General features: G+C 36.8%; 116 protein-coding genes and 1 tRNA gene (2 of these 117 cut by a window edge). 71 read left to right on the plus strand and 46 right to left on the minus strand.

Annotated features, from left to right (window positions below; genetic code table 11):
* The 10 genes from D1Z92_RS05330 to D1Z92_RS05370 form a co-directional block, all read left to right on the plus strand.
* Positions 1–499 carry the 3' end of a hypothetical protein gene (locus D1Z92_RS05330; protein WP_128894626.1) on the plus strand. 1,073 nt of this gene lie to the left of the window's left edge, so the window shows 499 of its 1,572 coding nt (coding positions 1,074–1,572); its start codon lies beyond the left edge, outside the window; the stop codon is at positions 497–499.
* A gap of 459 nt (positions 500–958) precedes the next feature.
* Positions 959–2,404, plus strand: a complete 1,446-nt coding sequence (locus D1Z92_RS05335; RefSeq protein WP_128894627.1) for a pyocin knob domain-containing protein — start codon at positions 959–961, stop codon at positions 2,402–2,404.
* Positions 2,405–2,662: 258 nt separating this feature from the next.
* On the plus strand, positions 2,663–3,706 hold the full coding sequence (locus tag D1Z92_RS05340; protein ID WP_128894628.1) for a baseplate J/gp47 family protein: 1,044 nt from the start codon (positions 2,663–2,665) through the stop codon (positions 3,704–3,706).
* The gene (locus tag D1Z92_RS05345) at positions 3,703–4,311 is read left to right on the plus strand and encodes a putative phage tail protein (protein ID WP_128894629.1); all 609 of its coding nucleotides are present in this window, start codon (positions 3,703–3,705) and stop codon (positions 4,309–4,311) included. Before D1Z92_RS05340 ends, D1Z92_RS05345 begins: the two co-directional genes overlap by 4 nt.
* A 53-nt stretch (positions 4,312–4,364) precedes the next feature.
* Entirely contained in the window at positions 4,365–5,717 is a 1,353-nt protein-coding gene (locus D1Z92_RS05350) for a pyocin knob domain-containing protein (RefSeq protein WP_128894630.1), read from the plus strand.
* Between the two features lie 12 nt (positions 5,718–5,729).
* Positions 5,730–6,041: a hypothetical protein gene (locus D1Z92_RS05355; protein ID WP_128894631.1), complete on the plus strand. Its 312-nt coding sequence runs from the start codon at positions 5,730–5,732 to the stop codon at positions 6,039–6,041.
* 2 nt (positions 6,042–6,043) lie between these two features.
* A complete protein-coding gene (locus D1Z92_RS17235) occupies positions 6,044–6,190 on the plus strand; it encodes a hypothetical protein (protein WP_164931465.1) in 147 nt (48 codons plus the stop codon).
* Positions 6,187–6,369, plus strand: coding sequence for a hypothetical protein (locus D1Z92_RS05360; RefSeq protein ID WP_128894632.1), 183 nt, complete (start codon positions 6,187–6,189; stop codon positions 6,367–6,369). Before D1Z92_RS17235 ends, D1Z92_RS05360 begins: the two co-directional genes overlap by 4 nt.
* Before the next feature lie 415 nt (positions 6,370–6,784).
* Positions 6,785–8,062 carry a helix-turn-helix domain-containing protein gene (locus D1Z92_RS05365; RefSeq protein WP_128894633.1) on the plus strand — a complete coding sequence of 426 codons (1,278 nt, stop codon included), beginning with the start codon at positions 6,785–6,787 and terminating at the stop codon, positions 8,060–8,062.
* A gap of 250 nt (positions 8,063–8,312) precedes the next feature.
* A complete protein-coding gene (locus D1Z92_RS05370; protein WP_240666582.1) occupies positions 8,313–8,810 on the plus strand; it encodes an ArpU family phage packaging/lysis transcriptional regulator in 498 nt (165 codons plus the stop codon).
* Positions 8,811–8,923: 113 nt separating this feature from the next.
* Here D1Z92_RS05370 and yhbH read toward each other — a convergent pair whose 3' ends face one another.
* Positions 8,924–10,078: a sporulation protein YhbH gene (gene yhbH / locus D1Z92_RS05375; RefSeq protein WP_128894634.1), complete on the minus strand. Its 1,155-nt coding sequence runs from the start codon at positions 10,076–10,078 to the stop codon at positions 8,924–8,926.
* 281 nt (positions 10,079–10,359) lie between these two features.
* Between yhbH and D1Z92_RS05380 the strand changes: the two genes are divergently transcribed.
* A complete protein-coding gene (locus tag D1Z92_RS05380) occupies positions 10,360–10,752 on the plus strand; it encodes a DUF423 domain-containing protein (protein ID WP_128894635.1) in 393 nt (130 codons plus the stop codon).
* Between the two features lie 355 nt (positions 10,753–11,107).
* On the opposite strand, the gene D1Z92_RS05385 is transcribed toward D1Z92_RS05380, so the two are convergent.
* Complete coding sequence (locus D1Z92_RS05385) at positions 11,108–11,554, minus strand: hypothetical protein (protein ID WP_128894636.1); 447 nt, start codon at positions 11,552–11,554, stop codon at positions 11,108–11,110.
* Between the two features lie 503 nt (positions 11,555–12,057).
* Positions 12,058–13,335, minus strand: coding sequence for a helix-turn-helix domain-containing protein (locus D1Z92_RS05390; protein ID WP_164931466.1), 1,278 nt, complete (start codon positions 13,333–13,335; stop codon positions 12,058–12,060).
* A gap of 509 nt (positions 13,336–13,844) precedes the next feature.
* Between D1Z92_RS05390 and D1Z92_RS05395 the strand changes: the two genes are divergently transcribed.
* Positions 13,845–14,147: a YunC family protein gene (locus tag D1Z92_RS05395; RefSeq protein WP_128894638.1), complete on the plus strand. Its 303-nt coding sequence runs from the start codon at positions 13,845–13,847 to the stop codon at positions 14,145–14,147.
* Positions 14,148–14,212: 65 nt separating this feature from the next.
* On the opposite strand, the gene D1Z92_RS05400 is transcribed toward D1Z92_RS05395, so the two are convergent.
* Positions 14,213–15,235: a LacI family DNA-binding transcriptional regulator gene (locus tag D1Z92_RS05400; RefSeq protein WP_128894639.1), complete on the minus strand. Its 1,023-nt coding sequence runs from the start codon at positions 15,233–15,235 to the stop codon at positions 14,213–14,215.
* A gap of 539 nt (positions 15,236–15,774) precedes the next feature.
* Here D1Z92_RS05400 and D1Z92_RS05405 point away from each other — a divergent pair.
* The 8 genes from D1Z92_RS05405 to sufB all read left to right on the plus strand — a co-directional run bounded on the left by D1Z92_RS05405 (position 15,775) and on the right by sufB (position 25,093).
* Positions 15,775–17,133, plus strand: coding sequence for a sugar ABC transporter substrate-binding protein (locus D1Z92_RS05405; protein ID WP_128894640.1), 1,359 nt, complete (start codon positions 15,775–15,777; stop codon positions 17,131–17,133).
* Positions 17,134–17,190: 57 nt separating this feature from the next.
* Complete coding sequence (locus D1Z92_RS05410; protein ID WP_306438807.1) at positions 17,191–18,537, plus strand: carbohydrate ABC transporter permease; 1,347 nt, start codon at positions 17,191–17,193, stop codon at positions 18,535–18,537.
* A complete protein-coding gene (locus D1Z92_RS05415) occupies positions 18,534–19,373 on the plus strand; it encodes a sugar ABC transporter permease (protein ID WP_128894641.1) in 840 nt (279 codons plus the stop codon). The genes D1Z92_RS05410 and D1Z92_RS05415 overlap by 4 nt, the downstream gene beginning before the upstream one ends.
* Before the next feature lie 510 nt (positions 19,374–19,883).
* Positions 19,884–20,711, plus strand: coding sequence for a Fe-S cluster assembly ATPase SufC (sufC, locus tag D1Z92_RS05420; protein ID WP_128894642.1), 828 nt, complete (start codon positions 19,884–19,886; stop codon positions 20,709–20,711).
* 15 nt (positions 20,712–20,726) lie between these two features.
* Positions 20,727–22,031: a Fe-S cluster assembly protein SufD gene (gene sufD, locus D1Z92_RS05425; protein ID WP_128894643.1), complete on the plus strand. Its 1,305-nt coding sequence runs from the start codon at positions 20,727–20,729 to the stop codon at positions 22,029–22,031.
* Positions 22,028–23,254 carry a cysteine desulfurase gene (locus D1Z92_RS05430; RefSeq protein ID WP_128894644.1) on the plus strand — a complete coding sequence of 409 codons (1,227 nt, stop codon included), beginning with the start codon at positions 22,028–22,030 and terminating at the stop codon, positions 23,252–23,254. Before sufD ends, D1Z92_RS05430 begins: the two co-directional genes overlap by 4 nt.
* Complete coding sequence (sufU, locus tag D1Z92_RS05435) at positions 23,241–23,666, plus strand: Fe-S cluster assembly sulfur transfer protein SufU (RefSeq protein ID WP_128894645.1); 426 nt, start codon at positions 23,241–23,243, stop codon at positions 23,664–23,666. Before D1Z92_RS05430 ends, sufU begins: the two co-directional genes overlap by 14 nt.
* A 29-nt stretch (positions 23,667–23,695) precedes the next feature.
* Positions 23,696–25,093, plus strand: a complete 1,398-nt coding sequence (gene sufB, locus D1Z92_RS05440; protein ID WP_128894646.1) for a Fe-S cluster assembly protein SufB — start codon at positions 23,696–23,698, stop codon at positions 25,091–25,093.
* Positions 25,094–25,347: 254 nt separating this feature from the next.
* On the opposite strand, the gene D1Z92_RS05445 is transcribed toward sufB, so the two are convergent.
* Entirely contained in the window at positions 25,348–25,842 is a 495-nt protein-coding gene (locus D1Z92_RS05445) for a hypothetical protein (RefSeq protein ID WP_128894647.1), read from the minus strand.
* A 597-nt stretch (positions 25,843–26,439) separates the two neighbouring features.
* On the opposite strand from D1Z92_RS05445, the gene D1Z92_RS05450 reads away from it, so the two are divergent.
* Both D1Z92_RS05450 and D1Z92_RS17800 read left to right on the plus strand, forming a co-directional pair.
* Entirely contained in the window at positions 26,440–27,084 is a 645-nt protein-coding gene (locus D1Z92_RS05450; protein ID WP_128894648.1) for a hypothetical protein, read from the plus strand.
* Positions 27,085–27,517: 433 nt separating this feature from the next.
* On the plus strand, positions 27,518–27,601 hold the full coding sequence (locus tag D1Z92_RS17800) for a putative holin-like toxin (RefSeq protein WP_370741235.1): 84 nt from the start codon (positions 27,518–27,520) through the stop codon (positions 27,599–27,601).
* 196 nt (positions 27,602–27,797) lie between these two features.
* On the opposite strand, the gene D1Z92_RS05455 is transcribed toward D1Z92_RS17800, so the two are convergent.
* On the minus strand, positions 27,798–28,793 hold the full coding sequence (locus tag D1Z92_RS05455) for a patatin-like phospholipase family protein (RefSeq protein ID WP_128894649.1): 996 nt from the start codon (positions 28,791–28,793) through the stop codon (positions 27,798–27,800).
* Between the two features lie 450 nt (positions 28,794–29,243).
* Positions 29,244–30,314 (minus strand): hypothetical protein, encoded by a 1,071-nt coding sequence (locus tag D1Z92_RS05460; protein WP_128894650.1) that lies wholly within the window; start codon positions 30,312–30,314, stop codon positions 29,244–29,246.
* Positions 30,315–30,557: 243 nt separating this feature from the next.
* On the opposite strand from D1Z92_RS05460, the gene D1Z92_RS05465 reads away from it, so the two are divergent.
* Entirely contained in the window at positions 30,558–31,979 is a 1,422-nt protein-coding gene (locus D1Z92_RS05465) for a Kelch repeat-containing protein (RefSeq protein ID WP_128894651.1), read from the plus strand.
* 242 nt (positions 31,980–32,221) lie between these two features.
* On the opposite strand, the gene D1Z92_RS05470 is transcribed toward D1Z92_RS05465, so the two are convergent.
* On the minus strand, positions 32,222–32,869 hold the full coding sequence (locus D1Z92_RS05470) for a hypothetical protein (RefSeq protein ID WP_128894652.1): 648 nt from the start codon (positions 32,867–32,869) through the stop codon (positions 32,222–32,224).
* Between the two features lie 272 nt (positions 32,870–33,141).
* Here D1Z92_RS05470 and D1Z92_RS05475 point away from each other — a divergent pair, with 272 nt between their 5' ends.
* The gene (locus tag D1Z92_RS05475; protein ID WP_128894653.1) at positions 33,142–33,507 is read left to right on the plus strand and encodes a hypothetical protein; all 366 of its coding nucleotides are present in this window, start codon (positions 33,142–33,144) and stop codon (positions 33,505–33,507) included.
* Positions 33,508–33,880: 373 nt separating this feature from the next.
* Here D1Z92_RS05475 and D1Z92_RS05480 read toward each other — a convergent pair whose 3' ends face one another.
* The 3 genes from D1Z92_RS05480 to D1Z92_RS05490 all read right to left on the minus strand — a co-directional run bounded on the left by D1Z92_RS05480 (position 33,881) and on the right by D1Z92_RS05490 (position 35,924).
* Positions 33,881–34,888 (minus strand): ThiF family adenylyltransferase, encoded by a 1,008-nt coding sequence (locus D1Z92_RS05480; RefSeq protein WP_240666586.1) that lies wholly within the window; start codon positions 34,886–34,888, stop codon positions 33,881–33,883.
* 65 nt (positions 34,889–34,953) lie between these two features.
* Positions 34,954–35,679: a molybdenum cofactor biosynthesis protein gene (locus tag D1Z92_RS05485; RefSeq protein ID WP_128894655.1), complete on the minus strand. Its 726-nt coding sequence runs from the start codon at positions 35,677–35,679 to the stop codon at positions 34,954–34,956.
* A 5-nt stretch (positions 35,680–35,684) separates the two neighbouring features.
* Entirely contained in the window at positions 35,685–35,924 is a 240-nt protein-coding gene (locus D1Z92_RS05490; RefSeq protein WP_128894656.1) for a hypothetical protein, read from the minus strand.
* A 143-nt stretch (positions 35,925–36,067) separates the two neighbouring features.
* Here D1Z92_RS05490 and D1Z92_RS05495 point away from each other — a divergent pair, with 143 nt between their 5' ends.
* The 4 genes from D1Z92_RS05495 to ytvI all read left to right on the plus strand — a co-directional run bounded on the left by D1Z92_RS05495 (position 36,068) and on the right by ytvI (position 41,473).
* On the plus strand, positions 36,068–37,492 hold the full coding sequence (locus tag D1Z92_RS05495) for a bifunctional metallophosphatase/5'-nucleotidase (RefSeq protein ID WP_128894657.1): 1,425 nt from the start codon (positions 36,068–36,070) through the stop codon (positions 37,490–37,492).
* A 546-nt stretch (positions 37,493–38,038) separates the two neighbouring features.
* Positions 38,039–39,148 carry an HD-GYP domain-containing protein gene (locus tag D1Z92_RS05500; protein WP_128894658.1) on the plus strand — a complete coding sequence of 370 codons (1,110 nt, stop codon included), beginning with the start codon at positions 38,039–38,041 and terminating at the stop codon, positions 39,146–39,148.
* Between the two features lie 29 nt (positions 39,149–39,177).
* Positions 39,178–40,305 carry a radical SAM/CxCxxxxC motif protein YfkAB gene (yfkAB, locus tag D1Z92_RS05505; protein ID WP_240666583.1) on the plus strand — a complete coding sequence of 376 codons (1,128 nt, stop codon included), beginning with the start codon at positions 39,178–39,180 and terminating at the stop codon, positions 40,303–40,305.
* A gap of 133 nt (positions 40,306–40,438) precedes the next feature.
* Complete coding sequence (gene ytvI, locus D1Z92_RS05510) at positions 40,439–41,473, plus strand: sporulation integral membrane protein YtvI (protein ID WP_128894660.1); 1,035 nt, start codon at positions 40,439–40,441, stop codon at positions 41,471–41,473.
* A gap of 203 nt (positions 41,474–41,676) precedes the next feature.
* On the opposite strand, the gene D1Z92_RS05515 is transcribed toward ytvI, so the two are convergent.
* Positions 41,677–41,889, minus strand: coding sequence for a hypothetical protein (locus tag D1Z92_RS05515; RefSeq protein ID WP_128894661.1), 213 nt, complete (start codon positions 41,887–41,889; stop codon positions 41,677–41,679).
* A 266-nt stretch (positions 41,890–42,155) separates the two neighbouring features.
* Between D1Z92_RS05515 and D1Z92_RS05520 the strand changes: the two genes are divergently transcribed.
* The 7 genes from D1Z92_RS05520 to D1Z92_RS05550 all read left to right on the plus strand — a co-directional run bounded on the left by D1Z92_RS05520 (position 42,156) and on the right by D1Z92_RS05550 (position 45,931).
* Positions 42,156–42,434, plus strand: coding sequence for a spore coat associated protein CotJA (locus tag D1Z92_RS05520; protein WP_128894662.1), 279 nt, complete (start codon positions 42,156–42,158; stop codon positions 42,432–42,434).
* Positions 42,435–42,698, plus strand: a complete 264-nt coding sequence (locus D1Z92_RS05525) for a spore coat protein CotJB (protein ID WP_128894663.1) — start codon at positions 42,435–42,437, stop codon at positions 42,696–42,698. It abuts the gene before it with no gap.
* Positions 42,699–42,775: 77 nt separating this feature from the next.
* A complete protein-coding gene (locus tag D1Z92_RS05530) occupies positions 42,776–43,345 on the plus strand; it encodes a manganese catalase family protein (protein ID WP_128894664.1) in 570 nt (189 codons plus the stop codon).
* Between the two features lie 403 nt (positions 43,346–43,748).
* Entirely contained in the window at positions 43,749–44,324 is a 576-nt protein-coding gene (locus D1Z92_RS05540; RefSeq protein ID WP_128894665.1) for a hypothetical protein, read from the plus strand.
* A 63-nt stretch (positions 44,325–44,387) separates the two neighbouring features.
* Positions 44,388–44,549: a hypothetical protein gene (locus D1Z92_RS17240; RefSeq protein ID WP_164931467.1), complete on the plus strand. Its 162-nt coding sequence runs from the start codon at positions 44,388–44,390 to the stop codon at positions 44,547–44,549.
* 82 nt (positions 44,550–44,631) lie between these two features.
* Complete coding sequence (locus D1Z92_RS05545; protein ID WP_128894666.1) at positions 44,632–45,078, plus strand: hypothetical protein; 447 nt, start codon at positions 44,632–44,634, stop codon at positions 45,076–45,078.
* Positions 45,079–45,688: 610 nt separating this feature from the next.
* Positions 45,689–45,931, plus strand: coding sequence for a hypothetical protein (locus D1Z92_RS05550; RefSeq protein ID WP_128894667.1), 243 nt, complete (start codon positions 45,689–45,691; stop codon positions 45,929–45,931).
* Between the two features lie 30 nt (positions 45,932–45,961).
* Here the strand turns inward: D1Z92_RS05550 and D1Z92_RS05555 are convergent, their stop codons facing one another.
* From D1Z92_RS05555 to D1Z92_RS05565, 3 genes are all read right to left on the minus strand, one after another.
* A complete protein-coding gene (locus D1Z92_RS05555) occupies positions 45,962–46,231 on the minus strand; it encodes a hypothetical protein (protein WP_128894668.1) in 270 nt (89 codons plus the stop codon).
* Positions 46,232–46,391: 160 nt separating this feature from the next.
* A complete protein-coding gene (locus D1Z92_RS05560) occupies positions 46,392–46,835 on the minus strand; it encodes a hypothetical protein (protein ID WP_128894669.1) in 444 nt (147 codons plus the stop codon).
* 465 nt (positions 46,836–47,300) lie between these two features.
* A complete protein-coding gene (locus D1Z92_RS05565; protein ID WP_164931468.1) occupies positions 47,301–49,127 on the minus strand; it encodes an ankyrin repeat domain-containing protein in 1,827 nt (608 codons plus the stop codon).
* 313 nt (positions 49,128–49,440) lie between these two features.
* Between D1Z92_RS05565 and D1Z92_RS05570 the strand changes: the two genes are divergently transcribed.
* A complete protein-coding gene (locus tag D1Z92_RS05570) occupies positions 49,441–49,878 on the plus strand; it encodes a ubiquitin-like protein (protein ID WP_128894671.1) in 438 nt (145 codons plus the stop codon).
* Positions 49,879–50,072: 194 nt separating this feature from the next.
* On the opposite strand, the gene D1Z92_RS05575 is transcribed toward D1Z92_RS05570, so the two are convergent.
* The 3 genes from D1Z92_RS05575 to D1Z92_RS05580 form a co-directional block, all read right to left on the minus strand.
* On the minus strand, positions 50,073–50,393 hold the full coding sequence (locus tag D1Z92_RS05575; RefSeq protein ID WP_164931469.1) for an ankyrin repeat domain-containing protein: 321 nt from the start codon (positions 50,391–50,393) through the stop codon (positions 50,073–50,075).
* Positions 50,394–50,442: 49 nt separating this feature from the next.
* The gene (locus D1Z92_RS17695) at positions 50,443–50,577 is read right to left on the minus strand and encodes a hypothetical protein (RefSeq protein ID WP_276318863.1); all 135 of its coding nucleotides are present in this window, start codon (positions 50,575–50,577) and stop codon (positions 50,443–50,445) included.
* 277 nt (positions 50,578–50,854) lie between these two features.
* Positions 50,855–51,496: an SDR family oxidoreductase gene (locus D1Z92_RS05580; RefSeq protein WP_128894673.1), complete on the minus strand. Its 642-nt coding sequence runs from the start codon at positions 51,494–51,496 to the stop codon at positions 50,855–50,857.
* 557 nt (positions 51,497–52,053) lie between these two features.
* Here D1Z92_RS05580 and D1Z92_RS05585 point away from each other — a divergent pair.
* From D1Z92_RS05585 to D1Z92_RS05595, 3 genes are all read left to right on the plus strand, one after another.
* Positions 52,054–53,163, plus strand: a complete 1,110-nt coding sequence (locus D1Z92_RS05585; RefSeq protein ID WP_128894674.1) for a carbohydrate-binding domain-containing protein — start codon at positions 52,054–52,056, stop codon at positions 53,161–53,163.
* A gap of 158 nt (positions 53,164–53,321) precedes the next feature.
* Positions 53,322–53,894 (plus strand): hypothetical protein, encoded by a 573-nt coding sequence (locus tag D1Z92_RS05590; protein ID WP_128894675.1) that lies wholly within the window; start codon positions 53,322–53,324, stop codon positions 53,892–53,894.
* Between the two features lie 139 nt (positions 53,895–54,033).
* Positions 54,034–54,564, plus strand: coding sequence for a GNAT family N-acetyltransferase (locus D1Z92_RS05595; protein WP_128894676.1), 531 nt, complete (start codon positions 54,034–54,036; stop codon positions 54,562–54,564).
* Positions 54,565–54,720: 156 nt separating this feature from the next.
* Here D1Z92_RS05595 and D1Z92_RS05600 read toward each other — a convergent pair whose 3' ends face one another.
* The gene (locus tag D1Z92_RS05600) at positions 54,721–55,164 is read right to left on the minus strand and encodes a VOC family protein (protein ID WP_128894677.1); all 444 of its coding nucleotides are present in this window, start codon (positions 55,162–55,164) and stop codon (positions 54,721–54,723) included.
* Positions 55,165–55,254: 90 nt separating this feature from the next.
* Between D1Z92_RS05600 and D1Z92_RS05605 the strand changes: the two genes are divergently transcribed.
* Positions 55,255–56,199 (plus strand): helix-turn-helix transcriptional regulator, encoded by a 945-nt coding sequence (locus tag D1Z92_RS05605; protein WP_128894678.1) that lies wholly within the window; start codon positions 55,255–55,257, stop codon positions 56,197–56,199.
* A 36-nt stretch (positions 56,200–56,235) separates the two neighbouring features.
* Here D1Z92_RS05605 and D1Z92_RS05610 read toward each other — a convergent pair whose 3' ends face one another.
* The 5 genes from D1Z92_RS05610 to D1Z92_RS05630 are packed head-to-tail and all read right to left on the minus strand — an operon-like array spanning position 56,236 to position 62,307.
* Positions 56,236–57,330: a YheC/YheD family endospore coat-associated protein gene (locus D1Z92_RS05610; protein WP_128894679.1), complete on the minus strand. Its 1,095-nt coding sequence runs from the start codon at positions 57,328–57,330 to the stop codon at positions 56,236–56,238.
* 21 nt (positions 57,331–57,351) lie between these two features.
* Complete coding sequence (locus tag D1Z92_RS05615; protein WP_128894680.1) at positions 57,352–58,488, minus strand: YheC/YheD family endospore coat-associated protein; 1,137 nt, start codon at positions 58,486–58,488, stop codon at positions 57,352–57,354.
* On the minus strand, positions 58,488–59,846 hold the full coding sequence (locus tag D1Z92_RS05620) for a YheC/YheD family endospore coat-associated protein (RefSeq protein WP_128894681.1): 1,359 nt from the start codon (positions 59,844–59,846) through the stop codon (positions 58,488–58,490). Before D1Z92_RS05620 ends, D1Z92_RS05615 begins: the two co-directional genes overlap by 1 nt.
* 7 nt (positions 59,847–59,853) lie before the next feature.
* Entirely contained in the window at positions 59,854–60,942 is a 1,089-nt protein-coding gene (locus D1Z92_RS05625; protein WP_128894682.1) for a YheC/YheD family endospore coat-associated protein, read from the minus strand.
* 9 nt (positions 60,943–60,951) lie between these two features.
* Positions 60,952–62,307 carry a YheC/YheD family endospore coat-associated protein gene (locus tag D1Z92_RS05630; RefSeq protein ID WP_128894683.1) on the minus strand — a complete coding sequence of 452 codons (1,356 nt, stop codon included), beginning with the start codon at positions 62,305–62,307 and terminating at the stop codon, positions 60,952–60,954.
* A 99-nt stretch (positions 62,308–62,406) separates the two neighbouring features.
* Here D1Z92_RS05630 and D1Z92_RS05635 point away from each other — a divergent pair, with 99 nt between their 5' ends.
* The 3 genes from D1Z92_RS05635 (at position 62,407) to D1Z92_RS05645 (ending at position 65,664) form a co-directional block, all read left to right on the plus strand.
* Positions 62,407–63,561 carry a DUF445 family protein gene (locus D1Z92_RS05635; RefSeq protein ID WP_128894684.1) on the plus strand — a complete coding sequence of 385 codons (1,155 nt, stop codon included), beginning with the start codon at positions 62,407–62,409 and terminating at the stop codon, positions 63,559–63,561.
* A gap of 18 nt (positions 63,562–63,579) precedes the next feature.
* A complete protein-coding gene (locus tag D1Z92_RS05640) occupies positions 63,580–64,041 on the plus strand; it encodes a YlbF/YmcA family competence regulator (RefSeq protein WP_128894685.1) in 462 nt (153 codons plus the stop codon).
* 303 nt (positions 64,042–64,344) lie between these two features.
* Complete coding sequence (locus tag D1Z92_RS05645) at positions 64,345–65,664, plus strand: DRTGG domain-containing protein (RefSeq protein ID WP_240666584.1); 1,320 nt, start codon at positions 64,345–64,347, stop codon at positions 65,662–65,664.
* Between the two features lie 41 nt (positions 65,665–65,705).
* Here D1Z92_RS05645 and D1Z92_RS05650 read toward each other — a convergent pair whose 3' ends face one another.
* The 3 genes from D1Z92_RS05650 to D1Z92_RS05660 form a co-directional block, all read right to left on the minus strand.
* On the minus strand, positions 65,706–65,990 hold the full coding sequence (locus D1Z92_RS05650; protein WP_128894687.1) for a YtpI family protein: 285 nt from the start codon (positions 65,988–65,990) through the stop codon (positions 65,706–65,708).
* Positions 65,991–66,331: 341 nt separating this feature from the next.
* Entirely contained in the window at positions 66,332–66,835 is a 504-nt protein-coding gene (locus tag D1Z92_RS05655) for a sporulation membrane protein YtrI (protein WP_128894688.1), read from the minus strand.
* Positions 66,832–67,158, minus strand: a complete 327-nt coding sequence (locus D1Z92_RS05660) for a YtrH family sporulation protein (protein WP_128894780.1) — start codon at positions 67,156–67,158, stop codon at positions 66,832–66,834. The genes D1Z92_RS05655 and D1Z92_RS05660 overlap by 4 nt, the downstream gene beginning before the upstream one ends.
* Before the next feature lie 290 nt (positions 67,159–67,448).
* Between D1Z92_RS05660 and D1Z92_RS05665 the strand changes: the two genes are divergently transcribed.
* From D1Z92_RS05665 to pyk, 4 genes are all read left to right on the plus strand, one after another.
* Entirely contained in the window at positions 67,449–70,901 is a 3,453-nt protein-coding gene (locus D1Z92_RS05665) for a DNA polymerase III subunit alpha (protein WP_128894689.1), read from the plus strand.
* Between the two features lie 224 nt (positions 70,902–71,125).
* Positions 71,126–71,986, plus strand: a complete 861-nt coding sequence (gene accD / locus D1Z92_RS05670) for an acetyl-CoA carboxylase, carboxyltransferase subunit beta (RefSeq protein WP_128894690.1) — start codon at positions 71,126–71,128, stop codon at positions 71,984–71,986.
* Positions 71,987–72,967, plus strand: coding sequence for an acetyl-CoA carboxylase carboxyl transferase subunit alpha (gene accA / locus D1Z92_RS05675; protein WP_128894691.1), 981 nt, complete (start codon positions 71,987–71,989; stop codon positions 72,965–72,967).
* Between the two features lie 38 nt (positions 72,968–73,005).
* On the plus strand, positions 73,006–74,760 hold the full coding sequence (gene pyk / locus D1Z92_RS05680) for a pyruvate kinase (RefSeq protein ID WP_128894692.1): 1,755 nt from the start codon (positions 73,006–73,008) through the stop codon (positions 74,758–74,760).
* Positions 74,761–74,912: 152 nt separating this feature from the next.
* On the opposite strand, the gene D1Z92_RS05685 is transcribed toward pyk, so the two are convergent.
* The 4 genes from D1Z92_RS05685 to D1Z92_RS05700 form a co-directional block, all read right to left on the minus strand.
* Positions 74,913–75,647 carry an ABC transporter permease gene (locus D1Z92_RS05685; RefSeq protein WP_128894693.1) on the minus strand — a complete coding sequence of 245 codons (735 nt, stop codon included), beginning with the start codon at positions 75,645–75,647 and terminating at the stop codon, positions 74,913–74,915.
* A gap of 4 nt (positions 75,648–75,651) precedes the next feature.
* On the minus strand, positions 75,652–76,350 hold the full coding sequence (locus D1Z92_RS05690) for an ABC transporter ATP-binding protein (RefSeq protein WP_128894694.1): 699 nt from the start codon (positions 76,348–76,350) through the stop codon (positions 75,652–75,654).
* Between the two features lie 120 nt (positions 76,351–76,470).
* Positions 76,471–77,001 (minus strand): PadR family transcriptional regulator, encoded by a 531-nt coding sequence (locus D1Z92_RS05695; RefSeq protein WP_128894695.1) that lies wholly within the window; start codon positions 76,999–77,001, stop codon positions 76,471–76,473.
* A gap of 97 nt (positions 77,002–77,098) precedes the next feature.
* Positions 77,099–79,201: a peptidase G2 autoproteolytic cleavage domain-containing protein gene (locus tag D1Z92_RS05700; protein WP_240666585.1), complete on the minus strand. Its 2,103-nt coding sequence runs from the start codon at positions 79,199–79,201 to the stop codon at positions 77,099–77,101.
* Between the two features lie 344 nt (positions 79,202–79,545).
* Between D1Z92_RS05700 and D1Z92_RS05705 the strand changes: the two genes are divergently transcribed.
* Together D1Z92_RS05705 and ppk1 are read left to right on the plus strand one after the other, a co-directional pair.
* A complete protein-coding gene (locus D1Z92_RS05705) occupies positions 79,546–79,944 on the plus strand; it encodes an FxsA family protein (protein WP_128894697.1) in 399 nt (132 codons plus the stop codon).
* Between the two features lie 180 nt (positions 79,945–80,124).
* On the plus strand, positions 80,125–82,197 hold the full coding sequence (gene ppk1 / locus D1Z92_RS05710; protein ID WP_128894698.1) for a polyphosphate kinase 1: 2,073 nt from the start codon (positions 80,125–80,127) through the stop codon (positions 82,195–82,197).
* 45 nt (positions 82,198–82,242) lie between these two features.
* On the opposite strand, the gene D1Z92_RS05715 is transcribed toward ppk1, so the two are convergent.
* Positions 82,243–83,751, minus strand: coding sequence for a Ppx/GppA phosphatase family protein (locus tag D1Z92_RS05715; protein ID WP_164931470.1), 1,509 nt, complete (start codon positions 83,749–83,751; stop codon positions 82,243–82,245).
* A gap of 554 nt (positions 83,752–84,305) precedes the next feature.
* On the opposite strand from D1Z92_RS05715, the gene citZ reads away from it, so the two are divergent.
* The 5 genes from citZ (at position 84,306) to D1Z92_RS05740 (ending at position 90,008) form a co-directional block, all read left to right on the plus strand.
* Positions 84,306–85,421, plus strand: a complete 1,116-nt coding sequence (gene citZ / locus D1Z92_RS05720; RefSeq protein ID WP_128894700.1) for a citrate synthase — start codon at positions 84,306–84,308, stop codon at positions 85,419–85,421.
* Positions 85,422–85,619: 198 nt separating this feature from the next.
* Positions 85,620–86,918 (plus strand): NADP-dependent isocitrate dehydrogenase, encoded by a 1,299-nt coding sequence (gene icd / locus D1Z92_RS05725; RefSeq protein WP_128894701.1) that lies wholly within the window; start codon positions 85,620–85,622, stop codon positions 86,916–86,918.
* Between the two features lie 13 nt (positions 86,919–86,931).
* The gene (gene mdh / locus D1Z92_RS05730) at positions 86,932–87,876 is read left to right on the plus strand and encodes a malate dehydrogenase (RefSeq protein ID WP_128894702.1); all 945 of its coding nucleotides are present in this window, start codon (positions 86,932–86,934) and stop codon (positions 87,874–87,876) included.
* Between the two features lie 108 nt (positions 87,877–87,984).
* Positions 87,985–88,392 (plus strand): hypothetical protein, encoded by a 408-nt coding sequence (locus tag D1Z92_RS05735; protein ID WP_128894703.1) that lies wholly within the window; start codon positions 87,985–87,987, stop codon positions 88,390–88,392.
* Between the two features lie 95 nt (positions 88,393–88,487).
* Complete coding sequence (locus D1Z92_RS05740) at positions 88,488–90,008, plus strand: fumarate hydratase (protein WP_128894704.1); 1,521 nt, start codon at positions 88,488–88,490, stop codon at positions 90,006–90,008.
* Between the two features lie 253 nt (positions 90,009–90,261).
* Here D1Z92_RS05740 and D1Z92_RS05745 read toward each other — a convergent pair whose 3' ends face one another.
* Positions 90,262–90,876 (minus strand): metal-dependent hydrolase, encoded by a 615-nt coding sequence (locus tag D1Z92_RS05745; protein ID WP_128894705.1) that lies wholly within the window; start codon positions 90,874–90,876, stop codon positions 90,262–90,264.
* Positions 90,877–91,018: 142 nt separating this feature from the next.
* Between D1Z92_RS05745 and pnpS the strand changes: the two genes are divergently transcribed.
* Entirely contained in the window at positions 91,019–92,836 is a 1,818-nt protein-coding gene (gene pnpS / locus D1Z92_RS05750; protein WP_128894706.1) for a two-component system histidine kinase PnpS, read from the plus strand.
* Between the two features lie 96 nt (positions 92,837–92,932).
* On the plus strand, positions 92,933–93,649 hold the full coding sequence (locus D1Z92_RS05755) for a response regulator transcription factor (protein ID WP_128894781.1): 717 nt from the start codon (positions 92,933–92,935) through the stop codon (positions 93,647–93,649).
* Between the two features lie 104 nt (positions 93,650–93,753).
* Here the strand turns inward: D1Z92_RS05755 and cydS are convergent, their stop codons facing one another.
* The 4 genes from cydS to D1Z92_RS05770 all read right to left on the minus strand — a co-directional run bounded on the left by cydS (position 93,754) and on the right by D1Z92_RS05770 (position 98,390).
* Positions 93,754–93,861 carry a cytochrome bd oxidase small subunit CydS family protein gene (gene cydS, locus D1Z92_RS17805; protein ID WP_370741230.1) on the minus strand — a complete coding sequence of 36 codons (108 nt, stop codon included), beginning with the start codon at positions 93,859–93,861 and terminating at the stop codon, positions 93,754–93,756.
* Positions 93,862–93,867: 6 nt separating this feature from the next.
* Complete coding sequence (locus tag D1Z92_RS05760; protein WP_128894707.1) at positions 93,868–94,884, minus strand: cytochrome d ubiquinol oxidase subunit II; 1,017 nt, start codon at positions 94,882–94,884, stop codon at positions 93,868–93,870.
* A 14-nt stretch (positions 94,885–94,898) separates the two neighbouring features.
* Positions 94,899–96,227, minus strand: coding sequence for a cytochrome ubiquinol oxidase subunit I (locus D1Z92_RS05765; protein ID WP_128894708.1), 1,329 nt, complete (start codon positions 96,225–96,227; stop codon positions 94,899–94,901).
* A gap of 378 nt (positions 96,228–96,605) precedes the next feature.
* Positions 96,606–98,390, minus strand: coding sequence for a methyl-accepting chemotaxis protein (locus tag D1Z92_RS05770; protein ID WP_128894709.1), 1,785 nt, complete (start codon positions 98,388–98,390; stop codon positions 96,606–96,608).
* Positions 98,391–98,659: 269 nt separating this feature from the next.
* Between D1Z92_RS05770 and D1Z92_RS05775 the strand changes: the two genes are divergently transcribed.
* From D1Z92_RS05775 to phoU, 5 genes are all read left to right on the plus strand, one after another.
* Positions 98,660–99,682 carry a PstS family phosphate ABC transporter substrate-binding protein gene (locus D1Z92_RS05775; protein WP_128894710.1) on the plus strand — a complete coding sequence of 341 codons (1,023 nt, stop codon included), beginning with the start codon at positions 98,660–98,662 and terminating at the stop codon, positions 99,680–99,682.
* A gap of 117 nt (positions 99,683–99,799) precedes the next feature.
* The gene (pstC, locus tag D1Z92_RS05780) at positions 99,800–100,726 is read left to right on the plus strand and encodes a phosphate ABC transporter permease subunit PstC (RefSeq protein WP_128894711.1); all 927 of its coding nucleotides are present in this window, start codon (positions 99,800–99,802) and stop codon (positions 100,724–100,726) included.
* Entirely contained in the window at positions 100,726–101,640 is a 915-nt protein-coding gene (pstA, locus tag D1Z92_RS05785; RefSeq protein WP_128894712.1) for a phosphate ABC transporter permease PstA, read from the plus strand. The genes pstC and pstA overlap by 1 nt, the downstream gene beginning before the upstream one ends.
* A gap of 29 nt (positions 101,641–101,669) precedes the next feature.
* Positions 101,670–102,422 (plus strand): phosphate ABC transporter ATP-binding protein PstB, encoded by a 753-nt coding sequence (pstB, locus tag D1Z92_RS05790; RefSeq protein ID WP_128894713.1) that lies wholly within the window; start codon positions 101,670–101,672, stop codon positions 102,420–102,422.
* Between the two features lie 37 nt (positions 102,423–102,459).
* Positions 102,460–103,122: a phosphate signaling complex protein PhoU gene (phoU, locus tag D1Z92_RS05795; protein ID WP_128894714.1), complete on the plus strand. Its 663-nt coding sequence runs from the start codon at positions 102,460–102,462 to the stop codon at positions 103,120–103,122.
* Between the two features lie 152 nt (positions 103,123–103,274).
* On the opposite strand, the gene D1Z92_RS05800 is transcribed toward phoU, so the two are convergent.
* A complete protein-coding gene (locus D1Z92_RS05800) occupies positions 103,275–103,985 on the minus strand; it encodes an HAD family hydrolase (protein ID WP_164931471.1) in 711 nt (236 codons plus the stop codon).
* A 176-nt stretch (positions 103,986–104,161) separates the two neighbouring features.
* On the opposite strand from D1Z92_RS05800, the gene polA reads away from it, so the two are divergent.
* The 4 genes from polA to coaE all read left to right on the plus strand — a co-directional run bounded on the left by polA (position 104,162) and on the right by coaE (position 109,147).
* Entirely contained in the window at positions 104,162–106,810 is a 2,649-nt protein-coding gene (gene polA / locus D1Z92_RS05805; RefSeq protein ID WP_128894716.1) for a DNA polymerase I, read from the plus strand.
* A gap of 93 nt (positions 106,811–106,903) precedes the next feature.
* A complete protein-coding gene (gene mutM / locus D1Z92_RS05810; protein ID WP_128894717.1) occupies positions 106,904–107,728 on the plus strand; it encodes a DNA-formamidopyrimidine glycosylase in 825 nt (274 codons plus the stop codon).
* A gap of 65 nt (positions 107,729–107,793) precedes the next feature.
* Positions 107,794–108,474, plus strand: coding sequence for a sporulation membrane protein YtaF (ytaF, locus tag D1Z92_RS05815; protein WP_128894718.1), 681 nt, complete (start codon positions 107,794–107,796; stop codon positions 108,472–108,474).
* Positions 108,475–108,511: 37 nt separating this feature from the next.
* Complete coding sequence (coaE, locus tag D1Z92_RS05820) at positions 108,512–109,147, plus strand: dephospho-CoA kinase (RefSeq protein ID WP_128894719.1); 636 nt, start codon at positions 108,512–108,514, stop codon at positions 109,145–109,147.
* A 176-nt stretch (positions 109,148–109,323) separates the two neighbouring features.
* On the opposite strand, the gene D1Z92_RS05825 is transcribed toward coaE, so the two are convergent.
* The gene (locus tag D1Z92_RS05825; RefSeq protein WP_128894720.1) at positions 109,324–109,533 is read right to left on the minus strand and encodes an alpha/beta-type small acid-soluble spore protein; all 210 of its coding nucleotides are present in this window, start codon (positions 109,531–109,533) and stop codon (positions 109,324–109,326) included.
* A gap of 102 nt (positions 109,534–109,635) precedes the next feature.
* Between D1Z92_RS05825 and nrdR the strand changes: the two genes are divergently transcribed.
* Both nrdR and D1Z92_RS05835 read left to right on the plus strand, forming a co-directional pair.
* Entirely contained in the window at positions 109,636–110,094 is a 459-nt protein-coding gene (gene nrdR / locus D1Z92_RS05830; protein WP_128894721.1) for a transcriptional regulator NrdR, read from the plus strand.
* Between the two features lie 122 nt (positions 110,095–110,216).
* Positions 110,217–110,972, plus strand: a complete 756-nt coding sequence (locus tag D1Z92_RS05835) for a potassium channel family protein (protein ID WP_128894722.1) — start codon at positions 110,217–110,219, stop codon at positions 110,970–110,972.
* Positions 110,973–110,974: 2 nt separating this feature from the next.
* Here the strand turns inward: D1Z92_RS05835 and D1Z92_RS05840 are convergent, their stop codons facing one another.
* From D1Z92_RS05840 to D1Z92_RS05860, 5 genes are all read right to left on the minus strand, one after another.
* Positions 110,975–111,385: a spore germination protein GerPE gene (locus D1Z92_RS05840; protein WP_128894723.1), complete on the minus strand. Its 411-nt coding sequence runs from the start codon at positions 111,383–111,385 to the stop codon at positions 110,975–110,977.
* A gap of 4 nt (positions 111,386–111,389) precedes the next feature.
* Positions 111,390–111,569 (minus strand): spore germination protein GerPD, encoded by a 180-nt coding sequence (locus D1Z92_RS05845; protein ID WP_128894782.1) that lies wholly within the window; start codon positions 111,567–111,569, stop codon positions 111,390–111,392.
* Between the two features lie 99 nt (positions 111,570–111,668).
* Positions 111,669–111,893 carry a spore germination protein gene (locus tag D1Z92_RS05850; protein ID WP_128894724.1) on the minus strand — a complete coding sequence of 75 codons (225 nt, stop codon included), beginning with the start codon at positions 111,891–111,893 and terminating at the stop codon, positions 111,669–111,671.
* A gap of 134 nt (positions 111,894–112,027) precedes the next feature.
* Entirely contained in the window at positions 112,028–112,231 is a 204-nt protein-coding gene (locus D1Z92_RS05855; protein WP_128894725.1) for a spore germination protein GerPB, read from the minus strand.
* Positions 112,228–112,455 carry a spore germination protein gene (locus D1Z92_RS05860; protein ID WP_128894726.1) on the minus strand — a complete coding sequence of 76 codons (228 nt, stop codon included), beginning with the start codon at positions 112,453–112,455 and terminating at the stop codon, positions 112,228–112,230. Before D1Z92_RS05860 ends, D1Z92_RS05855 begins: the two co-directional genes overlap by 4 nt.
* Before the next feature lie 212 nt (positions 112,456–112,667).
* Between D1Z92_RS05860 and D1Z92_RS05865 the strand changes: the two genes are divergently transcribed.
* On the plus strand, positions 112,668–113,156 hold the full coding sequence (locus tag D1Z92_RS05865) for a CS domain-containing protein (RefSeq protein ID WP_164931472.1): 489 nt from the start codon (positions 112,668–112,670) through the stop codon (positions 113,154–113,156).
* 11 nt (positions 113,157–113,167) lie between these two features.
* On the opposite strand, the gene D1Z92_RS05870 is transcribed toward D1Z92_RS05865, so the two are convergent.
* Positions 113,168–113,611, minus strand: a complete 444-nt coding sequence (locus D1Z92_RS05870) for a hypothetical protein (protein ID WP_128894728.1) — start codon at positions 113,609–113,611, stop codon at positions 113,168–113,170.
* A gap of 18 nt (positions 113,612–113,629) precedes the next feature.
* A complete protein-coding gene (locus D1Z92_RS05875; protein ID WP_128894729.1) occupies positions 113,630–114,355 on the minus strand; it encodes a class I SAM-dependent methyltransferase in 726 nt (241 codons plus the stop codon).
* A 159-nt stretch (positions 114,356–114,514) separates the two neighbouring features.
* Between D1Z92_RS05875 and D1Z92_RS05880 the strand changes: the two genes are divergently transcribed.
* The 3 genes from D1Z92_RS05880 to D1Z92_RS05890 all read left to right on the plus strand — a co-directional run.
* Positions 114,515–114,590, plus strand: a tRNA-Ala gene (locus tag D1Z92_RS05880).
* A 260-nt stretch (positions 114,591–114,850) separates the two neighbouring features.
* Entirely contained in the window at positions 114,851–115,216 is a 366-nt protein-coding gene (locus D1Z92_RS05885; RefSeq protein WP_128894730.1) for a LytTR family transcriptional regulator DNA-binding domain-containing protein, read from the plus strand.
* An 88-nt stretch (positions 115,217–115,304) separates the two neighbouring features.
* Positions 115,305–115,343: the beginning of a peptidylprolyl isomerase gene (locus tag D1Z92_RS05890; protein WP_128894731.1), read on the plus strand. Its footprint extends 936 nt past the window's final position; only the first 39 of its 975 coding nucleotides appear in the window; the start codon lies at positions 115,305–115,307; its stop codon lies beyond the right edge, outside the window.

Consider the following 115,343-nt stretch of genomic DNA (forward strand, 5'->3'; position numbering starts at 1 on the left):
ATTGAATCAACTTCAAAGCACGCCAACAACACAAGGTATTTACGTCAACCAAACCACTATAACTGATGATGATTTTCATGAAATTTTTACAATCACAGGAGGGTATACGATCTATAATTTTGTGTTGTCTTCGGCAAAGGAGTCGGGTACTTTAAGCGGAAACATGTACCGTATTTCAAAAAGGCGAGGATATGTAAATCATGAATCAAACAATACTTCACGGATAAAAATAAAAGTCGGAGACGAAAAATACACACTATGCCGCTTTGAAGATGACTTCATTTTCCAAAGTTTTACAATATTTATTATTGAAAATAAAATGATATTAATAGGTAATTTCTACTATGAAGATGATGAAAATGATTCTGATTTGATCGGATACTACGACACTATATTTACGCAAGAGGGGATTAAAGATAAAGATATAACTTTTGGCATCGATTCATATTTACCAATTAGTTTCAAAGCGGATATAGATGCGTTAGTGTTCAAATTTTAGCAAAAAAAAGAGGGTAAGGAGGAAAGAGTTGACAGCCGATTAAACCAATACGTATACTAACACCGCAACTTGAAATACTTGCGGAAATAGACGATTACGAGAGTCTTATATTTACTCGCCGTTGGCACGATGTCGGGGATTTCTATGTAAACAAGGGCGAGATTGGAAAAACAAACGCAAATGCTAAAAAGGTTGGCAAGGCTAGAAACAAGCCTACAAGGGCTAACTGATAGCACAGGTTTTGTGATAAAGCTGAAGGAGTTAGGTGAAACAACAAAAAAAGCCGTTTAGTTTATCAAGTAAGCATGTAAACCAACATAACAGAAGTTCACTCAATCTCATAATCATACCTCTACTCAAAATCACCTCAAAAAAATTTTAAAAACAGGGGTATAATTTTTGCCGTTCGTTACCTTCGTATGTAACAAAATAAAATCTATTAAACGGAGGTAACGAACAATGCCAGATGTAACACCGAAACTAGGAATAAAAAAGCCACTCAGCAATGAATATGTAAAAAGAGAAGCATTTAACGAAAATTGGGATATTGTTGATCAAAATGCAGCCTCACAAACGGAATTGGACACACACAAAGCAGATCAGAGCCTGCATCTTACAGAAGAAGAACGTACAACGTGGAATGCCAAAGAAACCCCATCAGAAGCACAAGCAAAAACAGATCAAGCATTACTAGATGCCAAAAACTATGCAGATGCAGCAGCGAGTAATGCGGAAGACAATGCAAAGCTGGATAGTGTCAGCAAGGAAGCAGCATACGATCAAAATAATCAAATTGACCCCAATACCACCACATGTCCGTATATATTAACCAATCACAACAACGCTCCTAAACCAAGTATATACTGGTACATCCGAACATATTTCAACAGTGATTCTAATAATAACAAAGCACAAATAGCGATAAGGTATCACGGAAGCAGTAATGAAATGCATATGAGGCACTACTATAACAACTGGACAAGTTGGACGAAATTCATTACCGAACAAGACACAGCTGAGAATATAAATATAGTAGATGGGGAGAACAACCTTCAAGCTAGTAACGTTGAAGATGCATTGAAAGAGCTACATGATACAAAAGAAACTCCAGCAGGGGCACAAGCGAAAGCAAATGCGGCAGAAACAAATGCAAAAAATGCAAGTGTAAGTAAGTCAGGGGATACAATGACAGGTGCTTTGAAAATTCATAACGCCTATAAGATACGTGACCTTGCACAAGAATTTGACAGAACTTCAGGTACTCCTAGGTGGATTAAAATTGGAAGAATTCAAAATAAGAATCCTATAGATTCATCAGAAATAACAAACTTTTCAGGGATGGCAAATATTCAATGCGATTTTGGAGCTGCCGGAACAGATCAGGCTATTGTTCATTTTTCATTTGGAGTAAGGCATGCAATAATTCCTTTATTCTTTGTCATGGGAGACGGAAGAGGCTTTGAGTTTCAAATTTATAAAGATGAAAGTGATTGGCACTGGCTTTATTTTAAAACGCCTCCATATAGTGCGTTTTGCACCTTTACATACAACTGGGTAGGTGGAATAGAGCAATGGATAGAAGAAGATCCTACATCTGTTACAGGGTTAACAAAAGTTTGGGACAGCACTAAGGATTCAGTACAAAACGCATACGTTGGGGAAAATAAAGTGTTAACTGAAGCTGGTGGATTAATCGATGGTGCAATAACTTTGCAAAAGGGAGATGGAACCGATGTGAATATCGGAAGAATTTATGGTGGCAACGATGATAATGACTACATCGAAATAAATGGGACAGGACCGGGAGCAGAAGATTACGTTAAAGTTGTGGTTAATGATACTGAAACTTTAAAAATTACAGAAGACTCAATTACATTTAAAGGTAAAAAAATATTAACGGAGTAGTAAACCAATACGTAAAAGTTGATTATGATAGATTCATTTGCAAGTGAATTTTGCTTGATATCATCTATAAATTAAAATCACCTCTAAAAAAAATTAGTTGAATTTGGAACTTTACATGTCATACGCTATGCAACATAGTCGTAGCTATCCGTCAAGATTGTTACCTGTACAGTAATTAAATCATTCTACAACATATCTAGAAAATGCAGATTGAAACGATAAACAAACCCAAAACAGCAAAAGGTGGTGAAGTAACCGATGCAACAACCAATCACATACGAAGCATTACTTACCCGCATGCTGCAAAGCGTGCCTAATGACGTGGACAAAAGAGAAGGATCTATCATCTACGATGCTCTAGCGCCTGTAGCGGTGGAACTTGTAGAAATGTACAACCAACTGGACATATGGAAAGATAACGTTGCCTTAGACACCGCAACAGGGGACATGCTAACAGAACTATGCTACCAAAATGGCACATTTCGAAAACCAGCAACGAAAGCGATCGTAAAAGGCGTGTTCAACATGGATGTGCCGCTACAATCTCGTTTTAGCGGGGAAAACAATACGTACATCGTGCTAGAGAAACTAGCAGATTTTGAATATACATTACAGTGCGAGCAAGAAGGAGAAAGAGGGAATACGTATCTCGGTTCCATCCTGCCACTCCAGTACATCGAAGGATTACAAACCGCAACCATAACAGCTATTATCACAAACGGAGTGGAAGAAGAATCCGATGATGCATTACGAGAGAGAAACAGAGAAAAAATCATCCAGCATCCACAAGACGGTAATATCGCTCAATATGAACAATGGACGAAGCGCTTTGATGATGTCGGTGCAGCCAAAGTATTTCCGCTTTGGAGCGGAGGTAACACGGTGAAAGTCGTCATCACAGATCGAGACTATAAACCAGCGAGCAGCACGTTAATTAACGAAGTGCAGCAATACTTAGACCCGAACGCAGAAGGATTAGGAAATGGTGTTGCACCCATAGGAGCGAAAGTAACCGTCGCAACAGGAATAGAAAAACCAATCGACATTACAGGAACGATTACACTGGAAGCGGGGTACAGTGAGGCAGAAGGAGTAGAGGAAATGATCTCCGATTACTTAGCCAGCATCACTTTCGTTAAACATAGTGTCAGCTACATGCGCACCGCTGTAGCCATATTAGACAGCCCAAACATCGCAGATATGCAGGATTTAAAAATAAACGGAACTGCCACTGATGTTGCCTTACATGATGAAGAAATTCCGATACTAAACAGTGTTAATCTAACGGTGGTGAATACATGAGTGAGTATATAAAAGGAAGCAACAAACAGCAAAAGGACCTCATTACCTACTTACCACCCTACTTGCACGATGTTATCGAATTTAACGTGCTATTTGATACAGAAGGGCTGGAAATAGACCAGCTACAGCAGCACCAAGAACAAGCCCTGCAAGATATATTCATAGTAACAGCAAGCGAAGGGAAAATTACACGCCTCGAAAACTTTTTAAAGTTTAAAGGTGAAGGTACGCTAGAGCAAAGAAAAACATATTTGCTTTCTTTATTGCGTAAAGGGCAAAAATTAAATGGGGAAGCGATAAAAAATGTCGTCCACACGGTTACAGGCAGTAAATGCGTTGTAACCTTTTTTAGTGCAGACGAATTAAATCATCCTCATGCCAATGAGGCATTATTGCAGGTTCAAGTATTAAGTCCAGATAATAACGTGGACTATAAATATGACGATATCCAAAGAGCATTACAACCGCTCGTCCCAGCGCATATCAAATTATTGGTCATTAAATATTTTTCAACGTGGGAAGATATTTATGATAGTTTTACAGACTGGGAGACCGTGAAATCGATAACCTCATGGGATGCATTGAAAAATATTATCACCATATAACTTCTTCAACAGTTTGAAATAGACGAAAAGCAAGAAAGGAGTGCAAGCAACAAATGAAACAAACCACACATTACAACTTGAATAAAATACAATTAACAGATAGCCCACCAGATATTACAGCGATCAATCCAAATTGGGATACGATAGATGACAAATTAAAAGAGCAAGCAGATAGCATAGAACAAAAAATAGAGGAAAGAGCAGTAGAGAATGAGCTCAATCCCATTGATCCAAACACGACGGAAGAAGTGTACGTGTTAACGAATCATCAACATAGTCCAAGCACTGCAAAATGGTACATTAGAACGTACAGATCACAGCAAGAAGGGGAAGAACGTACACAAGTAGCGATATCCCATCAAGATAGTAGTCAATTGTACATGAGATATTACCATCAAGGTGCATGGTCTGCATGGGTGAAAACCCTCACCGAAGATGACGTGCTAAAACCAAGCGCAGCCAACACTTCCATAGCCGATACAAGTAATAACTTCAGCGCTAACGAAGTAGAGGGGGCATTGAAGGAGTTGCACGATGGGAAGTTGTTTAGGAAAAAGTTAGAGCCACCTTCTGGATGGACTTCATATCAAAAAGCTGTGATTATCCTTCAACCTATAGGAATATCAGATGAATCAAATTCAGCACCAATCGCTACAGTGTTTGGTACTTTTTATTTTTCCAGAAAATCATATCCTTACTCTGTAAGCGCACAAGTCATTACACAATCTGGATATACAAAATCATATAACCAAGGTTCAATCATTACACATGCCTCTACCTCATTTTCTGTTGATGGAAAGGCGAAATTAGTTGAATTCGATTACGAAGGAATAAGATACTTAGGCATAGATACTTTTTGGAGTGATGCGGAATTTCAAGAAGTTTATTTTCATGGAGAAAGTATTTACGGAGTAAATAGTAACTTTCTAAAATGGATCAAATATTCTAATACCAAAACAGAAGAAGTATATAACACTGAAATTAATGATAGTATTGTAGAGTTTACGCCTCCTAAGTACAGGCATAATTTAAGAGTAGATAATCAGTTAGTGTATCACGAAGGAAACAGTTACCCTATCGTAGAATCCGATAGCAATTCGAATGGAGAATATGTTCGCTTTGCAGATGGTACGCAAATATGCAGCAGAAGAGTGAAACATGATTTTAATAGTTATTATACTCAAAGGTGGTTGTTTCCAGCAAGTTTCACTTCTATCTCTGGTTTAGGATGGGGTTTATTAGGAAATAAAGTTGAAGGTCAAGTACTAGATACAACATATTGGGATAATGCTCATAAAACGTTTGCAGGAATATATAAGTTGACTCACTGGATAACCCTCTCCAGAGAAACACTATTTGACGCCAAAGGATACATCTACTTAACTGCAATCGGAAAATGGAAATAAGGAGGCTCACCAATGAACATATTATACAGCCCACAGCGGCATGATCATATACTGTCTTACACGTTTGACGGCGAAAAAGTAATCGTTACACATAAAGTACCGCTTGAACAAACACCAGAGGAGATCACTTACCAAGAGCAAAGCGATGTTTTTGACTTCACGGGCATAGAAGACGGCGTATTGGAAGAGGTAGAAACGAGCTTACCTGTCAATCCGATACGACACGCAGAGCGAAAAGACGGCACATTATCCCTCACCTTACTTCACTATATTGGTGCAAACGCAACCGAAGAGGAAAAATTTCCGCAGTGGATGGAGGTATAATCATGGGGAAAATAAATTGGAAATCACAAACTGCAATTGAACAAGAACAATTAGACAAGCACTTACAACCTGCTCAGGAAGAGATAGATCAAGCGCAGAGAGAATTAGAAACGATACATTTATTAATGGAAATGGGGGTTATACAATGACCGTCGTAGAGCAAAGGTTAGTGAAAAACTACGCTATTCTAGTGATGGGAAACGTCATGCAATTAGCAGAAGTGAGCGATCAAGCCGTAACACTAGCAGACAACAGTGCAAGTACATTGAGAAAGCAAGTAGAAATCGAAGTAGCAAAACGAGAAATTGAAATCTTACAGCAGTTATAGATTTGTATATAAGTTTGTATGCACAAGTTCATACAATACATTACCATCAGCCTTCAAACATCTCCCAGCACACCATCACAAAGAAACTTAAAAATACTATACATTCCCCCCATACTTCTCAACCCCTCTTTTTTCTGAAATAGGAGGGGTTTTCCTTTCTTGTATTTCAAAGAAACTCAAAAAATTGGTGAAAGATGAAACGCCTTATACAATGAAATATCATAGAAAAAAATAGTACAAGATTAACTTGTAGTTTAAACTTAGCCTTTTATAGTTATTATATGAATATATTTACACTTGCATCCCATTTCCATTATAATATAGAGGTACATTTGTTTATTCAACCGACCTTATTTGTATGGTAATAATTTGAAAGTGTAACGGTTTATTCGGTAGTCAAGGGGGAATGAAATAAATGACATCATTTACTTATACTACGATAGGAGAAGTGATTAGAAGAGAAAGACATGCTGCTGGTCTTACGTTAGATCAACTAGGGGATATAGTTGGAACGAGAAAAGGAGTAATAGGGAAAATAGAAACAGGTGATACGAAGAAACCAGAGTTTAAAACGTTATTACCCATTGCTAAAGTACTAAACATTCCTCTTGAGCAAATTATTGATCATTATTTGGACTTAGAGTTACGGCCAGAAGTTTTAGAAGGACTGTTGCAGGAAAGTATTAAAAGTCATCCAATTCTCATACATAAAGCAGCAGAAAAAATATTGGAAAATCCGAGACTCGATACGTATTCCGCATTAGAGCAGTTGTACAACATCACCATTAAAGTGGAAGATAAATCGATTCAATTAAAGCTGTTTGAATACATTGTAGAATACGCACGTACGAGAGGTGTACCAGAGTACACGGCCAAAAGTTTATTGCAAATTTATTTGATTAAGCGTCAAGATTTTAAACAGATGGAAGCATCTTATCAAGAAGGAAAAGAGATCATGCACTATATCAACTTTCTTTCTGATACCAATAAAGTAACGTTTTATTTTAAAATGGCATTGCAATCGTTTACAATAAAAAAATATAAAGAATGTATTCATTTTTGTGAAAAAGGGCTGAATATCGCGTCCAAAGATACCGAACTAAAAGCCAACGTTCACCTCGCTCTTGTGAATTGCTATTACTACTTAGAAGATTTTAAAGAAGCAGAACGAGAAATGAAAAACATAAAATACCCATATACCTTTTTAGATGAAGCGTTGAAGTTAACGCAAGCGCTGATAGAGAAAAAGAAAGGTAATTTTTCTGCTGCCCTGCCAATGCTGCAGCAGTGTTTAGAACAATTATCTGCTAAACAAAAAATTACGGCTGTGAATGCACTTCTCGATATGTATAAAAAAAGTGACGACTTGGAAGCGATGGAGCCTTTGTTTAAGAAAGGAAAACAATTTTTATCCCCCCTCTCAAATCACAATACCCCGTATAAATATATTAGTGTTGGAAAGTACTATCAGCATCGAGGTTACTATTACTTACAACAAGGTCAGCACGATAAAGGAATAAAAGATTATACTGAAAGCATGCAATGGTATAATGCTGTTAGTGCCTTTGAAGAGATTATATCGGCATACAATGAAATATTTACATCTTTTGTAAATCAATCAAAAGGATTAGATTTTCATCATATTCTCCAATTAACTGAAGTATATAATAATATGCTACTAGACAAGGAATAGAGTTAAAGGGGGAATGGGATGAAAAAGTACACTGCGTTTCTTTTACCCGCAGTTGTAATAATCTATCTTTACTCTTATTGGTTTGCAAAGCTAGGAGATACGTTGAGTGGAATGCTTTCAATTGTACCCTTTCACTATGATGTAGGATATTTATTTTATTTTTTTAAGTTTTAAAAGCCGTCATTTTATCTTTTCGTTACCTTCTTAAATAGAGAACGTATGTTTACCACCTTGGATATAAGGTGGTATTTTGAATGAAAATAATCATGATACAACCCCTTTAGGAAGGATGAATGAAATGAATATGATAGAGTTGCCTCAGTTAGATAAACGTAAAACGCAAAGAGCCATTGAGTCTATTTTCGAAAAATATACGATTTTTCATACGGTCATGTTAATGGAACGTGTCCCTCAACTATCTTTAACTACGAATTACGAAGCGAGAATGCACGGGTCAACGAATAAAGTAGTAGATCAAACGGCCGATGCAGCCATTCAATTTGCCGATGCAAAGATGTATTGTGATGTCATCGAACAAGTTGTAGATACATTACCAAGTCAAGAACAAACGCTAATTAAAGAAAGATATATATCGCAAGATCATAAATTCGATTATCAAATTTATCACTTTGTGTTAGAGATGAGTGAGGCCACCTATTACAAGTTGCGTTGGAATGCTTTTTATAAATTAGCACTTAGTTTTTGCTCCCTTGGTTTATTGCAAATGAACGAACTGGTTATCCCATAGGTTAAACATTGTAAAACATAAAAAAATCAGATGGAGCAAGCACTCCGCCTGATTTCTGATTCCATTTTAAGATGATTCAGATTCATTGCATATGGAAAGTACCTTGAAAATGTTTATGCCTGCACAGACTCTTTTTCGGTGAAAAAAGATTTTAAAGCGGTCAATACACCGCGTTTTTCTCTAATGACATGATATTGAAACATCGGATGTTTAATGTTGCGATAAGCAGACATGAGCGTACTGTTACGATTGTATTGATTCACTTCACCGTAGCCAAACATATTGCACATTTCTAACAGCTTGTGAATGTACTCCACACATCGTTTATTATCTGATGTTAAGTTATCCCCATCGGAGAAATGGAATGGATAAATGTTATAGAGGCGAGGCGGAAATTTGTCATCTATGACTTCTAGTGCTCGTTTATACGCACTGGAGCATATCGTACCTCCGCTTTCCCCTTTGGTGAAAAATTGTTCTTCCGTTACGACTTTAGCTTCTGTATGATGGGCAATGTATACAATTTCTACCTCGTTATATTTTTTGCGAAGAAAGCGAGTCATCCAGAAGAAAAAGCTTCTCGCAACGTATTTTTCAAACTGACCCATACTACCTGAAGTATCCATCATGGCGATGATACAGGCATTGGAATGTGGTTTTTGAATTTCATTCCACGATTTATAACGGAGATCTTCTGGGGAGATCCCTTTAATTTTCCCATCTCCTTTGCGGGAATTACGCAATAAATTTTCTAAGATCGTTCTTTTTTTATCGATGTTAGACATCATGCCTTTTTTTCGTACGTCGTTGAATTGAATATCTGTCGTTGTTAATTTTGTTTCTTGTTTTTGTTTTAAATTTGGCAATTGTAATTCGTCTAGCAGCATTTTTTCTATCGTTTCAAAATCGATCTCCGCTTCATAGTAATCTTCCCCAGGGCCATCCCCTGCACCATTGCCCTTCCCTTGACCAGGCTTCGGAGGTGGATCTTTGGCGATAACATCCCCAACTTGACTGTCACCTTCTCCTTGCCCGACATGCTTTTTCTTATGAAAGTTATATTGGAAGTGATATTCATCGAGACTGCGGATGGGAACTTTCACAATATCTTTTCCATTGGATAAGATAATACTTTCATCCGTAATTAAATCAGATAAATTTTTCTTGATGGCTTCTTTTACTTTTTCCTGATGTCTAGATTGGTCCTGATACCCTTTGCGGTGCAATGACCAGTCTTCTTTAGATATGATGAATGAATTACTGTCCAATTTGCACACTCCCTTTTATTTTCCTTGTAACAATATATTCATATAGCATGCTGTTATGTGAGAAAAACCTTGTTCAGCCCATGATTATTTTACAGATAGAAAAGAAGAAGAGCAGTGAGAGGGTTAGGTACGTCATAAAGCTTGTGCTATACTTACATTGTAATTGTAATTGTACCTGTGATCATTATTTACTGTGGTCAAGAGGTAAGGATGAAAGCAACGGGGTTTGCAAAAGTAAGAATTGCAAGTTGAAATAGGGAAAGTAATAGGAGGAAGAGCAAATGAATAAGGACTGGTCAAAACGTTTTATTTTATTAGGAGCTATTTTTGCCATGCTTTCTGTGGCTTTTGGTGCTTTTGGCTCTCATATATTAGAAGAAAGACTAAGCGCGGATCGATTGGATACGTTTCAAACCGCAGTGACATATCAATTTATGCATGCTTTTGCGTTAATGATTGTTGGTATTTTACTGCAAGTTTGGCAAGACAATACGTCAATGTTGCGTTGGGCAGGCATATTGTTTGTGAGTGGAATTCTCATTTTTTCAGGTAGTTTGTATATCCTTACTTTAAGTGGTATCACGGTTTTAGGTGCGGTGACTCCGCTTGGTGGCGTTGCGTTTATAACAGGCTGGGTATTGCTGTGTATACGCACAGTAAAGCAAGGTAAATGACGAAGAAAAGATTTTTGAAGACTAAAAAGTTTTGTCAATGTGACAGTAATGCAGCTAACCATCTAGCACGTATGATGCATTCATACATATCATGGTAAGCTACATCAGTGAGATGTGGCTTTTTTAGTATGATATTTTTCAACGGTGCAGGAGATGTATGAAAAAAAAGGTTGCTTTTAAAGAAGGATGAAAGTCGTTTAGGGCATAGAGAAATCGCGCTTGAAAAAGGAAAGCGCGGAACGGTATCCAGACATATGCTTTAAATATTTTGTGATTTTGTTTCATGTTATGAATCAAGTAAATAGCATGTCATTACAAAAAAGATTGAAATTTATCCTGAACTTATCCTGTGCACTCAAGCACAAATTTCTTTTATTTCAGAGATATGAAAAATATATGGTCTTTTTTCATCCACATGATATGCAGTAACTTGATGTGATTGATCATCATAATGTAGTATTTGACAAGGTATGCCTAGTGTTTGTTGTAATATGTCCCCGTCTTTAATAAACAAACGAACCATCTTTCCTCCGTTAATGGTGCTTTGAATGGTAGATATCTTTTCTTCATGATGTGATAGATTGGTAGTTGAAGGAATGGAAGTGTTGGTTTTGATGATACTTTCTGCAGAAACATGGCAATGAGCAGCATCTTTAGTTGAAATATTTTTAACTTCATGATTAATATTGTCTTTTTTCAAGCAATCTGCTATTAATGTTGTTGCTTCATCTTCATTGCTACATTGGATCTCAACGTCAATGGAAAGCTTGAAAATGGTGTCTTTTGTTATCGGCTCGGCCATATAAATCCTCCAATTTGCCCACATATCAGTCTAATTTACTATACAGTGACTATGAATAAGTATAAATATACCACGTTTTTCCTAGAAGTAAAAGAGGACGAAGGACTCTATTTTGTCTATTTTTTGTACAGGCTGTCATTTGAATTTTGTAACTGTTATAAAAAGGAAGTGAGGGTGATTAGGGAATAAGTTGCAATTGTGAGTAGATTGATATATAAGTGATTGTATTACTATGAAAAAATATATAGAGGGTATTTAAATATTAAATGTTGTTTAGCAAAACAAAAATCGTTATGTAATGAACACATAACGATTAAAATGAACGATCCATTAGAATTATAAAATATATACTAAGTGTTATGATGTTTCTATCTATCTCCGTAATCGTAGAAATAGAGTGAGATTTGCTTGTTTGATATGTCTGGAGTGGTTGATATGCTAAATATCAAAGCTATTGATAGGATACAAGCTGCAATCATTTTTTTCATTTTAAAAGTTCCTCCTTATTGTTCTTCTTTCATACCTGGGGTATAATTTATTAACTTTAACTGTGCTAGATTAGGTTCTACTTTATTCTTGATGCAAGAAGAAATAATATGACGATAAAAAGATGTAATGTCTTCATATGAATTAATATAGTTATATGCTCCTAAGCCTATTTCAAAACTATTCATCGCTTCATCAATATTGCCTTGATTCATACTGAATGTGCCTTTGTATAAATAGTATTTACCAATTGATTTATATTGATGTGGTGCATGTGGGTTTATAGGTAAAAACTTTTCTTCTTCACTTATTAAATATATTATTTCGCTTACTTTATTTAATTTAATGTAAATATTTAAAAGTTCAACAATGACATGAATTTTTTGGTCATATCTAATTTCCTTATAACACTTTTCTAACATAGGAATAGCTACTTTAAAATCATTTTGTTTTGCTTTTATGTGTGCATAGGTAAATTGTATCCCTTCTTTAACAAAATCATATTTATATTTTTTGAAAATAAGCAAGTGTTTTTCTGCTTCATAATATTCTTCAAGAGTATAAAAACAATTAATCATTGTACCATATGCTCTTGCTTCTAATTCAGTAGATTTTGAAGAAATATTAAATCCATTCTGGGCTAACTGAATGCTATCATGATATTGTTTAATATCATATGCTTGAATCGACATTTTAAAATAGAATTCTCGTTTTTCTTCATTAGAAAGAAAGTCTACATAATGTAATATTTCTTTTCCTTCCTCATAAGTTTGAGTATCTCGTTGAATGTTTAAACGATTAATGAAATACGCCTGCAACAAACCTTTTGCAATAAAAGGCGGGACCCCTCTTTGACGAGCATATTCGGCGATCGCCATATATAGTATTAGTTTTATCTCTTTGTTTTCGACAGTTTTTGCGCGTTGATACAGTGCAGATAGTGCATCTTCTGTTTCGTGTTTAGGTGACTCTAAATAAGCGATTGCAATTTTTTTGATAAGAGCAGCGTTAAAATCAATTTGTGTACTTTTATCTAGTAATTCTTCTAAAACAATGGGACGATCTTCTACTTGAACATAACGATCAATGATATCACCTTCGGGAATATGGAGTGCTTCAGAGATGGTGAATATCGTTTTAAATTCTGGTCGCTTCGTATCGCCATTTTCTATTTTGCTAATGACACCTTTGTTAATTCCTAGACTTTGCTGAAGCTGACCCATGGTAAAGCTCTGGTGTTCTCTGTGTTTTTTAACTAATTCCCCCAATGTTTGTTTTGTTTTCGTTTCTATCATTTCACACCTCTCCAAATTTTTGATATTTACCATAATATATCACTTTTTATGTGTCGAAGTAACGTTATTTTTGTCGAAAATATAATAGAGTTAAGTTTCTTTTCTAATTTTTCTTTTTTTTATAATTCTTTTATTACAAAACATAAGGAGTCTATTCTATCATCTTTATAGCAGCACTAATGTTGAAATGTTATTGTTGATACTTATACATTTGTTTAAATTTAACTTTATTTTAAACGATGTAGTTGATAAATTCAACTAAAGTTACCAAACATCTCATAAAATATTCTATATACGATGATAAATCTTGCCGGTTGTGTTGGATGTTGTCTTGCTGACTCTCTTCATATAATGGTCGTTATCGGTGTTACGATTATTATCGGCATTATGCTCATAAATGAAAAGTGTAAAGTAGGGTGCATACCTATGTTCTGGTCAAATTGTTTATTGATATACTTATGAACGAGTGATGTTGGAACTAATACATTAAGAAAAAAGGGAGCGAGCATATGATTCGTTTAGAACCGATAGAGATTGATGGGAAAACAGTACTTGGGGTAGAGGTTTTGCTACCTAAAACAACGTTGCTTTCCATTTCTACTGACAAAGGGTACATTATGTGTGGAGCGTTGGATGTAGGACTGTTAAATGACAAGCTAGCAGATAGAGGAATTATTGCTGGTAGAGCTGTAGGTGTGAGGACGCTGGAGCAATTGCTCGAGGCCCCACTAGAGTCTGTAACATTAGAGGCTGAAAAACATGGGATAACTTCCAATATGAAAGGCAGAGACGCTTTATTAAAAATGATGTAGCGTCATTTGTTTTCATTGTCTTCAATTATTAAACGATCATAATAACGTATAGATGCTATGTGTCATTATTTCTCAAGCAGAGGTGCACAAGATTGTCTTGTAATAATCCGGTGAGGAATAAGTTCTCGTTTGCTGTCCACACCATCTTCAATGGATCGAATTAACAATTGTGATGCCGTATAACCCATTTGGTAAATCCCTATTTCTACACTATTTAAAGGTGGGTTTGTTAACTCAGAGATGGTAATGTTATTAAAACTAATAATGCTGATATCTTCTGGTACTTTATATCCAAGCTCTGTTAAACCACGAAGTACTCCATAAGCAACAAGATCATCCGTAACAATTAATGCAGATGGACGATTTTCCAAACTCATAATAGAAGACATCGCTAAATAGCCGCTCTCTTGTAAAAACTCACCTTCTACAATCCACTCTGGCTTTGTTTCCAATTGTGCAGCTTTTAACGCTTCTGTATAGCCTGTAAGGCGGTCTTGAGAAACGATTAAGTGTGCAGGCCCACTCACAAAACCAATGCGCTTATGACCGATAGAAATAAGGTAGTTTGTCACGTCAGTAGCTGCTTTTATATTATCGTTATCTACAGATAGTATATTTTCAAATTCATCACTTCGCCCAATCACGACAAAAGGAAATTTCATCTCTTGCAATAGTTTAATGACGGGATCTTTTTTACGAGAAGTTAAAATGATAATACCATCGACTTTTTTTCCTTTTACAAGCTTTGTTATAGCATCTGCTTCATCCATTTGTGTTACGCCGGATGTCATGAGCAAATCATAGCCGATCCTAGAAGCTTGTGCCACAATACCACGAATAAATTCAGAGAAAAATAAGTTGACGAATAATTCTTCGGCTGGACGTGGCAAAATAATGCCTAACGTTTTAGACTTTTGCATGACTAAGCTTTTCGCAAGCATATTTGGATGATAACCGAGTTCATCCATAATCTTTTTGACTTTAGCTGTTGTTTGCGGACTAATCCGCGGATGATTGGAGATGACTCTGGAAACGGTGGATGGAGAAACACCTGCTTCTTTTGCAACATCTTTAATGGTAACTGGCATAATATCCTCCCTATGAAACGGCTTTCATTTTTTTGTATTACAGATGTGAGCTAGGTAATGAGTGTTCGCTATGATAAACCGACATAGGGCTTTTTTTCATTAGTAGCTTTTCAACATGATTTTAACACCGTTTCTGCTTAAATTCTACTATAGTACAAATAAATGAAATTGAAAATAAGTAAAAAGGTGAGAAAAAGAGACTATTTTAGAGAAAAGGTAGTATAATCTAGTGTAGATGCCCACATAAAATCTGTGCAAACGTTTTATCGATTGCGAATAATTAGTTACAATATAGATGAGCGTAAAGCGCTTTCAATTATGTTTTAAGTAGCTGACTATAAGTTTTCTACCATAGCAATATTTTTTTTATTTTTTTGTTCAAACGTTTGCACTCCTTATTCTATGCTATTTTATTCATTTTAACCGTACAATTACATATGATGTTGTATGGTTACATAAGGGGACAAACGTATATAGCTAGAAGTAGGATAGCGCTTGTACGAAGAAGTATCATACATTAAAAAAAGGTGGGTTCTAAGATGAAGTTAAAAAGCATGTTAATTTTATTGTTAGCAATGACGATGGTATTTACGATTGCGGCATGTGGAGACAGTGAAGAAACTGAGGAAGCAGGTTCCAATAACACACAGGAAGAAACTGTAGATACTACGGATAATAATGAAGAAGATAGTAACACAGAAGAAGAACCAATGGAAGAATCAATGGATGAAGAAATCGTTCCTGAAGAAGGAGCAGAAATCATAGTTTGGGATAGTGCTAACCAGAAAGAATTTATTGAAGAACGAATTGATGCATTTGAAACGATGTACGCAGATTACAATGTAGACGTAACGTATGAAACAGTAGAAGCAGATACAAGTGCAGCACAAGTTATCCAAGATGCGGAAGCTGGATTGGCAGGAGATGTATTTATTGCTGCACACGATAATGTTGGTAAATTAGTTAACTCTGGTGTTATTGCACCGATTTATTTCGATGAGGAAACAAAAGCTGTAGCCTATGAAACAGCTATCAATGCAGTGAGTTATAAGTATGAGGATTTAAATTTGGTATGGGGTTATCCAAGTTCAGTAGAAACGATCGGTATGTTCTATAATAAAGATCTTATTGCTGAAGCACCAGAAACGTGGGAAGAAGTCGTTGCTTTTGCAAACGAATTCAATGATGATAATAATAACTATGGCATCATGTGGGAAGCTGGAAATGCATACTATAGTTACGGTTTCTTTGCTGGATATGGAGCTTATGTATTTGGAGACAACGGTACCAATGCGGATGACATCGGTATGAATAGCGAAGGAGCGCTAGAAGCAGCTACATTCGTCAAATCATTAAAATCCATATTACCAATTGATTCTCAAGACATTCAAGGGAACATTAAAGATGGATTGTTTGAAGAAGGTAAACTTGCGATGAACATTACAGGACCATGGATGTCCGGAGCGTTTAAAGAAAAAGTTCCTAATTTAGCTGTTGCACCTTTACCAAAATTACCAAATGGAGAAATGATGAAGCCATTCTCTGGTACGAAAGCTTACTTTGTCAATGCGTTCTCTGAGTATCCTGATACTGCACAATTGTTAGCACAGTTTTTAACAAGTGAAGAGTCTCAATTAGCACGTTTTGAAAATAGTGGAGATATGCCTGCAAATGAAATGTTAGGTGGTAATGATATGATCAAGAATGATCCACTCGTATCTGGATTTTTACAGCAATATGCAAATTCAGAGCCAATGCCATCTATTGCAGAAATGGGCAACTACTGGTCTGTTATGGAAAGTGCACTAGCAGAACTCTGGAATAACGCTGCAGATGAAAAAGAGACGATGGACAACATGGTACAGCAATTGAAAGATGCTAACGCTACAATGAACTAATCGCTATATTCGCAAAATATACACCGAATGACGCTCACCTTGTTCTAAAAGAGCGAGGTGAGTGATTTTGAAGAGAAAGGACTGGCTAAAGTGGCGAACTTTGCGAAAAAAGCGGCCGTGCTTTCCACACTATGCATGGGTTTAGGACAATGGTACAACAGACAATTTGTTAAAGGTGCTCTCTTTCTTACTGCGGAGATCGTTTTCGTCTATTTGCTCATTACCTCTTTTATAGACAACTTAATTGGATTAATTACGCTAGGGGATAAAGGGGCTACACTAGAAAAAGTAGGTCGGAAATTCGTCAATGTACCTGGAGATAACTCCATCGATATGCTTCTGGATGGACTAGCATCTGTCCTAGTTATTCTGGTTATTATTTTTATTTATGTGATGAATGTTAGAGATGCTTATCGGACAGGTAAAGCAAGAGAAGCAGGGGAGAAACCTCTTTCGTTTACTCAATCATGGAAGAAAATGAATACGTATAGTTTCCCTTACATGATGTTGACTATTCCTTTTATCGGAGTACTCATATTCACCATCTTTCCGATATTGTTTACGGTATTGATTGCATTTACAAACTATTCTGCTCCAAACTATATTCCACCTAAGGGACTGGTGGATTGGGTTGGATTTGAAACATTTATCGATTTGTTTGCTTTAAAACAGTGGAGTTATACGTTTTTCACCTTGTTAACGTGGACGGCTATCTGGGCTGTTTCGGCGACGGTGACAACGTATTTCGGAGGTATCTTAGTTGCCTTATTAATTCAGCAAAAAGGGATTAAACTTAAGCGCTTTTGGCGTACATTGTTTATTTTACCTTACGCTATTCCACAGTTTATTTCATTACTTATTTTTAGAAACTTATTGAATGATGAGTTTGGTGCTATTAATGGAATGTTGAGGCAAATAGGGTTAGAAGGTGTAAAGTGGCTTAATGATCCTATCATGGCTAAGTTTTCTATCATTTTTGTAAATATGTGGGTAGGTATTCCTGTTTCCATGTTGCTTGTTATCGGTTTGTTAGGTAATATTCCTAAAGACTTATATGAAGCAGCAGATGTGGATGGAGCAACTAATGGACAGAAATTCAGATCCATTACAATGCCATATATTTTGTTTGCTACTGCCCCTGTACTTATTATAAATTTTGTTGGAAATATTAATAACTTCAATGTCATTTATTTATTAACAAATGGAGATCCAAAATCAGGTGACTTGCAATATGCCGGAACGACGGATTTGCTGGTGACATGGTTATACAAATTGACGTTAGACAACCAACAGTATAGTTTTGCCTCTGCCATCGCTGTATTGATGTTTATATTCATCGCGATAATGGCAATCATTATGTTTCGTAATACACCTTCTTTTAAAGAGGAGGACATGGTGCAATGAAGAAAAACATAAGTTTAAGAATTATTTTAAGTTACTTGCTGCTCGTATTAATAGCCATTGCTGTCATTTACCCATCGTTTTGGGTAATAATGACCTCATTTAGAGAAGGTACATCACTATACAGTGAATCCATTATACCAAAAAATATGACACTCGATCACTATAGAGAAATATTTGCAAACGACGATGTTAGTCCGGTTTTAACTTGGTATGGTAATACGTTAAAAGTAGCGACGTTAAGTATGCTTTTCGGAACGATCATACAGTTGTTTACAGCGTACACGATTTCTCGCTTCCGCTTTAAAGGACGAAGAGTCGTCATGTCCAGTATACTATTATTAAGTATGTTCCCGGGATTTTTAAGTTTAGTTGCTATTTATGCTATGTTCCAAAGATTTGATTTACTTGGTACTCACGCAGCACTTATTATTGTGTATTCTGCTGGTGCCGCTTTGGGAATGTTTGTAGCGAAAGGCTACTTTGATACGATGCCACGCGGATTAGAGGAAGCGGCTAGAATAGATGGAGCCAGTCACATGACGGTCTTCTTGAAAATTTTCCTTCCATTATCTAAGCCAATGCTAATCTATATTGCGTTAACGACGTTTACTGGAGCTTTTGTTGATTTTGTATTAGCTAAAGCAATTTTAAGAAATGATCGAGAAGTATGGACGCTAGCAGTCGGATTGTATGACATGGTGTTTAGTAGTAAAGACGCCAAGTATACTTTATTTGCTGCAGGTGCGGTGTTAGCTGCAATTCCGGTTACGCTTCTATTCTTAGCATTACAACGATTCTTAGTAGAAGGTATTACCGCTGGTTCTTCAAAAGGATAAAGTAAAGATAGTTAATAAGTAAGATGGGGCACATAGAACGAAGCTGCTTATGATCTACGTAAGAGCTTGGTTGTATGTTGCTTCATCTTTTTTTCTTTGTATTTTTGTTTTGTTTTGTGACTAAAATTTTTAAAATTTCGAAGTAATCTGGCTTAGATAAGCTGTGGTTTTTTTGCTAGTGAATAGCTTATACATGTCATGGTAATGCATGTTGTTTTATTTTACTGCATTTGCCGGTAGATTTGCATATGCATCGCAGGCATTCTATAATGAAAACAGTGTTAAATACCGTCTTCAATACCTAAAAAATAAATAGGCGATGGTATAATTATAAACTTATGAAACAAAAATGTATAAAAAATTGATAAAAGGCTTTATTGCTGGATTAGAATAGTTTATAATAATTATAAAGTAATGATAATCATTGAGAATCAAATAAGAATGATTCTTGTTAACACATGGTTAAATCATCAACATAGCCAATGTATATAGCGGAAGGAGACTATATTAATGAGTAAAGATCTACAGTTTAAAATAGACGGGTTAAAAGCGTCTGTAGATGGTAAGGAAATTTTGAAAGGTATCCAATTAGAAATGAAGGGTGGCGAAATTCATGCCATCATGGGACCGAATGGAACGGGTAAAAGTACGTTAGCATCTGCAATCATGGGACACCCAAAGTATGAAGTGACAGAAGGTAAAGTACTTTTAAATGAAGAAGACGTACTAGAAATGGAAGTCGACGAAAGAGCACTTGCAGGTTTATTCCTTGCGATGCAATACCCAAGTGAAATTACAGGTGTAACAAACTCTGATTTCATGCGTAGTGCACTCAATGCTCGCAGAGAAGAAGGCGACGAAATTTCTTTAATTAAATTTATTCGTCAAATGGAAGCAAAAATGAAAGAACTAGAAATCGATCCACAATTTATGCATCGCTATTTGAACGAAGGATTCTCTGGTGGAGAGAAGAAACGTAATGAAATCTTACAAATGGCAATGATTGATCCGAAAGTCGGTATTTTGGATGAGATCGATTCTGGATTAGATATCGATGCATTGAAAATCGTAGCAGCTGGCGTAAATGCAATGCGTAGTGAAGAAAATGCTTTCCTTATTATTACGCACTATCAGCGTTTGCTTAACTACATCAAGCCAGATTATGTACACGTGATGATGCAAGGACGCATTGTTAAATCTGGTGGTGCTGAGTTAGCAGAAAGACTAGAAGCAGAAGGTTACGACTGGATCAAAGAAGAATTAGGTATTGAAGATGAAACGGTGGGTCAAGAAGAGGAATTTCAAGTTCCTATGAATACGACTGGGCCTAAGCTTTAGTGAGGAGGAATAGAGATGACAGTTGAAATGATACTCCCAATTGACCGAGCGCTCGTGGAATCGTTAGCAAAACATAATGACGAACCACAGTGGTTAACACAGTTTCGTTTGCAAGCATTGGAAAAAGCATCATCCCTTCCGCTTCCATACTTAGAAAAAACGAAAATTGAAAAGTGGAACTTAAATGAATACGGTCAATTTAAAAGTAGTTCAAAGGTAGAGAAGATTGAAGATCTTCCTTCACATATAAAAGATTTGTTAGAGACAAGCGGAGAAGACAGTGGTCAATTGGTAATGCACAATTCATCCACTTCATTTCATCAACTTTCTGCTTCCTTAGCTGAGCAAGGCGTTATTTTTACCGATCTCGTTACTGCAGCAAGAGAACATGAAGATTTGGTGAAAAAACATCTGATGACAGCAGTAAAAGTAGAAGAGAACCGTCTTACAGCGCTACATGCAGCATTGTTCAACAACGGTATTTTCTTGTACATACCAAGAAATGTACAGGTTGAGATTCCATTACAAGCATTGCTTGTTGCAGATGATGGAGAAGCGTTGGTTTCCCCTCATATTCTCATCGTTGCTGATGAAAACAGTGCTGTGAAATATGTGGATCATGTTGCGACGATGCACGAACATGAAACGGTACACAATGGCATTATTGAAGTCATTGCGAAAAACGGAGCACATGTAGCATTTTCTTCTGTACGTAATTTAGGTGCACAAGTTACCGATGTGACGTATCGCCGTGCTATCGTGGAAAAAGATGCGAAAATAGAATGGGTACTTGGAGAAATGAGCTACGGTAACATTATGTCCGATACGACATCCATCTTGAAAGGCAATGGTTCCTTCTCTGATGCTAAAGTCGTATGTGTAGGTACCAATAGTCAGAAATTAAATGTAACGACGAGAGCTGTACATTTTGGAAGAAGCTCTGACAGTGACATGGTGACAAGAGCGGTAATGCGTGATGAAGCAACAGCTATTTTCAACGGCATTACGAAGATTGAAAAAGGTGCGACACACGCAAACGGAGAACAAACAGAAAGAGTACTTATGCTTTCCCCAAAAGCACGTGGAGATGCAAACCCAATGCTCTTAATTGATGAAGATGAAGTAACGGCAGGTCACGCGGCAAGTGCTGGGCAAGTCAATAAAGAACAAGTATACTATTTGATGTCTCGCGGAATTTCCCGTGAAGAGGCAACAAAATTGATCATATATGGATTTTTAGAGCCTGTAGTATCTGAGATTCCAATCAAGCAAGTAGAGGAGCAACTTTCAAGCTTAGTTGAAAGGAAATTAGGACAATGAATGCTCACCAAATAAGAGAGCAATTTCCTATTTTAAAACAGCATGTGAATGGACACCCACTGGTGTATTTAGACAGTGCGGCTACGTCGCAAAAGCCATCTTCTGTTATTCAAGCCGTAACAGATTATTACGAAGGCTACAATGCGAATGTACATCGTGGGGTACACACGCTAGGATCGAAAGCAACCGATGCCTATGAAGGTGCTCGCGATAAAGTAGCACAGTTCATTAACGCTGAATTCTCTTCACAAATTATTTTTACTAGAGGCGCAACAAGTGCTATTAATCTCGTTGCATCCAGTTACGGAGTAAGTGTATGTGGTCCTGGTGATGAAATTGTCCTCACACCTATGGAACATCACAGTAACTTAATCCCTTGGCAGCAATTAGCTAAGAAAACTGGTGCGACGTTAAAATATATTCCATTACAAGACGATGGAACCATTGATTTGAAAGACGTAGAAGCAACCATTACGGATCAAACTAAAATTGTAGCGATGGTATATGTATCCAACGTGCTTGGCACCATTAATCCGATGGAACAAGTCGCGGAGATTGCTCATCGACACGGTGCAAAGTTGGTTGTGGATGGTTCGCAAAGTACCCCACATATTGCAGTGGATGTACAACAGCTTGACTGTGATTTTTACGCCTTGTCTGGACATAAAATGTGTGGTCCGACAGGAATTGGGGTACTCTATGGTAAAAAAGATTTATTGGAGCAGATGGAACCGATTGAGTTTGGTGGGGAAATGATTGACCATGTGGATTTGTTTGACTCCACATGGAAGGAGCTGCCTTGGAAATTCGAAGGCGGCACGCCACTCATCGCCGAAGCAGTAGGTTTATCTGCTGCCATTGATTTTCTAAATGATATTGGCATGGATGCTATTCATCAACATGAAATGCAACTAGCTCATTATGCGATGGAAAAAATGACGAAGATGGATGGTATTGAAATATACGGTCCAAAAACAGAGCGTTCCGGATTAATTACGTTTAATTTAGCAGACGTTCATCCCCATGATCTTGCTACGGTGGTGGATGCTTATGGCATAGCGATTCGTGCAGGTCATCATTGCTGTCAACCGCTTATGCGATGGCTCAATGTTTCCTCCACGGCAAGAGCAAGCTTTTACATGTACAATACCGAAGACGATGTGGATCGCTTGATAGAAGGGCTAGTAAAAGCAAAGGAGTATTTTAGCGATGCTATTGGATGATTTATATAGAAGAGTCATTATGGATCATTATAAGAATCCTCGCAACCGCGGTACATTAGACCATGATGTCATTACGATTAATTTGAACAATCCAACTTGCGGTGACCGCATAACGTTGCAAATGCAAATTGAAGACGGTGTGATTCAATCTGCTAAATTTGATGGTGAAGGTTGTTCCATCAGCATCTCATCCGCTTCCATGATGACGGATGCGGTGAAAGGAAAGACAGTTAAAGAGGCACTTGAAATTGCGGATCGTTTTTCAAAAATGATGCAGGGAGAACTGCAAGAATTTGAATACGAAGATATTGAAGCTCTTTCTGGTGTGAACAAATTTCCTGCACGTATTAAATGTGCGACATTAGCATGGAATGCAATGAAAAAAGGTACGACAAACAGTACATCATCATAAATACTCATTTTTAAGGAGGTAATAACAAAATGGCTAAAAAAATGCCTGAGATAGGTGAATATAAATATGGCTTTCGTGACGAACACAAAGCCGTCTTTCAAACAGGTAAAGGATTAACGAAAGATGTCGTTATTTCTATTTCCAAACAAAAAAATGAACCAGAGTGGATGCTTGAGTTCCGCTTGAAAGCATTGGAACAATTTAATAAATTACCAATGCCTCGCTGGGGTGGAAATTTAGATGATCTAGATTTCAACGACATTCAATACTATGTAAAACCGTCTGAAACACAAGGAAAGACGTGGGAAGAAGTTCCGACGGAAATCAAAGAAACTTTCGACAAGCTAGGTATTCCAGAAGCGGAACAGAAGTTTTTAGCTGGTGTATCTGCACAGTATGAATCTGAAGTTGTATACCACAGTATGCAAGAAGATTTGGAAAAACAAGGCGTTATCTTCATGGATACAGATACAGCATTGAAGGAGTACCCTGAATTATTTAAAGAATATTTTGGTACGGTTGTTCCGCCAAGTGATAATAAATTCGCAGCGTTGAACTCTGCGGTATGGTCAGGTGGAAGTTTCATTTACGTTCCAAAGGGCGTAAAATGTGAAGTTCCTTTGCAGGCATATTTCCGTATTAACTCTGAGAATATGGGTCAGTTCGAAAGAACGTTAATTATTACGGACGAAGATAGTTTCGTGCATTACGTTGAGGGATGTACGGCTCCTATTTATAGTACGAACTCCTTGCACAGTGCGGTTGTTGAAATTGTGTGTCGCAAAAATTCACGTGCACGCTATACAACGATTCAAAACTGGGCTCCTAACATTTATAACTTAGTTACAAAACGTGCTGTTGCAGAAGAAGGAGCAAACATGGAGTGGGTAGACGGAAACATCGGATCTAAATTAACGATGAAATACCCAGCTGTGCTATTGAAAGGTAGAGGGGCGAAAGGTTCCGTATTATCTATCGCTGTGGCCGGAAAAGGGCAGCATCAAGATGCTGGAGCGAAGATGGTTCACTTAGCACCAGAAACAACTTCGACAATTGTATCGAAGTCCATTAGTAAACACGGTGGAAAAGTAACGTATCGTGGATTAGCATCGTTTAACCGTAAGTCACAAGGGTCAAAAGCAAACATCCAGTGTGATACGTTGATACTAGATAATGAGTCCACTTCAGATACAATTCCATACAACGAAATATTGAACGACGATATTATTCTAGAGCATGAAGCAACGGTATCTAAAGTATCTGAGGAGCAATTGTTCTACTTGATGAGTAGAGGATTGTCTGAATCGGAAGCAACTCAGATGATTATTATGGGCTTCATCGAGCCGTTCACGAAAGAATTGCCAATGGAATATGCAGTAGAGATGAACCGATTGATCAAGTTCGAAATGGAAGGTAGTATTGGTTAGTTCATTGGTATATTGATACAGTAAGTATTAATGCGTGGTTTTTAATTTTGTAGTAACGTGTAAATACGTATCTGCTGTGACTTTGACACTGAAGTGTCAAAGTCACTCGGATACGTATTTTATATTTAATCCTGCTTAATACATTAGAGATATATCCCGACAAAACAATTTAAAACTGAAAAATCTGAAAAATTACTACTGACATTCATCTGTTTGTAGTGTTTATAACGTTATACATTGCTACAAAATTATTGCTACAAAAATTTAGTAAATTCCATTTCAAACTCATACGGTGAACTAATATCACCACCAATATAAGAAACTTTTAAATAATATTCTCGTCCTTCCAAAAATACAAAAGGAAATTGCCAACCGTCGTCACCAGTGAATACACCCCTTGGGTTCATGAATGAATCATACATTTCAACCTTGTAATCAAATGGTTCCCAATGAGCTATTATGGCTCCAATAGCAAGAGATATACCAGTGTTTTCTGAGTCCATATCAAACTTTACCTTATACCAATCTACTTCATCAGATGGTGATAGTGTGCCTATCAAATTAAAATTGTGAAACGTATCTCCATTTTTAATCGTTTTGTCAATAAAAATCGTAGAGGTTTCAGCCGTTGCTTGAGTATCATTAGACCCTTTTTCAATGTGATATTGGTCATAAGCAAACACCGACCCTACTACTAAACTAGATAGCAATAATACCGTCATAAAACTAAAAATAAATTTTTTCTTCATTTAAATACCTCCTAGTTATTTTATTCCCCATAATAATACCACTATGATACAATTAATGAACAGTTTATTTCCGTTTAATTAATAATATATTACAAGATATTACAATTATTTATATAAAGTGTATAATGTACATGTATTCGTCCGTTTCAACACTATTGTTTCATGTAGCGGATTCATCATATCTACATGTTTTATTTTCCAAACCTTTTTGATTATGTTAAATTCTAATTTCGGCGCTACATCTGGCATATGTAGTTACCTCCGTTCACTAGATTTAATATTGTTATATACGAAGGTAACGAACGAGAAAAATTATACCCCCTGTTTCGAAAAAAAGTTAAAAAATAACACTTCAACTAGGAACGACATTATGCACAAATTATATTTTATTGGCAAACGATAAATTTTTTTTGAAGTAAATGTAAGCTTACTTTTACGCTTCCACATGTGCTTTGAAATAAAAAGGAGTCGAGCCTAGTTCTATAGAATATGTAAATAGAAGACATCTAAGAGGATTTAGTTATGTGGTTAATGGATCTATGTTTGTTGTCATTTGTTTAGGTTCATATATCAAAATATATCGTAGGAGTGATTAGGTTGAAAAAAATATTAACGTTAGCTATTACGTTTGTCATCATTTTTACTGTAAGTGCCCCTAACTATAATTCTGTTCAGGCCATAAATAATTTCTCTTATAGCGGACCTTACAAGGCAAATATGTTTCAAAGGGATGTCTTGACAAATCCGCAAACTATCATTGACGGAATAAAAAAGTTCCATAGCGCTGTTGATCCAAACAGTTTAGATTTCAATTTGAGTAAAGCAAAAACAATTATAAACAATGATCCTGATTTACTGAAGCTTGCTGAAGCAAATAATACCGTTTATTCACATTATTGGATCAAACATATTAATAACATTAGTGATACATTGGCTTACGAAGCAATTAAAGAAATTAAAAAGATGAATGCAAACATTTCATCTGCGGAATATCATACATTAAATAGACAAATATACGAATTTGTGAGGATATATGTAGATAATCCATATGACTCAAAGAATGCCTATTTTAATCTCTTTTTCTCTTTTCATAATGGTAGTGCTATTGAATTGGTTCCAATTGGTTTAAAGGTATCTCGTGAAATACATTATGAGTTGCCTGTGTTTGATTGGTTGCCTCCTAAGAAATCATATTATTATAAGGTGAAAGTTAAAGCTGTTAGATCCTTGTACACCCCTTAACTGGAAACAACTCTATAATCTATGTGCGGGTGAGAATCACCTTCCCGTGAACGTCCCGTATGGGGCGTTTTTTAGTTGTGAAAGTTTACAATCAAAAAGAATAAAACACTCACGATCACACCCATAAAGCACCCATCAAAAACTATGATATTTTATAAAAAATAAAAACTCTCTAATATCAAGGGTTTCAGCATTTTATGAGTATGGGTGGAAGGCGAAGGTAGTATTGGTTAATCTGCTCCATAGTGAATAAAATCAAACGTAACAAAAAACCGTATCTAGTATTTGCTTATTTAGCAATGTAGATACGGTTTCTTTGTTGTTCTTAATGATTCATTTATTCCTTTTTAATGCTATACTACAATTAAGTACATAGCTCATGCATAGGGCGGTTGGCTCACCTCTTCATCCTTTATGGAAGGAGGTGATGTCCATGACAGTATATGATGGAAGATCTTTAATGATTTCGTTCGGGTTACTTATAGTAGCTTTGCTGTCCTTTCATAAACGAAAGTAAGCCGTCCTATGCCCACACAGCCTAGACGACTTACTAAGATAACATATGAGCTAATCGCCCTTTGGGCATGTACTCGGACAGGTGTTAGCGCACCTGTCATTTTTATTATACGTACTATTTTAATAAAGTATAACACAAGTAACATAAAAATGATTATTGTCAAAGCAAAAGAGACAATCAAAAAAGATGAACCAACTTAAAGTTTCACCCATCTACTAGCGATGAATTCTTCCACATCTAATAAATCTTGAACCTCAGCTTTTAGTTTGAGTTTTGGAATTGCATTAATATCGTCTGATCTAATTCTTTCTTGATCGAGATTAAGATCTAATCTAAAGTAATTTTTTTCAAGAATGGAGGAGTTATATAAGTCTGTTGCACCAACTGGAGCCTCACTAATGAGTGTAGATAAAGGGAATTCAGGTTCAGCTGCATTGCTGAAGTTATACCCCCATTGAAGAGCGCCCCAATCTTTTTCATTAATGGACCAATTATTAAAACCTGTTCCAATGGACAATACAATAACTTTGCTTATATCTATATTTCCCATACTTTTGTTTAGGGCTAAGGACAGCGCTGCTAGGCTAGGATTATTTGCTACAACGCCTCCATCGACATTTCCTTTGTATGAATTCCATAAGATAGGGAAGCTCATACTGGATATCATCGTATCTAGTACTGTAGCATCTAGTGTTGAAGAATTAGCATAGTTGTTAAAAAATACAGAGGTAAACGAGGCAGGTTCAAATGCGGGAACAACAATTTTTTTAGTAATACTAGAAATACTTTTTTCAACCTCGGGTAAAAATTTTATTATGGTTGGTATTCTGTTTGTATTCGTATACTTAGGTTGTATGATTGCTCTACTAGGATCTTTGAAAAAATTTGTATAATCTGATTCAATAAACTCAGAAATTTCTTTTGGAGTTTTACCTAGGGCAAGGGAGAGGATAATAAGCGAGCCGACAGAGGTGCCTGCAAACATATCTACAGAAGAAATAAGCTTAGGAAATTTATTTTGTAACCTTTCCAAAAACGTAATAGGAATAATTCCACGTACACCGCCACCATCAATACTGAGAATACGAAAGTATTTGTCATCGTTATTGTCCACATTTTGTTCTATATCTTTTTTAACGTCACTATTTTTATTTTTATTTATTTTTTGCTCTTTTTTTTTATAGCCATACATGACTTCTCCGTTTCGTTTATTAGTTTTAAGCACACGTAAATGCTGAAAGTCTCATTTTTTACATAGTATATGTCGCTAAAAATAGACTGTGCACATGAACAGCAAAAAGAACAACCTGTAAAAGTTGTTCATCAGGTAAACCTTTTAACCTTGAAAGTGTAGAACGTTAAAAATTACAAATTAGCCAAGCCTACGGAAGTAAGTGAAGCAATAAAAATAATTTGTAACAATGCCCGAGGAAAGAGGGAGAGGGTATGTTGATTGTTCATTTTCAATCTGTATGTGGTCGGTTTGTAAATAAGGGCATTAAACTTGTAAATGAAAATAATGAAAGCTCAAATGCATCTTATGTTGATGCATTTGAGCTTTATAAAAGATAAATCAAAATATGACATCGAATAGTTGATTCTTTTTTAGACCAAGGTAATAAAAAAGTCTATTTATAAGGATTTAGTACCCACTTATTCTTTTCCATCCTGTACCTGTGTAAAATTTCAGTTCACCATCTTCGATTTTAATTTTTTCTTCGGTAAAAATTTTGCTGCCGTTAAGCAAACCATTTCCGTCTTTATCGATTCGAAAATTATAATAGTCTTCCAAATTTGTACTACTCTCTTTTCCTTCTTTCGGGAATAGTAACCCTTCATCACCAGCGTTTGCAATATCTCTAAAAACAATGCTATTAGCTCCTATAATATCGGAATTGTTTAGTTTAATACCATATTCACCTTTTCCATTATTACCAATAAAAAGTTTTTCACTCATCGTATTTAATCCATGGTTACCTACGTACAACGTATGTGGTACTTTATATACCTCTAGTGATTCAATGAGTGTTTGCCCTTCACCATAATGATTGCATACGATAACCATGTCAAAATATGCTGCATATGGATCAAATTTATGGGGGGAGGCCTCGTCTTCTGCATTGTAACCACTGATTGTCCCCTCAAGAACTCTTGTTTCACCAACTGGTATAGTGGTGACTCCAGATACAAAATAATTATAGGAATGGGCTTCGTCTGTATAAAGATTTTCAAATTTATGATTTAATGAATGAGCACCGCAATAAAAAGTACCATCACCGCTTATTTTTTTTATTTTCACTCTTCCATAGTAAGTGCTCTCTGGGTCAATAGGTATACGCATTTGAATGATACACGCATTATGTCCTGTTACTAAAACGCCTTTTAACTCAGGATCGTATGCAATGTTACTTCTATCTGCATTATACACAAATGGTGTCCAATCGTTATTACCAAGAACCAAACAATCACGTTGAAAATGATTCATATATTGCATTTGATCTACGTATGCTTTTGCATTTACTTCTGCACTGTTCCAGTTCTCTCTCTCTGTTTCTGTGATATGAGAGGTGCTATCTGCTTTATGTTCATTTAATTCCACTTGTGATGCAACACGTTCATCCACCGTATCCCAATTGTCATTAAAAGATTGTCTACTGACATACTCATTCCCTAAAGGCTTCTTTATTCCTAATTTCGGTGTTATATCTGGCATGTTTCGTTACCTCCGTTTTATTTTTATTTTGGTATATACGAAAGTAACGAGCAGGAAAAATTATACCCCTCGTTATTCATTTTTTTTAATGTAAATCATTCTCGGTATAAATTAAGGGAGTATATTAAATATAATACATATTATTAATTAATAACCATATTATGCATAATTATCATGGACACCCCACCTGAACACGTGTAATCTAATTTATGTTACAAAAAATACTAAAAAGGTGGTAATATTATGAATAAGATATTTAGTGTATTTCTAGTTTTTGCAATAATATTTACGATTGTACCAGTGACAGTATTTGCGGCAGATAACGAGAATACGTGGGAGACAGGGACACCCATGCTTACAGCTAGAGAAGGGCATAGTGCGGAAGTAGTAGATGGAAAAATCTATGTCATTGGTGGTAACGAACAACCAACGGTAGAAATGTATGATCCGCTGACAGATACGTGGACAACGAAAGCAAGTATGACTACTGGTAGAAGTTATTTGGCTACAGCAGTTGTGGATGGAAAAATTTATGCTTTTGGTGGAAGGAACCAGAAAGGGAAAAATTTTCTGGATACAGTTGAAATGTATGATCCAGCAACAGATACGTGGACAACCAAATCCAGTATGCTCTCTATAAGAGTTGCCTTCGATGCTGAAGCAGTGAATGGAAAAATCTATGCCGTAGGTGGGTTATCTACAAGTGGGACGCTAGCATCAGTAGAAATGTATGATCCAGCAACAGATACGTGGACAATGAAAGCCAACATGATAACAGGACGAAATCGTTTAAGTACCGCTGTATTGGATGGAAAAATCTATGCTATTGGTGGACAGGCAAGTGGTGTTGTCAATACAGTAGAAATGTACGATCCGACTACAGATACATGGACAACCAAATCGAGTATGTCAGCAAAAAGATATCTTTTATCTGCTGCGACCGTTAACGGCAAAATTTATGCCATTGGAGGACAGACTATCAATTATATAGTAGAAATGTATGATCCTCTGACAGATACATGGACAACAAAAGCTAGGATACCAAATAAAAGACATGCATTTGATACGGTAGTTGTAGGCGGTAAAATTTATGCTATTGGCGGATACTATAAGGGTATATTGAACTCCGTTGAAATCTATACTCCAGAAGGTTATAGCGATGTGCCTCTAGCACCATTGAACCTAGTCGCAACAGGTGGTGATGCAAAAATAACATTGAACTGGAGCAGTGTAGTAGAAGCAGATAATTACAGTGTTTATCGCTCCCTTACATCTGGTGGTTCATACACTTCTGTAGCAACAAGTGTGTATAGTACATCTTATGTAGATAGTCCACTTACGAATGGAACAACATACTATTATGTCGTAACCGCAGTGAACGACAATGGGGAAAGTGCCTATTCAAATGAAGCTAGCGCAACACCACAAGCAGACAATAATATCAATCGTGCTATTTTAACGATCACACTAAATAGTGGTTTAGAGAAGGAATATGATCTAAGCATGAGCCAGGTAAGTCAATTTATGTCATGGTATGAAAGTGAATCTACTTTATTTTACACATTTCAGAAAGATTACAACTTAGGTAGTGATGTCAGTCGTACAGATTATGTGGTGCATGATATGATTGAGTTATTCGAAGTAAGAGAGTATGTTGCTAGATAGAAACTCTATCTCTCATTCTATTTGATTGTATCTAGTGTGATAAGATCATCAAATGCAAAAAATACGGTGTTATATATATGTAAGTTTCCAACATGATACGTTAAAAAAGGGAGTCGGATCTGACCGGCTCCCTGCACATTACTGTGATTGAATTTTCCTCCACAACTAACACGCTCACTATATCAACATAGCATCGTTTATGTAGTTGTTTCTTTGTATCGATGGATAATGAAAACACTATATCACGGAGAGTACACGGCTTTTAAGCCTTGAACGTATAGTAAAAATTGGGGGAAGTTAGTTTCATCAGGACACATACAACGAAGTAAAAACTTTAATGGAATCAGTTCTATATTCCCATTAATATCTATTGCGAATAATAATTTATAATAATAATTGTTAAGCACACCCGATCCTTGAATTTCTTGTTTTAATGTCTGAAATTCTGCATTGGAAAGATTCATCTGTAACTGATCATTTACATACTGAGTTAAAGTATCGAATGGATCTGGAAGTGCCCACGGAGCTCCTATGGGTCTGGCGTTTAGCGTAGTAGTTAATTGTAACTTAGGGTCGTTGTTAACGATGGATATTGCTTTATTGAGGTCAAAATCTAGTGTGTTTTTATCGATGGCACTATGAAATTTATTGATGCCATCTAAAACATCTTGCCAATTTGTTTCTTGATTTGAAGCTACAATAGTTTTGTACGTTTCTTGATTACTTGCAGTAGATGCATCCCCTAAAACGCTTGAGTTTGACAGCACAGTGAATGTCCACGAATCTACTGAATCTTTGTCGTTCATTTCCTGTAAATCGCCTATTGCAATACTTGAATGAAATGAAACAATGAAAATGAGTAGCACAAATAGAGTCATGATTCTCTTCATAAAATAAACCTCCTTATTTTCTAACATCACGTCATAGCCGGTAATGTCTCCATAATGTCAAGTTCAGTTCAATCAAAGATGGTCAAAACTATTTCTGTAACTTGGTATATCTTTTTGCTCTTGTGAAGCACTGTTTCGTTGCACATTTATAATAACATAATATTCACTAAATGGTAGAAAAAACATGTTTCAGAAATGATGAAAATACAGATACAGAATTTTTGCGTTTATTTGCACAAATGATTACTTTTTAAGCAGGAATCTATATTTCAATGATTGTAAAATGTATAAAAGGAGCAACTGCATCCTTTATATGGATGCTTATCGTCATCACTGTATATAACTTTTTAAGTTATGCAGATGTATTTACTGTACTAGAGATAGTAGATAGTACATTATTTGTTGCACCTATCATATTTGTTCTGACTTATGTAGGTTGTTTTTTGGCCGAAGTGATTTGTACCATGATGATGAGGATTTACAGTATCAACAAACTATTCCTTTTTAACTTACTAGGAATAATGTATAGCACCGCACTGTATGTGTACTTTGTTGGTTATCTTGATGTACTTACATTATTGGTATACCTTTTAGCTGGGTTTACAAGTACCACTGTGTATTACTTGAACAGTAATTGAACAGTAATTAAAAAAATTTGGTTTGCAAAATACGGGGGAACCATAAGGATTAAATCAGCACATCTTTTTGTCCTAATAAGTAAATAAAAATACAATGGATAACGTTATCTTCTTGTAGAGAAGGAAATATATCTACCGTAGCAGAGAAGGAGCCTTCAAATTGTTTTTTACCATTAGACTTTTAAATGAAAATAATGAAAGCTCAAATGCATCATCTTATGAAGAAGACATTGAGCTTTAAAAACTAAATGAGAATATGACTGAACTGAGCCCCGAATAGTTGATTCTTTTTCATTTTTATGATACTAAAGATGATGTTGGCAGTCTTTTTTTTGTAGGTGTGATATGGATTAGTATTTATGATTTACAATATTCAAAGTCCTATATATTGACTATACAGCGATTTTGCTTTTGATATATCTTCTGTGCCTTGAATGATGGCACGGCCGTCACGAAATAGTACGATCTTCATTCCATCATGTAAAAGTAATTTTAACAAATACGGATTTTGCTCCACTTTTCCTATTCTTTCCCATTTTTGTTTCCATGCATCTAAATCCATAGAAGGCAAGGATGGATGAGGTGTAATTTGAACAGAGTCCCGACCACACATACTCTGCATCTGTTGTTGTTCCTCCACATCTTCCAAGAAATCAAATTGATCCAAGCCACAAGTAGGACAGCTGTCTTTTTTGGCATGATCCATTTTTATAGCACTGTATTGGTTAGACCATAGGTCTAATTGAATCATTTTCCCGTGTAATTGTTCTTGTTGTCCGAGTAGTATTTTCAATGCTTCTGTCACTTGATAAGAAGCAATCATATCAATGATCGGGGCGATGACACCAATCGTATCACAGGTTTCTCCGCTTCCTTGTGCGGGTATTGTTGGAAAGACGCAACGTAGGCAAGGGGTTTGATTTGGTAAAATGGACATCGTCGTTCCTCTGGCACTAACTGCACCACCATACACCCAAGGAATGTGATGTTTTATTGCAATGTCGTTTACTAAATATCTTACTTTGAAGTTATCTGAACCATCTAGAATGACATCCACATCTGTTAGTAATTGCTCTGCATTCATGGGATTTACATCTGCAATATGTGCTTCTATCTTTACCGTCGAATTCACCAGTTGCAATCTTTCCTTTGCTGCTGTTGCTTTGGGTCGAGATTGCAACGCATCTTGTTCCGTGTAGAGCATTTGTCTTTGCAAGTTGCTCATCTCTACAAAGTCGCGGTCAATGAGTTTAATATGACCGATACCCGCTCGCACTAAATGATTCGCTATGACGGTTCCCAAAGCACCAAGTCCCACAATGGCTGCTTTTTTCTGCATGAGTTGTTGCTGACCTTCTTGTCCGATGTGGGCGAATAACATTTGTCGAGAATATCTGTCTAATGTGCTGGAAGTTGTCTTGTATTCAGCATCGTCTTGATGAGGTACTACGTTTGCTGCATTGGATTCCATGGTCCGCTCTGAGCTCCTTTCCATTCTGATCCGTCTTCCCAGATTTCTTTTTTCCATATGGGTACTTTTAATTTTAATTGTTCAATGGCGAATCGATTTGCCTCGTAAGCATCGTTACGGTGGGGAGCGGAAACAGCAATGACGACACTTGCTTCTCCTATGGCTACTTCCCCTAATCGATGTGTGATGGCTGTTAACGTCCCTGGCCATTTGCTTGCTATATCCAAACCTATTTGCTCTAATTCTCTTAATGCCATGGGCACATACGCTTCGTACTGTAATAGTGTCGTTCTTTTTCCGCTTGTATGTTCTCTCGTTGTCCCAGTGAAACAAAGCTGAGCGCCGTGATCTGGATGATGAACTTTGTTCATGACTTCCTGTATGTCTATATGATCGTGCGTTATTTCATATCGTTGTTCAAGCTCGGTATGCTGTGGATGATCTTCACTGCCACTACCACCAGAAACGGGAGGAATAAGTGCAATTTCATCGGTAGGCTGGAGACGCTCCTCGTCATGGGCATACGCTTGATTTTTTGCAATGTAGGACGACTCAATGACCGCCTTCAAAGCTGGGAACTCTTGTATTAAATGCTGTTTTAGTTCGTGTCCGTTTATCGTATCTTGCTTCCATTCAAGTATGAGTTGATCTTTCTTTATGCTATCTTTCAGTGCTGCAAATAATATAACGGTATAAGACATTGCATTCACCTCGTTATTTTTACCTCGTTATTTAAAATCATCGTTATGCTGCCATTCATTTCATACAACGCAAAAAAAGGGCAATTAATTAATGTAGAAACAAGATGCGTGAAAGGTGCTTCTATCCACATCAAATAGATTGCTATAAACGTAAGCACGACACAGTCACATTCCAAACTTGTTGCCCAAACGATCACATCATGTAAAAAATAAATAGGCAGCATGAGCTGTGACCTACTATACATATATTATAACCTAAACGTACAGTGGACGAAAATAGGATAGGAAGGGAGGGGGAGATGATAACTTTTGTATGAAAATATATCGGAGCAAACTTTTTTTATGATAAAATGAAATGAATACCTTCACTGAGAGGATGGTATAGTAGATGACGGAAACGTTAGTGATATTACATACCAATGACATACATAGTCATTTTGAACATATGCCGAAAATTAGTCAATGCATAGAGGAAAAGCGTAGAGCAAACAAGGATGCTCATATCGTGACATTAGATATTGGTGATCATCTGGACCGAATGGCTCCAGAGACGGAAGGCAGTGAAGGTAAAGCAAATATTGCTGTGATGAATACCGTAGCATACGATGCGGTCGTTATAGGCAACAATGAAGGATTAACTTTTGAACCCTCTCACATCAAAACGCTGTATGCAGAAGCGAACTTTCCGGTTATCGGAAGTAATATACATGAGTTAGACCATCAAGGCATACCAGATTGGATGCATTCGCACGTTGTGCTAGAGCGAGGAAGTATGAAAATTGGATTGATCGGTGTGACCGTCGACTTTAATGATTTTTATCATTTATTAGGTTGGCACATTGCTGACCCATTACAAGTAGTACATACATTGGTGAAACAGCTAAGAGATGAAGTAGATATGATCGTTGTTCTTTCTCATCTTGGATTTACGAAAGATAAAAAAATGGCAGAGACAATCGAAGGCATTGATGTTATTTTGGGAGGCCATACGCATCACTTATTAGAAGAGTGTATGATCATAAATAACACGGTGATTGGGGCAGCGGGAAAGTTCGGAACCCATGTTGGTCAGATGGAATTTACATGGAACAAGCATACGAAAGAGCTTCATTATGTGAATGGAAAGAGTATCGATGTTTCTTCCTTCTCCAATGAGTCATCCACTGTAGATGTCATAGAGCGTTATCGAATGAGCAGCAAAGCGGTGCTGCAAGAGAAGGTGCTGGAATTAAGCACCTCCATGTCGATTGACTATCAGAAAGAATCACCGCTAGGAAATGTACTGGCAGCAGGAATTAGAAAAAAAACAGAGTCGGAACTCAGTATCGTCAATGCTGGACAAATTGTAAAAGCACTTCATGCAGGAGACATTACCCGGGAAATGATTTTGGAAGCATGTCCTTCTCCTATTAACCCTTGCAGCGTATGGATGACAGGTAGACAAATTTGGGAATGTTTAGAGCAGTCGTTGTTGCCTAAATTTTATACGTATGTGTTCAAAGGATTTGGTTTTAGAGGAGATGTACTAGGTGGTTTATGTATCGATGGTATGAGTGTGACCTATGACCCGAGTCATCATCCGATGGAGAAAATAAAACGGGTGACGATAGGGGAAGAACACATTGTGATGGAGAAAAAGTATAAAGTAGGCACGATTGATATGTTTACATTTGGTGTCGGTTACCCAACGTTTCGTGATGCGGAAGTGATTGAATTTTTCTTGCCGGAATTTATTCGGGACATTTTGATCCATCAGCTGAAAGATGAGAATGAAGTTAGGAAGAGTTTTGCTCCAAGATGGTTTTCGATGTAGGTATCATAGTAGGGTGCAATAATGATGGTCACATAACCCGTCATGTATGATAGAAATGTCATGAACTGTCCATAAGTATGAACTATAAAACGTGATAGAATAACACAGGGTGTAGGGTAGGTGGTAGAGGCGTAAAATTTGTATCCCAACATTTCTTCATTTTATATTAAGTTGAATGAACAAGTTCAAGCAACTTATTACCGCTAACCATAAGATGGAGAAAACACAATATAAAAACCTTTACGCCTGGCAACTGAGGCGTAAAACTTGTATCCCAACATTTCTCTATCTTATATTAAGTTGAAGAAACAAGTTGAAGCAACTTATTACCGCTAACCATAAGATGGAGAAATGACAATACGAAAACCTTTACGCCTGGCAACTGAGGCGTAAAATTTGTATCCCAACATTTCTTCATTTTATATAGGAAGAAAGATGTGTTTTTCGCATTTTTCGTCTTAAATTCTTCATAGTCATTGCGTTTTTTTGTAAATCTTTGTACATTTAATGTAGATAAAGTAGACAAAAGTGAAAGTAGTGTGTGCTATGAGACTTATACCTACCCAAATATGTACTTCTGGTATGAAACTAGCTAAAAATATATACAATGATAGCGGGGTTGTCCTATTACGAATGGGCAGTGAGCTTTCCGATGCCATCATTAATAAATTGCAGACGTACGGAATAGAATACATATATATCCAAGATCCATTTACCGATGATATTGTCGTGCCAGAATTAATTAGATCTGAAACGAGAGTACGCGTACTAGGAGAAATGAAAGTTCATTTTCGCAAAATTTCTGATGGGCTGCATCGCAAACGGTACTCGGATGTAAGTATCGAAAAGAATTTAAGAAAAATCATTCATTCGCTGCTGGACGATTTGCGAGATAATGATCAAGCCTTAATTATGATGGATAGTATGAGAGTTTCAGATGAATACTTATATTCTCATTCATTAAATGTAGCAATATATGCGGTATTATTAGGAGTATCTGTTGGGTATACAGAAGATAAGTTAATAGAGTTTGGGATAGGTTCCTTAATGCACGATATTGGCAAAACGCAAATTGATGAGAAACTATTGCAAAAACCAGGCAAATTGACGGAGACTGAATTTGCGGAAGTGAAAAAACACACTACACTCGGTTATGAAGTATTAAAAGAAATGTCATCTATATCACTGCCAGCTGCTCATTGTGCGTACCAGCATCATGAACGAATGAACGGGAGCGGGTACCCTAGAGGATTAACTGGTGATGAAATTCATGAATATGCAAAATGGTTAGGTATTATTGATTCGTTTGATGCGATGGTCTCACATCGTGTATACCGAAAAGCGCTGCTGCCCCATCATGCATTAGAAGTGCTTTATGCAGGTAGTGGAACGTTATATGATGAAAGTAAAATTCAAATTTTTCGCAATAAAGTAGTGGTTTACCCAATCGGTATGTCTGTGATGTTAAGCACAAAAGAAACTGGTGTCGTCGCAGATGTCAATGTAGATTATCCGCATCGTCCTGTCGTGAGAGTCATGACAAAAGAGTCAGGAGAATCATGGAAAGAACCATATGAAATAGATTTATCGAAAAAACTAAATGTCACGATTACAGATATTTTGTTTAGTGAACATTGTAAGCTACATATATTGTAAACTATCGGATCGAAAGGTGCTGGATTCATTTGTATAAAACTAAACTAAAAAGTCAGCCATTACATCCTGCGTATGATCCTTGGGATCCCATTACTTCGTTAGAACGCTATGGAAAGCACAAATTGACTAGTGTGGAATTTACCGTAACCAATTTATGCAACATGCGTTGTGAGCATTGTGCGGTAGGAGATGTACTAAGCTTAAAAGATGGACAACGGCTTCCTTTAGCGTTGATGCTCAAACGATTAGACGAAATAGAAACGTTAGAAACAATTAGTATTACAGGGGGAGAGCCTTCTTTTCATAAGCAGACGGTGGATGAATATATCATTCCGTTATTGAAATATGGTCGGGAACGCGGATTAAAATCACAAATCAACTCCAATCTGACGCTAGATGTGGAACGATATGAAGACATGGCCCCTTGGCTAGATGTGATGCACATCTCCATTAACTACACCAGTGTAAATGATTTTAATGAGATTGCATTTGTGAATGCGACCCATAAGCCTACTGCTAAAACTTCGCAAAAGCTATACGATACGATGTTATCCAATGCAGAGCAGCTTAGTAAAGCTGGTTTGTTTATATCTGCGGAGTCGATGATCAATTACCGTACACATGAAAAAATGCCAGCTATTCATGACCTTATTGTACAAATCGGCTGTCAGCGTCACGAGGTACATCCGATGTATCCAAGTAGTTTTGCCGCTAAGCTTCCTGCGATAACGGTGGAACAAATGGCTACAGCTATACATAGCCTATTAGATCATCGTGATCCACGTATTTGGATGCTGTTTGGCACGTTGCCTTTCTATCATTGCAATCCAAATGAAGAACAGCATCGGCTGCTAGGTAGATTGCTACACGAAAAAAATGTCACCGTAAGAAACGATCCAGACGGAAGAAATCGTTTGAATGTTAATACGTTCACAGGAGATATATACGTGACTGATTTTGCTGATGTACCATCGATGGGAAATATACGCGATGATCAACTAGACCAAGTATTTGAATCATGGTTGCAACATCCTTTAAATCAAGGGATCAACTGTCATTGTGCTCCAGTGCATTGTTGCGGTCCGAACTTATTGGTCAAAAATATGTATTATAAAGACGTCGATTTCACCACTCGCAAAGCGATAGTGAACAATTGAAAACAGTAGGCATGTCTAACTATTGAGAAGTATAAACATAAAAATGAAACGTCGGTTCGTTTGACTTGTATGTGGCTCCTATGTAACAATACAGTCAATACTTCAAAAAGTATGTTGCAAAAGGGGAAATCAAATGTCATATAAAAATGTTTTGTTTGCGCTGTTGGCTGTTTTCCTTCTGTATTTTTTCTTTACAGTAGGCTCTCCTTTTTTATTAGCCCTCGTTATCGTCATATTGCTGGAGCCGCTCAATAACCTTTTCATGAAAATCGGTATGACGCGCTTTGCAGCTGCAATGAGTAGCAGTACTATTTTCACGTTAGGGTCCCTTGGCATTGTTTATTTGCTCGGGGCAAAATTATACGGAGAAGCACGCGATTATTTTGTTACAGCTCCTGAACGAGTGCAAGAACTATATTTTTATTCTTTAAAAAGATTGGATGAGCTTCAGGAATTTCTAGCTAAATATTCGATTACTTTTGAAGATAAAGATATTGAGAATTTGTTGTCTGAAGGACAAGAGTTGTTGAATCAATTTGTAAGCACCGTTTCTGGGAGCTTACTTAATTATGCGAAGGTCGTTCCAGATTTATTTTTGTTTTATATCGTTTTTATCGTAGCAGTATTTTTAATTAGCATCAGTATGCCGTCACTCAAAAGCTCATTGTTGTCCTTCTTTGCATCGGGAACAAAGGAGAAAGTAGAAGACGTTATCATAAGACTACGCAAAACCGTTTTCGGCTTTATACAAGCTCAATTAATATTGAGTACCGCAACGTACATTATTTCTGTACTCGGATTGCTCATTTTACAAGTGGAATATCCTTTCGTTATTTCCTTCTTTATCGTACTGGTAGATATACTTCCTATTTTGGGAACAGGTTCGTTTATTATCCCATGGGCCTTGTACCAAGTCGTACTAGGGGATTTTTTACTTGCATTTGGACTCGTCATTTTATTCCTCGTTATTACGGTGTTCAGGAAAATTATTGAACCGAAAGTGTTGGGGGATTCGATTGGCATTGGCCCACTTTCAACATTGGTGAGTATCTATGTGGGATTCAAATTAATGGGTGTAGTAGGATTATTCTTAGGGCCTATCGTTGTGATTTTAGTCCAGACGTTAAAAGAAGTTGGGTTATTGAATATCAAAATTAAGCTGGATTAGGTTTTATAAAAAAAGTAATGAATAAAAGAAAAGCGCGCAGGAGTCATCATCTGCACGCTTTTTTGTATGTTTTTAAAGTATGATATATCGATTGAATTGTATGTTTTTAAAAAATAAGTTGTATGATTTACTATGGTTTGAGCTTACATTGCATAATCATTTGCCTTACATGAAAATGCCGTAAAGAAATCTGTGACACGTAACTATTCATTGTAACTCGCATTTCGATTAAGATGGTTCACATAATCTGTCGCTTCTTTTTTTGCTGTTTCCACATGTGGCCAAGGATAAGAAGTGAAGATAGGGTTAGCATCGTTTAATTTCTTTACTTTACTAACGTAATTATCTTTGACTTGAAAAATTAGAATTTCGAATTGCTCATGTAAAGTAGATGTTTGTAGTAATTTTTCTTCCATTTATTTATTTAAACCTCAATTCCTTTATCTTTTCTTATAACTATATTTCTATGTTAAGTTGAATGAACTTGTTTAACCAACTTATTACCATTATACAAGCTGTCTAACGGTTGTTCCACCACTTATTTTTGTCATCTTCCATTGTAACCATCTATAGGCGTTTATCATATATTATCGTAAGACATTTTTCAACTCTATGTATGGAGGAAGTCATTGTTTTCTTCATGTATATTTTAACTTTATTAGTACTACAGGAGGGACATCCTATGCATAAATATAGTTCGTACAAAACATACACGCCTTACATTAGCAAGTATGATCCATGTCCACCAATGAAGGTGAAATCATACAGCACACCGATTAACTTATATTTAGGTTTTCAACCAATGAATTTACCGCAGTACCAGGCTAGAGAAGCACTGCAAAAAGGGACACTATGGCCAGCGTTATATAGTCCGTATGAAAAAGTAAAAATGAGAAAGCCTTTGTTCTCAAAACCACAAACACAACCAGAATTACAACCAGAAGAGGAGGAGATGGATTAAATGGCTGGCAAAAAGCAAGAAATGTATGATGAGCAGCTCTTACAATTGCAAGAAATTGATTTTGTGCTGTTAGAGCTAAATTTGTACTTGGATACACACCCAGGAGATATACAAGCGATTCAGCAATATAACCAGTTGGCGATGAAGCGAAAACAAATGCAAATGGAGTTTGAAGCTGCTTACGGCCCGTTGCTTCATTATGGGCAAAGTTATACCAAGTATCCTTTTCAATGGATAGAGAGTCCTTGGCCATGGCAGGTGTAGTGGAAGGAATGTAAGTTTTTTAAAAAGTGAGGGTATGGTTTCATTTATTATCGTTTGATCTGAAAGGGAGGATGAGGATGTGGCTTTATGAAAAGAAATTGCAATATCCAGTAAAAGTAAGTAAGTGTGATCCGATGATGGCTAAATACTTAATGGAGCAATACGGAGGAGCAGATGGTGAATTATCCGCAGCATTAAGATACTTAAATCAGCGTTATTCTATTCCGAATGAAGTGATTGGGTTACTGACGGATATAGGAACGGAGGAATTTTCTCACCTCGAGATGATTGCAACGATGATTTATAAGTTGACGAAAGATGCTACACCAGAACAGTTAAAAGCAGCGGGATTAGGTGAGCATTACGTGATGCACGATCATGCGTTATATTATCAAAATTCCGCAGGTGATGCCTTTACTGCGACGTATTTGCAAGCAAAGGGTGATCCTATCGCCGACCTATATGAGGATATAGCGGCAGAAGAAAAAGCGAGAGCCACGTATCAATGGCTGATTGATATGACGGATGATGTAGATTTGCAAGATGGATTGAAGTTTTTACGTGAAAGAGAAATAGTACATTCTCAGCGCTTCCGTGAAGCAGTAGAGATTTTAAAGGTAGAGAGAGATAAGCAGAAGTTTTTCTGATAGTGTAGTTGGATAGCAGGAAGTAAGAACTGTATGAAGAGGGTTTGAAAGTAAGTTACAGTCAAGTTGCTTCACCGTACCGTGGTAGGTGCGGTTTTTTGTGTTTTTGAAGTAAAAAAGAAGGAGAGCGTTTGAATTAGAGATTTTGTAGCCCCAGGTGTTGATATAATCTCAACCACTAATGATAATGGCTATCAAATAGTTGAGGGTTCCTCAATATCTACAGCCTATGTAACAGGGTTAGTATCTTTAATCATAAAAAATTATGAAGAATTTGGATTATCTCTCGATGATACTAATAGTTATGAAAAGATATATCAAGTTTTAAAAGAATACTCTGTGAGTTTGGGAGAAACATCTTTTTTGGAAACGGATTTATAAAATTTGATACGGATGATTAGACATGATGAAAAATATTAAAAAGTATATATCTATGACACTTGTAATCGCATTACTTATGGTATTTATTCCTGATTTAGCTAATGCAAAAACGGAAGATGGAATAGCACGAATAACCAAGATGAATGATGAAGTTATAGAAGGATTTAAAGAAGTAGAGGTAAATGGACATAAAATAATATCTTACCTTAAACTTGATAAGGTAGACGGTCATCATACAGCTAAAATTGAAAACATAGATGATGCAGGTCGAGTAATTATTACAGACTATAAGGTTAATATCGATTATGCGATGCGAGATTTGTTTATAGAGACTTTTACAAATATTGACACTGGTGAAGTTATTCATTATAATACGAACGAATTCACTCCTTCTTGGGTCTGGGCTATTCCAATAGGAATTGCTGTCACTGCAGAAAAATTAGATGCACTTCTATTGGCCGGAACCGCTTTCGCTTATAAGGACACTATTTTTGTTAAAGGGGTAAGAGTTACACGAACATTAGAACAAAAGTCCAAAGAAAATTCCAAAGAAAAAAAACCAAAATATCATTTTCAGGCGATAATAAAAGAAGGATAATTATAGATTGGAAGTGCTTCAAATGGAAAACAAGCAAATAGCAGATTAAGAAACAATTTTTTAGTGGATTCTATACTGAATACTTCCCCACTGTCTGACGTATGGTCTGTTTCGAAAGATAAAGCAAAATCTCTCGCTTTTACAGCAGGTAACTTGAATACACCAGTAGGTCCAGAAGAGCATTCAGAAGACGAATTTGGAAATAAAAAACCAGGAAAATTTTGATATAATTATCATATTCATAATAGAACTGGAGGACATTCCTTTTTTGGTGATCCAGTATAAAAATGATAAGGCGGTTAGATAGATGAAGCGTTCAATAAGATCAGACTTTAAAAAGTTGATACAAGTATTACAATCTGAATTTAAAGCGGTAGAAATGGATCATACCAAGGATGAGTATATATTACGTCGGTATGTATTACTTGAGGATCATGAGGCAGAAAGACATTCAGTTCATAAAGATTATAAATACATGAAGTGTTTCAAAATAGAAGATCCAGTAGTATTAGATGAACTTTTTACCGCAGAAGAGAAAGAAGAAAACGAAAAAGTTAAACATTCTACAGCAAATTATCCTACTAATAAGTATGATACCACTCCTCCTTATATAAAGAATATGCTAAGTAAGGTATCCTACGGAGAAATGCTCGTTATTTTTTTTGGTAGTGATGATGGAGAGCATGTTGATAATATGACTACTCAAGGTGGTAGTAGAATATTACTTTCAAAATTATCTAAAATGAACTCTTAACTGCTTAACGCCCCCTTATGGGGCGTTTTTAGTTGTGAGAAAAAAAGCCACTCTAATATAGCGATACAATCTGAATTTAAAGCATAGAAATGGATCATACGAAGGATGACTATATATTAGATCGGAATATATTACTTGAGGATGATGAGGCAGAAAGACATTCAGTTCATAAAGATTATAAATACATGAAGTGCTTTAAAATAGAAGATCCAGTTGTATTAAATGAACTTTTTTAGCAAAACAGAAAGCAGAAAAGTAAAAAATCAAAAAATCTTACAAATATGATACCACTCCTCCTTATATAAAGGATATGCTAAGAAAGGTATCTTGCGGAGAGATACTCGTTATTTTTTTGGCAGTGGATAGCAGGAAGTAAGAACTGTATGAAGAGGGTTTGAAAGTAAGTTGCAGTTAAATTGCTTCACCGTACCGTGGTAGGTGCGGTTTTTTGTGTTTTTTAAAATTTGAATAAAGAAGAAAGAGACAGTTTGAATTAGAAATAACAATAAAAATAGGTGACAAAAAGCCGTAAAAAATGTGTCTCGTTACTATCATATATGAGAGAAAAATATGAATAGAAATTAAACAAAATGAAAGGAGAGTAATTCATATGTTAGATTTTCAAGTATATGATATTGCCCTATTGCCCGTAATCATAGGATTAGTGAGTATATTGAAAAGTTTAGGATTGCCTGAAAAATACGCGCCGTTGGTGGCTATAGCGTTAGGTGTACCTATAGGATTGTTCTATGTATCTCCAGCAGATATAGGACAGGGCGTTTTAGTAGGTATCACGTTAGGTCTTGCAGCTAGTGGGTTGTATAGCGGAACTAAACATGTAGCCAGAAAGTAAGGGAGGGGGCGTAATGCCCCTTTTTTGGTTTCATTTTGAGTTTTGTAATTTTACAGTTTTAAGTAAAACAATTAAAGAAGTTAAGATTGTTATAGTGCCTGCAATAAAAAAAATAGTTGCGTATTTAGGAATATCCTTTGTAAGTACAGTGTCGTTTATTTCAAAAAATAAAAAAGTAATACCTATTCCATCTCCGTCAACATTGTCTCCAATTGACCACAGTTGAAGTCCTTTGATTAGCATCAAAACTCCTATAAAAAGAATTGAAATTGGAACAATGAAGCGATTTATTGTTTTCATTTGTAGATCCTCCTGCAGGCTGAAACTCTCATGTAATATTTAAATGTAATTTATTTCTGATATATCTTTTATCTGGAATAACAAAAAAGGGCCCTACATGGACGCTCACAGGAAGGTGCTTTCTCACCCGTACATAAATTCTATCAGATATAACTGCTCCTTATTGAGGGTCACCACTTATAACTTCCATTAGATTATTTATTACTTCTTCATCGATTGGATTCTCAGAGAGCTTTTTTACATACTCAGAAATAATATGATTCTCTTTAATATCCCCTTCATTAAATAGAATCAAACTCCTTGAATACGTTAATAAAGACCAAGCATAATTGGCAACAGGATAGTATTCATCGAAATATGAAGTATGTCCAGAAAGAATTGCAGCTTGACTTGAAAACTCCATGACCAAAGCATATGAATAATCGTCAAATGTGTAGTTCTCTATTGTCTTAGATAAATGCTTTAAGTTTCTTTTGAAACTTGAATCTAAAGTTGCTATACCTTTATCGTAGTGATCTATTTTTTTATCATAAAAATACACTGTGAATGTTAAAGATATTAATAAAATTATTATCCCTGCAATGATAACTTTATTCTTAATCATTTATCTACCCCACCTACCATGAATGTAAGCATGTCCTACAATCGGATTCAGGAATATGTTTTCATGACTATATGAAATTAATACTCCCCAAGGAATACTAACAGATGGAGTAATAATAGTTCTACTGGTTAGATGAACATAATTAGACCATGTATCAGCATAATCACGGTGCTTACGTTATGCAATTAGTAAAAAATTACTATATTTTTTATTATTTTAAAATATGTAATCTTGCAAAATAACTTAATGATTATAGCAATAACAAAAATATATGACAATACATTTTATTATATAAATTTTACCAACTCTTATTCACTCTCTATCATCATCGGGATAATAAATGCGCCTAATGATATAGTGCAAGGTGTTTTAGTAGGAATCACGTTAGGTCTTGCAGGAATTGGACTATACTGTGGAACAAAACATGTAGTGAGGAAGTAGAAGGAAGGGGCGTAATGCCCCTTTTTAGTTGTTGTCTTCTTCGTTTTCTAACAATTTGACAATATCATCATGTCCCCATTTTCTAGCAATGTCTAAAGCTGTTTTACCTTCATTCGTTTTTAACGAAATGTCTGCATCTTCATCTAATAAAATTTCAACAATTTCAGTTTCACCACGGAAAGCTGCTTGCATAAGCGCTGTTTGTCCAAATTCACTTTGTATGTTTATATCTGCTTCAGCTTCGATTAATGCATGTAAAACATCAGGATTTCCTTCCCATGCTGCATCCATAAGCGCCGTGAATCCATAGTTATTTTGTATGTTTACGTTTGCGTGTGTATCTAGTAATAGTTTTACAATATCTATATTGTCTGCTGCATACATAAGTGCAGTGCGTCCATCATTATTTGTTAAGTTGACATCCGTACCTGCATCTAATAAAATTTTCACAATATCGGTGGGTCCATATATGATTGCCCGCATAAGCACTGTGAATCCATCGTTATCTACTAAATTAACATCTGCATTTGCGTCAATTAATGTCTGTACCATATCTGTATACCCATATTCTGCTGCTAGTATAAGCGCTGTTCTTCCATTCATATTTACTAATCTTGAATTTGCTTCTTCATTCAATAAAAGATGTACAATATCTTTGTACCCATACCGTGCTGCTTTTAAGTGAGCTGTTTCTTCACTGTGATATGTTAAGTTTACATTTGCTTTTGCATCTAGTAATTGCTTTACAACAGCAGTATGTTCATAAGCCACGGCTAATATGAGCGCTGTGAATCCATTGTTGTATGCTAAGTTTACATCTGCACCTTTATCTAATAAAATCTTTACAATATCAATGTAACCATACTTTGCTGCAACAATTAAAGGGCTAGCGCCGTATCTACTCACCTGATTTATATCCGCTCCAGACTCTATTAGAAACTGCAACGATTCTTTATTATACATAGCAGCTACTGTTAACAATGTTTCCCCTTCTGTAGCTACGTAATTAAGATTATATCCACTTTCCACCAATATCTTTAGTGCTTGCATATCCTCATTTACTATTGCCTTGACCCCTGCATAAAACATTTCATCAGCAGAATCAATAGTTGGATTCGCTTCAAAAAGTAGATTTGCTATCTCTTTATTTCCAGTATAAATGGCTATATCTAATGCCCTTTGTTCGTATGTTGATCTTACATCTAAATTAGCCTCTGCTTTTAACAACATTTTAACTATTTCCACATTCATATTTAAAATTGCCTCAATCAAAGGAGGATTTTCATATGTTAAATGCTCATCCACATCCACTTCATCTGCTATATAGTGCTTTACTAAGCTAGCCATTTCACTTTGGATCGCTCTTACCATCGAGGTATTAGTTAGGATATTTGCTGTATTGGTTTCCGCATTGTACGTTACCTTAGCTCCGAATGCTTCACTAAAAAAGCGAAGTGGAACGTATACGTGTTCATCTTTTAATTGAGGAGCGGTAGCTAATATTACTTCCATATCATCGACATAGGCTTTAGTTTCGTTAATCTGTAATTTCAACACATTTTCATTTAATATTACCGTTACCATTTGTGTTGCATCATCCCATTGATATAATATAAAATCATTCCATTTTAAATCTAAATAACTCCCCTGTAGAGAATTCTTAAATGCATCCATCATATCAAGCAATGGTATTAAAGCTGCGCCATTTTGCAAAATGGCAGGATTTGATAGCTTGATGTTTTGACCGTTCAACTGTACGTTAATTCCTTCCTCTGCAGAAACAATCTGTAATCCTGTAAAGATCGAAAATAAAATGGTTAGACTTAATGTTAATGATCTTAGTTTATTCATCTCTACACCTCTATTATAGCAATTTAATAATAACATTAAAATTTTAATTAAAAGTTTAACTATAGTATCTCATATTATACCGATCATATACAATAGCTTTAATTTAAATCATATGTACACAGAATCTTTAAGCCAGACCGTAAAGTTGTAGTTTGTAAAATATAAATCTATATTTGACTTTTATTTTACTCTATGTTATATTTTTGTTTAATTTTAATTATTCAATTAATAAATTAAACAAAAATATAAATGAGGAAAGGGGGAATTTACATTAGATTTGATTCAGAATTAAAATAAAAAGGAGAAATATAATATGAAATCAAAATTTTTAAAATTCATTCCGATTTTATTATCAGGTATTTTTTTGTTGTCAAGTAGTGTTGTTTTAGCTGAAAGTACCCATTTAAACACTACTACATCATTTGCTCAGAGCACCAATTTTGCAACTACTACTGCTTTTCCTGAAACCACCAATTTCCCTCATGCCGCTTGGATATCTCCTGTTGAATCTGCATTAGGGGGGTTTCATATTCAGGTATTGGTAAAAACTATTTCCCATAAAACAATTTCACTGGATTGTTACACCAGTGACACTATTTATGCTGTTAAATCCAGAATTGAAGCTAAAGAAGGTCTTCATCCAGAATTTCAAAGGTTAATTTATTTTGGAAAAGAAATGGAGAATGGTAGAACATTAGCAGATTATAATGTTCATAACGAAGCAGTTATATATTTAGTGTTAAAGTTGTGACCTGCATGTAAAAGTTATCCTATATAGGGATATGGACGGGGAGGAAGCGCTTTCCATACTGTATGGGGGCGCTTTTTACTGATTTGTGCTTACAACCAAGTAGTTGCTCTTGTTATATAGCAACTACTTTTGTTGAGTATGTATTTTTTAATCCGTTCCTGGATCAGGAATAGGGTGGAGTAGTTGCCCCTTTTCTAGTCTTTTTCGTCTTCTGACAACATTATGACAATTTCATCATGTCCCATTTCTTTAACAATGTCTAAAGCTGTTTTACCTTCATTCGTTTTTAATGAAATGTCTGCATCTGCATCTAATAAAATTTCAACAATTTCAGTTTCACCACGGAAAACTGCTTGCATAAACGCTGTTTGTCCATAATCATCTTGTATGTTTACATCAGTTTCTACATCTAGTAATAACTTAACAATATCTGTATTGGATCGGCTACACTTGCTAGACCGAAAAATTATAGGCAAGTATACTTTTTCCAATGCACTAGCATTTTCTTTTTCCACTATCCCTTTGGATGCAACCGATAGCACTTAGTTAATGGAACACAAAACATTATTTTTTTGTCTTCATGATGCGAACTATGATGTTGACCATAAATAGTACAAATACAATAATGAAGATAACCATTGTGATAGGAAGAAATGCTGTTAACGTATTATAAGATGTCTGCTCTACAATGTATCCCATTTCTAGCAACCTCCTTATTATTGTAAATAATTAATCATTAATTTCATAGATAAAATATACCATAATTATACTAATAATATACGATCTTTAAATAAGAATTAGGTGATGGTAAAATCCAAAATTTCTTTTCCAAACAACGTATGTATGTTAGGCACGTATAGCGTATTATCTAGATCAGTTTCAAAGCTACATTTACACTTAAAACAACGCTCATCATCACCATGACGAGCGTCGTTGTCTTACCTTGATTAAAATCAAAATGATTACTCATTCATCATTATGTATGTTGCAATGCGGCTTTTATTGCATCTGAGCCTTCAGCAATTTCGATGATCTTATTTTTTACTTCTTCCATATCTAAGGCAGCGACTAATACCGCAGCAACGTCATTGCGGGTGATTTTACTCCTTACATTTTCTAAGTTTCGAGCGGCAGTAATATGTCCTGTAGGAGAGTCATCCGTTAACATGACGGGGCGAATGATCGTATAGGTTAAACCACTATCCAGTAAATGTTGATCTGCTACTTGCTTTGCTTTCAAATAGTGCCGCAATGCTTCAGGCCCTTTTTCAGGATGTTCAGTTCCAACGGAGCTTAGCATGATGAAGTGTTTTACCCCTTGGTTTTTAGCATAATCAATCGACTTCATTGCTCCCAGTTGATCCACCGCAGTGGTTTTTTCTGGTCCGGTGTGGCCACCAGAACCTGCTGCAAATATGACGGTGTCCATCCCTTTTAAGGCAGATTCAAAGTCTTTTTCTAAGTCTCCTAAAACAGGGATCGAACCTAAATCTTTCATTTTATCCATCTGTTCTTCTTTACGGACCATACTATATGTGGTGTGTTTTTTTGATGTTCCTAATAGAGTAACCACTTCCGTTCCTGTCGTTCCATTAGCTCCAATCACTAACACTTTCATAACGTGTTCCTCCTTCATCTTTTTTACATCAATTCATTTCTTCACTTATGTTATCCCTGTAAGAATGAAAGAATACGTGTACAAACGCAACAAAAACAGCAAGCAGCAAAACCAATTCATGATATCACTCACTGACATGACTTGTATGCTTCAAGAATAAAAACAAAAAAATATTGTTCAGATGCAAGGTCTTTAACGTGACTAAAAATGATTCCACGCTTGAATAGGTTGATTTTAGCAAATGAAAAAAGCAATAGCAATAAAGAAAGGTGTCAATTGTAATCAGTAAATTTTTAACATACTTTTGAACATATACCTGACTTATTCTGATGATAGTATACACGTGTATACATCGTTCACATATATATTCGACAAATACTTTTCATGGAGGTGAGAGGTAGAAAGGTAAAAACCATACAGCACAAACAAGCAAGCATGTTTATTTTACAATCAAAATTTATATTCTCCCATAACGCAAATAAATAGAAGGTGTGGGAACTATATATTTCTTTACATTATATTTTCTACTTTGGAGTGGAGAGAAGGAGCAATTACAGATGAAAAAAATATTTTTACTTTTATCGATTTTTTCCTTAACTTTAACACTGTACGCTTGTTCTTCTGAAACGGAACAAGAACTTAGTATCGATACAGGTGGACCATTGGATGAAGAAACCAATGATGACTCAGTGGATAGTATGGAGGATGACGCAGAAGATGCAACGACCATGTTCACTGCTATTACGCTAGGCGATGAAATGATGATCGATGGTGAAGGTGCCACCTCAACAGATAACGTAGTAACGATAGAAGACGGAGGAGTGTACCGAATCAGTGGCACATTAGCGGATGGACAGCTTCTTGTTAACACAAGTGAAGAAGTTACATTAGAGTTGGATGGTGTCTTTATTAGTAATAGTTCCGGACCTGCCGTTATGGTTGAAAATGCTTTAGAAGTTACGGTGACTTTGCTCGAAGGCACAACAAATACGTTGATGGATAATGTGAATAATAGCGAAAATGATGCTGTTTTCTATTCCAATGGTACAGTCGTTTTTGATGGAGAAGGAGCTTTAATTGTTGAAGCAATAAATCATGAAGGAATTGCTAGTGACGCTAATATCATTGTGAATAGCGGTTTATTATATGTCACAGCTCCGGATGATGGTATGAATGTTAGTGAAGATATTACCATAAATGGCGGAGAAATCTACATTAATGCTTATGGTGATGGAATTGACTCCAATGGAACGATCCATGTGAATGGAGGGACGATCATTTCTATAGCTACTACGAATGATGAAAATGGTGGCATAGACAGTAATGGAGATGATTTTATCGTTACAGGTGGAACAATTTTTGCTACTGGGGCTAGGATATCTATTCCAACAGCAGATTCCACCCAAGCTGGTATTTATTATGATTTTGAATCTAACCAGTCTGCTGAAAGCACCATCACGATTACTGCTGATGGAACAGAGTTAGCATCCATTATACCAGAGCAAGAATTTCAAGTCGTGTACTTTACTTCCGAAGATATGACCGTCGATGAGGTATATACTATTTCAATGGATGATACGGTAGTCGGTGAGAGTACTGCAGCACTTACATTTGTTGGTGAATCACAGCCAGGTGAACCCCAGTCAAATACAAATGAGGGACAATAAGATGTAATCAAAACTCGATGAACCATGTTCATCGGGTTTTTTATAATCATTATTTTTGAGCAATAAAAAAATCCATATATTGTTTATTGTAAGTTGGAAATGGTATAGATTATACTACATACAGATTACGAACACGAACACAGAAAGTAGTATACATAATGAGAATAAGAACAATAAAATCAAAAGTTTTGATCATAGTAATAACGCTAAGCTTAGCCAGTAATATATTTTATATCACTAATTATTACAACGAAAAAAAAGAAAGACAGCAATTTATTGATCATCATGTAATGAGTTATATGAATCGATATGTGAATAACGTCGATTTTGTTTCATCTTATATTGACATGCTGCTAAAAGAAAATGAAAAAAAAGATGCTGCGCCCGTTTACCTTAATAACAATTTACGACTTCTTTATAGAGAGGTGAATTCATTATCAGAAATTCATTCTATGCTATATACTTTATTATGGGAAAAGTTTGATAGAGATTTTAATCCGCATCTTTTATATTTCTCAGAGTTGTATTTTGATATGGGAGACCTTTATCAACGAGAAAGATTAACGGAAGAAGACATTAAATTTTTTGAAGATGTAATTCAACATGCAGAAATGATGACAAAGGAAATTAATTTTGAAGTTATTCATCATGATGTAGATCACCTTGATGAAAAGTTAGACATTGTTCTGAAAAAATTTGAAGAGATAGAAAGTGAAGAAAATAATGAATGATATAGTTTCAAGCACCTTCAACGAGGTGTTTTTTTGTATGCAAACATGACTTAAGTAAACAAAAAATGTGTGCCCCTATGAAACACAATAAGTTTCTAGTATTATAGGGATAAAGCAACGAGAGTGAGGAGAACAAATGATGGTGAAACTGGAGTGTTTTGAAAAATCTGATTATAACCAACTCATAGATTGGATAGATTCACCTGCGTTTTTACTTCAGTGGGGTGGAATCCAGTTTACATATCCTTTGACTGAAGAGCAATTAGATCAATACATGGAAAAACTGAAAAATGACAAAATAGAAACATTCGTTTATAAAGTAGTGGATCAGTCATCCGGAGAAGGGATAGGACATATTACTTTAGGAAAGATAGACAGAGAAAACAAAACTGCTAGAGTAGGTAAAGTGTTAGTTGGCAGTAAGGACGTAAGAGGTAAAGGGATAGGAGAACAAATGATGACGGAAGTGTTGAAAGTTGCATTTGATGAGCTTCAACTTTATAAAGTAACCCTTGGCGTGTTTGACTTTAACCATGCTGCCATTGCATGTTACGAAAAGGTAGGGTTTAAAAAAGAGGGGTTGCGTGATCATTCTATAAAGTATGGAGATGAAGATTGGAATATATTAGAAATGTTTATGGTAGAGGACGACTGGCACAACAAAGCGTAGCATAAGTGAAACATGCTACGCTAATCCTAACTAATACTATTGCGTTTGGATATTACGTTACAGCTACTACATTAACAGATGTTGCATGACATACTATATATGTTGAATGAACTTATTCAACAACGTATTACCATTAATCATCAGATGGAGAAATCTCTACTTCAATCTAGGATCATACATGAGCTGAATGTGCACACCAAATGGATCTTGTACGATGCCATAAGCTTTACTAAATGTATTTTCAGCTAGTGGTGTAATGATTGTCGTGTTTTTATCACTGGTTACATTACGATAAAAAGACTCTATTTCCGCTAAGTCTGCACTTTGAATGCAAAGTGACATATGATTACCGATTTGATAATGCTCATTAGGTGTCATCGTTTCTTCTGCTATCATGAGCTTTGTTTTTCCAATTTGAAGCACAGAATGAGAAATGAAATTTTTGTTTTGTTCCGTTAATATAATAGAAGCATCGCGTTTGGCCATATCCTCATAGGTGACAAGAAACAAACATTCCGCATGCAAATGCTGCTTATAAAACTGTATTGCCTCCTGTGCTTTCCCGTTCATCGATAAAAAAATAGCTATTTCTAGTGTCAAAGTAAGCCCTCCCCTTTTATTTTGTACCACTTTACTATATCCTTAAAAGGTAGCAAAACATGACACCATTTCTAGAAGGGGGAATGTAGTATGAAAAAATCAGAAAGATTACATGACATGTTGCAATTTTTGAAAGATAAGCAGGATTTCAATCTGAAAGATCTGATGGAACATTACGATATATCTAAAAGCACGGCCATAAGGGATGTGCAGTCGTTAGAGTTGTTAGGGCTGCCTATTTATACGGAACAGGGGAGAAATGGAAAGTACGTTATTTTACAGCATCGCATTTTAGCTCCTATGATGTTTACGGTAGATGAAATGCACGCACTTTATTTTGCGATGCTCACTCTGGAAGGATATAAATCTAAACCATTTCAATATGAAATACATACGTTGGAGGAGAAATTTAAAGCGGCATTACCGCAACACGTGAATGCCAATATACAAAAAATGAAGCGATTCATTCAGCTTGAAATAACAAATCAGAGTAACTTTAATCCGTATTTAAAAGAAGTGATACAAGGTATCATAGAAGAAAAAATGTACGTGATATTGTATGACAAGCAGAAGAAGAGCATACAAATAAAAGGCCAATTCATTCAAATGAAAGCTAAGTTTGGCCAGTGGTATAGTGATATTTACAATATGGATTCACATCAAATACAGCATTTGCGTTGTGATAAAATTATAGCTTTAGAAGAAGTGAATGATCAGTCTGCAATGGACATGGAGTACTTATTATCATTACTCCCAAATCATCATAAACAACATCATGCCACTTCTTACACTGTCGTGGTGACAGAGAAAGGAAAAGATTTATTTGATAAAGAACACTATCCATCTATGTCGATACAACAAACAGAAGAACTTTATACGATATCTGGCTACTACAATGCAGATGAGCAGAACTTTATCGCTGAATATTTTTTACGCTATGGCAAGTCTATTCAATCTATTTATCCTTCTGCGCTAAAAGATATCATCCTTCATAAGTTGGATGACTTCATCCGTCACTTTCGTGAGAACGTGTAGATTTACAAAAATATAATCCTACCTGATGCGGCAGGATTAAGGATTATGTTGATTATCATATAACCACTGTGCATACTCTAATGGTCTTTTCAGTGCTAACGTGTACGTTGTTTTATCTCCTATTTTAGCAAAGATCTCTCTTCCTGGTTTTGGATTTATTTCTAGCAGCCACACATTTCCGTTTTCATCTACTGCGATATCTATCGCAAGTTCACAATTAGATCCAAATCTTTCTTCTACACTTTCAACACAAGCGTGAGCAATGTCTTCCATCTGTTCTTTAACATCTTTTCGCTTCGTTTCAGAAGTAATCCATTTAGATAGTAAACTTTCGTATGGGGAAGCCGTTCCTCCTCCATGCAGGTTAGAAGTTACACTTCCAACAGGTCCTATTCGACCCGCACATCCCGTTACCTCCCATTTTCCAGCACCATTTTTTTGTATCAGTAATCGATAATCGTGGACTCTTCCGTTGTCTAATTTGGTGTCTATGCTTTGTTGTAAAATGTATTTATTGCGATTGGAATAAATTTCAAGTAGCTCTAATAGTCTTAATGTGGAGAGTCGCTTGGTAGGAATGATTTTTCGTTGATGGTTGCGACCTTCTATGATAAAGGTGTTAGGACTGTCTTTTTTAATGCATAGAATTCCTCTTCCTCCCGTGCCATTAACAGGTTTGAAGAAGAGGATAGGGTGAGCAGCAATCATATTTAAAAAATCTTTTTTTTTCGTATATAGGATGGTGTGGGGGAGATGTTTTTTTAGCTTGTTAGAAGAAGCAAATAGTTCGTGTATTTTCCATTTATGCGCCATTGGCTTGTTTAGAAAGATGACGTTACGGTATTTTTTTCGAAACCAGCTTGTTCTTTTGAATTGTGGTGTAGATTTAAAACGAGAACGATCAAACACAATCGGTGGGATGTTTATTTTTACTCTTCTCCACCGTTCACTTCGTATGTCGTATACATGCCCATTGACTTTATTGTGTGCACCTAAGACATCCAATGGTGAAAAAGCAACCACGTTAATATTCATTCTCTTTCCTACAATACTTAATTTACGCAAATAATTTTTATCGTCGAGTGTTTTTTTATTATAAAGTGTCATCACTCCAAGTGTAAGATTTTTCAATTCTGATTCATCTCCCTTAGGTTATAAAATGTTGTTGTTTTGGGGTGTGGTTTTTTGCGAAAGGTAAACACTATATTGAATAATTCGTTCCAACGATACTTTTCGGATGTGCCGTTCGTCAAATTTCATCGGTTTAGAATTTGCTTCAAAAAACCATACTTTACCGTTTATATCCAATCCTAAATCTAGTGACATCTCGCCAAGGGAATGCTTGCTGCATTTCTCAATTTGCTTTGTAATGACTAAGGCTACTCGCTTTGATCGAGATATAATTTTTTCAGCTCTTTTTTTAGTGTAGAAGGAGGAAATCAGTTTTGAAGGATCACCGATAGATCCCCCTCTTGGTACGTGTGTTGTAATGCTAGAGGAGCCAGCAATACGTGCCCCCATACCTGTAATTTCCCATTCACCTAAAATGTTTTTTTGTGCGAGCAAGCGTAAATCGAAGGGTCTATTATTGTTGGTCAATAGATCGATACCTTGTTGAATAATATATTTTTCATTTTCGCTAATGGACAGTACTTTTTCTTTTAATTTTTTAGATGTGATGTATTGGAAACATTGACTAGAGGCATTGGCTTGCACTGTGAGTTTATATCGTTTAGGGGGCTTTTGTTTGTTTATTTTCATGATTCCAGCCCCCGCTTTGCCACTCGCAGGTTTTAAATAAATAGATTTGTGTCTCGACAACCATCTTCTTAAGTTCGTTTTTTCGGTGAGTCGCTTCGTTTCTGGAATAAACCTTTTTGTAATGTTGGATTTCAACAACCATTTGCGAAGTGTCCATTTATTAAAAAAGTAAGGGTTGAAAAATTGTATGGGAGCATGCTGCATGATTGCTTTTATTTTTGCTTTTACTTTCGGATTCATCTCATCTTCGCGTAAAGGGATACGGTTATATAAAACGAGTGGAAGCGGGATGTTTTTTTCAACCCATTTGTTTGTTTCTCGGTTATACCCATACGCCTGAATGAACTCTTCTTCTAATTTCACATGCTCCAACGGTACAACATACACTTCATAATTTAATTTTTCACCTACTAAGACGATGTCTTTAAAATTATGGTGATTGCCACGAAATTTTCTCTGTTTATCTTCCATCGTTAAAATGCCCAGTAATGGTCTACTTCCAGCGGTTCTAGCAAAGGGATCTGTCATTAGTCTATCCCCCCACTTGACGTAAACCCACTTAGAAAGTGGCAATAGTCAATGAGATTATGAATGACAGTTGAACCTTGTTTTTTTAACTGCGGATGTTTGAAAATGGTTCTCCCAGGTTTTGCATTCGCTTCAAACATCCATACTTTGTGATTTTTATCTATACCAATATCGAATCCAATCTCACCTAAAAAATATGAATAATTTCGATCAATTGCTTCCGCGATTTTAATCGTGGTTTCTTTCGCTTTGTCCATGAAGTTGTTTGTATCTTTAATTGCAGTTGTATTTGCAAGCACATTTTGCGGTGTTAATAGTTCACCGCCTGAGTTCAGATGTGTGGTGACACTGCCTTTCCCTGCTCTCTTGGCCCCTATGCCACCGACAACCCAATCTCCATCTTTATTTTTTGTTAAATGAAAGCGAAAGTCGATAGGCGATTTCTTAATTTCTAGTAGTTCAATCCCTTGCTGGGCTAAATAGTTTTTGTATCCTCCTCTTCTGTTGATTAAGCTAACCATGCGATTAAATTTACTGAAGCGGTATAAGACATTGACATTTTTCTTGCGGAATTGTAAATAGTACATGTTTTTTATTTTACTGATGCGATAAATTCCAATCCCAAAGCAGCCTTTTGTTGGTTTCAAGTATACGGTTTTATGTCTATTTAATAATTCCTTGATTTCGTTCGAAGTGGGCTTGATGATGGTTTCAGGTAGATAGGATTGTACGGTCGATTCTTCTTCTAACATACGATAAACATCCCATTTATCGAGAAAGTCCCAGTTGAAGATAGGAATATTTTTATATAAGAATTTTTTCTTAATTTCTTTAATGGATGCGTGATTTTCTAGCTTCCTGCTCAGTATACGATTATAAATAACATCGGGAAAAGGCATGGATCGTTGATACGCCCTTTTGTTTGAATTGAGGGTATATCCTCTTATCGTGTTATTGTTCCAGTTAATATCTTTTGCATGAAAAAGATAGCATATCCCGTTACTATTCCCTGATGAAAGGATATTGTATAAATATTTCGAAGAGCCACTGGATAGTGGTTTTCTTTCTTTTGTTATAACACCAATGATAGGGCCTACTTTTAATTCTTTTGACGTATTTAATATGGTGATTTTTTTTAAGTTCGGTAAATTGATCGTCTGTCTCATTTTCGAAGGGAAATAAATGTGCTTCCCTGTTTTTTTCACTCTTCTTATTAGCATGGTGACACTTTTTTTTCCGATTTCGATTCTTTTCTTTTTATTGTTTTCTAAGTTGAGTTCTTTCATTAATTTAGGTGTCATATACGTAATAAGACTATCACTCTTTGTGTAGTGTATGATACATGTTGATAAGTTCATAGAAGAATTAACCTCCTAGTTGACTTTCGACTAGATAACGAATATAGCGAACAGGGTTCCCCATTGCATGGTTATAAATGAGAGGAAAGGCTTTGAATGCATTTCTTCCTGGTTTAGAATTGACTTCCAATAACCATAAATTTCCATTTTTATCTAGACCTGTGTCTATTCCAAATTCAATCTGATGACCGAAGTGACGTTCAAGCGGTTTGGGGATTGCCAGAGCGAGCTGGTGAATTTGCTTCAACAAGTGCTGTGCTTCTTTTTTTGAATATAGGGATTGTAAAAAAGGCATAGGTGCAATGGATGCTGCCCCTCCATGAAGGTTGGATGTAATACTCCCTGTGTATCCTCTGCGTACAGTGATACCAGTGACATCCCACTTTCCGTTCTTATTTTTCTGCACTAACGCACGAATATCGTATGCTCTGTTTTGTGCATCTTTCAATGATAGAAACGGCTGAATAATATATTTCTCATTTCCGATCCATGGTGTGAGCCACTCACACAATGAGGCGTTGGTGTGAAAAGTGTGGGATGCAGCACGATTGTCTTCATCCCTACACTGTACATCGTATACTTCCTCGTCACGTTTCGTAATGGCTATCGTTTGTTTCCCATGACTACCCATGTGGGGTTTCATAAATGCATGGTCATGTTGCTCTAACCAATCTAGTATCATGGGGATATTCTCGACATGCTTTGTTTCAGGTAAATAAGGTTGAAAGCACTTGTATTTATTTAGTAATTGATACATGTGCCATTTAGAGCAAACACTTCGATTTAATATCAGTACGGGTTTGATATTGCATAGCTCTGTTATAAAGCGCTGCTGCGCTTCTTTTTTTTTCATGCTATGGGTGAAGCAGCGATCGAATATAAAGTCTGGAGTAGGAAAAGTAGATTTCACCCAATTGTTTTCTTTTTGTGAATACGTATATCCTACAACGGTATGATGTTGAATGCTTTGCACGGAGAATACGTATACAATAAGACGTAATTTCTTGCCTAATAAACAAAGATAACGAAGGAAAACATTGTGTTGAAAACTTTGAGGATCACTGGAACTGATGGTGATTCCTACATGTTTTTCCATAGTCTACACCTATTCTTCGAATAAATAGTGAACATACTCAATCATTTTCTTTACAGACGGTCTAATTTTATTTTTATGAAAAGGGATGTTTCGTTTTTTAGAAGGTTTTGTGTTGACTTCTATTAACCAAACATTTCCTTTTTTATCAATACCTAAATCAATACCGAACTCTGCAAAATGATCTTCTGTCTGATCGTCGATACTCTGCGCAATGAGTATCGCGGCTCTTTTTATTTTAGTCTGGGTAGCTCTAATGTGTGCATTTGGAAGGTTGGATTGCGTTAATGATTTTTTGAATGGGATCATTTGCCCGCCTCTAGCTAAGTTAGAGACAATTTGTCCGCGAGGGGAAATACGCGCTACGATGGAAGCAATACACCATTCTCCCTTGCCGTCTTTTTGTGCTTGCACTCGATAGTCTAGTGCATTATTTTGAATGTGAGTCAATGTGATGCCTTGCTGAATTTGAAAGGAAGTAGATCGGATCTTTTTTGCAATGAAGGCATGTAAGGAGGAGAGTGTTTTATATTTCTTTTTCATGACCTTAGACGGTTGTGTTTCTTCCATGGTGTAAGAACCATTCTGTAGTTTCTGAATTCGAATGATGCCTTTCCCCATACTTCCATAGACAGGTTTTACAAATACAGTGGTATATTTGCCACACATGTACTGTAATGTAGAAAGTTTTTTGTATTGCATTGTTTCCGGGATAAACTTTCTAATTTCTTCATTTTCCAATAACATGGCAGTAGATTTGCTTTTATTCATAAATTTTTCGTTGAATATAAAGCCATCTGGGTAAGATTTTACTTCTTTAAAAAAATGTTGTACGCTTAATCTACTTTCTTGTTTTCGTGATCCAATGCGGTTATATATTAATTTGGGTGTAATAAACTTTTGTTTTTTCCATGTATTTGTATATCTCCATCCAGTCATACAGGTTTCATCACGTTTATAAATATCTGTAGGGGTAATAAAGTATACAATGCCACCTTGCTGCTGCATTTGTGTTGCTATTTCTTTGCAGAAGGAACTTAAGTTGCCTTCATCCCTTACTTCTGGATTGTTTAGGTTGATGGTCAGTGTGACAGCAAGTAACGGTCCAATGTGTAACGATTCGGTGGATGGCTGATAATATATTTTGACATGTGCACCGTCGTATAGACCGATGCTGTTGGCTAGGGTATGGCTGATGCCGACTGTATTTTCATTGGGACTTTTTACGATACTCAATTCCTTATTCCAGGAAGCGATATGCAGTTGAACAAAGGTTGGCACTTGGTCGTTGAATATAGCGGGATGCACCATAATCTCGTTTTCAGATAAATGTTTTTTTGTATGCAATGTATAGATTTTTTTGGACACAAGGATGACTCCTTCCGGCGTTGGTAAGTGGTTATAACATTATATGAGGCAAATACACCTTCGTGATTATTTGATGCAAATTGATGAGGAGGATTACAGATGCTGTGGGTTGGCATATTTATTTTGGTAGGGGCGTTAATCGGTGCTTTCACTAATTTTTTAGCAATAAAAATGTTGTTTCACCCTCGCACAGAAAAAAGAATTTTTAATAAGAAAGTCCCACTGACTCCTGGGCTAATACCTAAAAGACAAGAGGAAATAGCCGTTTCTTTAGGTGATATTGTAGGCGAGTATTTGGTGACTTCCGCAGGGATAAAAAATGTGGTGAATGGCGTTCATTTTAAAGAGCAAGTGCATGATGAAATCATTAAAAAAGTGGAGGATTGGTCAGACAAAGATATGACGATAGAAGATGTGCTGATCGATTTATTTGGTGATGATTCACTTGCTGATGCGTTGCAAAGTATGGAATCGCTGGCACTGGGCATGGTGGAAAATGGCGTGAACACCGTATGGGATCGCTATGAGATGAAGGAGAGAACCGTTGCCTCTATTTTACCTTCTTCCTTCGCAGTGAAAAAAGAAGAGTGGATAGAAAGTGTGGTGGATCATATTACCGACGCACTGCAAGAAGCACTGCAATCCGAACAAGGGACACGTATGCTTTCTCATGTAAGTAATCAATTACTGGATAAGGCTGGTGGGTTTTGGGGATCACTGGCTTCTGTATTCGTCGATGAACAAAAAATGATGTCGAAAATAAAACCAGCATTAATAGAACAGCTTAATTCTAACATAGTAAAGAATTTATTACATACACTTTTAGAAGAACAATGGCATAGGCTGGAAGAGAAAAAAATAACAGATATCATGGAAATGTTGAGTGATCAAGAGAGTAAGCAGTGGTTGCTTTCAACATGCAAACAATTTGTACAACAGCGAGAGTGGAAAGAGAAGGTGCTGCAATACAGATGGAAACATATCATCACATCCCATTATACGGTAATGGAGAACGTAGTGCAGCGTATTGTCGGTATGACGTTTACCTTATTCCAACATAACGTAGATAAAATGTTAAAACTAATTAACCTTCCTCAAATGGTCGCAAATGAAGTGAGATCATTTCCAATTGAGCAACTGGAGTCCATGATTGTTCGTATTGCGCGCAAAGAGCTGCGAGCGATTACTTTTCTTGGTGCAGTTTTAGGAGGCATTATCGGCTTATTCCAGTCTGTTATTTATTTTGTAACATAAGAATGGAGAGGATAGGGTATGAAGGTGATTGACAAAGCCAATGAATTGGCAAAAGCATTGGAAGGCAACGATGCAATACAAAATTTAAAAAGCATATTGACGGAAATCAAAGATAATCCAGATGCTTATCGAATGTATCAAGATATACGAAAGCAACAAGAGGAAATCGGACAAAAGGTGTCGGAAGGAAGCTTGGATCAAGCAGAGATAGAAACGTTGCAAAGAATGGTAGAAGTCATGAAGATGAACCCATTGATGTCAAAGTTATTTGAAGCGGAGAAGCAAGTGCAGGAAATTGCACAAGAAGTACAGGGAATCATAAGCGAACCGATGAATGAAGTGTATCAGGTGATTAATGGGGATGAGCTAGACCAGATGGAACACGAAGTGGTGGAAGTGGACACACCAGTCCTAGAGGAAGTAGAAGAAATAGATGAAGATGATAAAATAGCACAAATTAAAAGAATGCTCGGACAATAAATGTAATGTTTAACAAGCAATATGCGCTATACCAACCATATCATTTGCAATACCATAAACATATAAGAGAAAGAAGTGCACAACGTTGTGTACTTCTTCGTTTTTGAGAAGAGAATAGGAAACCCATTTTACAAAGAAAAGTTGAAGAGAATAGTATTTGCTGGCTTCATTTATATCAGTTATAATAGGACAAATATATCATTGTTTTCCATACATAAGAGAAATGAAACATAGGCGAAGTTTATGCTCTGGAACGACATTATTTCACAAAAATAGTCCATAAAATGTACGAGGTGTAACAGATTGAATCATACGACAAAGCATGAACAAATTATTAAATATATAGAAGACTTAAATGTCGGACAAAAAATATCCGTTCGTCAAATCGCTAAAGAGATGGAAGTGAGCGAAGGTACAGCATATCGTGCGATTAAAGAAGCTGAGAATAAAGGCATTGTAAGTACGAAAGAGCGAATTGGAACCGTTCGTATTGAGAAGTCTATTAAAAGTGTGGATCAATTAACTTTTGAAGAAGTTGTGAAAATTGTAGATGGAAAAATACTCGGCGGTGCAAAAGGGCTAGAAAAAACATTAAATAAGTTTGTCATTGGTGCTATGGAGCTCAATGATATGGTGAAATATATTGACGCTGGTAGTTTGCTCATCGTTGGCAATCGTAATCAGGCACAGTTTTCTGCTTTAAAATTAGGTGCAGGCGTGCTGGTAACAGGAGGATTTCAGACGAGAGCAGATATTAAACAATATGCAGATCAACACAATTTGCCGATCATCTCTTCTAAGCATGATACATATACCGTGGCTTCTATGTTAAATCGAGCCATTTATGATCGCATGATCAAGAAAAAAATTATTTTAGTGTCAGATATCGTGTCTTTAAATGATGCCATTCCTTATTTGAAACCAAGTAGTACGGTGGAAGATTGGCAGTATTTATTAGAAGAGACAGGGCAGGAAAGGTTTGCTGTCGTTGATGATCGACAAAAAGTCATTGGCATTGTCACGACGAAAGATGTCATGTCCATGACAAAAGATCAATCGATTGATCGATGCATGACAAAAAATCCGATTACCGTTACGCCGCATACTTCTATCGCTTCCTGTGCGTATATGATGGTAGGGGAAGGCATAGATGTGCTTCCTGTCGTCGATCATAACAAGAAATTATTGAATGTGATTGGCAGACAAGACGTATTAAAAGCGATGCAATTTATTCAAGAGCAGCCAGAAACGGGGGAAACGTTTGAGGATCAAATATGGTCTTCCTTTTCCGAAAATAAAAATAGTACTGGTAAGCTGCACTTTAAAGGTATCATTACCCCACAAATGGCTAATCAATTAGGTACGGTATCAGAAGGAGTGCTGACCGTTTTAATTACGAAAGCAGCGTATCGTGTCATTAAAGATAGCCGCAGAGGGGATTTGGTGCTGGACAACATTTCATCACATTTCTTACGACCGCTGCAAATTGAAAATGAAATTGAACTTAGGCCAAGTATTGTTCAAATTAGCCGTAAAGCAGCAAAAGTAGAAGTAGAGATTTATGACCAAGATACGTTGGTATGTAAAGCGATGGTCACGACACAAATGATAGAGCAGCCGTAAAGTTAATCATTGTATAGAAAAATCCACCAAGAGGTGGATTTTTAATTTTCTTTAAGTTGTTTAAAGTGACGATGATGTTTGATGCCGCCGTATACGTTAAATAATCCTAATAACATAAATACAGCACACACAATGATAAACACGATCGAACCTGTTCGGAATAAAAAAATGGATGCAGTAATCAACATGATTCCCATCGAAATATTTGTTTTGGATTTCAATAATCCGCGTTCTTTTACTGATTTGGTTTTTAATGATTTAGAACTAAAATAAACAGACATGATAAGGGAAGCGATAATAAGTAAATAAATGATAGCGTAAGGCATCGTTGTTGCTCCTTTAATGAAAGTGTTATGTTAGCGGTAATAAGTTGACTGAACAAATATAAGATGAAGAAATGCTGAAATAAAAGTTTACGCCTCAGTAGCCAGGCGTAAAGATTGTCATGATGTAATTTCTCCATCTTATGTTAGCGGTAATAAGTTGACTGAACAAAGTTCATTCAACTTAATATAAGATGAAGAAATGCTGAAATAAAAGTTTACGCCTCAGTAGCCAGGCGTAAAGATTGTCATGATGTAATTTCTCCATCTTATGTTAGCGGTAATAAGTTGACTGAACAAAGTTCATTCAACTTATCTATCTTAAATCATAAGTGGTAAAAATATCAACCTGTGTATTCTTTCGCTACGATCCATATTCGTAGTTCACCGTGAATGGCAATGATGGTTTCGATTTGAACGACATAATTATTTTCATGAATGTTCGTATGCAGCTTATTATATAGTTTTTTTAACGTTTGTGGTGTATTGTCGGTGGTGGGAATGATTTTGGATATCGATAATCCTTTTAAAAATTGCAAGTCTTTCAGTACTCTTGCTTTCAGTTCATTTTTAATGACTTCTTCTAATGCTTCTTCTTCGTCTTCGTCTTCTACGTTCACAATAATGGAACGAATAATATTTTCTTTCCCTTTATATTTTGTAAGATCATCGTTGAGTGCTTGCAGTTCACCAAGTTCTGATTTCAAGGAATCATTAATGGTGAACATTTCTTCCATGTTATGTTGATAGAGCACCATAAAAACTGCCGCACCTACAATCATGCCGCAAATAAAAATCGAAATAAACTGTAGCCGCCTCATAATAGGGTAAAAGGAGGGAAGCTTCATTTGGCTCCCCCGCATATCCACTCAATAAGCTTGGCTCCAGTATAAGCGCCGATGAAGGAGCTGACTATATATAAAATTTGTTTGATGACAGGCGAGTATTGACTGTCGATCACGTTAGACTCAATTTCGCGTATCGGATCAATCGTCCCCCCTATGGCGGCGACTACGGCCCAAACTTTCACGTTGGTGGCAACATCTCGCATCGTCAGTGTTGGTGGTTGCAGTGTGAATATGGCTGCCATGCCGCTGAGGAGTGCTGCACCAATGACGACACCAAATGCCAGTGCATAGTGTGATATGATTTTAGTTAAAAAGTATCCCATAATTCCCTCCAAGGATGACATAGTCATGTACCGTTGTTATGTATCGAGTTGTATCATCCATTTTTTCTTAGATATTTATAGTGTATGGGACTACCTTTCATAAAATGATGAATACGTTCGTTTCCTTATAGATAAGTTGAATGAATTTACTCATCCCACTTATTACCACTTATATATTTTAAAATTAAAAATGTGTGAACATTTGTTCTGTTGCTTGCTTTGTGAATGCAAACCTATGATAAAATAAAACATACAGTGAAAACCTGAATGAGGTCCATAGGAGACTTGAAATGGAAAAATCATTTGTACATTTACACGTTCATAGTGAATATAGTTTATTAGATGGAGCCGCTCCAATTGATTCTTTAGTCAAGCAAGCAGCTCAGTTAGGGATGAAAGCATTAGCATTGACTGATCATGGTGTCATGTACGGTGCGATTCCCTTTTATAAACAATGTAAAGCACATGGCATCAAGCCGATTATTGGATGCGAAGTGTATTACACCCCGAAGTCCATACAGGAAAAAGGGAACCGAAAAGACAACCCCATCTACCATCTCATATTACTGGCGAAAAACATGCAAGGATACCAAAATTTGATGCGTCTTTGTTCCATCGCCCATTTGGAAGGACATCATTATAAACCGAGAGTGGACGCAGCGCTGTTAACTGAATATGGAGAGGGAATCATTTGCCTTAGCGCTTGCTTAGGAAGTGAAATTTCACAGCATTTACTGCACGGAAGATTGGAAGAAGCGGAACAAGCCGCACTTTCGTATCAAGGCATATTTGGAGAACATTTTTATTTAGAGCTGCAAGATCATCACTTGCCCGGTCAAAAAGAAGTGAATGAGAAGATGATACAGCTAAGTAAAAAGACAGGGATTCCTTTAGTCGCAACAAATGATGTGCATTATATTCATCAGGAAGATGCAGAGGCGCAAGATGTTGTGCTTTGTATCGGTACGGGCAAGACACTCGATGACGAAGAACGGTTGAAAATGGATACCAATGAATTGTATTTGAAAAGTGAGTCGCAAATGAATGCATTATTTGCCCACGTTCCAGAAGCGATTCAAAATACGCAAGTGATTGCAGATCAATGTGAGCTTCACCTGCAATTTGATCAATTTATTTTGCCTGCATTCAAGCCTATTCCACCTGCATTGACTGTAGATCAGTATTTGCATCAATTATGTATAGCAGGGGTGCAGAAAAGGTACGGAGAGCAGAACACAGCAGCAGTTATGGACAGGCTTCACAACGAACTAGATGTGATTGTGAAGATGGGTTTTGCGCATTACTTTTTAATCGTCGCCGACTTTGTACGTTATGCGAGAGAACAAGAGATTGCAGTAGGACCGGGAAGGGGTTCAGCAGCGGGAAGTTTAGTTTCCTATGTGCTGTATATTACAGATGTAGATCCGTTAAAATATGGGCTAATATTTGAACGTTTTCTCAATCCTGAGCGGGTGACGATGCCAGACATTGATATTGACTTCAGTGACGAGAGAAGAGATGAAGTCGTTCGCTACATTGTAGATAAGTATGGATCTGAACATGTAGCACAAATTATAACGTTCGGTACGATGGCGGCAAAAGCAGCGATACGAGATGTTGGAAGGGTGCTGGATTTACCGTATTATTTGGTCGATAAAGTGGCGAAAATGATACCGAATGAATTAGGAATTACGATTGATAAAGCGATGAAAAGTAATCCCGAAATGCAACGATTGGTGGAGAGTAATACAGATGTAAAGCGCTTATTGTACTTATCTAAAAAGATTGAAGGAATGCCTAGACATGCCTCTACCCACGCTGCAGGTACGGTCATTGCTAATGCACCGTTAACAGATTACATTCCACTGCAACAAGGGACGGATCATGCGGTGTTGACACAATATTCAATGGAGCATCTGGAATCATTAGGTTTATTGAAAATTGACCTGCTAGGCTTACGAACATTATCTATCATCGAACGTACACTGGGATGGGTGAACAAGCAATATGGTGTCACTATTGATTTTGATGTAGTAGGCGATAGTGACTCGCTGACGTATGACATGCTGAGCAGCGGGGAGACGAGTGGCGTTTTCCAGCTTGAATCAGCGGGAATGAGAAAAGTGCTAAAAGAACTAAAACCAGATCATTTCGAAGATATTATATCTGTCCTTGCATTGTACCGCCCGGGACCGATGCAGTTTATTTCACAATTTATTCAAGCGAGACATGGCAAAGTAACCGTACACTACCCGCACCCTTCACTAGAACCGATATTAAAAGATACGTTTGGTATTATCGTATACCAAGAGCAAATCATTCAGATTGCTTCTAAAATGGCGGGATTCAAACTAGGTGAAGCGGACCTTTTGCGAAGAGCTGTATCGAAGAAAAAGCGTGAAATCCTAGATCAAGAGAGGGAACATTTCGTTTCAGGCAGTAAAGCACAAGGGTATGATGAACAAGATAGTCATACCGTTTATGATATGATCGTCAGATTCGCAGATTATGGTTTTCCGCGAGCCCATGCTGCTGCGTATGGCTTGTTGGCATATCGTACTGCTTATTTAAAAGCACATTACCCTGCTCCTTTTATGGCTTCGATGTTAACGGCAGTGACGGGCAACCATCATAAAACGGCACAATATGTAGAAGAGTGCAAGCGCATGAACATGAAGGTGCTACCGCCTGATGTGAATGATTCTGATACGTTTTTCACTCCTATTGTGCTAGAGGGGGAAGAAGGACAGGAAGAGACACTAGCGATCAGAGTGGGACTAGCAGCGTTAAAAAATGTAGGAACAACAGCTATCCAAGTGATTTTAAAAGAACGGGCAGAAGGACAATTTACAAGTTTACTGGATTTTTGTATGCGAATAGATTTAAAAAGCTGCAACAAAAGAGTCATTGAATCTCTTATTCTTTGCGGAGCATTTGATGGGTTTGAGGGGCATCGCGCCCAATTTATCGCTGGTTTAGATGAAGTGATGGAGCTAGCAACAAAATGGAAGAAAGAACAACAAGATATGCAGCTACATTTATTTGGTTTTGATGTACAATCGAATATGACATTGGATCTCCCGGAAGTTAAACCTTTTAGCCAAGCAGAGCAAGGAGAAGCGGAATTTGATATCATCGGCTTGTACTTATCTGGACATCCATTAGACCATTACGACAGTTTATTAGCGAAATATACGATTAACCCTTTAGTAGACGTGTTTGAGTTACAAGATCATGTCATGACTACCGTCGCAGGAATGGTATCATCCATCAGACAAATCGTAACCAAAAAAGGAAAGCCGATGGCGTTTGTACAAATAGAAGACAAAACATCTAAAATGGAAGTCGTCGTGTTCCCTAATGTGTGGCAGAATATTTCATCATGGATGAAGCAAGGAGCTATTACGATGATGAAGGCAAGAGTACAGCAAGAGGAAGAGAATACGAAACTTATTGCCGAACAAGTGGCTTCCTTAGAGTCTAAATTAGATGACTTTGATGCAACAAAAAAAGAGAAACAGAGATTGTATGTGAAAATCGACGCTTCACATGAAAAGTATGTGACGTTGAATAAGCTGAAATCTGTTTTGCAATCACATAAAGGACCATATGAGGTTGCCTTGTACTATGAATCTACTGGTAAGAGCGTCATTTTAAATGCCACATACGGTGTTCAACCCAATGCTGTTTTGTTTGCCAAAGTGCAAAACTTATTAGGTGAAAACTCGGTGATATTTAAATAATGAAGGTGATGTGACAACTTTTTTTATAGAAAATAATGAAATGGTGAGGCGTAAACTTGGTTCTCATCATTTCTTGTAGACAAGTACTTTGTTGCTATAAAAAGTATAGGTATGCTATCATAAGTCTATTATGATTATTATACTGCTCTAACTTTCTACATTACTTTTTGAATGATTTTGAATGTCATAGAGCCAAAAAAATATAACGCCTTGAGGGGTGTAAAATGTTAAAAGATTTTTTCCAAAAGAAGAGAAAATATGCGACTATACCTTCTGAACAAGCAAAAAAAGATATACCAGAAGGGATTATGACGAAATGTGTGAAATGCGGTACGATACAGCTAAGTAAGGACTTAGAGAAAAACTTAAAAGTTTGTACATCGTGTGGATATCATTTTAAATTATCAGCAAGAGAGAGAGTAGCGCTGACACTTGATGACGGAAGGCTATTCGAATATGATCATGATATGGTTTCAAAAGATCCGCTCCAATTCCCTTTTTATGAAGAAAAATTAATCAAACAAATGGAGAAGTCTGGTCTGAATGATGCAGTCGTTACCGGAGAGGGTACGATTAATGGATACCCTGTTGTAATTGCTGTCATGAGCTATGATTTTTTTAGTGGTAGTATGGGTTCTGTTGTAGGTGAAAAAATTACAAGAGCGATTGAAAAAGCGACGCAGAAGAAATATCCACTGCTGATTTTTTCTACCTCAGGCGGAGCAAGAATGCAAGAGAGTATTTTAAGTTTGATGCAGATGGCCAAAACAAGTGCTGCATTAAAAAAGTTTCATAATGAAGAAGGGTTATTTATTTCCATGTGCACAGATCCAACGCTGGGTGGGGTTTCTGCTAGTTTTGCTATGCTTGGAGATATTAATCTTGCTGAACCAGGTGCTATTGTAGGTTTCACTGGTCGGATAGTCATCGAACAAACGATACGTCAGAAATTACCTAGCAACTTCCAAACTGCTGAATCTACGATGAAACATGGTCAGCTTGATAAAGTGGTTCAACGTAGTGAATTGAGGGATGTATTGACCCAAATAATAGAGATACATGCGGATAAGAAGGTGAGTAGTTAGATGGCAGGAGAATTATCGTTTGAACAACCGCTCATAGAGTTGCAACAAAAAATTAACGAATTAAAACAATTTAGTCAAGAAAAAGACATTGATTTTTCCGAAGAAATTGTTAGGCTAGAAGAGCGTTATAAAAAGTTAGAAGAAAATTTATACAAAGAATTGTCTGCTTCAGAAGTGATGCAGATGGCTAGGCATGCGATGCGACCTACTTCACTAGCTTACATCCATGAAATATTGGACTCATTCATTGAATTGCATGGTGACCGCTTGTATGGAGATGACTTAGCCATTGTTGGTGGTATAGGGAAGGTGAATGGCATTCCTGTTACCGTAGTTGGTCATCAGAAAGGGAAAGATACAAAGGATAATATCGCGCGTAATTTTGGTATGCCACATCCAGAGGGCTTCCGAAAAGCACTTCGTCTTATGGAACAAGCCAATAAATTTGGCAGACCCATCATCACATTTATAGATACACCCGGTGGATATCCAGGTGGTGCAGCAGAAGAACGTGGACAAGCGGAAGCGATTGCAAAGAACTTAATGGAAATGGCAGGATTCCGAGTTCCCATTATTAGTATTGTAATTGGAGAAGGAGGAAGCGGTGGTGCTTTAGCATTGGGAGTAGCCAATAAAGTATTAATGCTAGAACACTCCATTTATTCCGTAATATCTCCTAACGGTGCAGCTTCTATTTTGTGGAAAGATGCAAATAAAGCAGACGAAGCAGCAGAAGCAATGAAAATTACAGCTCGTGATCTCCATGAGTTAAAGGTCATTGATGGCATCATTCCTGAAGTCTTGGGTGGTGCGCACCGTGATGTGAAAGAGCAAGCATCGTATATGAAAAAAGAAATTCTTCATCATTTAACGGAACTGATGCAGCAAAGTGAAGAAGAAATTATACAGGGCCGTTACATGAAATTCAGAAATATTGGGGAATTTATGTTTATAAGTGATGAAGAAACACAGCAATCTTAAATATAGAGATACATAAAATAGGTTGGAGGAAGAGATCCATGCATAAGACAAAAATTGTTTGTACGATAGGACCAGCAAGTGAATCATTAGAAATGCTTCAAAAACTAATTACAGCAGGTATGAATGTAGCGCGCTTAAACTTTTCACACGGTGACTTTGCTGAACATGGTGCACGAATTGAAAACATTCGTAAAGCAAGTAAGGAATGTGGCAAAACGGTTGCGATTTTGTTAGATACAAAAGGACCTGAAATTCGTACTGGGAAGTTGAAAGAAGAGCCACTTGAACTTGTTCAAGGAGAAGAACTTACACTGACTACAGAAGAAATTTTAGGAGACATTCATAGAATTTCTGTTACTTACGATAAATTACCACAAGATGTGCAAATTGGTTCTACTATCTTGATTGATGATGGTCTCATTGGACTGAGCGTAAAGAAAATAGAAGGAACAGAAATTACATGCCACATCGTCAACGGTGGCACAATTAAAAGCAAAAAAGGTGTGAATGTTCCAGGTGTGAGTATTTCACTACCAGGAATTACTGAAAAAGATGCAAATGATATCGTGTTTGGTATAGAACAAGGAGTAGACTTCATTGCGGCATCTTTCGTTCGAAAAGCTTCTGATGTGCTCGAAATAAGAGAACTATTGGAGAAGCATAATGCTAGTCATATACAAATTATACCTAAAATCGAAAATCGTGAAGGTGTAGACAATTTAGACGAAATCATTGCTGTATCTGACGGATTAATGGTTGCACGTGGTGATTTGGGCGTTGAAATTCCAGCAGAAGAAGTACCACTAGTGCAAAAAGCAGCGATCCAAAAATGTAACGTAGCAGGTAAGCCAGTCATTACGGCAACACAAATGCTTGATTCTATGCAAAGAAACCCACGTCCTACTCGTGCAGAGGCAAGTGATGTGGCGAATGCTATTTTTGATGGTACAGATGCGATCATGCTATCTGGAGAAACAGCAGCAGGATCTTACCCGCTAGAGTCTGTACAAACGATGGCACGTATTGCAACATCAACAGAAAGTAGCTTGCCATACCGTGAAATCTTCATGAAACAAAGTGAAGCGCAGCAAACCAACGTAACGGAAGCGATCAGTCAAGCTGTATCCAACTCAGCATTAGACTTGAATGCGAGTGCGATTATTACTTCTACAGAAAGTGGTTATACGGCTCGTATGATTTCTAAATACCGCCCGAAAGCGCCAATCATTGCTATTACGCCACATGATCATGTGATGAGAAAATTATCCTTAGTATGGGGTGCCATTACGCTAAAGAGTGATAACGCAGATACTACAGATGAAATGTTCCAAATTGCACTAGACCGTTCTACAGAAGAAGGTCATATTAAAGAGGGCGACATCGTTGTCATTACTGCTGGTGTTCCTGTTGGACGCAGTGGAACAACTAACTTGATGAAAGTGCATCATGTAGGGGAATGGTTAGCTAAAGGTCAAGGTATTGGCTCACAAAGTGCAACAGGAAAAGTTGTCGTTGCTTCCTCACCACAAGAAGCAATGGATAAAGTAGTGGAAGGTTGTGTACTAGTCACGGCTTCTACGGATATCGAATACGTACCTGCAATGGAAAAAGCAGGAGCAGTAATCACGGAATCAGGTGGTATCACTTCACATGCTGCAATCGTAGGATTAAACTTGAGCATTCCTGTTGTAGTAGGTGTAGAAGATGCTACGAATATTTTAAAAGATGGCATGGAAGTTTCTGTTTATGGTGAGCTTGGTATTATCCGCGCTGGTAAATCCAACATCTTGTAAGTCATGCTTTAACCTATATAGTACAACCCAAACAAGCTGTCTCCCAAGTAGCTAAACTACGGAGGAGATGGCTTGTTTTTTATTATGTTTTATATAAGATGAAGAAATAATAAGATATAAGTTTGCGCCACAGTATCCTTTTAGGCTGTTGCTCAATTGAGTTTTTGTTGTCCTGGATTCCAATTAAATGTAAGCGAAGCGAACATCATAAAGAGAAGGGAGAATGCAGTGATAATGAGGGCATACACTAGCGATACATCCAAGTTGTTTCCTTGAATGACATGGTGAACGGCATCCACTAGATAGGAAAAGGGCATGCACTTAGCCACATATTGCAGCCAAGATGGAGCAGCATCCATACTGTAAAAAGCCTCACTCGTAAATAACATGGGAAAAGCAATCAGATTCGTGAGCATATTGCCTTGTCCTTCGTGTCTGGCAAAATTAGCTGTCACAATACTTAGCGCAGTAAAGCAAATGTTACCTAAAGTTAAAACGACAATAAGAATAAGGAAATGGAATATCGATATGCTCCATTCAAAAAATAAAATGCTAACTGCTAAAGTAAGTAACGTGAGTACGAAAGTGAAGAAAGAACGGACAAGCGTTAATATCGTAATAAAATAGAGACTCGAAGTAGGAGTTACATGAATTAATTTATATACTCCTTGATTTCGTTGTTGAATCATTTGAATACAAGACGTATTAAAAGCTCCGAACAATACGTTTAGTGTTAGTACACCCGTTAAAAGCTGTGGGAAATAACTTTCGTTTGTATACAGACCAAGTCCAACTAATAACCCAACTGGAAGCAAAGCACTCCAGATAATAGCATATATATCTCTGAAAATACCCTTGTTTAATAATAAAAAAATAGTGACAAACATACGTTTACCCTCCTGTTATAGATAAATATAAAGATTCCAAGTCTTCTTTTTGATGTTCCTCAAGTAATTGTTCAGGTGCTCCATCGAGAACAATACGTCCATTCTTCAACATTAACAATCTTGTAGCTAGTTTGCTCACTTCCTCCATATCATGGGAAGTAAGCATAATGGTTTTCCCTTTCTTTGCAAGGCTTGCGCTGAGTTGTTTGATATGGATACGTGCCTTTGGATCAAGTGATGCTGTAGGTTCATCCAAAAAGATGACAGATGGATCATACACAGTGGCTATAGCGATGGCTAACTTCTTTTTTTGTCCTCCAGAAAGTTTAGATGCTAAGGTGTGAGATACATCTTGTAATTCGAATTCACTCAAACTGACTTCACATTGAATAGGATTTAATTTCATGCGGTAAAAAGCTGCAAAAATTTGTATGTTTTCTTTTGCGGTCAAATCAGGAAAAAAAGGAGTTGTCTGCAATTGAACGCCTACTTGCTTCTGAAGTGACGTTGGAGCATACGTAATGGTTCCACTTTCCTGTTTTTGAATACCTAGGATGATATCCAGTAGTGTTGATTTTCCAGCTCCATTTTCTCCTGTTATAGCGATGACTTCCCCTTGTTTAATTTGTAAGGATATGTTGTTTAACACTGTTTTTGTTCCATAACGCTTTACTATGTTTTTCACATCAATCATAATGGGCATTTCTATTCACCTCATCTATATTTTATTTGTATAAACTTCATTGTATAAACAATGTTGGTTATTAAGCTGTAAAAAAACTCCCACTAAATATACTGGAAGTCATGTATATTGCTCATTGTTTTATTTTGCTTTTTTCTCATAAAGAAGTATAAGTTGTTCTATAAAAGAAATGTTAGTATCTATAATGTGCAATGAAGTTTTGAATGCTAATGCAGCATGTTCATCTAAATACTGTTGCTTTAGCACATATCCTTGTTCCCAATGTATTTTCTTTTGCTGAAGTTGTTCAAGATTTTGTTCTAACACTTCAAGTTGCTTTTCGTCATCCATTTTTTCGATGAGTGATATACCAACCATAAAATTGGACTGAACATCAAATGGGGGTTGTTTTAATGATTGTAATATTAGCTCTTCGTAAGTTTGCTCCCCCATGGTGGTGATCCCATATATTTTGCGTAACCTTGCTCCCGTTCGTTCTTCTGCTACTGTTTCAACAAGACCTTCTTTTTCCATTTTGTTTAATGCATAATATATCGAACCTGATAAGACGTTCGTCCACTGATCCAATCCATTTTCCAGAATCATTTGCTGTATTTCATAACCATGCATAGGCTTTTGTTTTAATAGCGCAAGTAATATTAAATTCGTCACTGTATATCCTTCTCTCTGTTCATTACAATATATTTAAACTCGTATATCCAACGTTGGTTATAATTATATCTATCATTTTTGGTATGTCAAGTTCGATTTAATATTTAGACGCGATTAATTGTTGCATTAGTAATTGCATTTGCTCCATTTGTTCATTGATTTTGTCTACTTGTTGCTGTAATTGTTGATTGTGGTTTTGAAGTTGTTGTAGTTGTTTTTCTTTTTTCTCTTTACATGGTTTGGGTTTGACATTGCCATTGAGAAGGACTAAAACTTGATGTTCTCCGGTTCGTTCCATGACACGGTATCCTTCACTAGCTATCGTAGCGATACCTTCTTTATTCGGTAAACAATACCCATCTACTTTACAAGTGCCATCATCGCGAACACGGAGTTGACCGATTAAACCGATGGTAGTCCATTCGCTTCTTTCACCACGCGGAGAATAGGTTTTGCTTGCATCATAATCATGATTTATTTTTCTTTTCTTTGTTTGTTTCATCGGAGTTATGACATTGCCCAATGCATCCAATTGTTCTGGAATGGTCTCTACTTCATAAATGTAACGTCCCCATTGATCCATTTCATATTGTCCCTGCCAGTGAAATTCAGATGAACCACTAACGATGCCGGGTGTAGCACTAGATATACCGAGGATGTAGTCGTCTTCGTTATTTGCGATGCGTACTTTTTTTCCTTGTAAAGTAACAAAGTAGCCAACATCCATAGCATGACCATCTACCGTTTCAAACATTTCCGCAAAATCACAGTTGTTACAATCTCCAAGTGTGATCCCGCTAAAGCAAGCATGCCCAGGTGCCATATCATCTCCTCGAATGACCGCCACTAGTCCATTACCACCTGTAACTCCGCCATTAGCGAGATGCCATGAGTTTTCAAATTTCGCTGTACCACTACGTCCCATAATATGTGCACTCGTTAGTCCTGCTGTACTTGTCATGATTCCTTCTGCATGAGAAGCTGCTCCTTGGGCTATGGTGCTGATTCCTTCTGTATGCGTAGCAAAACCAAGTGACATCGTTCCCGTACCTCCAGCGTGAGAACAGTTCCCCATGGCACTGGTGTCACACCCTTCGGCGTGAGCATTGTCCCCGAACGCCATCGTCCTAAACCCTTCTACATGTGTATTAATATTGCATGCCATAGTGGAACAACCTTCAGCATGACCGCCTGTAGCGAAAAAATCTGTAAATGTTAATACTCCTTCTGCGTGAGAAAAACAGCCAATGGCAGTAGTAACATTCCCTTCCGCATGAGCACCTGTTGCTCCAGCGAAATTAGTTATGCCTTCCGTATGGGAAGCTAATCCTGATGCTGTTGTTCCCAACCCTTCCGCATGACTAAAGAAATTGTTGCATAGCGTATCTTTTCCTTCCGCATGAGACGCGAAAGAAAGGGCCACGCTATTACATCCTTCTGCATGAGAAGCGTCGTCACCAGCCATAGAAAAAAGCCCTTCGGCATGTGTACCTTCTCCGCACGTAAACGTAAAGACACCTTCTGCATGGGAAGAACTGCCTAACGCAAATGATCCCGTTCCTTCAGCGTGAGAACCAAAGTCTCCACACGCAAACGTTTGGGCACCCTCTGCATGCGCTTGATTTCCAGACGCCATGGAGTTAAACCCTTCCGCATGGGAACCGAAATTGCCCATTGCAACCGTATTCAGCCCCTCGGCATGGGCATAGTCTACACTGGCTTGCGTTCCGCTGCCTTCTGCGTGCGCTTGATTGCCTGAAGCCATCGTTAGACTCCCTTCGCTGTGTGCATTGTCTCCACTTGCTAGAGTGAACAATCCTTCCGCATGCGCTTGATTGCCTGAAGCTACCGTTTGATTTCCTTCACTATGTGCATTGTCTCCACTTGCTAATGTTAGAATGCCTTCCGCATGTGCATTTACGCCAGAAGTCATGGTCGTATTGCCTTCTGCATGTGATGCCACACTATTTGCTTGTGTGCTGCATCCTTCACTGTGACTACAATCGCCATTTGCTACGGATAATAGCCCTTCACTATGGGCATTTGCGCCTTGTGCAATGGTTGTATTGCCTTCTGCATGTGAACATACTCCGTTTGCTACTGTATTACAGCCTTCCGCGAACGAACCATTCCCTTTTGCTGTTGTGTTTACTCCAAACGCATCTGAGCAAACACCGATGCTATTTCTATTACAAATCAATATATTCTACCTCCTCATGTTTTGCAGGTATATAGGTTATTGTATGGGGAAGGTAGTCAAATGGATTGGACAAAAGCCTAATATAAATATGTCAAAGAAATTAATCTGCTGAAAAACATAAGAATACGCCTCAGCTGCCAGGAGTAAAGATTGTGATGTAGAAACTTCTCCATCTTATGTTTAGCGGTAATAAGATGAGATTCACTTTGATTTTACATATGATAATGCAGTAAAATAGAATAAAGGTGTGACATGTACAAAGTGAAACAAGTCATGTGTTTACCTTATGTGTCGTATCAATAAAATAACTGAATTTTTTTGATGATAGAGAAGGAGGAGATCAATTGTTTCGTATTCTCGTTGTTATTATGATTGTTGTACCAGCGATTGAAGTGTTTGGGTTAATTACAGTAGGGAATTGGATTGGAGGATGGCAAACATTTGGTCTGATCATACTAACTGGTTTTGTAGGTGCTTTATTAGCGAAGAAAGAATCACAGAAAGTGTGGAACTATGCCAGAATGGAAATGTCCAGGGGTCGAGTTCCTGGTAATTCTATACTAGATGGCATTTGTATTTTTGCTGGCGGATTGTTGTTGCTTACCCCAGGCTTTTTCACAGATATAATTGGATTTTTATTAGTGCTGCCAGCTTCACGAGTGGTGTTCAGACTGTTTATCCTAAATTTAATCCGTAAAGGGATTCAAAGTGGTAAAATCCAATACATTAATCGTAGATTCTAAACTGAGAGCATACCTTTTAACATACCGATAACACTTGTATGTCATAATGAATTGAACATGCTGACAAAAAGAGACATAAAATGAGTTATGTCTTTTTTCTTTTTTTTCATGGGGAAATTTAGGGGTTTTCAGTATTGAAGTGTTGTAAACGTATAAATAGAAAGGGGAGTGCTCATCACAATGGATAAGCATGTATTTTCAGCATCTTCTCCGTATATTAATCGCGATCTCAGTTGGATTGAATTCAATTATAGGGTGCTGGAAGAAGCAAATGAAGACATGAATCCTTTGCTGGAAAGAGTGAAATTTTTAGCAATTGCTAGTAATAATTTAGATGAATTTATGAGTGTCCGAGTGGCGGAAACGATTGATCGCATGAATGCTGGGATAGACAAAGAAGACTTTTCAGGACTAAACCCTTTTGAATTATATGAGCAACTGATGGTTCGTTCATCACAAATGTTAAGGGAAATGTATGAGACATATCAAGGTTTAATGTCAGAGCTTTCTGATCAAGGTATGACGTTGATTACCGACTATGACCACTTAGATAAAGAGCAACAGCAAGAAGTTGATCATTACTATAGAGAAATTATATTTCCTGTACTTACACCCATGGCAGTAGACCAAAGTAGGCCTTTTCCACTTATTCATTCACTCGAGTTATATATTTCTGTTTTATTGCAGAAAGCAGATGGAGAGGATCAGCATGATCCATATTTCGTTTTAATTCAGATTCCATCGATTCTACCTCGATTCTTTCCATTATCTAAAAGAGATAAGAACGGTAATACCGTCTTTATATTGTTAGAAAAAATTATAGAAAAACATCTAGATTCATTGTTTGGTGGCTATACACCTATGTGCATGCATTGTTTTCGGATTACGCGCAATGCCGACTTGTCTCTAAACGAAGAAGAGGCTGATGATTTGTTGGATGAGATAGAAAAGCAATTGCACAGTCGTAGGAGAGGCGCTCCGATACGTTTAGAGGTTGAGGCAGGTTTTCACCCTTATCCGATGGCCATACTAAAATCGGAGCTCGAGGTAGATGATATTTGTTATGTCAAAGGCGGTCCCCTTCATTTAGGATTTTTGATGTCGTTTGCTAGCAGCATAAAAGATAAACAACACTTGCGTTATCCAGCGATAAAACCAGCGTATCCAAAAGAATTTCTACATGTAGATGACTTATTTTCTGTCATTAGAAAAAGAGACGTGCTTGTGCATCATCCTTACGAATCTTTCGATGCCGTTCACGACTTTATCGAGCAAGCTGTAGCAGACCCAGATGTGCTTGCCATCAAAATGACGATGTACCGAGTAAGTGTACATTCGGCCATCGTGCAAGCGCTGGTGACAGCTGCTCAAGAAGGTAAGCAAGTCACGGTCATCGTGGAATTGAAGGCAAGGTTTGATGAGGCGAAAAACATACAGTGGGCAAAAGTATTAGAGAAGGCAGGATGCCACGTCGTATATGGTCTTATCGGTTTGAAAACGCATGCCAAAATCATGCTCGTTGTTCGTAGAGAAGGAGATAAATTAAAGCGCTACGTTCACGTAGGGACAGGAAATTATAATGATAGTACCGCTGCCCTTTATACTGATATTGGACTCTTTACAAGTAACACGATCGTTGGTGAAGATGCATCCGCGCTTTTTAACGAAGTGACAGGATACTCTTCGCTTTACGATTGGAAGACGTTCTCTGTTGCCCCTAATGATTTGAAACCGAAATTAATACAATTAATAGAACGAGAAATGGAGTTTGCCAAGCAAGGCAAGCAGGCTCGCATTATCGTTAAAATGAATTCTCTATCCCATAAAGATATGATAGATAAACTGTATGAAGCATCTGAAGCGGGAGTGAAGATAGATTTGATCATTAGAGGGGTCTGCTGTCTTCGCCCTGGTTTGGAAAAGTGGAGCGAGAACATTAATGTAATCAGCATTGTTGATCGTTTCTTAGAGCATTCTCGTGTGTTTTATTTTCATAATGACGGTAACTTCGATGTTTACTTATCGAGTGCAGATTGGATGACAAGAAATTTAACGAGAAGAGTAGAATTGATGTGTCCTATATATGATCCTTCCCTTAAAGTTACATTTTTGAATATGCTTGAACTCAATTTACAAGATAACGTCAAGGCTAGAAAGTTGTTGTCTTCAGGAAAGTACGTTCATATAGAAAATGATCTGCCCAAACTTAGAAGTCAGTTCGAACAGATCAATATAAGCACGTGGAAAAAATAGATAAGTTGGAATGAACTTGTTCAACCAACTTATTACCACTATTCATTAAAATTTAAGGTGGAACTCCATGTTCCATATACACTCAAAAATCTTTCTTTTTTGATTTACTTCCCAATGCTCTATATCCCAATTGGATGATGAATGAGGTTGCACGATGAGCTTTTGTTCCTCCAGTTGGGTAGAGAGCGACGTGATGGGTTGCTTTTGGCTTCGATCTAGCGCTGCACTCATCAGTAAAATGGAACCTAGACGAAACACAAGATCTATATCTCCGTCCATTAACATATTTTTATATTTTTGAGCGTACTGCATTGCTTTCTTTTTCGTCTGAAATGAAGCAATGAGGCAGATAATGACCCATTCTCGGTGAGACAGTACCCCAAATGATTGTCCAATTAGTAAATCAAACGTATGCCCTTTTGGAGCATATGGATCGATGATGGCCCCAAATAGAGAAAGCCTAGAGGCGATGTGTACATATGTTTTTTCTTGTTCTCCCCATGCTTGTTCAGCACATAATGCGTTGAAAAGCTGCATTGCAAATTCCTCCACTTGATGCACATGCGGTATAGGGACCATTGGTATTTTGGCGTACAGTCGTTTCACACATCGATCTAAAATGTCGTCTGTATGATAATCTGGGGAAAAATGATGAATAGCTAGTCCATCCCTCAAACTGAACTCGCTGAATAACAGTTGAGATGGCTGCATATATTCGTAAATAACCTGAAATAGCTTCATCCCTGGGATGATAAGATCTCTTCTATCTTTCGCTAATCCTTCTACTTGACTTAATTGTTGTTCTGTTCTAGAAGTAATAAAATTATGGAGCTCATGAATTTGAGTCATGGTCATTTCATATCCGTGTTTTTGTTTTAGTGGGTATTTTCGTTGCTTTTGATGTATTTTACATATCGTACGTGTTGCACCGCCGATACAGACTAAAGGTAAATGGGGATGCTGGTTTAACCATGAAAGTGCAGAAAACTCTTTTTCTAAGTCCTTCTTGAGCATCATTTGTTGTTCAGAAGTCATCAACCCTTGGTGAGTGTACTTTTTAAATACATTTACAGCACCAAAAGGAAGGGACGTGCTGTGTATAATTTTACGATCGCGAAAATAGACCAGCTCACTGCTTCCACCACCAATGTCAATAAAAAAACCTTCTTGAATAGGTAAATAGTATGTGGCACCAATAAATCCATACATGGCTTCTTCTTGACCGTTTAATACATCAATCGTTAGCCCTGTTTTCATTTCCAAGTACTGCTTAACGTGTTGGGTGTTATCAGCATTACGAATAGCTGCGGTAGCCACGGTATGGATTGTAGCAACATGATGAAGGTGACAAAGATTTTTATAATGTAAAAGTGTAGAAACAATATCGTCCAGCTCTTGTATGGGAATGTCATTATTGGATGATAAACGCTGGCTTAATCTTGCTGTATACTTATTTTTATCTAATATGTGCAGCGTATTGATGTTCGTTTTCTCAAAAATAGAGAGTCGAATCGTATTCGAACCAATGTCAATAATTCCTATTCTTTGCAACAATATGATTACTCCTTTAACTCTTTATCTTCATTAATCATAAACATTTTTTTGAAAAAATCAAATCTTTTTATGAAGTCGATAATGAATTTCTATAGGAGAATGGTTCACTTATTGTTCAAAATAAACTATTATTAATAGTACGTCTATAGATAGCGTTTTCACTTTTGAATATTTTGTGAATTCTTGTTCAAATAGGAGGAAAAACAAAGCTTACGCTTAGCTGTGTTTTCCCAACTGTTTGAGCAGCGCTCTATGACTCCAATCAAAATCAGTTAGCTGCATCTGCATGTTCATCATTTTGCCATGATCGTTGCAACTCAGTTTACTAGAAGTCACAAGCAGAAACAGCAGTGAACTTTTTGAGTGATTTAAATAGGATGAAGAAACCGTAGAGCATACTTTTACAAGTTACCAGTCCTGAACAGTATGATGACGATATGTTTTCATCTTATGTATAGTGGTGATAGGTTGTCTGAATATAGGGGAAATTAGAGAAATGCCATTTCGTTCAACCTAGATAGATTTTAAATTACATAGTAAAAGGAGAGAAAAACATGACTGCGACAAAAGGTTTAGAAGGTATTGTAGCAACAACATCTGCTATAAGTTCCATTATAGACGGTGTGCTTACTTATCGAGGTTTTAACATTGATGAGCTTGCAGAGAAGTCTACGTTTGAAGAAACGGTATATTTACTGTGGTATGGTAAGTTGCCATCAGAACAAGAACTGAAAAACTTAAAAAGTCAGTTGGGACAATCCGCTGCAATTTCTACTGAGATTATAGATGCGATAAAGTCCTTTCCAAAAAACATAAATAGCATGTCTGTATTGCGCACGTTAGTCTCCATGCTTGCGATCTTTGATAGTGAAGCAGAAGATATGTCCGAAGAGGCTAACGTTCGTAAAGCGATTAGGCTACAAGCTCAACTTCCAACATTAATAGCAGCATTTGCTCGCATCCGTGAAGGAAAAGAGCCCGTTGCTCCAAAATGTGATGTCTCCATCGCTTATAATTTCCTCTATATGCTAAAAGGGGAAGAGCCAGACACTGTTGAAGTGAAAGCGTTGGACAAAGCATTGATTTTACATGCGGATCATGAATTGAACGCTTCTACATTTGCAGGAAGGGTAACGGTTGCTACACTTTCGGATATGTATTCTGGTGTCACTTCTGCGATCGGTGCGCTCAAAGGCCCACTACACGGTGGTGCAAATGAGCAAGTGATGACGATGTTGGAAGAGATTGATACGCTGGATAACATTGAGCCTTATATTATGGATAAATTGAATAACAAAGTTAAAATCATGGGATTTGGTCATCGTGTATATAAAGATGGAGATCCCCGTGCCAAGCATTTACAACAAATGTCTAAGCAACTAGGGGATATGACGGGTAATCATAAATGGTATGAAATGTCCATAAAAATAGATGATCTTGTGACCAATACGAAAGGGTTAAAACCGAATGTAGATTTTTATTCTGCTTCTGTTTATACCAGTTTAGGTATTGCTAGAGATCTATTCACTCCTATTTTTGCTATCAGTAGAATGTCTGGATGGACAGCACATATTTTAGAACAATACAGCAACAATCGCTTAATTCGCCCTAGAGCAGATTACATTGGAGAAAGCCATCAAGCATACGTACCAATCGAAGCGAGAGGTTAAATACGAAAAAAACATTATAGCAGTTGAACTATTTCATCATTTTCATCATAATAAAAGATGTTGAATATTCTAATTTCATTTTTTATTCAACATCTTCATTTCTATTCTGTACAAATCTTCAGTGAGTAGAAATGGTGGAAACGGGGGCATTACTATGACTCCCGTTGTATTTGTGAGCAGACTAAGGAGGAAATAAACGTGACTCAATTTAAATTTTATGAACAACCTACCGAAGGTGAAAAAATTACGATTCAAAATGGGAAGTTAAATGTTCCTAATCATCCTATTGTGCCATTTATTGAAGGAGATGGAACAGGTCCTGACATATGGAAAGCTGCACAAAGCGTGCTAGATGCTGCTGTCGAGAAGGCATATAACGGAGAAAAGAAAATTGCATGGTATGAAATTTATGCTGGAGAAAAAGCATTTAATCGCTATAACGCTTGGTTGCCAGAAGATACAATTGAAGCTGTAAGAGAGTACTTGGTTGCAATTAAAGGGCCATTAACGACACCAATTGGTGGAGGGATTCGCTCCCTTAACGTTGCTTTGCGACAAGAATTAGATTTATATAGTTGTGTGCGTCCTGTTCGTTATTTTGACGGTGTACCATCGCCAGTTAAACATCCAGAACTTGTGGACATGGTTATTTTCCGTGAAAATACAGAGGATATTTATGCTGGTATTGAATATCAATCTGGTTCGCCAGAAGCGAAAAAGTTAATAGAGTTTTTACAAACAGAATTATCTGTACAAAACATTCGTTTCCCAGATACTTCAGGTATTGGTATTAAGCCCGTTTCTTCCGAAGGTACAGGTCGCTTAGTACGCTCTGCTATTGAGTACGCAATTAAACACAATCGTAAAAGCGTCACACTAGTACATAAAGGTAACATTATGAAATTTACAGAAGGTGCCTTTAAAAACTGGGGTTATGAGTTAGCTGAAAGAGACTACGCTGACCAAACGTTTACATGGGGACAATATGACCGCATTAAAGAAACAGAAGGTGTGGATGCTGCAAATGCTGCGCAAGAACAAGCGATTGCAGAAGGAAAAATTATCATTAAAGATGCGATTGCTGACATCGCATTGCAACAAGTATTGACAAGACCGAAAGATTTTGATGTTATCGCAACGTTGAATTTGAATGGAGATTACTTATCTGATGCATTAGCTGCACAAGTGGGTGGTATTGGTATCGCTCCAGGAGCGAACATCAACTACAGCACAGGTCATGCTATTTTTGAAGCAACTCATGGTACAGCACCAAAATATGCAGGATTGGACGTTGTAAACCCTGGTTCTGTTATTTTATCTGGTGTATTGATGTTAGAACATCTTGGTTGGAACGAAGCAGCAGATTTAATATATAAAGGTATGGGAACTTCCATTTCTCAAAAAAACGTAACATATGACTTTGCACGTTTAATGGAAGGTGCTAATAAAGTGAAGTGTTCAGAGTTTGGGGAACTAATTATAAAAAATATGAAGTAGGGGGAAGAAGATCATGGGGATTCAACGTAAAAAAGTAACGGTTGTTGGTGCAGGATTAACTGGTTCTACTACTGCTTTAATGTTAGCGCAAAAAGAATTAGGGGATGTTGTACTTATTGACATTCCGCAAATGGAAAATCCGACAAAAGGGAAAGCATTAGACATGCTAGAAAGTAGCCCCGTACAAGGCTTTGACAGCAACATTATCGGTTCTGCTAATTATGAAGATGCAGCAGATTCTGATGTGGTTGTCATTACAGCAGGTATTGCTCGTAAGCCAGGCATGAGTCGTGATGATCTAGTTAATACGAATGCTGGCATTATGAAATCCGTATGTGAAAACATTAAAGAAAAATGCCCGAATGCGTTTGTTATCATTTTAAGTAATCCAGTGGATGCGATGACATACGTTGCTTACAAAACGCTAGGTTTCCCTAAAGAGCGTGTAATTGGTCAATCTGGCGTATTAGATACAGCTAGATACTTTACCTTTATTTCTCAAGAGTTAAATGTTTCTGTGGAAGATGTGCACGGATTTGTACTAGGTGGTCACGGTGACGATATGGTTCCACTCGTTCGTTATACTAACGTAGCTGGTATACCGGTAGATACATTGATTGCCAAAGATAAACTAGATGCGATTGTACAACGTACACGTACTGGTGGCGGTGAAATTGTCAGCTTAATGGGTAACGCAAGTGCCTATTACGCTCCAGCAGCATCCTTAGTACAAATGACAGAAGCAATTTTAAAAGATAAAAAGAGAGTGCTTCCATCCATTGCCCTACTGGAAGGTGAGTACGGATATAAAGACTTATTTATAGGTGTTCCGACTGTCATTGGTGGTAGCGGTATTGAGAGAATTATCGAAGTAAGTTTGACAGATGATGAAAAGGCAGCTTTAGATACTTCCGCTGCATCTGTTAGCAAAGTGATTAAAGTGGTAGAAAATATTTAGATATAGTAGAATCTAAATAAGAGTTTTACAAAAGGGAGTACTCGTAATAGGGTGCTCCCTTAACAAGCGTAAAGCATCTGAATACATGGTGTTAAGGAGGAATAAAAGTTGAATTCATATGAGTTAGTTAGAAATACACATATCATTGTGGGATTAGTACTGTTGATTTATACGATTTTCCCTGTTGTTCTCGTTACGATTTCACAGCGAGGTACCCGATTTGCTTCTACGATGGTGTTAATCAATCGTATTGGACAATATTTGTTAGTAGTAGGCTTTCTTACAGGTGGATATATGGTAAGTAAGTTTGATTACACTCTGCTATGGATGATCTTGGCTATCCTGTTATTGTTAGTCATGTTTGCGATGTCTGGTATGATGACAAAGCCACTGAAAGCATTTAAAAAAGGAGAAGGGAATCCAGCATTAGCGAAAAAAGTACTTATTTTCAGTGTTGTGAATGCCCTGACTGTCATTGCCATTGTTGTCATTATGTATCACCCAGAATGGTTGTAATAAGAGGTGTAAACTTGTAGCTTATTATTTCTTCATCTTATATAGATAAACGATAAAACCTTTGATAGCGTGGTTTGTACTGAGGGGGATTGATTATGAAGCAATTTTTTCAAAGTGCATATGATCTGATAGTGGAAACATCAACAGTGCTTCCAGCAGATGTAAGACAAGCAATACAAACTGGACAAGAGAATGAAAACAAAGGTACGCGTGCCACACTAGCCATGTCGAGGATAGCGGAAAATATTACGATGGCGGAAAGTAACGTGTCTCCAATATGTCAAGATACAGGCATGCCCACGTTTATCATTCATACGCCTGTTGGCGCAAATCAGTTGGAAATGAAAAAGCAAATACAACATGCGATTGTACAAGCAACAAAAGATGGGAAGCTACGCCCCAATTCTGTTGATTCGATTACAGGTGAAAATTCTGGAGATAATTTAGGATTAGGAACACCTGTGATTCATTTCGAACAATGGGATCAAGATCAGATAGAAATGAAGCTTATTTTAAAAGGTGGCGGCTGTGAGAATAAAAATATTCAATACAGTTTGCCAGCGGAATTAGAAGGTTTAGGTAAAGCAGGTCGTGATTTAGATGGGATTAGAAAATGTATTCTGCACGCAGTGTACCAAGCGCAAGGACAAGGCTGCGGTGCTGGTTTTATCGGTGTCGGCATTGGTGGAGACAGAACTACAGGCTATGATTTGGCAAAGCAACAGTTATTCCGTAAAGTAGAGGATACCAATCCACATTCTGAATTACGTCAATTAGAAGACTATATCATGGAAAAAGCCAACCAGCTCGGTATTGGCACGATGGGCTTTGGTGGTGAAGTCACTTTATTAGGATGTAAAATCGGGAGTATGCATCGATTGCCAGCAAGTTTTTTCGTTTCTGTAGCCTATAATTGTTGGGCATTTCGTAGACAAGGTGTATGGATTAATCCAGACAACGGAGCCATTACGAAATGGTTGTATGAAAAAGGTGATACGGTTCAGATGAAAGAAGAACCAGTAGAAGGGAAAGAAGAACAAAAAGAAGTCGTCCTTCACACACCGATTACGGAAGAGCAAGTAAGACAATTAAAAGTAGGCGACGTTGTCATTATTAACGGCCCAATGTATACAGGCAGAGACGCTATTCATAAACACTTAGTAGACCATGATGCACCAGTAGATTTAAACGGTGCTGCACTGTATCACTGCGGTCCGGTGATGCTCAAAGATGGTGAGGAGTGGGAAGTAAAAGCAGCAGGTCCAACGACGAGTATTCGTGAAGAACCTTATCAAGGTGACATTATGAAGAAGTTCGGTATTCGCGCTGTAATAGGTAAAGGTGGAATGGGTAGCAAAACGCTGCAAGCATTACAAGAACACGGCGGTGTGTATCTGAACGCGATTGGTGGAGCAGCCCAGTATTATGCTAAGTCCATCAAGAAAGTAACAGGTGTTGATTTTATGGAATTTGGTATTCCAGAGGCGATGTGGCATTTTGAAGTGGAACAGTTCGCTGCGATCGTAACGATGGATGCACATGGAAATAGTTTACATGCGGATGTAGATCAAAGTTCGTTAGAGAAACTATCTGCTTTTAAAGATAAAGTTTTTTAATGTAATCATAATAACTGCAATCATCATACAAAAAAGAGCTGTGCTAGTCCTTACTGCATCCTAAAAGCTAGAGTATGAATCTAGCATTTTCGGTCAACTGTATAAGATGAAGAAATAATGAAATACAACCTTTACGCCTCAGTAGTTAGGCGTAAAGGTTGTGATATAGAGATTTCTCCGTCTTATGTATAGCGGTAATAAGTTGGTTGAACTTGTTTCTCCAACTTATCTAGCATAGCTCTTTTTATACATTTTATAAAATAAACTCTCTCATTATCTTGGGTAAATAGGGAATAACAATATTAAACCAAAAATCATATAAATAAGATCCAAACCATGGAATAGGTTGTAGTATATGTACGAGATAGTGGAATGCAACAAAATAAAAAATTCCAGAAAAAATAACATAGATGAAATCCTGTGCAAAAGATTTATCACTTTTAATAGCAAACATAGAAGGTAATAACTTCATACGGAATTTGAACGGATATAGAAGTAAAATACCGTCAGAATTAAACATATCCAATAATAGATGAGAAGCAAATGCGATCATAAAACTATAAAGGACTACATCCGATACAGGTATAATTTTAGTGAAAAATAAGTAAAGCAAAATAAGAGCAAGTAAGGAATGTGTAAATCCTCTATGTTTAATAAAAGATAACTTCCCCAAAATTTTTGCTACCATTCGAAATGGTTGATGACGAGCTAAAAATGAATCGTCATCATCTAAATCCGGTGCCATAGACAAATAATAGCCCCCCATAATGGCAATGACCGTTTCATTAGACATAACGGGTTGGTCAAAGTGAAGAAGAGTTCCCTGAACTGCGACCAAGCCTACGATGTGATGAACCTTATGATTCATATCTTCTTTCACTCCTTCACTATTATTATAGCACGTACGTTTGGTATCGTCATTTTTTACATTGCGTTAACAGATGAATAGCCAACTTATGATACGATAATAGAACATAGCAGTGTATAAACATAAAGAATGGAGTTGCAAAATGAATCGTTTCCGAGTAAAACTTACGTTAATATTTGTATTGTTAATAGGTGCATCGGTACTTGTTGCGGGAGTTTTTACAGCAGGACAACTAAAACAATCTTACTTAGATTCCTTAAAAGAAAATATGGAACGTGGTATTCGTATTATTATGTCATCGATAGAATGGGAAGATGAAATAACGAAGGCAAACGAATCCAATATAGCATATTTTGAAGCACAAGCGGCTGAAATGAAACAGTACCTCGATCACCGTATTACATTTATTGCACTAGATGGAACCGTACTTGGTGATTCGGATGATGTTGCGGAGAATATGAATAATCATCTGGATAGAGAAGAGATTGAGGAAGCAAAGACAACACTTCAAGCTGCTTTTTCTACTCGTTACAGTACTACATTGGAGCAAAATATGTTGTATGCAGCCGTTCCTGTGATAATAGAAGGGGAGCTGTTAGGTTTTGTTCGTTCTGCTGTTAGTTTAAATGCGGTAGACTTTCAAATTCAGACGATGTGGGAATACCTTATTGTTGGGCTACTGATTTTGTTCATCATTGCTGGTGTTGTAAGTTATCGTATTGCACAGAAACTGACAAAACCGCTGGAGAAAATTATGGGTGTTGCTGCGCAAATTAGTGATATGAACTACACCGAAAGAGTGCCCATTTACTCTAGAGATGAAATTGGAAAATTAGGAAATGCTATCAATACGATGGCTTCTAGTTTACAACAACAAATGAAAAAGATAAAAGAAAATGAAACAAGGTTAACGAGTGTATTGGAAAATATGGTGAGTGGAGTCGTGATGATTGACCATCATGGAAAAGTGGCGCTCATCAATCGTGCTGCTGAAGAAATTATTGGCTACGAGGCAGACAATGTGTTAGGCAAACCGGTGGAACAAGCAAACCAACCTATCGAATTACAAGAGATGATTGAGAAATGCATGTTCACCAAGGAATCCATCCGAAGTGAAATTGTCATATATTATCCTTCTGAGCGCGTATTGGAAGTGAGTCTTGCTCCATTGGAGAAAGATAGTAAGAGAACGGGTATTGTTATCGTGCTGCATGACATTTCCGAAATAAGACGACTGGAAAACATGCGGAGTGAGTTTGTTGCCAACGTCTCTCACGAATTAAAAACACCTATTACTGCCGTAAAAGGATTTGCAGAAACGTTAATGGCTGGAGCAGCGGAAAATAAAGAAACGCTAGATTCTTTCTTGAAAATCATTTATGATGAAAGTGCAAGATTAGATCGGTTAATTGCAGATATTTTACAGTTATCTAAAGTGGAATCGAAACGGGTTGTATTACAATTTTCACCTATCCATATGACGACGTTCATGGAAAAAATGTTTAATATGATGCAATCACAGGCCGAAGAAGAAAAAATAAGCTTAACGATGAATGTAGATGAAGAAATCTATGTCGAAGCGGATGAAGATCGACTACAACAAATTGTGCTGAATGTTTTATCCAATGCGATTAACTATACGTTGGAAGAAGGTTCTGTTCATGTTAGTGTGACATTCATTCAAAAGAACACAAAAAGTGAAGAAGATGCTATTGAAATAAAAATACAGGATACCGGAATTGGTATTCCGAAAAAAGATCTGCCGAGAATTTTTGAACGATTTTATCGAGTGGACAAGGCTAGATCAAGGAGTTCCGGTGGAACAGGTCTCGGGTTATCTATTGTTAAGCATTTAATAGAATTACACCACGGTACTATCTCCGTAGAAAGTAAGGTAGGGATTGGTTCTACTTTTATCATTGAATTACCAGTGTTGCAAGAAGGGTTAACATTGGATTAATATAGTATAGAGATTGTTTTTACAAATAATGTGGATGAAACTAACGGAATAAGATTGTCGAAATTTGTGTGACTTTGCATAATGGGAGGGGGTATGATGGTGCCCAAAATTCTTGTAATAGAAGATGAACCAACACTTTCTAGGCTGCTTCAATACAACTTAGAGCAAGAGGGATTTGATACGCTGCTCGTGGACGATGGGGCAGTGGGTTTAGAAACAGCGGCAAAAGGTAGCTTTGATCTCATCATACTGGATATTATGTTGCCCAATCTAAACGGTCTGGAAATATTAGGAAAGCTCAGACAAAAAGGAAACAAAACACCTGTCATTATGTTAACGGCTCGGAATACAGAAGAAGAAGTGGTACAAGGCTTACACCATGGAGCAGATGATTATATAACAAAACCGTTTGGTGTGGCAGAATTACTTGCACGGGTAAGTGCTGTTCTTCGAAGAACAAAATCGGATCTTATAGAAGATCATCAGCATGCTGATCATAAAGTGATAGAAATAGGCGAATTGAAAATATTTCCAGAAAAGTATGAAGTACTGTTAAATAACGAACAAATTAGTTTGCGACCCAAAGAGTTTGAAGTGCTACTGTACTTAGTACAACGACAAGGTGTCGTTATTACAAGAGATGATTTGATGAACGTCGTATGGGGATTTGATTACATTGGTGGTCAACGTACGGTAGACGTTCATGTTAGCTCACTGAGAAAGAAATTAGAAATGAACCAAGAAACGGTACAAATCGATTCCATCCGTGGAGTAGGGTATAAATTAGTAGTAAAAGACATGTCATTAAAATAATAAAATGATTTTAAAAGTATAAAAGAAGCGGACAGCTACTCCATAAGAGTAGCTGTCCGCTTTTGTAATGGTATTCAACTTTGATATTTATTTAGGTTGAACATCTACTTATCTTTGACATCAAAAATTCCTTTTGCTCCTAGCCAAAATAATAGTGTGAGTGCGCCTGCAACCATTAAAAGAGGAGCTACAAATATCATAAAACTATTCATTGTCAATCACTCCTTTTTTCCTTTTACGTATTCCGTATCAAATAAAAATAATCTTACTAATAAATAAAGTGATGGGATTAAAATAAACAAACCAAGGATAAAGACAATAATAAGTGTAATGGCCATCGTATCATTAGTAAAGTGATCATAAATCGTTAAATAAGGATACAATAAATAAGGAAGATGGGATGCACCATAACCGAAAAAGGCAAATGCAAACTGCAACATGACAAATATAAATGCTAGCCCACCTCTTTGCTTCGTCCATGTAAAATAAACAGCAATAATAAAGCATAAGAAAGAAAGAACAAACACCCAAGATATATCTACCATATTTTCAAAGTGTTCAGGGTTATGCTGATTGATAGCGAAAAATACAAATAAACTTGCAATGATGGTCGGTAAACTCCACCCTAAAGCATACCTACGAACGATCATATATGCTGGATTATCATTCGCCTTCTGTGCGTAAAACGTTAAAAACATCGCTGAAATGTAAAGCACACTAACGATTGCAAGTAATACGACAGACCAAGAATAAGGACTAGTAAACAGTTCTTTATATAAAAATTGTATTTGTCCATCATTCTCCACAATAAATCCACCTTCAGAAATCGTTAAAACAGTGGAGAGGGAAGCGGGAATTAATAATCCCGTTGCCCCGTATAGAAACAAATAAAATTTATTGTTTTTCGATCCGTACGTGCTGAATGCATAGTATGAACCACGTATTGCTAATAAAATGAGGGCAATACTTCCTGGAACGAGCAATCCTGTTCCGTAGTAATACGCCGTATCTGGAAAAAAACCAATTATACCAACAAAGAAAAAAACAAAAAATACATTTGTAACTTCCCAAACGGGCGATAAATAACGTTCGATCAAGGGATGTATTTGATGCTTTTCCCCTTTTAATTCACTATAAAAACTAAAGAATCCAGCACCGAAGTCGATGGAAGCAACAATCATATAACCATATAGGAAAATCCAAAGTACGGTTATACCTATAATTTCATAACTCATCTTCTAGCTCTCCCTTACATACCGTTTTGTTTAATTTCTTCTTCAGCAGGATAATTACGGAAGACTTTACGTAATACACGTACACACGTAATACCTAATACAAGGTACAATGCAGAGAAGAGATATAGCATCGTATCTACATTTTTAGATGTCGTTGCACCTTCGGCTGTTTTCATAATGCCATTTAGTATCCAAGGTTGTCTTCCTACTTCGGCAAAAATCCAACCTACTTCAATCGCGATCATTGCTAAAGGTCCAGCAATGACAATACATCTCAGTAAAAGAGGGTGATGAGGATTCCATTTTTTTATGACTAAACATAATACATAAATAAGTGCGAGGGTAGTCAATGTCATCCCAATGAGCACCATCAGATCGAATAAGTAATGTATCCATAATGGTGGTACTAACTCTGGATCAAAATCGTCAAGCCCTTTTACGACGGTGTTTATACTATTACCTGATAAAATACTTAACGCATAAGGTATTTCAAGCCCATACTTTACTTCATTATCTTCCGTCAAAATACCACCGAAGATCAGCGGCGCTTTATCTGTTGTTTCAAAGTGCCATTCTGCAGCAGCTAATTTTTCTGGCTGATATTCTGCTAAATATTTCCCGGAGAAATCACCTACAACTGCTGTCCCAACGGAGAAAACAAGTGCTGCAATCATCGTCAGTTTCAACGCTTTTTTATGATAAACATGCTTTCTTTTTTTCAATAATGAAACGGCTGCAATGGCAGCTAATATAAATGCGGAAGTCATGTAAGAAGAAAGTAATACATGGCTTACCTTAGTTGGCATCGCAGGGTTAAACATCGCTACAATGGGTTGGATGTTAATTAATTGTCCATCGACAATATCGAAACCTTGCGGTGCATTCATGAAAGCATTCACTGTTGTAATGAAAAATGCGGAAGCAGAAGCTCCAATAGCAACAGGGATAAGTAGCAAAAAGTGAACCATTCTGTTTTTAAAACGGTCCCACGTATATAAGTAAATACCTAGAAAAATAGCTTCAACAAAAAACGCAAAAGTTTCCATAAATAAAGGCAGCGCAATCGCTTGCCCAGCAACTTTCATAAATTGTGGCCACAGTAAACTTAATTGTAAACCAATACAAGTTCCTGTAACGACACCGACTGCGACGGTAATAACAAAGCCTCTAGCCCATCGTCTAGCAAGTAATAAATAATGCGGATCATTTCGTTTAATTCCAATCCATTCTGCTAATGCAATCATGATAGGGACTCCCACACCTATCGTCGCAAAAATAATATGAAAAATAAGCGTAAAAGAAGTCAATATCCGGCTAAAAATGACAGGATCATATAAATACATGATGTTCACTCCTAAAAAAAGAAAATGTATGATCACCTATGTGAATTTTGTCACATGAATGAAGTTTGTAATATTGCTCAGCACCACGAAGGGGTAAAAAAATCCATCTTTTTTATGAACCGAAAATTCGTCCCAGTAATGCAAAAAGCATAATACCTGCAACGACGAGACACAAAATAATTAACTTTTTCTCTTGTTTTTCAGATCGATTTTTGTTCGATTCCACGGTTGTCACCTACTTTTATCAATTTATACATTACAAACCATCATTTATGTCACATATTCAGCTTAATGTAGAATTTATTATACTACATCATTGTGACTTTTTTCACATATTTTTTGAATAACATTTGAACAACACCATCCAATTTTATCCACTTATTCCATTCTGAAATGTTGGACAAGTGAAAGTAATTGATTAGACATCTCTCGCATTTTGTCTGTTTGTACAGCAGCTTCCTGCATTCTTTTGTTTTGCTCTATGGATGTACTGTTCATTTGTTGCACTCTTCCTGTTGTATGTTGTGCGATAGCGCTGATTTCATCTATAGAGGAGACGACTTGATTTTTTCTTGCTTTTGCTTCATTTGTTTCTTTTAGAATAACTTTCATATGTTCACTGACATGTTCCGTTACTGATTTTATGGATTGAAAATGAGAGGATGTATCTTGCAACGCCTCATTTTGCACTAAAATATCTTCTTTTGTTTTATGCATGTTGCGTTCTACATCATTAATTTTTTCCTGAAGTTGTTCTAATGTTTGCACAATATCATCTGACGTTTGTTTTGATTCATGTGCTAATGTTCTAATTTCATCGGATATAACACTGAATTGCTTTCCTTCTTTCTTCGCTTGGGCAGCAATGATAGAAGCATTAATAGATAGTATGTTCGTTTGACTTGCAATATCATTTACTTTGCTGGTCATACTATAAATCTCATTTGTTTGTGCAATAAGTTGCTGCATCGATGCGGACATTTGTTGAAGTTGGTTTTCTGATTGTACAGATATGTGTTGTAATTGTTGCATGGACTGCATCCCTAATGTTGTTTTTTCTAATGATGAATCACTTTCAGATTTCATTTTATCTGAGGATGCTGCAATATGCTCCATCTGTTCATCTAATGCGTGAATATAGGTCGTACTTTGTTCCATATACTTCATTTGTTCTTCTGCTCCATTTGTTATTTCATGAATGGCGTATACCATTTCGTTATTGTGTGCTGCATTTGTTTTGGATACAGAATGAAAATGCTCAGCATATTGTTGTAAATTAGCAGCCACTTCCCGAGTATGTAAAATCATTGCTCCAAATTGGTCTAACATATAGTTAAAGTAGCGACTTAGTTTACCTAATTCATCATTAGAAGTATGTTTAATCTTTACACTTAAATTACCATCTGCCATTTGCTTCATTGCTTTTTGCAATTGCCCAATTCCAGTAGATAAATAACGAATGACAAAGAAAGAAATCACTAACGTAATGACAAGTACAACAGATAACAAAATAAGAAATACACGATACGTTTGATCTAACATTTCTAATGAAGTAGATTCGGACTCTTTCCATTTTTGTTCAAATGACGTATTAAAGTTATCTACTAATTCAAAAATACGTGTTTTGTGCGCTTGTGATAAATCATGTTTTTGGATGAGTTTGCTCGTTAATTGCTCCTCGTTCAGTGTATCTAGTTCCAATAAAGCTAAAGCCTGATCATAATTATTAGTATATTCTGTGGAAACCGTTTTTAGCATCGCTCTCCAGTTTCTTTCCTCTTTTGTTGTTGCTAAATCGTTCATCACTTGGACATAGTTTAAAAATTGTTCCGATAACGCATCATATGCAGCTTTAGATTCATCACTTTTTGTAATGACAAGTTGCTCACTTAATATCTCCATCTCCAGTACAACATTTTTTAAGTTCATAGCGGAGAAACTATTATTCATATGCGTATTTTGTTGTGCAAGTTGATCTTTAATATTTGTTATTTGCTTAAATTGATAAAAAGCACTAACGGATATAACGATCATAATGAAAGCAAAACTAAGGATCAGTTTCCCTTTCATAGAAACATTTTTCAAAGACGACATTTTTTTTAGTAGCTTGATTAGCTTAAGTATTCTTAATATCTTTAATAGCGTCATCATTTTCATCAGCATGGTATCGCTCCTTCTTGTAAACTACTTATGATTATATAGAAGGAGTATTAAGTATATTTGATAGATTTATTAACTCCATGTAATTTGATAACGAAAGCATGAATACCAACATGTTGGGCGAAGATGTGCACATTTTAAATATAGAATCTAGCAAAATAGCAAATATATTTTACTTAGAGTTTACAAATGATTTAAATTTAGAAAACAAATGATCCGTAAGATTAGAAACGTAGTAAACAGAATTCGAAATTATCGAAGGAGTGGTTAATGTGTTTCAAGGATTTTTACGTAAGGGGTCATTTTTATTACTAGCGTTAGTACTTACTTTCGCGCTAGCTGCATGTGGGGATGCAGAAGAAACAAATGAAAATGAAGATGCAAACAATCAAGTAGAAGAAAGCAACGGTTCTAATGAAGAAAGCGAAGAAGAAATGAAAGAAGAAATGATGGAAATATCCGGTGAAATTGCTTTAGACGGTTCTTCTACAGTATATCCAATCTCCGTTGCAGTTGCAGAAGAATTCATGGCTGAACATGGTGATGTAGACGTTACAGTAAACGTTTCAGGTTCTTCTAACGGTATCGCGAAATTGATCGAAGGCGAAATTGATATTGCTGATGCATCTAGACAAATGAAAGATAAAGAGTATGAGCAATTGCAAGAAAAAGGTGAAGAAGCAATTGAAATGCCAGTTGCATATGACGGGATTACAGTTGTAATTAATAAAGAAAATGATTTTGCTACAGAAATGACAGTGGCAGAATTGAAAATGATCTGGGAAAAAGACAGCACGATCACAAAATGGAGTGAAGTGCGTGAAGGATGGCCAGAAGAGGAAATTAAATTATATGGTCCAGGAACAGCATCTGGAACATTTGAATACTTCACAGGTGCAATTAACGGAACGAAGAATGAATCTAGAATCGACTACAACCCATCAGAAGATGACAATGTTATCGTAAATGGTGTAAGTGGAGACCCTTACGCTATGGGTTACTTCGGATTCTCTTACTATGTAGAAAATCAAGATAAGTTAGCTGCAATTTCTATAAAAGTAGATGAGAATGCAGAAGCGATTGCACCAACAGTTGAAACAATTAAAGATCAATCTTACCAACCATTATCTCGACCAATATATATATACCCTACGAAAAGTGTGCTTGAAAGAGAAGAAGTAAAAGCATTTATTAAATACTACATGAGTGAAAAAGGACAAATGTTAGCAGAAGAAGTTGGTTATGTAGCACTACCACAAGCAGAGTATGATAAAAACTTAACACATGTGGAGTAAAACAACATAACATTTTTATTGGTGACCGTCTGCCTCACATATACATGTGGGGCATTGCGGTTGTCAAGCATTCATTATGGTCATTTTATTAATTAATCGGGGGGCATTGTTGATAACATGCGGGAAAATAAACCGAAAGTTACATTTAAAAAACGAAAATCATTTTTATCCTCAGATCGAATGATGCCGATCTTTTTGTCGTTATTTGCAGGGTTGTCTGTTATCACGACTGTTGGAATCGTGATGATCCTAATTACAGAATCCTACGATTTTTTCAAAGTCGTACCTTTATTCGACTTTTTAACGGGTACGCAGTGGACTCCATTGTTTGCTGGTGATCAGCAATCATTTGGTATTTTACCTTTGATCGTGGGTACGTTTCTCATTACTGCTATCGCAATTACTGTAGCTTTGCCACTGGGTCTTGGAAGTGCTATTTATCTAAGTGAATATGCACCACAAAAAGTAAGACAAATTGTAAAGCCAATCTTAGAGATTTTAGCAGGTATACCAACGATTGTTTATGGATTCTTCGCATTAACCTTTGTGACACCATTGATCAAAACGTTGATTCCAGAGACTGATCTTTTCAATGCCCTAAGTGCAGGTATTGTCGTTGGTATTATGATTATTCCAATGATTTCTTCCCTAAGTGAAGATGCGATGATGGCCGTTCCACGTTCGCTCCGAGATGCAGGTTATGCACTTGGTTCGACAAAACTGGAAGTAGCGATGAAAATAGTAGTTCCTGCTTCATTATCGGGTATTGTTTCTTCTTTTGTATTAGGAATTTCTCGTGCAGTTGGGGAGACGATGATCGTTTCATTAGCAGCCGGTGCATTACCTAATATGTCATTTAATCCTCTTGAAAGTGTACAAACATTAACAGCTTATATTGTTTCTGTTAGCTCAGGAGATACGACGTATGGAAGCATCCCATACTTAACGATTTATTCCGTTGGGATCACGCTGTTTGTGATTACACTTGTGATGAATATTATTGCGGGCATCATTTCTAGAAAGTTTAGAGAGGAGTATCAATAATGAACGGTTCGACATCAGTATCGAATACTTCGATAAATAACAATGAAAAAACAGATAAACAACAATTAAAGCATATGATGAAACGAAAAAGGAAAAATAAATTTTTCCATGCTGTTTTTTTCATTTCCACTCTTTTCGGTATTGCAGCCTTGCTTTTATTGTTAGGACAAATATTAATACAAGGATTAGGCTGGCTGAACTGGGACTTTTTCAACAATTATTCTTCTCGTAAACCAGAAAATTCAGGTATTAAAGCTGCAATGGTCGGAACGTTATGGATGATTGGTATTACAGCACCACTCACCTTTATTATCGGTGTTGCGACAGCATTATTTTTGGAAGAATACGCAAAAGATACTTGGATTAGTCGTGTCATCCAAACTAATATTTCAAATTTAGCAGGAGTTCCGTCTATTGTATATGGACTTTTAGGATTAACATTATTTGTACGGATGTTGCATCTTGGTCCAAGTATACTGGCTGGTGCACTAACGATGACCTTACTTGTTTTGCCGATTATCATTGTTGCATCACAAGAAGCGATTAGAGCAGTTCCAGTGTCACAACGACATGCATCTTATGCGCTCGGTGCAAATCGTTGGCAAACCATCGTGAAAGTGGTCTTGCCTTCTTCATTTGCAGGTATATTGACAGGTTCCATTTTGTCTCTATCTCGAGCTATTGGGGAAACAGCACCGCTTATCGTGATTGGAGCAGTAGCATTCATAGCTAGGTTGCCGGACGGTTTGTTAAGTAAATTTACTGCTATGCCGATTCAAATTTATACTTGGTCTTCACAACCACAAGAAGAATTTCATCATGTTGCGGGAGCGGGCATTATCGTATTGTTATTCATGTTATTAGCAATGAATGCTCTGGCCATCTTTTTACGAAATAAATATCAAAGAAAATAGTTTGCTTCAAAGATTTAGGAGGTCATCATATGACAATCGTGAATATTGATCAATTACATTTATATTACGGAACATTTCATGCATTAAAAAATATCAACATGAATATAAATGAAAAGTCCATTACTGCATTTATCGGTCCATCTGGGTGTGGTAAATCTACTCTATTGCGTACCTTAAATCGAATGAATGATATGATTAAAGGAGTTAGGATAGAAGGCAGCGTAAATATTAAAGGGGAAAATATTTATGCGCAAGACGTGAATGTAGAGTTGTTGCGTAAAGAAATCGGCATGGTTTTTCAGCAGCCAAACCCTTTCCCTAAATCGATATACGAAAACGTGGCGTACGGTTCAAAAATTCATGGTATTACGAACCGTAAGCAACTAGACGAAATTGTAGAAACAAGCTTAAAAAATGCTGCGTTATGGGATGAAGTGAAAGATGATTTGAAAAAATCAGCCTATGGTTTGTCTGGAGGTCAGCAACAGCGTCTTTGTATAGCACGCGCGTTGGCGGTAAATCCTGAAATTTTACTTATGGACGAGCCAACTTCAGCACTAGATCCAATCTCAACACTAAAAATTGAGGAGCTAATCCAAGACTTGAAGCAGAGATATACGATCGTTATTGTGACACATAATATGCAGCAAGCTGCAAGGGTGTCGGATGAGACAGCATTCTTCTTAAATGGTGAAGTGATTGAAATGGATGATACAGCAACATTGTTTTCTAATCCAAATGATCAAAAAACAGAAGATTACATCAGTGGACGATTTGGATAATGATCTTTAATGCTCAACAAAAAAAGGGGAGTAGTCAATGTCAGCAAATCGAATACAATTTAATACGCAGTTAAAAGAATTGCGTGAACATATCATATTAATGGGGGAAAAAGTAGAACAAGCTATACAACACTCTGTTCTCTCCTTGAAAAACATGGATCCTACATTAGCGAAAAAAGTAGTGGATTCAGATCATGAAATTAATGAATTAGAAGGACAAATAGATGAGATAGGAACAATGCTTATTGCTACGCAACAACCTGTAGCGAAAGACTTGCGTCGAATTCTTATCGCATTTAAAATTGCAAATGATTTAGAAAGAATGGCAGATTTAGCTGTAGATATTGCTAAAGTAACGATACGCATTCAAGGCGATCAATTAGTAAAACCGCTCGTAGACATTCCTCGAATGGCAGAAATTGTACAGTTAATGACGAATGAAAGCATTACAGCTTACATGGAAGAAAATGTAGACTTGGCATATAAAATGGCTAAAATGGATGACGAAGTCGATCATCTACACAGCCAGATTTTGCGTGAACTATTCGTATTTATGGTGGAAAATCCAAAGACAGTGAACCAAGTCTTGCTGTTATGCTTTGTAAGTCGTTATTTAGAAAGAATGGCAGACCATGCTACGAACATTGGTGAAAGTGTCGTCTACCTTGTTCAAGGTATACGTGCGGATTTAAATGATTAATGTATTGTAGTGTCATTACATTTTAGTTATAAATGCATTTATATTATGCGTATTAGGCTTGAATCATATAATAGATAAACAAAATAAGATCGCCCTCACTCTTTCGTTTTGAAGAGCTAGGCGGTCTATTTGTTGTTATTTTTATTAGATACTTACACTAAGTCGTTTAACTGATGAATGATCGTAACTGATTTTTTATAGGTAGTGTTTAATTTTTTGTTTCTTTTTTTTCTTCTTTGTAGCCATACTGCATGCATGCCAGATTGAACTGCTCCTAAAATGTCCGTTTTCCATAAATCACCGACCATCACAGCTTCCTTAGCATGAAAACCACTTTGTTTCAGCGCATTACGGAATATATTGCGACTCGGTTTTCGATAGCCCGTATTTTCAGGTGTATAGACTAGTGAGCTAGATATGTAAGGAGCTAATCTGCTTTTACTCACGTCAAATTTACCATGATTAGATATAATGCCTAGCTTATAATCGTTGGATAGTGCGAACAATGTTGGTTCAACATCTTCATATAGGACATAATGTTCTGGTAATTGTTTTTTAATTTGACGAAGCATCTGCTGAACAAGGGGTGGATTAATCGGTAAATGATTATGTTGCAACGTTTTTTGAAAAGCAACCATTCTTGCTTTTGCAATAGGTAACGTTCTTCCTTTTTCTTGTCTTGATTTTTTATATGTGGATTGAAATTGCTGTATAAAACCTTCGGCAGAAGGAGCTTGGTCAAGACGTCCCGTAAAATCTTCATACACCGTCGAAGCACATTGCATAAATGAACGATGCATATGGACCAGCGTGTTACTAACGTCGAAAAAAATGACTTTTTTATTTTCTCCTCTAAACAACATAAATACCCCATTTCCCTGTGAATTCAAGAATATGGTATGATGATCATAGCATGTTGTGAAGTATAAATATAGGAACATGATGTTTTAGAATGTAGTGTTCTCAATGATATGAACAGGATCCTTACATCTATAATATGAGCTGAAGGAATAGAAAATGAAAATGATCGAGGTGTAATATGCAAAAATTAATTATTGTTGATGGAAACAGTATTGCCTATAGAGCTTTTTTTGCACTGCCATTATTGAGCAACGCAAAAGGAATACATACGAATGCAGTGTACGGGTTTACTACGATGCTGCTTAAATTAATAGAAAATGAAAAACCAACCCACTTTATGGTTGCATTTGACGCTGGTAAAATAACATTTCGCCATGAAGAATACAAAGAATATAAAGGAAAACGGCAAAAAACACCACCAGAGTTATCAGAGCAATTCCCGATTATAAAAAAAATGCTGGACGCTTTTTCTATATCACAGTTTGAGCTAGAAGGCTATGAAGCGGATGACATTATCGGTACGTTAACGAAAGTGGCTGAGCAACAAGATATGAAGGTCATGGTCGTTACCGGAGACAAAGATATGTTACAACTTGCATCAGAAAACGTGGAAATTGCATTAACCAGAAAAGGCATTAGTGAGATGGAGAAATATTCACCTGCCACGATTGATGACAAATACGGACTAAAGCCTGAACAGATTATTGATCTCAAAGGACTAATGGGTGATACGTCTGACAACATCCCTGGCGTTCCGGGTATTGGAGAAAAAACGGGACTAAAATTACTTCATCAGTACGACAGTATTACAGGGATATATGAACATATTCATGAATTAAAAGGCAAGATGAAAGAAAAGTTGGAGCAAAATAAGTCTCAGGCCGAGATGAGCAAACAGTTAGCGACTATTTTTCGAGAAGTTCCTATGGAACAAGATTGGGAATCTTTAAAATATGATGGATTAGATCAACAAAAAGTAGTAGAAATGTTTACTGAGCTTGAATTTCGTTCGTTACTTGACCAAATGCAAGTGGAAACTTCCACTGTGGAAGCCGTAAAAGAAGAAATAGCGTATACGATTATAGATGAATCCAACATCAATACGTTACAGTCTGTGTTGCCTCACATTCACGTATGTCATATCGAAGTAACAGGAGCTAATCCTCATCAAGGAGAAGTGCAAGGGATTTCTCTATATGATGAAGATGACAATCATCTTTACTTTGTACCATCTACACTCATGCAGCAATCGTCATTATCTTTTATGATAGACTGGCTGCAAGATGGCAATCATGCGAAACAGATGTACGATGCACATCGAGCTGAAGTGGCGTTGCACTGGATGGGTATAAAGCTTCAAGGGGTGTCATTTGATACGATGCTGGCAGCGTATTTGTTAGATCCAACCGATAGTGGTCAACAAATGCATCGACTTTGTCACAAATATGGAGTTACCCCGATTGCACCAGACGAAGATGTATATGGTAAAGGGGCAAAATTCAAAGTACCGGCTGTTGAACAGTTGGCTGAATTTTGTTGTCACAAAGCTTTGGCCACATGTAGACTTGCTAAGGTGCTGAAAGAAAACATTACGGATTATGAGATGGAACAATTGTATTACGAGTTGGAACTTCCTTTATCCCATGTACTGGCTAGTATGGAGTTAGAAGGAATTAAAGTGAATACAGAAGAATTGAAAACATATGGAACAGAGTTAAATGAACAAATACAACAAATAAAAGACAACATATATGAGATGGCAGATGCTGAATTCAACATTAATTCTCCAAAGCAATTAGGAGAAATTTTGTTTGAAAAACTTCAGCTTCCCGTCGTCAAAAAAACAAAAACCGGATATTCTACCGATGCAGAAGTGTTGGAGAAATTAAAATCAAAACATGAAATCGTGGAGCATATTTTACACTATAGACAACTGGCAAAATTACAGTCCACTTACGTGGAAGGGTTGCTCAAAGAAGTGAACGATAATACAGGCAAAGTGCATACGTATTATCAGCAAACGATAGCAGCAACAGGTCGATTGAGCAGTCAATTCCCTAATTTGCAAAACATACCGATACGTATGGAAGAAGGAAGAAAAATTCGTAAAGTCTTTACTGCGGAGGACAAAGAATGGAGTATAGTGGCTGCGGATTACTCACAAATTGAACTGAGGGTACTTGCACATATATCTCAAGATGAAAGACTCAAGCAGGCGTTCACTGAAAATAAAGATATACATACCCAAACAGCAATGGACGTGTTTGGTGTCAAGGAAGATGAAGTAGATAGTGAGATGAGAAGACAAGCAAAAGCGGTCAATTTCGGTATCGTGTATGGCATTAGTGATTACGGGCTATCACAAAACTTAAATATTACCCGTGCAGCAGCTGCAGATTTTATTCAACAATACTTTAATGTATTTGAAGGTGTACACGGTTATATGGAAGATATCGTGAAGAAAGCGAAGCAGGACGGATATGTCAGTACGATGTTGAATAGGCGTAGAAGTTTGCCAGAGATCAACGCTAGAAACTTTAATCAGCGTTCTTTTGCAGAGCGGACTGCGATGAACACACCAATTCAAGGTACAGCGGCAGATATTATTAAGTTAGCGATGATTAAGATGAATGAGCAATTGAAAGAAAAAAAATTAAGAAGTAAGATGCTGCTTCAAGTGCACGATGAATTAGTATTTGCTGTACCGATGGAGGAAGTAGATATGATGAAGCAATTAGTATCGCAAGTGATGGAAAAAGCACTTCTGCTTGATGTACCTCTCAAAGTGGATGTGAGTGTGGGTTCAAATTGGTATGAAGCAAAGTAATAGCATGAAACAAAAATGGAAGTGTATTTTATATCCTTGAATTGGTTCTTCTCCTCACTGTATTTTGCGTTATAATAGACGAGAGGTGAGGATATGCCGGAATTGCCAGAAGTAGAAACGGTAAAAAGAACGTTAAATGAGTTAATTATAGATAAAAAAATTGAGAAAGTAACGGTCACATTAGCACGTATCATTATTAAACCAGATGATGTACCGTTATTTTCCGCTCTATTACAAGGACAAACTTTTCGCTCTGTCCACCGAAGAGGGAAATTTCTTCGATTGATGCTAGATGACTATACATTAGTGTCTCATCTTCGCATGGAAGGAAAATATGGATTGTACGAAGCAGATGATGCAGTAGACAAGCATACCCACGTTATTTTCCATTTTACAGATGGAACAGAACTTCGCTACAACGATGTGAGGCAATTTGGAACGATGCACTTATTTGCTAAGGATGACGATTTGTCAGCGCGTCCATTAAGTCAACTTGGACTTGAACCTTTTGCTTCTGATTTTACAGCAGCATCGTTAACCACATTGCTGCAAAATAAAAAGAGTAAAATTAAATCTTTATTACTAAATCAATCCTATGTTGTCGGTATTGGCAATATTTATGCAGATGAAATTCTTTATGCTGCTAACATACATCCAGAACGCACTGCGGACCAGTTAAGTCAAGAAGACATGCAAAAGTTGCATACTGCTATTGTAGCTATTTTACAAGAGGCAGTAAACAAAGGTGGATCTTCCATTAAGTCTTATGTCAATGGACAAGGTGAAATGGGAATGTTTCAACAGCAACTTCGTGTATATGGTCGCAAAGAAGAACCTTGCTTCACTTGCGGTACACCGTTAAATAAAATCGTTGTTGGTGGTAGGGGTACACACTACTGTACACAGTGTCAATCCTAATGCTGCTCTGATGCACCTCTGATACTTTTCTCCCATATATTGAAATCAGACGGGAGGAGAGTATCATGTATATTACGATTTCATTACTTATGATTGCATTTGCTGTTAGTTTAGATAGCTTGAGTGTTGGCATTACGTATGGATTAAGAAAATTAAAAATTCCATTTACTTCGATTTTTATTATTTCATTTTGTTCTGGCCTCATTATTTACACTTCTATGCTAGCAGGTGTGTGGCTAGAGCAATGGTTGTCTCCACAAATGACCAAATATTTAGGTGCAGGCATTTTAATTGCTATAGGTACATGGGCTGTATTTCAAATTTTCATGCAAAAATATCACGAAGATTCAGCATCTCTTCCACTACAGAAGGAGGAGGGGCAGGAAGCTTTACTACCGTCCAAGAAAATGATTCTTCATATCGAGTTGAAAAAGCTAGGTATCGTCATTGATATTTTAAAAACACCTCAAAAAGCAGATATAGATAAATCGGGGATCATCACAGCAGGAGAAGCTTACATATTAGGTGTGGCATTATCTTTGGATGCTTTAGGTGCAGGTATTGGTGCTGCTCTGTTAGGTTTCTCACCTTTATGGACAGCCGTGCTTATTGCAGGTTCGTCTGGGCTGTTTATTACACTAGGATTAAAGATTGGTTTAATTTTTTCACAATTTTTATGGATGCGCAAGTTGTCTATTTTGTCAGGCATGATTTTGATTACAATGGGCATTGTAAAATTGTTATAGAACTTATGGCTTCAAGTCAGTAAAAGGAGTGTTTCTTGTGTTTGTTGGATTAACAGGTGGTATTTCTTGTGGGAAAAGTACGGTGTCACAAATGTTTGTTAGCAAAGGATGTGTGCTCGTAGATTCAGACCAACTCGCGAGGGAGGTTGTGAATCCTGGTAGTCCTGCTTTAGAAGAGATAGCGACTTACTTTGGACAAGAAGTATTGACAGCAAAAGGAGAACTTCATCGGGAAAAGTTAGGTGAAATTATTTTTGGGAACCATGAAGCAAGAAAAAAATTGGAGTCCATTATCCATCCCAAAATAAGAACACGGACGCAACAACAAATTATGCAATTTGAAGAAGAAAACCCATCCAGATTGACCATTGTAGACGTTCCATTACTATATGAAGTACATATGGAAAACATGTTTCCGGAAGTGATAGTTGTCTATTGTCCACAAACGATGCAAATAGATCGACTGATGGAGCGGGATAACTTATCACACGAACAAGCAACCCAACGTATACAGGCACAGATGCCCATTGAAGAGAAGCGCAAGAAAGCCGATGTACTCATTGATAATAGTAAAACTTTGGAACATACCATGGAGCAAGTTGAGTTATTGTTAAACGATGATGATTGGAAACGAAGTATCATGGAAAAATCAAGTTTAATATTACAAAAATAAAGAAGATAATGAAATAATGAGAAACGAGTTTACGCCTCAATAGCCAGGGGCAAAGGTTGATATAGAATTTCTCCATCTTATGCATAGTGTAATAAGTTGGTTAAACAAGTTAATTCAACTTAATATAAAAAGAAGCATGGAAATTCAATTCCCATGCTTCCACAAATCGTGATATATTATTTATATTGTCCAGCTAATTGCTGTTCAGCCATTTGTACTAAACGTCGAGTAATATGACCCCCGATTGCTCCTGTGTCGCGTGTAGCCATGTTACCGTAGTAACCGTCTTGAGGGATTTGAATTCCTAATTCTTGAGCAATCTCATATTTAAGTTGATCAAGAGCTGCAGTTGCTTGTGGGACAACCAATGCGTTTGTTGTAGCCATCGCTTGTTTCACCTCCTTGAAGTTGGTACACCTATTATGTGCATAATGCTAAACTCTATAACAGGTAAAGTAAGGTAAATTATAAGAAGGAGAAAACATATAATGAAATGCCCATATTGCGATTATCTTGGAACGAAAGTGTTGGATTCCAGACCAGCAAATGAGAATAAATCAATTCGTAGACGTAGAGAATGTGAAAATTGTCATCAACGTTTTACTACGTTTGAAATGGTGGAGGAAACACCACTTATCGTCATCAAAAAGGATGGTAGCCGTGAACAATTTAGTCGAGACAAAATACTAAGAGGACTAATACGAGCTGGCGAAAAAAGACCTGTCTCTATAGAACAATTAGAAACCATTGTCAGCCAAGTAGAACAGAAATTAAGGCAAACAGCACGAGCTGAAATAGATAGCAGAGAAATAGGTGAAATTGTGATGGAACAGCTATATCCAGTCGATGAAATTTCCTATGTACGATTTGCTTCTGTATATCGCCAATTTAAAGATATACAAATGTTTCTGAAAGAATTGAATACCTTATTACAACGCAACCAGTGAGATTACGAATGCTGCTCGGCCTTTGTTATCTCACTGTATTCATGTTGGGTAGTTACGAATAGCTGAAATGATAGCTGAAGCGAATTTTATAAATTCAAGTTTCATTCGTGGAGGTCATAGAGATGAAAAAAAGAAATCAAAATTTGGCTTATGAAATATTTATGTTTACGTTAGCAGTAATATCTGTAAGTTTATTGTGGCTCGATAAAAACGATCCATTAAACATCACCATTGAATGGGTCGTTTGGGCTGTATTTTTTGTGGATGTCGTGATACGTTTTTCTGCTGCTTCGAATAAATGGGAGTATGTTAAATCTAATCCATTGGATATCATTGCTGCATTGCCATTGGATGCTATTTTCCGCTTTGCAAGGGTAGTAAGGATCATAAGAATACTTCGCTTAATTGCGATGGCATCCCGTTTAATTAATATGAAATCGTTTAAAACTTTCTTTGGTATTTTACATCAAAATGGATTGAGCAAGGTGATAACTGCTGCTGTTATTCTTATGTTCTTATCCGCTGCCGTTGTACAACAAGTAGAGGATTATGAATCTTATGGAGATGCACTATGGTGGAGCATTGTAACGGCGACAACGGTAGGTTACGGTGATATCTCTCCAGAGACGTTGGTTGGCAGGATGGTCGCTGTTATATTGATGGTTTTTGGTATTGGATTAATTGGGATGGTGACGGGTTCCATTGCTACTTATTTTATTGGAAATGATTCAAAATCTGATTCCAATGCAGACTTTATGATCTCTCAATTACAACGTCACGAAGAGCTCACCCCAGAGGAAATTGACATGCTTATCGCCATGTTGAATCAATGGAAAACAGATCAATACAATAAAAAAGAACAAGTGAATACATCCTAACTTTAAGGTACGCTAGTTGAATTGAATTGTCGTATATTTAGTGTTCTGCTTTCACTTCGAATGATACAGTTTGAACCGATGTGCACAACAGGTGCAACAGATGTAGCAATGATCTTTACTCTTCCTACGTGAATGTATGGATTTTCATTGATAATATTCAGGTTTACTTGTTCTGTGATTTCTGGTAAAGGAATGTCTTTTCTAAACACCGAGTAAGGTTCAAAGTTTCCTTCATCCCCTCTAAAGGTGGGGATTTTCCGCTGTAGTGCGTAAACTAAGGAATAAGGTGTAATCGCATATGTATCCCCTATTCTTAACGTGCTGTCTTCTCCAATGTTCGTAATGTATAACTCTTTCAACACAGAAGTTCTTTTTGTATTTGTTATTGGTTTACTACAGGTTTGTTTTTTCATGGTGTTATACCTCTTCTGCTATTTCGGTTTCTACACCTACAATCAACGATTCAGGAGGGGTATCAAACGCAGAAGTCAACGTGATGTTTTCAGTATCCCCAATAAGGAAAATGGAAGAGGAAGCGACACCAATGATTCTCACTGCTCCTACACACAATTCTTTATTTACCACATTCAAATTCATGCTCATCTTGTATACTCCTTTCAAAATAAGTTAACGTTGTCAATACCCCCACCACTGTTAATAAGGGAGTAGGAGGGGGATATATCCATATATCGTGGTTTAAAGAGGTAACTTCGTTGCATTATTCGATGCAATAGACGGGTCAAAGGTGTTTGTAGAACTTGCAACATTCACCGTGAATATACCATCTCCAACATTTCCTGAACCTGCACCAGTATATGTTTTTCCTGAACTTGTTGGACATAGAAATACAGCATCCCCAAACTTTAAAATGGAGCTACCCCCAATATTAATGAATTTTGAAGCCCCTACTATAGCTGGCATATGTCTCCTCCTTTCTATAGTCGTGTGGATGAATTTTTGTTTGTCATTGAAAATTATTTCATATGATTCATTTCTTTATTATTATTAAAAGTATAGGAAGTGTACTTTTTACTGTTTATGCATTACATAATGCATTACCTAATCTGTGGGAGAGGAACCAATGATATGGCTTGTTGTGCTTCTAATTGCTCTGCCGCTTCTTCAAACCCACCAGAGTTACTTAATGTTGAATTAGAAGTAATATTACCTGCAGTTCCAATCTGTAGGACAGAAGAGTTGGTGATGGCATTAATTTTTAAATTGTTAATACAAATTTGTTGATAGATCGTTACACTCATCCTGGCCCCACCTTTGTAGCATTGGTGTCAAATAAATCTGGATCGAACGTGTTTGTAGAACTCAAAATATTTGCAGTTCGTGGCAGATCACCCGTATTGAACGATCCACTTCCAGCATATGTTTTAGAAGCGCTAGTTGGTGATAAGAATACAGAATCTCCGAATTGGACGATGGAGCTAGGGCCTACACTTATAATTTTGACAGCTCCAACAATGGCAGGCATCTTTTTTATTTCCTCCTTTCCAACTAACCAATGTAATAACTTTTAATATTGTATGTGGGTGGATGTAAAGTGTTACGTTGCCTATATGTGAATAAGGTTTCATTTTGATATCGTGGTTTTGTATTGTTGTTGTAGCATTGCCATGTATACATTCATATAATTTAACAAATTGATTGTGGATTCGTTATTGATTCACGAAAAGGAGAATGGATATGAATAATCAGTCACCATTTGATTGGGGAGGGTTTGAAAAATTTTTCGGAGGCAACATTCCTGCCTTTACAAAAGAGATGCAAAACCAAATGCAGCAAGATCCTGCTTGGATGGAGAAGCATATTAAAGATATGATGGAGAACTTATTACCTAATTTTGCAGGCACTAATGGTGCCAACAACACTTCCACTGTAAAATCGACTGGTAGTCCAGTACAGCATGAAGAATTTGAAACGCATCGTGATTTATTTCTGAAAGTATATTTACCGTCCAAAACTTCATCATCAAGTAATGTTAGACTATTTTCATCTGTCAATTCCATACGAATTAAAGGAATAGATGATCATGATCCATTTACCGTCTCATTATCTCAAAATGTAGATCCTAGCTCTTGTAAAGCAACAGTGAAAAATAACGTGCTACAAATACAAATGAAAAAAGCAGCGGAAGCGGAAATGTATCAAGAAGTAAAAGTTTCATTTTTATAAATAATGACGGTTTAATGGAAATATATTGTTTTCCATTCTGATTGATCTTGTTCCATTTCGGCTTTAACAAAATAAATGACAACATGATGATGATTACAGAACATTGAAATCGGAGTAATATAAATAGGAATAGGAAGATCTATTGTGATGTGGAATGTTTCGTTGTCTTTTGGCGAAGCTATTTTTTTTTGTTCATGCATTAGAATAGTGTTTTGTACTAAATTTCCTGATATGTGAAGTTGACCATTCCTTACAGACAGTCTCCAAGCTTTTTTATATCGTTTAGGCAAAAGAGGAGCTTCAAACTGAACTTTAATGCTATTCCCTAAATTGAATACATGACTTTTAGGTTGATTTACTTCCTCCTCTGCATCATTTTTATTTTCTGAATCTACAATATTATGAAGTGTTTCTTCCGTGTCATTTATCATTTTGAATACATTATTTACTTGCATGTTTAACTTCCTTTCAACCTATTTATAGGAAATAAATAATGCGTAAGCTAAATGTTTAGCGTAGTTTTGCATGACCTCATAATACTCTCCTGTTAATTCCCATATTTCGCCGTCCATTAAAAGTGTAGGATCTAATTGTTGCATTGGATCAGGGTAATCAAAATCTGTTTCTACAACACCTTTTGTATAACTTGTTTCTTCCCACACTTTCAAGTTTCTAAAACCAGCATGTTGGTAAATTTGTTGCCATTCCTCTTTGGAAGGTAGTTGTTTCGTATGAAAAAATTGATGAAAAGATAGTAGATCATCTTCTGAGAGGGAACCAGTTTGAAACATTTCCCGATCATACACTGCACCCTCAGGTTTTAAAACACGATAATATTCTTTAGCAGCTTTCTCAGGGTTTGCGAATAAAGTCACAGATTCTGCTATAACTACATCGAATTGTTCATCATTGAAAGGTAGATGCAGTACATCACCTTGAATAAAATCAACCCCCATTTTCTCGTATGCTGCTCTTTCTTTCGCCTTTTTGATCATTTCGTCACTGAGATCCACACCAGTAACATGACAGCCAAAAGTTTTTGCGATATAACAAGAAGTTCTTCCTGTTCCGCATCCTACTTCTAGCACTTTACTGTCTTTATTGATTTTCCATTCTTTAAATTGTTGAATGGTTGCAGTGAATCCTCCAGGATGTGCATTGCTTACCCCTAGCTTTGCTAACATTTCAAGATAATTCATTCTTAGCCACTTCCTTTATACGGTTTTTATCATTGTATGGATGTCATTGCAAAAGTGTATAGATATATGCCACACATGATACAAAATTCCGCCTTGCCTATTACCAAAGGAAAGATTATAATACTGTACATATATAGATGAAGAAATGATATGACATATGGGGCATTAGCTCAGCTGGGAGAGTGCTTGCATGGCATGCAAGAGGTCACCGGTTCGAACCCGGTATGCTCCACCACAACATACTTTTATTACAATGATGAAGATCCTTTTTTAAGGATCTTTTTTGATGTTCTTAAAACAACGTTTCTCAATTAAAGTTATTTACTAATTTTATAGGAATAGATGGTATAATGAAAAAAATAAAATACCAAATAAAGAGTAAAAACAACCAATATATGTTTTAGAGTAAAAATATTCAAAATAAATGTATATGATAAAAAAATATGATGGATGTTTGACTAACTATAATATTAAATAATCTGAGGAGGGAATAGATTGAAAATTCCCGTCATTGATAAAACAAAAATGGAGCTGGAAGTTCATTTCATTGATATTGAAGATATTTGGTATGTTGGTGTAGAGAATAGCAGGGAAGTTGTGTACTACACGAAAAAAGGAGTATTCTCCCAGCCGACATCATTTGAGCAGGTTCATACTGTGTTAAAACAATTTCAATTTAAAAGACTGGATCGAGGTATAGCCGCAAACATAAAAAAAATAAATCATTTCGATAAAAAATTTGGTAAAATATACTTTGATAATAAAATAAAGGAAGATTCTATGTATGCTACCGTTTCATATAGCAAAATAGGAAGTATACGTAGTGCCATGAAAGAAGAAAAAGTATCACCAAAAAATTAGCATTTTTTTAAAATATTAATGTTAACTTAATGTCTTTTTGTACAAAGTTTGTTATAGTTATAGACAGAAAAAATTAGGAGGCTATGAGATGTCAGAGGAAAATAACAATGTAAATAATAATAAAGTA

This window comes from Longirhabdus pacifica, assembly GCF_004115085.1.
Classification (GTDB): Bacteria; Bacillota; Bacilli; order Paenibacillales; family DSM-105158; genus Longirhabdus; species Longirhabdus pacifica.

Coding starts and splice junctions, on each gene's coding strand:
- D1Z92_RS05615 (WP_128894680.1), bottom strand. CDS start 58,488: ATGACAGATCCCTTTGCTAGAACCGCTGGAAGTAGACCATTACTGGGC.
- D1Z92_RS05760 (WP_128894707.1), bottom strand. CDS start 94,884: ATGAGTTATGAAATTATAGGTATAACCGTACTTTGGATTTTCCTATAT.
- nrdR (WP_128894721.1), top strand. CDS start 109,636: ATGAAATGCCCATATTGCGATTATCTTGGAACGAAAGTGTTGGATTCC.
- D1Z92_RS17235 (WP_164931465.1), top strand. CDS start 6,044: ATGGGGAAAATAAATTGGAAATCACAAACTGCAATTGAACAAGAACAA.
- accA (WP_128894691.1), top strand. CDS start 71,987: ATGGCAGGAGAATTATCGTTTGAACAACCGCTCATAGAGTTGCAACAA.
- mdh (WP_128894702.1), top strand. CDS start 86,932: ATGGGGATTCAACGTAAAAAAGTAACGGTTGTTGGTGCAGGATTAACT.
- sufU (WP_128894645.1), top strand. CDS start 23,241: ATGCTATTGGATGATTTATATAGAAGAGTCATTATGGATCATTATAAG.
- D1Z92_RS05360 (WP_128894632.1), top strand. CDS start 6,187: ATGACCGTCGTAGAGCAAAGGTTAGTGAAAAACTACGCTATTCTAGTG.
- D1Z92_RS05665 (WP_128894689.1), top strand. CDS start 67,449: ATGGAAAAATCATTTGTACATTTACACGTTCATAGTGAATATAGTTTA.
- D1Z92_RS05755 (WP_128894781.1), top strand. CDS start 92,933: ATGGTGCCCAAAATTCTTGTAATAGAAGATGAACCAACACTTTCTAGG.
- D1Z92_RS05465 (WP_128894651.1), top strand. CDS start 30,558: ATGAATAAGATATTTAGTGTATTTCTAGTTTTTGCAATAATATTTACG.
- D1Z92_RS05415 (WP_128894641.1), top strand. CDS start 18,534: ATGAAGAAAAACATAAGTTTAAGAATTATTTTAAGTTACTTGCTGCTC.
- citZ (WP_128894700.1), top strand. CDS start 84,306: ATGACTGCGACAAAAGGTTTAGAAGGTATTGTAGCAACAACATCTGCT.
- D1Z92_RS05540 (WP_128894665.1), top strand. CDS start 43,749: ATGATGAAAAATATTAAAAAGTATATATCTATGACACTTGTAATCGCA.
- D1Z92_RS05480 (WP_240666586.1), bottom strand. CDS start 34,888: ATGTTATTCGCCCACATCGGACAAGAAGGTCAGCAACAACTCATGCAG.
- D1Z92_RS05625 (WP_128894682.1), bottom strand. CDS start 60,942: ATGGAAAAACATGTAGGAATCACCATCAGTTCCAGTGATCCTCAAAGT.
- ytaF (WP_128894718.1), top strand. CDS start 107,794: ATGTATATTACGATTTCATTACTTATGATTGCATTTGCTGTTAGTTTA.
- D1Z92_RS05395 (WP_128894638.1), top strand. CDS start 13,845: ATGATTCGTTTAGAACCGATAGAGATTGATGGGAAAACAGTACTTGGG.
- D1Z92_RS05605 (WP_128894678.1), top strand. CDS start 55,255: ATGAAAAAATCAGAAAGATTACATGACATGTTGCAATTTTTGAAAGAT.
- sufD (WP_128894643.1), top strand. CDS start 20,727: ATGACAGTTGAAATGATACTCCCAATTGACCGAGCGCTCGTGGAATCG.
- D1Z92_RS05545 (WP_128894666.1), top strand. CDS start 44,632: ATGAAGCGTTCAATAAGATCAGACTTTAAAAAGTTGATACAAGTATTA.
- D1Z92_RS05650 (WP_128894687.1), bottom strand. CDS start 65,990: ATGCCTTACGCTATCATTTATTTACTTATTATCGCTTCCCTTATCATG.
- D1Z92_RS05690 (WP_128894694.1), bottom strand. CDS start 76,350: ATGCCCATTATGATTGATGTGAAAAACATAGTAAAGCGTTATGGAACA.
- D1Z92_RS05560 (WP_128894669.1), bottom strand. CDS start 46,835: ATGATTAAGAATAAAGTTATCATTGCAGGGATAATAATTTTATTAATA.
- D1Z92_RS05765 (WP_128894708.1), bottom strand. CDS start 96,227: ATGTATTTATATGATCCTGTCATTTTTAGCCGGATATTGACTTCTTTT.
- pnpS (WP_128894706.1), top strand. CDS start 91,019: ATGAATCGTTTCCGAGTAAAACTTACGTTAATATTTGTATTGTTAATA.
- D1Z92_RS05595 (WP_128894676.1), top strand. CDS start 54,034: ATGGTGAAACTGGAGTGTTTTGAAAAATCTGATTATAACCAACTCATA.
- D1Z92_RS05635 (WP_128894684.1), top strand. CDS start 62,407: ATGCTGTGGGTTGGCATATTTATTTTGGTAGGGGCGTTAATCGGTGCT.
- D1Z92_RS05800 (WP_164931471.1), bottom strand. CDS start 103,985: ATGTTGTTTAGAGGAGAAAATAAAAAAGTCATTTTTTTCGACGTTAGT.
- D1Z92_RS05835 (WP_128894722.1), top strand. CDS start 110,217: ATGAAAAAAAGAAATCAAAATTTGGCTTATGAAATATTTATGTTTACG.
- D1Z92_RS05490 (WP_128894656.1), bottom strand. CDS start 35,924: ATGTATAGTAGGTCACAGCTCATGCTGCCTATTTATTTTTTACATGAT.
- phoU (WP_128894714.1), top strand. CDS start 102,460: ATGTCAGCAAATCGAATACAATTTAATACGCAGTTAAAAGAATTGCGT.
- D1Z92_RS05870 (WP_128894728.1), bottom strand. CDS start 113,611: ATGCAAGTAAATAATGTATTCAAAATGATAAATGACACGGAAGAAACA.
- D1Z92_RS05400 (WP_128894639.1), bottom strand. CDS start 15,235: ATGCCAGTTACCATTAAAGATGTTGCAAAAGAAGCAGGTGTTTCTCCA.
- D1Z92_RS05555 (WP_128894668.1), bottom strand. CDS start 46,231: ATGAAAACAATAAATCGCTTCATTGTTCCAATTTCAATTCTTTTTATA.
- cydS (WP_370741230.1), bottom strand. CDS start 93,861: ATGAATAGTTTTATGATATTTGTAGCTCCTCTTTTAATGGTTGCAGGC.
- D1Z92_RS05740 (WP_128894704.1), top strand. CDS start 88,488: ATGAAGCAATTTTTTCAAAGTGCATATGATCTGATAGTGGAAACATCA.
- accD (WP_128894690.1), top strand. CDS start 71,126: ATGTTAAAAGATTTTTTCCAAAAGAAGAGAAAATATGCGACTATACCT.
- D1Z92_RS05580 (WP_128894673.1), bottom strand. CDS start 51,496: ATGAAAGTGTTAGTGATTGGAGCTAATGGAACGACAGGAACGGAAGTG.
- pstC (WP_128894711.1), top strand. CDS start 99,800: ATGCGGGAAAATAAACCGAAAGTTACATTTAAAAAACGAAAATCATTT.
- D1Z92_RS05475 (WP_128894653.1), top strand. CDS start 33,142: ATGATTGTAAAATGTATAAAAGGAGCAACTGCATCCTTTATATGGATG.
- sufB (WP_128894646.1), top strand. CDS start 23,696: ATGGCTAAAAAAATGCCTGAGATAGGTGAATATAAATATGGCTTTCGT.
- D1Z92_RS05620 (WP_128894681.1), bottom strand. CDS start 59,846: ATGAACTTATCAACATGTATCATACACTACACAAAGAGTGATAGTCTT.
- D1Z92_RS05825 (WP_128894720.1), bottom strand. CDS start 109,533: ATGGCTACAACAAACGCATTGGTTGTCCCACAAGCAACTGCAGCTCTT.
- D1Z92_RS05355 (WP_128894631.1), top strand. CDS start 5,730: ATGAACATATTATACAGCCCACAGCGGCATGATCATATACTGTCTTAC.
- D1Z92_RS05850 (WP_128894724.1), bottom strand. CDS start 111,893: ATGCCAGCTATAGTAGGGGCTTCAAAATTCATTAATATTGGGGGTAGC.
- D1Z92_RS05855 (WP_128894725.1), bottom strand. CDS start 112,231: ATGAGTGTAACGATCTATCAACAAATTTGTATTAACAATTTAAAAATT.
- D1Z92_RS05520 (WP_128894662.1), top strand. CDS start 42,156: ATGCATAAATATAGTTCGTACAAAACATACACGCCTTACATTAGCAAG.
- D1Z92_RS05470 (WP_128894652.1), bottom strand. CDS start 32,869: ATGAAGAGAATCATGACTCTATTTGTGCTACTCATTTTCATTGTTTCA.
- D1Z92_RS05875 (WP_128894729.1), bottom strand. CDS start 114,355: ATGAATTATCTTGAAATGTTAGCAAAGCTAGGGGTAAGCAATGCACAT.
- D1Z92_RS05590 (WP_128894675.1), top strand. CDS start 53,322: ATGAGAATAAGAACAATAAAATCAAAAGTTTTGATCATAGTAATAACG.
- polA (WP_128894716.1), top strand. CDS start 104,162: ATGCAAAAATTAATTATTGTTGATGGAAACAGTATTGCCTATAGAGCT.
- D1Z92_RS05585 (WP_128894674.1), top strand. CDS start 52,054: ATGAAAAAAATATTTTTACTTTTATCGATTTTTTCCTTAACTTTAACA.
- D1Z92_RS05860 (WP_128894726.1), bottom strand. CDS start 112,455: ATGCCTGCCATTGTTGGAGCTGTCAAAATTATAAGTGTAGGCCCTAGC.
- D1Z92_RS17800 (WP_370741235.1), top strand. CDS start 27,518: ATGACAGTATATGATGGAAGATCTTTAATGATTTCGTTCGGGTTACTT.
- pstB (WP_128894713.1), top strand. CDS start 101,670: ATGACAATCGTGAATATTGATCAATTACATTTATATTACGGAACATTT.
- ppk1 (WP_128894698.1), top strand. CDS start 80,125: ATGGATAAGCATGTATTTTCAGCATCTTCTCCGTATATTAATCGCGAT.
- D1Z92_RS05335 (WP_128894627.1), top strand. CDS start 959: ATGCCAGATGTAACACCGAAACTAGGAATAAAAAAGCCACTCAGCAAT.
- D1Z92_RS05445 (WP_128894647.1), bottom strand. CDS start 25,842: ATGAAGAAAAAATTTATTTTTAGTTTTATGACGGTATTATTGCTATCT.
- D1Z92_RS17695 (WP_276318863.1), bottom strand. CDS start 50,577: ATGGGATACATTGTAGAGCAGACATCTTATAATACGTTAACAGCATTT.
- D1Z92_RS05365 (WP_128894633.1), top strand. CDS start 6,785: ATGACATCATTTACTTATACTACGATAGGAGAAGTGATTAGAAGAGAA.
- pstA (WP_128894712.1), top strand. CDS start 100,726: ATGAACGGTTCGACATCAGTATCGAATACTTCGATAAATAACAATGAA.
- D1Z92_RS05845 (WP_128894782.1), bottom strand. CDS start 111,569: ATGAATTTGAATGTGGTAAATAAAGAATTGTGTGTAGGAGCAGTGAGA.
- sufC (WP_128894642.1), top strand. CDS start 19,884: ATGAGTAAAGATCTACAGTTTAAAATAGACGGGTTAAAAGCGTCTGTA.
- D1Z92_RS05565 (WP_164931468.1), bottom strand. CDS start 49,127: ATGAATAAACTAAGATCATTAACATTAAGTCTAACCATTTTATTTTCG.
- D1Z92_RS05380 (WP_128894635.1), top strand. CDS start 10,360: ATGAATAAGGACTGGTCAAAACGTTTTATTTTATTAGGAGCTATTTTT.
- D1Z92_RS05515 (WP_128894661.1), bottom strand. CDS start 41,889: ATGGAAGAAAAATTACTACAAACATCTACTTTACATGAGCAATTCGAA.
- ytvI (WP_128894660.1), top strand. CDS start 40,439: ATGTCATATAAAAATGTTTTGTTTGCGCTGTTGGCTGTTTTCCTTCTG.
- D1Z92_RS05500 (WP_128894658.1), top strand. CDS start 38,039: ATGAGACTTATACCTACCCAAATATGTACTTCTGGTATGAAACTAGCT.
- D1Z92_RS05840 (WP_128894723.1), bottom strand. CDS start 111,385: ATGAAAAAACAAACCTGTAGTAAACCAATAACAAATACAAAAAGAACT.
- D1Z92_RS05495 (WP_128894657.1), top strand. CDS start 36,068: ATGACGGAAACGTTAGTGATATTACATACCAATGACATACATAGTCAT.
- D1Z92_RS05455 (WP_128894649.1), bottom strand. CDS start 28,793: ATGTATGGCTATAAAAAAAAAGAGCAAAAAATAAATAAAAATAAAAAT.
- D1Z92_RS05745 (WP_128894705.1), bottom strand. CDS start 90,876: ATGAATCATAAGGTTCATCACATCGTAGGCTTGGTCGCAGTTCAGGGA.
- D1Z92_RS05660 (WP_128894780.1), bottom strand. CDS start 67,158: ATGGGATACTTTTTAACTAAAATCATATCACACTATGCACTGGCATTT.
- D1Z92_RS05770 (WP_128894709.1), bottom strand. CDS start 98,390: ATGCTGATGAAAATGATGACGCTATTAAAGATATTAAGAATACTTAAG.
- D1Z92_RS05865 (WP_164931472.1), top strand. CDS start 112,668: ATGAATAATCAGTCACCATTTGATTGGGGAGGGTTTGAAAAATTTTTC.
- D1Z92_RS05550 (WP_128894667.1), top strand. CDS start 45,689: ATGTTAGATTTTCAAGTATATGATATTGCCCTATTGCCCGTAATCATA.
- D1Z92_RS05570 (WP_128894671.1), top strand. CDS start 49,441: ATGAAATCAAAATTTTTAAAATTCATTCCGATTTTATTATCAGGTATT.
- mutM (WP_128894717.1), top strand. CDS start 106,904: ATGCCGGAATTGCCAGAAGTAGAAACGGTAAAAAGAACGTTAAATGAG.
- D1Z92_RS05640 (WP_128894685.1), top strand. CDS start 63,580: ATGAAGGTGATTGACAAAGCCAATGAATTGGCAAAAGCATTGGAAGGC.
- D1Z92_RS05530 (WP_128894664.1), top strand. CDS start 42,776: ATGTGGCTTTATGAAAAGAAATTGCAATATCCAGTAAAAGTAAGTAAG.
- D1Z92_RS05390 (WP_164931466.1), bottom strand. CDS start 13,335: ATGATAGAAACGAAAACAAAACAAACATTGGGGGAATTAGTTAAAAAA.
- D1Z92_RS05685 (WP_128894693.1), bottom strand. CDS start 75,647: ATGTTTGTCACTATTTTTTTATTATTAAACAAGGGTATTTTCAGAGAT.
- D1Z92_RS05485 (WP_128894655.1), bottom strand. CDS start 35,679: ATGTCTTATACCGTTATATTATTTGCAGCACTGAAAGATAGCATAAAG.
- D1Z92_RS05430 (WP_128894644.1), top strand. CDS start 22,028: ATGAATGCTCACCAAATAAGAGAGCAATTTCCTATTTTAAAACAGCAT.
- D1Z92_RS05460 (WP_128894650.1), bottom strand. CDS start 30,314: ATGCCAGATATAACACCGAAATTAGGAATAAAGAAGCCTTTAGGGAAT.
- D1Z92_RS05345 (WP_128894629.1), top strand. CDS start 3,703: ATGAGTGAGTATATAAAAGGAAGCAACAAACAGCAAAAGGACCTCATT.
- D1Z92_RS05655 (WP_128894688.1), bottom strand. CDS start 66,835: ATGAAGCTTCCCTCCTTTTACCCTATTATGAGGCGGCTACAGTTTATT.
- D1Z92_RS05405 (WP_128894640.1), top strand. CDS start 15,775: ATGAAGTTAAAAAGCATGTTAATTTTATTGTTAGCAATGACGATGGTA.
- D1Z92_RS05525 (WP_128894663.1), top strand. CDS start 42,435: ATGGCTGGCAAAAAGCAAGAAATGTATGATGAGCAGCTCTTACAATTG.
- D1Z92_RS05350 (WP_128894630.1), top strand. CDS start 4,365: ATGAAACAAACCACACATTACAACTTGAATAAAATACAATTAACAGAT.
- D1Z92_RS05385 (WP_128894636.1), bottom strand. CDS start 11,554: ATGGCCGAGCCGATAACAAAAGACACCATTTTCAAGCTTTCCATTGAC.
- pyk (WP_128894692.1), top strand. CDS start 73,006: ATGCATAAGACAAAAATTGTTTGTACGATAGGACCAGCAAGTGAATCA.
- D1Z92_RS05340 (WP_128894628.1), top strand. CDS start 2,663: ATGCAACAACCAATCACATACGAAGCATTACTTACCCGCATGCTGCAA.